We start from the raw sequence: 113,491 nt of genomic DNA, 5'->3' as shown, positions 1-113,491 counted from the left end.
TCCCGCATGCCATGCCAGTATGTCGGCAGCCTGCACACCGGGTGAACACTTCTTCGGAACGAAGCTGTGCCCTGAATAGCGGGCTTCCTGCTTCATGTCGGGGTCTGTCATCATCCGCATGATGCAGGCGCTAGCATTGTTTTCGGTCGCAACCCCAGCCTCGAAATAGTAATGCATCATCCCGTCGAACTTCTCGGCTTCTATCCATGCAGCGACGCCGGTCATGATATCTCGCGCGGATGAATCGTATGCGCTTCCAAAGAACTGGAGCTTAGGCAGTATCTGGTCATATTCTGATTCCAGAACAGTGACGCAGGCACCGGCACTGGCCGTCTCCTTTATGATTTTAATTGCATCCCGCGCAGCCAAGTCGCACTCGTCTTTGGTCAGGTGCTTGAACCCTTCGACATTGTGCGCGCAGTCAACCATGTGGAAGAATTCTAATCCCCACTTGGTGAGCATCTTCCCCCAGCGCTCGGTCTGTTCCTCCGCCTTTTCCTTACGGAAAATGTAACCACCGACGCAAAGCCTGTCCTTGCCCCCATGGGTGTTGCTCTCGTCAAAGTACGATTCCGCGAGCACCGAAGGCATCCCTTTCTCGAGACAGCGACGCGGACTACCCGCGCCGCGGCTGCGGCTTGCTCGAGCGAAGTCACGACTCACCCGCCCGCGTAACCGCACTTTTGGTATGGCAACTATAGCATCGGGGATGCTACTGGCGCTCCACATTGGGCGGAACTGGCCGTCTCAGTTGCCGGCCTCTTTCGTTTCATTGGCGGCCCTGTCTCTTTTGTTGCCGATGAGGTAGCCAGCAATTGCCCCAACTATGGCTAAGGCAAAATCCGGATAGACACGGAAGGCGCCGCCGCGCATCGCCACACCAATTCCGCCGATAAGGTGTCCAACCAACGCGCCGGTTATCAATCCGACAATCGCATACCAAAACGTGCGAGGCCGTCTCCTTATGAACGCGCCGATCATGCGTGGGCCTCTCAATTTGGGCTCTCGTTCAGTAGGGGCTCTTGCCGCTGTCCTCGCTGCGGTCGTACTGTATGTCGTACGTCGCGCGCATTACAATTTATACCGAGTTCATGAGGCGTACGGCAGGTTAACCGAAGTTGCAATCCGCCATTTTGTCTTTGGTTCGGAGGGCGGATTACGCTGCCGCTAGTCCGCTCTACGCGCTGATTCGATCGTTGACAAGGTCGTGCCGACTAGGATCGGCATGCTCAATTTCGTAAACTTAAGTGCGGACCAGGCGAGCCGCGGCAAGATCACCTGTGAGACCAATCCATTGGGAGCAACCACCATGATCTCACGCCGCTTGTTCATCGCCACCAGCGCAGCCGCCGTCACCGGCGCCCACCGGGCCCTGGCGCAATCGACCTATCCCGATCACACCATGCGCATTCTCGTCGGCTATCCGGCCGGCGGCGGCGTCGATCTGGTGGCGCGGCTCGTGGTCGATCCGATGCGGGAGGTGTTGGGGCAGCCCGTGATCGTCGAGAACCGCGCCGGCGCGGCCGCGATGATCGCGGCCCAGGCTGTCGCCAAGGCGGGCAATGACGGCCACACGCTGTTGATGGCGGCTTCGGGCGAGATCGCGGTCAACAAGCATCTCTACAAGGAAAAGATGACCTATCAGCCCGAGACCGAGCTGGTCCCGATCGCGCTCGCCGGGATTGTGCCCTGTGTGGTCGTCGTGGCCGACAGCTCCCCGGTGCGGACGCCGGCGGACCTGGTCGCCTACGCCAAGGCCAACCGGGGCAAACTGAGCTATTCGTCGTCGGGCGTAGGAAATCCGCAGCATCTCGCCGGCGAGCTGATGAACAAGATGGCCGGCACCGATGTCCAGCACGTGCCCTATCGCGGCTCGGCGCCGGCGGTGACCGACGTCGCGGTCGGCGCCGTCACCATGAGCTTCTCCAGTCTTGCCGCCGCGCTGCCGCTGATCCAGTCCGGCAAGATCCGCGCGGTCGCCGTCACCTCGCGCGAGCGCATGCCGCAACTGCCCGATGTCGCGCCGCTCAGCGACGCTCCGGGACTGGCCGGCTACGAGCTCCTCAACTGGTTTGCGATGTTCGCGCCCGCCAGCTCGTCAGCGCCGATCCTCGCCCGTCTCGCCGAGGTGATGCCGCAGATCATGGCGCGGCCTGACATCAAGGAGAAACTGGCGATCCAGGGTATCGTGTCCCGCAGCATGACCGATGCCGAGCTGCGCGCCTTCGTCCGTTCGGAATCGGATAAGTTCGCGGGGATCATTCAGGAAGCCAACATCACGCTCGGCAATTGAGGCGGGACGCGGATATTCCAGTGGTTGAAGCTTCCCGCCCCTAGCTGCGGCCCGAGCGGCATGCTTTGGTCCGCGCGAATTTCTTTGTTTTGGGTCGCGCGGCTGGGGTATCGTCCGGGGCATGTCAATTACGGCGAAAACGCATTTTCCCTGGCTGATTGCCGCGCTGTTCGGCGTGTCGTTGACGGCATCGATCACCTTGGCCGAAGGCACCATGAAGGGGGCGGACTTTGTCCGGGTCGTCCCCGACCAGATGCATCAGCTGCAGGTCGCCAAGGTTGAGACAGTTGCGTTTCGCCCGCAAAGATCGGCGATCGGCCAGATCGGATACAATGAGGATGCCTCCACGATCGTCCTGACACCGTTCTCCGGCCGCGTTACCCGTCTGGTTGCCAAGCTCGGCGATCAGGTCAAGAAGGGCGATCCGCTGCTGGAAATCGACAGCCCCGAGCAACTGGTCCCGCAGAACGACTTCATCGCCGCCCAGGCCGCAAGGCGCAAGGCAAGCTCCCAGCACAACCTGGCTGTTATCGCCGAGAAGCGCGTTCGCGATCTCCATGAAGGCAAGGCTGCGCCGTCCAAGGACCTGCAGCAGGCCGAGGCGCAGCTTGCCGCCGCCGAACATGATTTGCGATCGGCGGAGACGGCGTTCGAAGCCGCCCGCGTCCGCCTGCGGATTTTGGGCCGTGCCGATGCGGAAATTTCCAAACTCGAGCAGGATGGTATGCTCAATCGCGTGACCACGATCACCGCGCCGATCGATGGTACCGTCGTCTCGCGCAAGGTCGGGCCGGGGCAATATGTCAAAGCCGACTCGGGCGAAGCCCTGTACACGATCGCCGACCTCTCGACGGTGTGGCTGAAGGCCCAGATCTTCGAGCAGGATATCGCGCAGGTGCGGATCGGCCAGGAGATCGAGGCCAGGGTTTCCGCGGTGCCGAACCGGGTGTTCAAGGCCCGCATCAACGCCATCAACTCGACGTCGGACCTGACGACGCGCCGCGTCGTGGTCCGGTCCGAGATCGAGAACAGGGATCATGCGCTCAAATCCGAGATGTTCGCGATGTTCAAGATCAGCATCGGCGAAACATCGCGGAATCCCGCGGTGCCGACCGACGCTGTGATCCGCGAGGGCGACACAGCTACCGTTTGGGTCGAGACCGAACCGCTGCTGTTCAAGCGCCGTCCGGTCGAGATCGGGATCCAGCAGGACGGCCTGACGCAAATTCGCAGCGGCCTCGAGGCCGGCGAAAAAGTCCTCGCGCGCGGCGCGATCTTCGTCGACAACGAGTGGCGTCAATGATTCTGATAGCGTTTTCAAGCGAAGTGGATACCGGTTCGCGTCAAGAAAACGCGTCAAATAAAGAGTCCGGGGCCACGGATGCTGCGTAGTCTGATTGCGTTTTGCCTGTCGCGGCGGCTCTTGGTGATGGTCGCGTTCGCGGCCTTTCTCGGTCTCGGCTACGTCACCTTCCTGATGCTGAACATCGAGGCCTATCCCGACCCGGCGCCGCCGATCGTCGAGATCATTGCCCAGCAGGCCGGCCAGTCGCCGGAGGAAGTCGAGCGCTACATCACGATCCCGATCGAGATCGCGGTCGCCTCGACGCCGGGGCTGAAGTTCATTCGCTCCAATACCGTCTACGGGCTCGGTTTCGTCCGCCTGCAATTCGAATACGGCCGCGACTATCATTTCGTGCGCCAGCAGACCCTCAACCGGCTGAAGGATGCGGTGCTGCCGGCCGGCGTGCTGCCGGTGATCTCGCCCGCCGGCGGCATCAGCGAGATCTTCCGCTACGAGCTGGTCGGCCCGCCCGGCATGGACGTGATGAAGCTCAAGGCGCTGCAGGACTGGGTGGTCGAGCGCAAGCTGCGCATCGTGCCAGGGGTCGCCGACGTCGCGGTGCTCGGCGGCAAGACCAAGGAATTCCAGGCCGAAATCAATCTCGACCGCATGATGGCCTACGGGCTGACGCTGCCGCAGATCATGACCGCGATCTCGGGCAGCAATTCCAATGTCGGCGGCCGCACCATCTCGATCGGCGAACAGTCGGTCAATGTCCGCAGTATCGGCGTCATCAGTTCGATGGACGACATCGGCAATATCGTGCTGACCCAGCAGGGCGGCGTTCCGGTGCTGGTATCCGACGTCGCCAAGGTCCAGATCGGGTTCGCGCCCCGGCTCGGTCTCGCCGGCCGCGACGACAAGACCGACGTCGTGACCGGCATCGTGCTGATGCAGAAGCTCGAACGCACCATGGACGTGGTCAAGCGCGTGCGCGCGGCGGTGGAGAAGATCAACACCGACGGATCGCTGCCGTCGGGCGTCAAGATCGTGCCGTTCTATGACCGCGGCGATCTCGTTGCGATCACGGTGCAGACCGTGCTGCATAATCTCTTGTTCGGGATCGCGCTGATCTTCCTCATCCAGTGGGTCTTTCTCGGCGATCTGCGCTGCGCTGTCATCGTCGCGGCGAACATTCCGGTGGCGCTGTTCCTGGCCGTCATGATCACGGTGATGCGGGGCGAGTCCGCCAATTTGTTGTCGGTCGGCGCCATCGACCTCGGCATCATCGTCGACGGCACCGTGATCATGGTGGAGAACATCTTCCGCCATATCGCCCACCACACGCCGGGGGTGGCCCCGGATCGGCGGGCGCGGCTCAGCGACAAGCTGCACCGGATCCTGACCGGCGCCATCGAGGTCGACAAGGCGATCTTCTTCTCGGTGATCATCACGATCGCGGCCTTCCTGCCGCTGTTCACCATGCAGGGCGTCGAAGGCCAGATCTTCGGGCCGATGGCGCGCACCTATGCCTATGCGCTGCTCGGCGCCGTCATCGCCACCTTCACCGTGACGCCGGTGCTGGCCTCGATCCTGCTGCCGTCCCATGTCCGGGAAGTCGAGACCTTCGTGGTCCGTCATATCCGGACCGTCTACCAGGCCATTCTGGTGCCCGCGGTCCGCAATTATCGCCGATCCGCGGTTATCGCCGCGGTGTTTCTCGCGCTGTGCCTCAGCCTGAGCTTCCGGCTCGGCACCGAATTCTTGCCCAAGCTGGAAGAAGGCAATCTCTGGATCCGCGCCGTGATGCCGCCGACCATCACGCTCGAAGCGGGCATGGAAACGGTGACCAAGATCCGCGCCATCATATCGAGCTATCCGCCGGTCCAGACCGTGTTTTCCGAACAGGGCCGCGGCGAGGAAGGCACCGACCCCGATGGATCGTTCCTCGCGGAGTTCTTTGTCCCGCTCAAGCCCGCCGACACCTGGCCGGCGGGGCTGACCAAGGAACAGATGGTCAAGCAGATGAGCGAGAAGCTCAACCGCGAATTCGTCGGCATCGATTTCAACTTCTCGCAATACATCCAGGACAATATCGAGGAAGCCGTTTCCGGCGTGAAGGGCGAGAACTCGATCAAGATCTTCGGCAAGGACCTCAATGAGCTGGAGCGGCTGTCCAAATCGGTGAAGACCGAACTCTCCGGCGTGCGCGGCGTCGCCGATCCCGCCAGTTTCAATCTGCTCGGCCAGCCCAATCTGGTCGTCCAGATCGATCGTGCCAAGGCCGCGCGCTACGGCTTCTCGATCAGCGACATCAATTCCGTGGTCCAGGCCGCGATCGGCGGCCAGGAAGTTTCCAAGGTCTATGAAGGCGAGATGATCTTCGCGCTGACGGTGCGTCTGGCGCCCGAATTCCGCAGGGACGTCGATGCCATCCGCGCGATCCCGGTGGCGCTGCCGAATTCGGATCCGAAGACGCCAACCGCCTATATCCGGCTCGGCGATCTCGGCGAGGTCAAGCTCGTCAGCGGTGCAGCCTATATCTACCGCGAGAACAGCCAGCGCTTCATTCCGCTGAAATACAGCGTTCGCGACCGCGATCTCGGCTCGACCGTGGTCGAGGCGCAGGACCGGGTCGGAAAGAAAGTCCCGCTTCCGCAGGGCTACTCGATGGAATGGTCCGGCGAATACGGCGCGCTGGTCGATGCCAAGAAGCGGCTCGCACTGATCGTGCCGCTGAGCCTGCTGTTGATCCTGATGCTGCTGTACAGCCTGTTCAATTCGATCCGCGACAGTCTGCTGGCGCTGTCGGGCATCCCCTTCGCGGTGGCCGGCGGCATTCTGGGGCTTTACATTGGCGGCCTCAATTTCAGCGTCTCGGCCGCGGTCGGATTCATCTCGCTGTTCGGCGTCTCCGCGATGGATGGCATTCTCCTGATGTCCTATATCCGACGCGAAATCGATGAAGGCATGGGAACGGAGGACGCGATCATCAGCGCCGCCGAAACAAGAATGCGGCAAATCTTCATGACCGGGCTGTCGGCCTCCATCGGCCTGGTCCCGGCGGCGATCTCGACCGGGATCGGTTCGCAGGTTCAGCAGCCGCTGGCTTGCGTCATCGTCGGCGGAATGCTGCTATCCCCGATCTGCAGCCTGCTGGTGATCCCGGTGCTGGCAAGGCTGTGGATGCCGACGATACAGGAAACCGGGTTGGCGCATGAAGCGGCGCCCCATTAAGACGCCGCGCGTAAGGAAATAGACCGCATGACTTTGCCGATGAACTGGAACGAATGGGCGCAGCACGACGGCGTGGCACTGGCGGAGCGCGTCAGGAAGGGCGAACTGACGGCACAGGAATTGGCAAGCCAGGCAAAAGCGGCCATCGCAAAAGTCGATCCGGCGCTGTCTGCCGTGGTCGAATTGTTCGAGGACGCGATCGACGATCCCGCCAAGGCCGGCGCCAATCTTGCGGGGCCGTTTGCCGGCCTGCCGTTCCTGATGAAGGATCTCGGCCCGACCATGAACGGACGCCTGCAGGAAATGGGATCGCTGCTGATGCGCGGCAATCGCGCCACGTCAGATACGTTCCTGACATCGAAGATGCGCCAGGCCGGGCTCAATTTGATCGGACGAACGACGACGCCGGAGTTCGGCGTTTGCAGTTCGGCTGATAATCCCGCCGTCTACGTCACGCGCAACCCCTGGAATACCGACTACACCACCTGCGGATCGTCGGCCGGCAGCGCCGCGATGGTCGCGGCGGGCGCGGTGCCGATCGCGCATGCCACCGACGGCGGAGGTTCGATCCGTATCCCGGCCGGCGTCAACGGCAACATCGGCCTGAAGGTTTCGCGCGGCGTGTTCTCGCTGGCACCACACCTTTCCGATTTGTCGGGGCTGGTGTCGATCCAGGGCTGCCAGTCGCGCACGGTGCGCGATACCGCCGCCTTCGTCGATGCCTGCCGCGGTCCCGCGCCCGGCGAATTGATGCCGTTCTGGACCGCGCCGGAGCCTTATCAGGACATGATCAAGCGCGATCCGGGGCGGCTCAGGATCGCGCTCTCGCATCAATGGGGCGACTACCAGGCGACACCGCAGATCGCGTCGGAGCTGAAAAAAGCCGGACAATTTCTCGAAGGCCTTGGCCATCACGTCGATTACGCGTTGCCCGCGGTCGACTATCGCGCCGCCTTTGAAGCCCAGACCACCTGCTACATCAGCAATTTTGCGGTGGTCATCAGCAACATGCTCGCCGCGCGCGGGCTCGAAAAGCCGCCGGCGGATCTCATCGAACCGGTCAACATCCGGATCTGGGAAGCCGGCCGGCACACGACCTTCGCCGAGCGGGCGCGCATGCAGGCGGTCTTCAACACGACCTCGCGCGGCTTCGGCGCGTTCTTCGAGGATTGGGACATCATCCTGACGCCGATCACCGCGCTGCCGACGCCAAAGGTCGGCACCACGGAATATCTGACCATCTCCGACAATCCGTCGGTGCTGGACTGGTTCGGCAATCTGTGGCGCAATTTCGCGTTCACGCCGCTGGCCAATCTGTGCGGGATTCCCGCAATCTCGCTGCCGATGGCGCAGCATGAGCATGGCCTGCCGCTCGGCATTCAGGCCCAGGCCAGGCAGGCCAATGACGGGCTGCTGCTGCAGCTTGCGGCGCAGATCGAGCGCGCGCTCGGCGGCCAATGGAACTCGGGACGGAAGCCCGGCGTGCACGCGACGAGCGGCTGAGCCGTCTTTGGCTCATCCATCAATATGGGCTAGAACGACCGTATGTCCGAAGCATCAAAAGTCGACACGCCGCTGCCGTTTGAAGAACTGGCCGACGCCATCAAGAGCCACCGCTCCGTCTATGGGCACATCAGCGGACTTCAGCTCGACCGCGCCGCCCCTGGCGAAGCCTGGTCGAGCCTGCCCTACCGCCCCGTTTTCGTCGGCGACACCGGGACCGGCGTGCTTCATGGCGGCGTTGTCACCGCGATGCTCGACGAGAGCTGCGGCATGGCGGTCCAGCTCGCGCTCGACGGGACGCGCGCGATCGCAACCCTCGACCTGCGCATCGACTATTTGAAGCCGGCAACGCCCGGCCTCGACATTCGGGCACATGCGATCTGCTACCGCGTCACCCGCTCGATCGCCTTCGTGCGCGCGACCGCCTATCAGGAGACCGAGGACGATCCGGTCGCCACCGCAACCGCCTGCTTCATGGTCGGCGCCAACCGCACCAACATGCTCAAGGGCCGCTCGCGGGAGGATCTCGCGCTGCCGACGCTTGAAGCGCCGGAAGATCCGGCCGGCCCGTTCGCCCAAAGCCCGTTCGCGCGCGCCCTCGGCATCCGCGTCCGTGAGGACGGCACGCTGGTGATGCCGTTTTCACCAACGATCATCGGCAACCCGATCCTGCCCGCGATCCATGGCGGCATGACCGGCGCCTTTCTCGAAACCACCGCCATCGTCGGCGTGACGCGCGAACTCGGCGTGTCGCTGCCGAAACCGATCGGGCTGACGATCAATTATTTGCGCTCCGGCCGGGCGCTGGACAGCTACGCCAATGTCTCGATCGTCAAGCAGGGCCGGCGCGTCGTCGCCTTCGAGGCGCAGGCCTGGCAGGACGACCGGACCAAACCGATCGCCTCGGCGTTCGGGCATTTCATGCTGAGGCAGGCGCCGGGCGCGGACGAGGAATAGGCGTATCCGGGCGTTAAGCTTACGATCCAGGCAGTCATCGACAAGCGGCTACCGCCGGGCTTAAATCTGTCAGGTGCTGACCGCGGCCACACGTGCATTAACGGGATGTTGATGCTCTCGCTGTTGTCTCGCCATGGTTGATGGTGGAACATTGGCGCATAGAGCGCACTGATTTTTGAGGGAACGATATTGCACGATCCAAAATGGGATGAGCGATTTATGCTCCTGGCGCATCATCTGGCGACCTGGAGTATCGAGAAAGGGCGCCGCGTCGGCGCCGTGATCGTCGGGCCCGACCATGAAATCCGCTCGACCGGCTTCAACGGGCTGCCGCGCGGCGTTCGCGATGACCTCGAGGAGCGCCATTCCCGCATCACCGGCGCCAAATATATCTGGAGCTGCCACGCCGAACAGAATGCGATCTTCAATGCGGCCCGCATTGGCGTCGCGCTCAAGGGCTGCACCATCTACGTTCCCTGGTTTCCCTGCGTCGAGTGCACCAAGGCCATCATCCAATGCGGCATCACGGCGCTCGTCGCCTACGAACCCGACCGGCCCAACTCGAACTGGGCCGAGGATTTCTCCATCTCCGGCCAGATGCTGAACGAAGCCAACATCGAAGTTCGGCTGATTCCCCGGCTCGCCGAACTGCCCGACGCCACCGAAGAGTGAGCGTAAGGCAAAGCACGCTAACCCGTGGCCCTTGAAGCCGCTGCGGCGCAGATCGCGTCGACATTGTCAGGTGCAAAAAACTCAGTCGGCGATATCGTCCCGGCGTTCAGGCGCGCGAATCCGTCCATGGCCACCTGGTTGCCGTGAACTGCCCCGAGCAGCTGTTGCAGCTCGGGCGGCGGAGGCTCCAGCGTTGCGAGTTCGCACGTGAAGTCGTACATCGCCCCGACTTGCGCGTCCCGGGTGCGCTGATATTCACCCATGGCATCCTCGAATGGCCGCGCGCCCGAGAACGACTGATCGAGCGCTGTCGCGCAGAGTTCGGCGTCGCGGAACGCATCGAGAATGCCCTGCGCAGTAATGAAGTCCCTGTTGTAGCCGGCATCTCCCACGAGTGCCCAGCCGGGGCCGTAGGGCTTGCGAAAATAGTTCGGCACCGCCGCGCCGGCAAAGGGCGCCTCGCGCTTCGCGCTGCGCAGGCGCTGGGCAAAGGCCGGCGCCAGTTCGATCGTCCTCAGGTAGCTTCCCTCGATGTCCTGCTTGTTCCTGGCAAACTCCGCGTAAGGCCATCCGGCGATCACGAGCGTCAGATCGTCGTGAGTCGGCACCGCCGCGAAGGCGCGCATGTCGCGGCTATAGATCTCAAGCCGGCCGTCCATCGGCAGCCCGCTCCAATAGCTGTAGTAACCCGCCAGCAAGGGCGGCTTCTCGCGGTACTGCTCCGGCTGAACCGCCTCACTCACCATAGAATGCCGGCCGTCGGCCCCGACGATGATCGCGGCGTGCTCCGTGATGGACCCGCCCTGCCTGGATCGCCCCTTGATGCCGACTGCACGCCCGCCTTCGATAATGATCTCCTCGACCGTGAAGCCCTGACGGATCTCCGCGCCGGCTTCGGCCGCGGCATCGACCAGCAGCTTGTCGAGGATCGTCCGCCGCGGACAATAGGCGAGAGGATGCTGGTCGGTACCTGGAGCGCCGGCAATCGTGAAGGGGCCGAAGTCGAAGGCGTAGGTGTGGATCGGCGGACATCCGCTCGCCACGAGGCGGTCGAGCAGCCCCCATCGCGAGACGGCAGCCACCCCGAGAGGATGCAGAATATGCGTTGAGACGGTGTCGCTCGGGAATGATGCACGGTCGACCGCCAGCACCCGGTAGCCCTTGCGGGCCAGCAGCATCGCGGTTGGGGAACCGGCGCAGCGCGCACCCACGACGATCACATCGAATGCCTCTTCCATCGAAATCTCCCTCAGTGCTTGCGCGCGGGCCGTTTGCCGCATGGCTAACTGGCAGCGACGCTGACCTTTAGGAGTTCAAGATTACAGAGCTTCAAATTCCAAACTTTGCCGGAAATCCGTGCTTCTTTGCTGCGCAATGAAGGTTCCGCCCCGTGCCGGAGCAAGCAATGGATGCCTTGTCGGAAGCCCTTGCGTCGGTGCGCATGACCGGTGCGATCTTCTATCATGCGGAGTGCACCGCGCCGTGGGGGTTCAGCGTGCCGCATTTGCAGGACGTCGCCCACGTGCTTGCCCCCGGGACGGAGCGACTGGTCAGCTATCATCTGGTCACCGACGGGAATGCGGTCGTGCGCTTCTCGGGCGCTGAAGACATCGCCATCACCGCGGGCGACATCCTGATTATCCCCCACGGCGATGCCCACACGGTTTCGAATGGCTCGCCGTCAACCCTGATCGACAGCGGCGTCTCGCTCGCCGAATTCCTGGCGGGCGATCAGACCACGATGCGATTGGGCGGCGGCGGCGAGATGACCCGATTTGTCTGCGGCTATTTCGGCTGCGAGCGGCATGCGGATCGGCTTTTCCTCGCCGGCCTGCCGCTGATGATCAAGATCAATCTTCGCGGCGACCCGGCCGGCGAATGGCTGGAGAGCTCGGTTCGTCACCTGGTGTCCCAGGCCGGATCGGCGCGGCCGGGACAATCGGTGCTCCTCTCCAAGATGGCGGAGGCGCTCTTCATCGAGACCATCCGCCGCTATATGGAGGCGTTGCCGCCAGAGCAGACCGGCTGGCTTGCGGGCGCGCGGGATGCGGTCGTCGGCGGCGCGCTGGCGCTTCTGCACCGCAAGCCCCGGCATCACTGGACGCTGGACGAGCTTGCCGCCGAGGTCGCGACCTCGCGCTCGGTTCTCACCGAGAGGTTCTCCCGCTTTCTCGGCGAGCCGCCACTGACTTACCTGGCACGCTGGCGATTGCAGCTGGCTGCAAGGATGCTGCAGACGACGCGGAACGCGGTGCTCCAGGTGGCGTCGGAGGTCGGGTATGATTCAGAAGCGGCTTTCAATCGCGCATTCAAGCGCGAGTTTGGTATTCCGCCGGGACAGTTCCGACGGTCGGTCTCCAGATCGCATCAAGGGCTCCCCGGTGATGACGAAACTCGGCACCACCCGACGCGATATGAACTTCATCTGACACCAAAGTGAAATCGCCAAAATCATGCCAACCAGCCCGTCACCAATCCTTGTAGGTCGGCTCGGTGCACCCGCCGCAAACCCAGGGAAAGGTCCAATCGGCAATCCGTCGGGCGCTGTCGGGAAGATATCTGCTCCAGACCGACGCCTTGATCGGGCTGATTGACCGCCAGACCACGTCATAACTTCCGGAAGCTTCGAGCTTGCCGATCATGGCCGGCTTGGAGAGAAGATGATTGGTGTTCATCACAACCTCAAAACCGCTCGGCGCCCTGACGCGCTGGCCGTACATCGCCTGCCGGACCGCATTGACGTCGGCGGTGCCGGCCTGGCCGACGGCCTGCGCCCACATCCGAAAGCCGATCAAGGTCGCCTCCATCGCGTCGTTAGTGGTCTTGTCCCGCTGCTCGTTGAAATCCGCCCACATCTTGATGAACGCGTCATTCTCTGCCGACTTGACGGACTGGAAGTAATTCCGCGCCGCCATGTGCCCGGCGAACTTGCCGAGGTCCACGCTGCGCAGCTCGCGTTCGCTGACGGAGAGCGCCATGAACGGCATTTTGCTGACGTCGATCTGTTGCTTGACCAACTCGGCGTACAAATGAACGTTTGAGTCCCCGGTGACGGTCGAGATCACCGCGGTCTTTTTTCCTGATGCGGCGAACGACTTCACGCGTTCGACGATCTCCCGCCAGTCGGACTGGGTCGGCGCTCCATAGATCGTCGTAATGTCCTCCAGAGACACGCCCTCGGCCGCAAGATAGGCGCTCACAATCTGGTTGGTCTTGCGCGGATAAAGATAATCGGTCCCGAGCAGAATCCATCGGCGAACGTCGCCGCCTTCCTTGCTCATCAGGTACCGGACAGCGGGAATGGCCTGCTGGTTCGGTGCTGCGCCCAGATAAAAGATGTTACGGGAGCTCTCTTCACCTTCGTATTGAACGGGGTAGTAAAGCAGCCCGTTCATCTGCTCGAAGATGGGAAGAGCCGCCTTTCGCGCAAGAGAGGTCCAGCCGCCGAATACCACCGCGACCTTGTCCCTGGTCAGCAACTCGCCGGCTTTTTCCGCAAAGGCATCCCAGTCCGATTCGGGGTCGGCGACAACAGGCTCCAGTTTCTTTCCGAGCAGCCCTCCCTTCCTGTTCTGGTCCGCAATGAGCATCAGCACGGTGTCCTTCAGGACGGACTCGCTGATTGCCATGGTGCCGGACAGGGAGTGCAGAATGCCGACCTTGATCGTGTCTTCGGCGGCGTGAACAGCCGACGCAGTGAAGCCCAGCCAGAGCGTGAGCAGCGTCGGCAATATCCCGCAAGAGATCGGCGTCCGCTTCATGTCGATGCTCCCAGCAGTTCAAAAATGCGGGTTTCCCTGGTCATGCCCTTGGCAACCACGGCATCAAGAGCCCTGAACTTGAAGAGATCCCCAACCCGCCGGTACACATCCTCACTGACCAGGACCGTTGTCCCGGTTTGCTTGTTCAGGCCCTCGAGACGGGCCGCCAGATTAACGGTGTTGCCCAGTGCCGTGTAATTCATGCGCTCGGTCGATCCGACATTGCCGACCACGGCCTCGCCGACATGAATGCCGAACCTTGTAATGAACGGCCGCAATCCGCCGGCCTCGAATTCGGCGTTAAGGCGCTCACCGGCAGCCCTGGCTGCCAGCACCGCCCGGCAAGCGCGCGCCACATGGTCGGGTTGCGGATTGGGTGCATTCCAGAACACCATCACGGCGTCGCCGATGAACTTGTCGACCGTACCCCCTTCGGCGAGAAACGCCTCTGTCATCACGGAGAAGTACCGCGACGTCTGCAGCATCAGGACGTCAGGATCGGCCGACTCCGCAATGGTGGTAAACCCCTGGACGTCGGTAAACACCAGCGTGATGTCCTGCTTTACGCCGCCGAGTTCGGTCGAGATGGAATTATCGATCAACCCGCGAACGATCTCCTTGGGGACGAAATGCGCGAACGACCATATCGCCCGCTGCGCGAGATTCATGTTGCTGCCCAGCGCGTGGATCTCCCTGATGTAGGACGTCACCGGCACGAGCTCGGGTTCAGCCAGGGTCTGCAATTGGCGCGCCTGCGCGGTAATGCGCTGGATGGCCCGGGACATCTGGCTGCCGAACATCCAGACGACCGGAATGAAGCCCGCGCCGACCAGGATCGCGAGAACCAACCCATTGAACTGGAGCTCGCGGACGTTCTGGACGAAGTCATCCTGGGCCGCCAGCAGCAATATGTTGCCGCTGTAGCGTTCGCCGAGCGCGAACTTCGTCACCCTGAAGAGAAAGCCTTTCCCTGTTTCGTCCTCGATGTTTCCTTCGTAATTGTCCTTGTTGTACGCACCGCGTATCACCGAGGCCACGATTCCCTTGTTGATCTCGTCGATGCTGGGCAATGACGATCGGGCCGGGTGCGTCATCGCGCTCGTCACCAGATCTGAAAACTGGGGGTGGGCGATGATCGATCCCGCCTGGTCGAAGATCATGACCGTGCCGTGCTGTCCCGCCCGCTGCGCCTGGACGAATTCGCTGAACGTATCGAGCTTGAGATCGGCGGCGATCACGCCCGGCACCTTGCCGCGCAGTGGCGCGCTGACGGTGATGACCGGGGCGCCAATACTGAACGAGAGATAGGGTTCTGAAACATACGGCCGGTCCGCCTGCATCGTCGCCCAGTACCAGGAACGTTTACGGGTGTCGTAGCCGTATTTCCACAGATCGATTTCATCGATCTCGTTGCCTTGCTTGTCCTGGAAGATCCGCCGCAGCGGCAGTTGACCTCCAGCGGTCGGACGAATGAGACTGATTGCGATGTCTGCGTTGGAGGGCGCGCGCAGGCGTTCGCGCTGCTCTTCGGTAAGGTCGCTGATGCGCCGCACCTGCAGCCAGGCGCCGTTCTCGAAGCCGGCATAGATGCTGTCCATCTGCGGCAATTCCTGCAGTGCGGCCTTGAACAGCGGAATGGCGCGGCCGGTCTCGCTTCGTTCATCGGAGTCGGCCACGCTTGAACTGGTAGCCAGCACATTGACCAGCGATGAAATCGCGGACAGCTCCCCTCGAAGACGTCCAAGCACTTTGGTGCTGGTTGCATCCATGTAGGCAGACGCGGCTTCGTGGGTGGCGAAGCGCAGCGACCGGAGCTGAATGGCGATCAGCAGCGCGGTCAACGCGACGATAAACGCCATGACCACAAACGTGATGGAGGTCCGGAATGTGAACATCTGCGTTCCGACTCCCAGGCCACCGCGGATCACGCCTGGCGAGCGTTGCGGCGCAAAAGGCATTCGCCCATGGCCGATGCAACCGGCGCCTGTCGCCACCTTGCGGGTGGCATCATCATCCATGGCAACGCTATTGTCTATTGCATGGGTCTATTGCGCGGCAGTCTACCCCAAATAGGGCATGGTATGCGGCTTCCGTACGACCGCTCCGGCCAGAAGTTCAAACGCGCCGGCGATGATGCCGCCGCCTTCGGAGAGTAAGCATTCAAGGCAAATACCACTGTGCGAAATTATCGTAGTTTCCGCGCGGCTCGGCTACGTCGCCCCTTCGTCGGGAATATTCAGGACCACACCACACGCCTTGCAGTGCACGGCATCGCTGTCGTGGCGCTGCAGGCCGCAGGAGGGGCAGGGAAAACGCACTTTGCTCGGAGACAGCAGCGCGCGGGCGAGATTGAAGAACAGCGTCACGCCGAAGATCATGATCACGACCGTAATCATGCGGCCGACCGTTCCGCGCAGGGTGATGTCGCCAAAGCCGGTCGTCGTCAGCGCCGTGACGGTAAAATACAGCGCGTCGGCATAATTCGTGATCTGCTCGTTGCGAAATTTCTGGGTCTCGTAGACGATCGCGGTCATCACGAAAATGAAGACCGCAAGGTTGGTGACGGCAAAGATCACTTCCTCGTTGCGCCGGAAAAACGTGCTGTCGCCGCGCAGCCGGGTCAGCATCTGAACCTCGCGGAGCAGCCGCAAGGTGCGCAGGATGCGCAGAAAGCCGCCCGCTTCTCCCGCCAGCGGGGCCAGGAACGAGGCGATCGCGATCAGATCGGTCCAGGTCGAAATGCGGGTAAATGCCCGCAACCGGCGCCGATTGATAAACAGGCGCGCCGCGAAATCGGCCAGGATCACCGCGCCGAACAGGACGTCGAGCGTTTCGACGATCTCGCTTGGGGGCAGGAACGACGTTACGACGATGAACAGCACCGTGACGATGTCGAACGCCAGCAGGGCGTAGCGAAAACGGACGCCGAGCGGCGTGTCGCTTTCGTAAAGCTGCCGGATATTGCTTTTCAGCGCGCCGAGGTTCATGGCGGCATGTTCACAGGTTTACCCGCATCATGGCAAGCCATGTGGGGCGCGCGTCGAGGCATCACGCGGCGGCGGCCCGGGCACGCATTTCGTCGCTGGGCCTGACGTCCTGCGAGCGGCTGTAGATCGCAACGGCCGAGATCAGCACCACGGTGAGCACGCCGAACAAGGCGCGGTAGGCGGTCTCGGAGCGGGTGCCATCGGCGAGAGGCTCGAACCCGCCGACGATGATGCCCGACAATGTCTGCATGCAGGCGACGCCCAGCATCACGGCGGTGTTGATGGTCGCAATGCCGCGCCCGATCAGCCGGTCCGGGAAGATGCCGCGGCCGTGCGTCATTACCATGGTGCTGGAGGCGCTGAAGAAGCCGATGGCGACGATGGCGCCGACGGGCACCCAGACGGGCGGGCGGGAAGCGATCGCCAGCGTCGCAAGCATGGATATGGTCACCATGGTACCGCCGATGGCGATCCATTTGCGCGTGTCGAGCACGCGGTCCAGGGGGCCGAAGGCGACGATGCCAAGCTGGTAGGTGATCACGGCTGATAGCAGCACGTTGCCGGCCTCGATCGGGCTCATGCCATACACCTCGCGCAGGAACGAACCGCCCCACAGGCCCTGAACGGTGAAGGTGCAGGCATAGTTGCAGAAATTCATCGCCAGGATCGGCCGGAGGCGCGGATTGCCCAGCACCTCGATCAGGCCCCGCAGCATCTGGCGTGGCGGCTCCGGGGTGCGGTCGAGAAACGGATGGCCGGCCGGCGCGTCGCGCACCACCAGCCACACGGCGATGGTGGCGAGTGCGATGAAGACGACGACGACGCCGAACACGGCGCGCCAGCCGACGGCCTGCGAGGCCCATGCCAGCGGCGTGGTGGCGAAGAGATTGCCGAGCAGTCCGATCGACAGCACCATGGCGGTGAGCGTGGAAAAACGATCCGGTGGAAACCAGCGCGAGATCACCACCATGCTGCCGATCAGCATGACGCCGAAGCCGGCGCCCATCAGGACGCGGCCGGTGAGCAGCACCGGCCAGGTCGGCGCCAGCGTGAAGATCGCAGCGCCTGTCGTGGCGAGGATCAGCATGCAAGCCACGGTGCGCCGGGGTCCGAAATGGTCGAACAGAAGGCCGCAGGGGATCTGCATCGCTGCAAAGCCGAAGAAGAACGCACCTGTCAGCGCGCCCAACGCTTCCGGCCCGATGGCGAGGTCGCGCATCAGGTCGAGGCCGATGGTGACGTTGGCGGCGCGGAAAAAATGACTGGCGACATAGGCCGTGGCCAAGGTCGCGACGATGATCAGGCCCCGGCGGTGGGCAAAGGGGCGCCGCAACGCGGAGCTCATCGACTGGGGGGTATCCCTCTTGTTGTTTGTTGCCTGGCAGGCGTTTCCAATCGCCGAGCCTATGCGGCCTTGGCAGGCAGTTCAAGGTTGGGGCTATGGTTGGCCGTTATCTCTGCTGCAGTGCATGATTCCGTTTGCGGGCCAATCGAGCATTCGATGATGATGGTTGCGGCGCGCCGGGCTTGCGGTGAAACAAGGCCGCCCATAAGAACGTGGATCGACATCGCTGGAGGGAGGCAATCTGGTGGTTAGGCTCTCACATCGTCGCAACGTCATGAATGCCGTGATCACCCTTGCATCTGCCATCGCCTTCGCAGGCCCGCTGGTGGCGAGCGCGGCCGTGCATGCCGCCGAGTTTCCAGCGCGCAGCATCACGCTCGTCGTCCCCTACCCGGCCGGCGGCGGCGTCGACGCCATGGCGCGCGTGGTAGCGCAAAAACTGTCCGATGCGTTCCGCCAGACCGTGACCGTCGACAACCGCGGCGGCGGAGGAGGAACCATCGGCACCCGCGCCGTGGCGCGCGCCGCGCCTGATGGCTACACGCTGCTGCTGGGCCACACCGGCACCCTCTCCATCAACCCCAGCCTCTACACCAAGCTCGGCATGGACCCGCGCAAGGATTTTGCGCCGATCGGTCTCGTCGCATCGATGCCGGTGGCCCTGCTTGCGCACCCGTCGTTCTCAGCCAAAACGGTCGCTGAGGTGATCGCGCTCGCGAAAAAGGAGCCGGGCAAACTCAATATCGGTACTTCGCCGGTCGGCACCGGCGGCTACATGTGCGCGGAACTGTTCAAGGCCGAATCCGGTATCGATGCCGCTATCATTCCCTACAAGGGCACGGCGCCCGTGATGAACGACCTGCTCGGCGGCCATGTGCCTGTCGCGTTCGGCGTGCTGCCGCCGGCGCTCGGCAATATCGCGGCCGGCCAGTTGCGCGCCATCGCCGTCACCAGCAAGCAGCGCTTCTCGCTACTGCCTGACGTGCCGACTTTCGACGAATCTGGCATGCCCGGCTTCGAAGCCGTGCTGCATTACGGGCTGCTGGCGCCGTCAGGCACGCCGCCTGACATCGTCGAAATCCTCAGCGCCGAGCTACGCAAACTTGTTAGCGATCCGGAGGTGCAAAAACGCATCCGGATCGAAGGCGGCGATCCCCTGGCCTCGACGCCGGCCGAATACGCCGACGACATCGACAAGGAAGAGAAGAAGTGGAGCAAGCTCGTGCATCAGCTCGGGCTGAAGGTGGAATAGCGGCGGCTATTGCTCCCTCGCCCCGCGCTTGCGGGGATAGGGTCGGGGTGAGGGGCTCTCTCCGCGAACGCTGATGCAAATTGATAGACCTGTACCCCCTCACCCGGATCGCAAGTGCGATCCGACCTCTCCCCGCAAGCGGGGCGAGGTGAAGCCGATCGCACATCAAATATTCGGATTCCACATCACCGGAATCTCCCGGTAGCCGCTGCCGTGTTTCTCGACATGCGCGAGCGACGGGAACGGGTAATGGAAACCCTGCACCCGCATCCTGTCGGCCGCCAGCATGTCGTAAACCTTGCGGCGGGTCGCTTCCGCCATCGCCGGGTCCTGATCGTAAAAAACGTGCCAGTCGGGATGCCGGACGAACAGGAACGGCACGTGGGTGACGTCTGATTGCACGTAGACGGAATCCGAGCCTGAAGCGATCACGAACGAGCTATGGCCGGGCGAGTGCCCGGGCGTACCCTGCGCGGTGACGCCGGGAATCACTTCCTTGCCCCCCTCATAGGTTCTCACACGCTTCAGAGCCTCCGGCGTGAAGACCCGCCGCACATTCTTGAAGACGCCCTCGATACGGCCTTTGGGGGCGCGGCTCATCTCGCCGTCGTCCATCCAGTACTGGTGCTCCCTGGCGGGCACCAGGATCTCGGCATTCGGATAGGTCAGTGAATTGTCGTCCATCAGGAGGCCGTTCATGTGGTCGCCGTGGTAGTGCGAGATGATCACGACGTCGACGGCGTTGCGGTCGATGCCCGCGGCCGCGAGGTTGGTCACGAACTGGCCGGCGGTGCCGTTGCTCTTCTTGTAATTGCTCTCGCCGGTGCCGGTATCGATGATCGCCAGCTTCGATCCGGTGTTGATGGCGATCGGGTTGTAGGGCGTGGTCATCATGTCCTTTTCCATGAAGACCTCGGCGAGCGCGGCGTTCACCGCATCCTTCTTGATGTTGGTGACGTGATCCTCCGCCATCTTGAAGCGGTTGACGCCATCGGTCGCCACCGTCACCTCGATGCTGCCGATCTTGTAGCGGTACCACCCGGCGGTCTGCTTGCCCGCTGGCGGCGTCGCGGCGCGAACTGGCTGACTGAACGGCAGGCTCGTGGCCGCTGCCGCGCCTGCGGCAGCCGACATCAGATCGCGGCGCGTGAAAGCCGTCATTGGCGTCTCCCCTCAATTATTTATCCCGGGATTTAGCTCCCGAATTGGCGTGAATACTCCTGATTTTTGGGACCTTCCGCAAGCCGAAGCCAGACCGAATCTTCGGAGCCGGCCGGTTCGGGAGCTACCCGGCCCGCATTTCCTCGCCCGCCCCCCGCCTGTCACCTGGGGAACAGCGCGCCGGCGCGGCAGCAGGCATTGTCTTCCTCACCGGACAGCGGACGCGATGGTCGCGCCGCCCGGAGCAAAGGGAGATACTGCGATGAATACCAGGATCAGGAATGCCGATACCCTCGACACGCGCGCGCTTGCCGACCACGAACTCGAAGCCGTCACCGGCGGCAAGGCCACCTATTACCAAATGGGAGGCCATTGGTACATTGTCGGTCACAACAAGTACGGCCAGTCGACCGGCGCGGTTCGCGTGACTTGATGGACCCTGCCGGACCTGCAAAGGAAACCGGCAATGCAAAGGGCGGCCGCAAGGTCGCCCTTTCTTCGTTTCAGATCGCTGCGACGGATCGCACGATCTCAGTCGTTGGCGCCGTGGATGGAGGCAACGACCGCGGCCGTGACCTCGTCGGTCCTGGCCTTGCCGCCGAGGTCCGGCGTGTGAAAGCGGGGATCGGCCGTGACACGCTCGATCGCCTGCATCAACCGCGTCGCGGCTGCCGGCTCGCCGAGGTGCTCCAGCATCATCACCGATGACCAGAACGTTCCGACGGGATTGGCGATGCCTTTGCCGATGATGTCGAAGGCCGAGCCATGTATAGGCTCGAACATCGAGGGATAGGTTCGCTCCGGATTGAGGTTGGCGGTCGGCGCGATGCCGAGTGAGCCGGCGAGCGCGGCAGCGAGATCCGACAGCACGTCGGCGTGCAAATTGGTGGCGACCACGGTATCGATGGTCTCCGGCTTCATGACCATGCGCATGGTCATCGCATCGACCAGCATCTTGTCCCAGGTCACGTCCTTGAACTCGGCCGCGATCTCGGTGGCGATCTCGTCCCACATCACCATGGCATGGCGCTGGGCGTTGGACTTGGTCACGACGGTGAGCAGCTTGCGCGGCCGCGACTGCGCGAGCTTGAAGGCGAAGCGCATGATGCGCTCGACGCCGGGACGGGTCAGGATCGAGACGTCGGTTGCGACTTCGAGCGGCAAGCCCTTGTGGACGCGGCCACCGACGCCGGCATATTCGCCTTCCGAGTTTTCGCGGACGATCACCCAGTCGAGCTCCTTGCCGTGGACGTTGCGCAGCGGGCTGGTGATGCCGGGCAGGATCCGCGTCGGGCGGACGTTGGCGTACTGATCGAACGGCTGGCAGATGGCGAGCCGCAGCCCCCACAGCGTAATATGATCAGGCACGTCAGGCGCGCCCGCCGAGCCGAACAGGATCGCGTCGTGGTTCCTGATCTGGTCTCGGCCATCCTCCGGCATCATGATGCCGTGTTTCTTGTAGTATTCAGATCCCCAGTCAAAATGATCGACCTTGAACTTGAAGTTGCCGTCGCGCTGGGCCAGCGCGTGCAGCACCTCGACACCTGCGGCAATGACTTCGGTGCCGATCCCGTCGCCCGGGATGGCGGCTATGGCGTACGTCTTCATCGAATGGTCTCCGGATTGCGAATGTCGTTTTGAATGAGGGGCTGCGTGCGACGGGAGTTTCGTTTCGCTCAGTTTCCCTTGCTAGTTTCCCTTGCCTAGTTTCCCTTGCCTAGTTTCCCTTGCCTAGTTTCCCTTGCCTAATTTCCCTTGGCGCCTGCTGCCTTGATCACGGCGCCCCAGCGCGGCACTTCGGCTGTCAGATGCGCCTTGAGCGCCGCCGGCGTCGCCAGTTCCGCCTGGACCGGCTCGGTGCCGAGATTGGCAAACCGCTCGATCACCTTGGGGTCCTTCAGCGCGGCCTGAAGGGCTGTGACCAGCTTGTCGGTCGCTTCTTTGGGCAATCCCTTCGGGGCCCACATCGCATGCCAGGCCGAGACCTCAAATCCCTTGACGGCGCCGCCGTCGAGCGTCGGCAGGTCAGGCAATGACGAGACTTTGGCTTTGGTCGTGACCGCAAAGCCCTTGATCTTGCCTTCCTTGATCTGGTTGGTGGTGTTGGTGGTCTGGTCGCACATCACGTCGAACTGGCCGCTGAGCAGGTCGTTCATGGCCGGCCCGGTGCCGCGATACGGAATCCCGTTCATCTGCACGCCGAGCTCCTTCATCAGCATCAGCATGCAAAGATGCGAGGCGGAACCGATGCCGGCATGTCCGTAGACGGCCTTGTCGCCGCTTGCGCGAATCCACGCCACGTACTCGGTCACATTGTTGGCAGCAAGTGTCGGCTTGGACACCAGGGTCATCGGCACGTCGGTGATGCGGCCGAGGTGGTCGAAATCGTCGACGACATCATATTTGAGGGAGTCGTAGAGCGCGGGCGCGGTGGCGTGCGCGATGTGCCAGATCGCGAGCGTGTAGCCGTCGGCGGCCGACTTCGACACGCGCGCCATGCCGAGCGTGCCACCGGCGCCGCCGACATTTTCGACCAGGATGGTCTGGCCGAGGCTTCGGCCCATCGATTCCGCGATCAGGCGGGCCACGGTGTCGGTCGGCCCTCCGGCCGCCGCCGGAACGATGATGGTGACCGGTTTTGTCGGAAAGGCGGTCTGCGCGAAGGCCGTGGGTGACGCCCATAGCGACGCGGCCGCGAGGGCGCCGGAAAGGATCGTACGACGATTGAACCGCATTGGGTCGCTCCCTGCAGAATTCGTTGATTGGCTGATTTCAGCGCTTCCGGACAAGCTACGGCTAAAGGCCACGCGCCTTCAATCGGCATACGATTATACAAATATTTGATGTAATCTGCCCGGGGGAGGACGAAATATGGAACTGCACCAGCTTCGCTGCTTCGTTGCGGCGGCCGAGGAATTGCATTTTGGGCGCGCGGCCCAACGGCTGGAAATGCTCCCTTCCGCGCTCGGGCGTTACATCCGGCTGCTTGAAGACGATCTCGGCACCCGGCTCATGACGCGAACGACGCGCAGCGTGACGCTGACCGACGATGGCGTCGTCCTGCTCAAGGAGGCCCGCGCCTTGCTGGCGCAGGCGGACAATCTGGCGGTCAAATTCCAGGCGCGGGGCCGCAAGCAGGGCGCGATCATCCGCGTCGGCGCGATCGACAGCGCAGCGGCGGGACTGCTGCCGATGCTGCTTTCCGACTTTCGCGAACAGAGACCGGATGTCACGGTGAAATTGACGGAAGACAAGACGATCCGGCTGTTGCCGGCGCTGCTCTCCGGCCGGCTCGACATCGCCCTGGTGCGCCCTCCCGAGAAACCCGACAAGCGGCTCGAATTTCTGTTTCTCCTGCACGAGACGGCCGTCGTCGCGGTGCCGGATCATCATCGCCTCGCGTCGAGAAAACGGGTGACCGTCGCCGACCTTGCCGAACAGCCGCTGATCGTACCCGAGCGCCGGTCGCGCCCGCATAGCCACGATCTGACCATGAAACTGTTTGCTCAGGCTGGACTGCAGGCGCGCGTCATCCAGATTGCCAATGAAAAGCAGACCATCGTGAATCTCGTCGCGGCCGAACTCGGCGTTGCCATCGTGCCGCGATGGACATCGCGAATGGCGGCGCGTGGCGTTCGGTTCGTTCCGCTCGCGGGGTCAGACATGAACCGCTTGCCGCTCGCAGCCGCCTGGACCCGCGGCGCGCGCGATCTCATCAGGGACGAAATGCTGGAGATCCTCAAAGCTTCGCTTAAGCGCTATGCAAAGGACGCGTGAAGTCAGGACGGTCACGGAACGAGCCGTGGGCTGAGTGATCTGGATCACAAACAAGCCGGGTCGGAGAAAGGCAAAGTCCCGTTCGTCGCAGCGCCGTGCTGCGCCTAACGAAGGAAAACAACCATGACCGATTTCACTCCCGTCAAAGCCGAAGCATTGACTTCCGATGAACTCGATCGCGTTGCCGGTGGCATCATCATCGTGAGCGGATTGCAGCGCCAGTTTACCTCCAGGCTGGACTGGGTCGCGCTCAATCCGCAGCCGCTGCCGCCGAAGGTTTTCTTCTCATTCGGCCGCTGATCGCGGCCGTTGCCTCCGGCATTGCGAACTCGCTTGGCTAGTTCGTATTGAGCCGGAACCGCAGCGTCCTGGTGCCGATGAACGATATCGCATCGCCCTGCCGCTTCCAGGTCGCGGCATCGGTCAGTGCGGCGATCAGTTCGTCGTCGGCCTGGGCGCGATTGGGCGGACAATTACGGTTCTCCATCGCGCCGGCGACGAAGATCACGGTGTTGCCCGCCACCGAAAACTGCCCCTTGCCGCCCTTGCACCAGAGTTCGAGCACCACTTCGCCGGCGTCGCCAATCTCGAGATTCGGTATCCGCTTGGAGCCAGGCTGCGGCGGGACATCCATGGTCATTTCCATTCCGAACGGAAAGCCGTTGTCGGCCTGGGCTTGACCGGCATTGGGGACGGAAACCAGCAGCACCGAGGCAACGCCTGCGAGCTTCACCATGCGCGCGAATGAAATCATGTAACCTCTCTTGAAAAATCCTCAACCCCGATATCGCGCCGTTCTATTGAACAAGTATGTCATTGGCTAGGCCCGTTCGGCGGCCTTCTGTCCTGCGTCGGCTGAGGCGCAAAATGCCGCACCGAAGAAAACCCCGCGGGCTGCGCCGCGGGGATTTTTTGTTGATCGATATCGGTCTTGCCTCGCAATCCGCTCAATTGAATTTTGCCTGCACCGTCTTTCCATCAGGCCCGGTCAATTGGACGACACCTTTCGGCTGTGGCGGCAATGCGACGCTGGCTGTGCCGGAAAGCAGCGCGCTCCCGGCAGGCTCCAGCAGAATTCGCTGGGATTTGCCGCCGACAACGAGGATGGCAATCGCCTTGAATCCTGTCGCGGGAATCGATTTCTGGTTCTCGTCACTGACGAAAATTTCGAGCCTGTCGGATTTCGAGACCAGCTCGACATGATACGAACCGGCTTCCGCGACCGACCCGCCATTCATTCCCTTGTGGTCGTGCGCCGAGGCGGAAGCGGACCAGGCCAGCACGGCCACAACCATCAGAAATTTCGCATTCACCGTCATTCTCCGAATGTTGATGTCAAAAAGCTTCGGCGGCTGAATTTGCCGGGGCCGTTCCCGCCTTGCCGTCGGCACCCCGCCGCAGCCGCTCCAGCGGAGCTTCGCCATAGCGAAGGAAGAGAACGGGCGTCAGCAGCGTGTCGAGCAGGGTCGCGCTGAGGAGACCGCCGAAAATCGTCACGGCCACCGGATGGAGAATTTCCTTGCCGGGATTTGCCGCATCGATCAGCAGCGGCACCAGCGCCACGCCGGCCGCCATCGCCGTCATCAAGACCGGCGTCAGCCGCTCGACGCTGCCGCGAACCACGAGGTCGTGGCCGAACGGCATTCCTTCTTTCAGCGCCAGGTTGATGTAGTGGCTGATTTTCAGGATGCCGTTGCGAACCGCAATGCCGGTCAGCGTGACAAATCCGACCATCGACGCAACCGAGAGCGGTTGGCCCGCCAGCCAAAGCGCCGCGACCGACCCGATCAGCGCCAGCGGGACGTTGCCCATGATGATGAAGGCGAGCACGGTCGAGCGGTAGCGGCTGTAGAGAATGGCAAACACCAGCAACAGCGACAGCAGCGAGAGCACGCCGATGGTCCGGCTTGCTTCCTCCTGGGCCTGGAATGTTCCCTCCAGCCGAACGTAGAAGCCTTCGGGAAGCCTGGTCGACGCGGTCACCTTGCGGATCGCCTCGATGATGTCGGTCATGTCGGCCGTCCCGTCGGCGTTCGCCAGCACCACCACACGGCGGCGGCCGTTCTCGCGCAGGATCTGGTTGGGGCCTTCGGTCTCCTTGACGTCGGCGATCTGCCGGGCGGGGATCCATCCGGCCGGCGTTTCGATCAAGAGGTCGCCCAGGGTTTGCGTGGTGCGAAGCCGATCCGGCAGCCGCATCGTGACGTCGAACCGGCGATAGCCGTCCACCACCCGTGAAATAACGCGGCCGTTCGAGAGCCGGCTGAGCTGCTGGATCACGGCGGCCGGCTGCACGCCATAGAGCGCGGCACGGCCATAATCGACGCGGATTTCCAGCTGCGGAATCAGCACCTGCTTTTCGACCTGCAGGTCGGTGAGACCCGGGATCTCCGCCAGCTTGCCGCGCAACATGTCAGCGGTCGCGCGCAGGCTGTTCAGATCGTCGCCGAACACTTTCAGCGCAATTTCGGCCCGAACGCCCGAAAGCAGATGGTCGAGCCGGTGCGAAATCGGCTGGCCTACGTTGATCGCAGCGGGAAGCACGGCGAGCCGGGCCCTTATATCCGCGACGATTTCGGTCTTTGGCCGTTTCGTTGGCTTGAGATTGACCTCGAGGTCCGACGAATGGACGCCTTCGGCGTGTTCATCCAGCTCCGCCCGCCCGGTTCGCCGGCCAACGGTCTTGACCTCGGGCACCTCTAGGATGAGGCGCTCGGCAATCAACCCGACGCGATGGGATTCGGCGAGCGAGATTCCCGGATTGAAGAGCATGTTGATCGTGAAGGTGCCCTCGTTGAAGGGCGGCAGGAATGCGCGGGGAAGATAGAATGCGGAAGCCGCCGCGATGACGACCGCCGCGAGTGCGGCAGCCATCAAGGCGCGCTGATGGTGGAAAACCCGTTCCAGCAAGGCCGCATTGGCGCGCTTGAGCATCGCTACCAGCGCGCTGTCGCCGTGATCGAGGCGCTTGAGATGCGGAAGCATGTGATACGCCATGACCGGGGTCAGGGTGATGGAGACCGCAAGGCTGGCGAGAATCGAGATGATGTAGGCCTGACCAAGCGGCGCAAACAGCCGGCCTTCTATACCCGACAGCGCGAACAGCGGCACGAACACCAGAACGATGATGGCGGTCGCATAGACGATGCCGGAGCGCACTTCCTGGGATGCCGATACGACGACGTCGAATGCCGGGCGGGGATGCTCCAGGGCGCGATTTTCGCGCAAGCGCCGGAAGATGTTTTCGACGTCGACGACGGCGTCATCGACCAGCTCGCCGATGGCGATGGCAATGCCGCCAAGGGTCATGGTGTTGATCGACAGGCCGGCAAAATAGAACACGACCGCGGTCGTCAGGATCGACACCGGGATCGCAGCCAGCGAGATCACCGTGGTCCGCCAGTTCATCAGGAACAGGAACAGCACGATGGCGACGACCGCGCCGGCCTCGAGCAGGACACGCTGGACATTGCCGATCGAGGTTTCGATGAAATTGGCCTGGCGGAAGATGATCTGGTCGGCCTTCATGCCCGTTGGCAGCGAGGCCGTGATTTCCTTCAGGGCCTGTTCGATCTCGCGCGTGAGCCTGATAGTATCGACGTTCGGCTGCTTCTCGACCGAGACGACGACGGCGGGCTTGCCCATATAGCCGGCGTCGCCGCGCTTGACCTTGGGTGCGAACTCGACGGTAGCGACCTGCTTCAGATAGACCGGCCCGCCATTGACCTGCGCCACCACCACGTTGCGAAGGTCGTCCAGATTGGTGGTCCGCCCGATGTTGCGGATCAGATATTCGCGGGCATGCTGATCGGTAAATCCGCCGCCGGTATTGACGCCGAACTGATTCAAAGCCAGCTCGACCTGCTCGTAGGTGACGCCGAGGCTGCGCAACGCCGGCGGATTGGGCGCGATCCGGTATTGCCGGACCTCGCCCCCCATCGGAATCACCTGCGCGACGCCGGGGATCGTCAGCAGCCGCGGCCGCACCACGAAGTCCGCGGTCTCGCGGACTTCCATCGCCGATGCGCGGTCGCTGGTCACCGCGACCAGCAGCACCTGGCCCATGATGGAGTTGATCGGTCCCAGTTGCGGAACGGTGTTGGGCGGCAACTGGGTCCGGATCAGATTGAGGCGCTCGCCGATCTGCTGCCGGTTACGATAGATATCGGTACCCCAGTCGAATTCGACATAGACGATCGAAAGGCCGATGCCGGAAACCGAGCGGACCCGCGTCACGCCGGGAACACCGTTCATCTGGGTTTCGATCGGAAAGCTAACGAGCTGTTCAACCTCGGGGGGCGCAAGCCCGTCCGACTCGGTCATGATCGTGACCGTCGGCTTGTTCAGGTCGGGAAACACGTCGACCGGGAGGCGGCCGGCGCTGAAGATGCCGAGCAACACCAGGGCCAGCGCCGCCGCCATGACCAGGAGGCTGTTGCGCAGCGACTGTGTGACGAGAAAGCGAAACATCTGCCCTGCTCCTCAGCGCACTTGGTCAAGGAGTTCGGCGCCCTGCACGACAAGACGCTTGCCTCCGGCGAGGCCGGTGGCAATGAACACGCGGTCGCCGTCGAGTGGCTCCACCCGTACCGGGCGCTGTTCGAAGCGCTCGGGCGCGACGTGCTCGTAAACCACCTCCTGGCCGTTGGCGTTGCGCACCAGACTGGCCCGCGGCACCGCAAGGCCGACCTTTTCCTCATTGGTGGTGGCCAGGACCGTGACGAACTGCCCGGCGCGAAGGCCGGAATGGTCGCCCTGAATCGCGAACTGAACCGGAATGGATTGATTGCGGTCCGCAAAGCCGGAGCCCTGATAGACCAGCGTGAAGATGCGATCGGTCCCGAGGTTGGCGGTCGCGCTGCGAACGCCCGCCAGCGGGTCGAAGCTGCGGGCTTCGACCCACAGACGGGTCGGATCGATGATGTGGAAGATCACGGCATTGGACTGGGCGATCTGTCCGGCTACCGGCGTGCCCTCGGCAATCACACCGTCGACCGGAGCCACCAGCGCTTCGGGCTCACGTCGCGCCCGGTCGAGCGATCCGCGGCGGTCTTTCAATCCCTGCAGCTCCGACCTTGTGTCTTCGAGCTGGGAACGGGCAATGGCGCCGCTCGGCACCAGCGTTTCATACCGGGCGAGCCGGCGCTCCACGATGGAAATTTGCTGGTCGAGTTCGCCCTGGCGCTGGCGCATATCCGACACATCGATGGCCTGCAGCGGCGGGTCGACATAAGCGAGCACGTCGCCTTTCTTGACCGGCGTCCCCAGCCTTGGAAAACCGCCGGGCGGGGCTGAGAGGCGGCCGCCCACCGAAGCCTGCACGAAGCCGCTGGCGTTTGGATCGGGAATGATCCGGCCCGGCAGCTCGATGGCGCGCGGGTGCGCGCGGGATTCGGTCATCACGGTACGAAGGGCGAGAATGTGTTGCGTGCTCTTGGGTACGAACACGCCTCCGTCAGGCAGGCGCTGCGCGAGGTCGCGAACCGACTGCATCGCTGCCGCCGGAGCTGTGTGATCATGGCCGTCATGGGAGCGGGATGGGTTGTTGGACAGGACGAACGCGCCGGCGACGAGGAGAACCATCGCCGCCGCTCTGCGACGCCGCCGGACCAGCGCCATGACGCCGATGCCGGCAGCAAGCCCGGCCAGGATGGCGATGAACAGCGCCGGGCCGTCATGATTGAAGTGATAGCCGACCTCACCCGCGATGGCGGAGGTCGAGAACCACGAAGTCGGTCCGGCCTTGGCCCCCGGAGCATCCGGAATCACCAGCCGGGCGGGCAACACATCCACATTGCCGTCTTTCGCGACCGTGAAGATCAGGTCGTAGGCACCCGGCTTGCCGGACCAGGGCGCGTCGAGGCGATAGGGCTCGCCCGGCCTGGCTTCGGCTTTCTGCGGCCCGGCGGGCGTTTCGATTTCGATTTCGGCGCCATCCACCGGCTCGTTGGTTGCGAACCGGTCGAGATAGATGACGAGCACGCCTTCGCGCGCAATCGCAACCAGTTCATGCGCGTCCGAGTCGCTCTCGGCACGCGGCGCGAGACTGGCGCTCGGCGCCGGAACGGGCGCGCCATGATCGTGGCCTTCGTGTGCCAGCACCGGGCCTGCCATGAGCAGGAATAACATAGCCGCCACGCACCGCGCGGCACGGAACAAAAAGGACATCTGAATAACTCACCTGAGAAGAAGCGTGTTCTCGCTCGCGCGGCCGGCACGTCGTGCCGCCGCGACATCGTTGCTCAGGTGAGCGATCGGGGCGGTTTACGCAGGCTTGCGGGCTCTATGCCCGAAGCAAGCACGGCACCGGTAACGTCAAGACGGTGCGAATGAACCGCGGGAGGCAAACATTGCGCGGCTGCAACCAAAGCGGCCCCGCCGCAGCACCCCATGCCCGCCCCGCAACAACCGTCCACGCATCCGTCCGCATCGATCGGCGCTGCGCCCGGCGGTCGACCTGCGGTCAGGATAAGCTGGTGCGGGATAGATCCGATAGTCTCGGCAAGGGAGGCCTTGGTAAAGTCAGCCTCTGCAAAGACGTCCTTGGTGAACGCAGCCTTGGTGAGGTGGTGCGCCACCGGCGCATGGACGCCGTGAGGCACCGCATGATGATGAACGTGGACATGTCCCTGCAGGCGGTGGGCCTGGTCGGCATGGGCGCGGGCCAAGGCAGGCGCAAATTGAACGGCGATCAGGACGATCACCGCACAAACAAACTGCCAAAGCTTTGGGTTCGCGTTCATCATGCTCACAATATCACAGGGCTCTCGGCACTGCATAGGTCAGGTTAAAGATGGCTAACGCCTGCTGCGGGCCATTTGTCTTTCGGTCGTCTTGCATCTTTCTGTCGTCTTCAGGCCAGCAACGGTTCACGAGGCTTTGATGAACGGGGCCGCTGGTCCGGACAGGGTGTATATTCGCGCTCGAAACTGAATACTATTACGGTCCGCATCCGTTCAGGACGCGCTCCGCAGCCTCAGTTGAATTTGGCTTGCACGGTTTTGCCATCGGGTGAGGTCAGTTGCACCACCCCCTTCGGCTGCGCCGTCAACGCATCGCTGGCGGTTCCGGAAAGCCGCGCGCTTCCGGCAGGTTCCATCGCAATGCGCTGGGCTTTGCCGTTCACGACAAAGATGCCAATGGCCTTGAACCCGGTTGCCGCGATCGGCTTCTGGTTTGCATCGCTGATGTAGAGATCGACCTTTTCGGATTTCGAAACCAGCTCGACATGATACGAGCCGGCATCCTCGACCCTGCCGCCATTCGTGCCCTGGTGATCGTGCGCCCAGGCACAAGCGGACGAGGACAGGAGCGCAGCAACCATTAGAAACTTCTTCATTGTCATTCTCCAGATGCGATGGCGATCAAGCCCAGGCGGTAAGCCGGCCGACGGCGTCGGCCGGCTTTTTCTCGTTAGTGGTGGTGGTGACCGTGGTGGTGGTGATGGCCGTGGTGGTGATGGTGATGGCCATGATGATGATGGCCGTGGTGCCAGCCCCAACGCCAGTGATGATGATGACCATGATGGTGATGGCCATGATGATGGTGGCCGTGATGGTGATGGCCGTGATGGTGATGCCAATGCCCCGCGCTGCTTGCGGAGACGCCGGCGACCAGGATGACGGTTGCAGCGACTGCAGAGAGGATTGCTTTACGAAACGACATGGTAGCTCCTTGGGTTCTGGTAGCAGGGGATCTGCTCCATAGTTCGAACCCTATGATCGTTGCCGGCGGCTGAACGTGAGCTGAAACACGTTGGTGCACTCGCCTCTTCTTGAAGCGTGGACCTGCAAGCGAATTCGCAAGGCAAATCAGACACGAACTGCGCATTCATCTCGGCGTGCGCCACAATGACGCGCGTCGAAATTGCTTCGTCGTCGATCGTGTCGATGTGTCGAATCGTGTGCATGGCTGTTTGACGCGCGCGTCATTCACATCGTTCATGGAAAATTTCTGAACAGTTGTTCAGGTGTCCGCTCGGCGATGAAGGGAAAGACGATCGCCAGCACTATTGAAGGTCGCAACCAGCGCCGCGACATGGCGCAATTCCTTGCTGCTCACTTGCGACGTCGGCCGCAGTGAAACTCGGGTTCGGCAAATAGTCGGTTCGGCTCGATGGAGAACCAGGCAAATGGACGTTGTGATGGAAGCTGATTTGACCGCCTTGAAAGGCTGGTACAGTTGGGTGGGTTCGAACCACCGACCTCCTGTTCCACAGACAGGCGCTCTAACCAGCTGAGCTACAACTGCATCCTGCGCGAAGCCTAGGGAAGGATTTGCTTCGGCCATTTGTGACTACAGCACGCGTCATCGACTGAATGTGAGCTGGCGCACACAGTGGATCGGCTGACGAAAATGACAATCCAGCTTCGTCATTGCGAGCCACCCGGTCGGCGCGTAGCGCCGCCGGATGACAGGCTCCGCGAAGCAATCCATGGCACCACTTGCGGAGGCATGGATTGCTTCGTCGCTGTCGCTCCCTTGCACAAACGCGTTGCGTTTGTTGCAGGCAATGACGACGTAGCGAGAGTGGCTGCGACAAATTAACCCGACGGGCAAAATTCCGCTTCCCTCGTCGGGCAAATCAGCGGTTTGAATTGTCGCGTCCCGCCCGACAAGAGGGGCGTGCGCACGTCACGAACGCGCGGCGGGATGCGGTGGACGCTTGTTCACGTCTGACGACGGCGTGGATTAGGCGTACGGCAAAACCGTGTGGTCCTGGCGCCCGTTGCCGGCGTCAAGCTGTCGGAGAAGCGTGAGCGGAAACGGCGGCGACGGAGTCAACCAAGAACTCGTCTCCGGGGAGAGCGCGGCATAAGCCGTAAAGCCATTGCGCAGGGAAGGCCGGGTGTTCTCCGCTGCCCTGTATGCTCGTGTGCATTTTGTTTTGTGCTAACCGCACACGGGACCGCGGGTGCAGCGCGCACCCGGTCTTCCCTGCGCCCTCTTATTTTGGGGGCGAAGATTTCCAGCAAAGCTCGGGCGCATCGCGTCGCGAGAATGCGAAACTGTTTCCGCGTCATTGCGAGGAGCGTTTGCGACGAAGCAATCCATTCTTACTTCGATTGCCGCGCGATGGATTGCTTCGCTGCGCTCGCAATGACGTGGACAGGCCGCGGCGTACTGGATCCCCCACTTTCGCCGGGACGACATCTCCGTACGTTCAGTTGCACCCTACTGCAGGACCATCAACGTGAACGGATAGACGTAAGCCTGCAGTGTCACCAGCCCGCCGACCAGACATGCCAGCACGATCGAATGCAGAAATACATAACGAAGGATCGAGCCTTCGTGGCCGTACCAATTGGTCGCCGTCGAGGCGACGACGATCGATTGCGCGTCGATCATCTTGCCCATGACGCCGCCGGAGGAATTGGCGGCGGCCATCAGGATCGGCGACAGGCCCAGCTGCTCGGACGTGATCTTCTGCAGATTGCCGAACAGCACATTGGAGGCGGTGTCCGATCCCGTCAGCGCCACGCCGAGCCAGCCGAGCAAGGTGCCGAAGAAGGGATAGAGCACGCCGGTTGCAGCGAAGGCCAGGCCGAGCGTGGCATCGACGCCGGACAGCCGCGTCAGCGTGCCGATCGCCAGCATCGCCGAGATCGTGATCAGCGAGATCGCACACAATTTGATGGTGCGGCCGTATTCCGCAATCATCTTCGCCGGCGAGAAACTCATCAGGAAACCGGAAATGATCGCGGCGATCAGCATGCCGGTGCCGGTGAACGACAGATAGGTGAAGTCGAACAGCGCGGCTTCCGGTGTCGGCCTGGCGGCGACCGGGGGCACCTTGTTGATCAAATTGTGCAGTTCGGGGACCTGATACTTCCAGACGAAGCTGGCGTTCGCCCAGCTCTTGAACCCGCCATTGCCCCAGATCAGCATCACCACGCAGACGATGATCCACGGCAGCAGCGCGCTCCACAATTCGCTTTGCGTGAGCGGCGTCTTGTCCATCGGCTTCGGCGTCGTCATGGTCGCGGCCGATTCATCCCTACCGCGCAAGGCGGGCGACAACCAAAGCTCCCTGGGCTGCCACACTTTCAGGAACAGGATCAGGCATCCCATCGAAATCAGCGAAGCGCCGATGTCGACGATCCAGGGGTTGATGTAGTTCGAGATCACGAATTGCGGGATCGCGAACGAGACGCCGGTGACCAGAATCGCCGGCCACACGTCCTTCATGCCTTTCCAGCCGGCAAAGGCCCACACCACCCAGAACGGCACGATCAGCGAGAACAGCGGCAATTGCCGGCCGACCATCGCGCCGAGTAGGGATCGAGACCGGTGACCGAGGCCAGCCCCTGGATCGGCGTGCCCAGCGCGCCATAGGCAACCGGTGCGGTGTTGGCGATCAGCGACAGGCCGGAGGCCGCCAGCGGCGAGAAGCCGAGCCCGATCAGAACCGCGCCTGTGATCGCAACCGGCGTGCCGAAACCGGACGCGCCCTCGAAAAATGCACCGAAGGCGAACGCGATCAGGAGCAATTGCAGGCGACGGTCGTTGGTGACCCCGCCGATGGCGCGCTTCAACAATTCGAAGCGGCCGGTCTCGACCGTAATGCGGTAGAGGAAAATGACATTGAGGACGATCCAGCCAATCGGGAAGAAGCCGACCACCACGCCGAGCAGCGATGCCCGGACCGACATGCCCGCGGGCATGTGGTAGATGGCAATGGTGACGATGTTGGCGACGATCAACGCAGTGATGGCCGCGATGTGCGCCTTGACCTTGCCGCTGGCGATCAGCACCAGCAATGTGACCACCGGCACGGCGGCGGCAAGCGTCGACAATGTCGCGTTGCCCAGCGGATTATAGACTTGATCCCACATGTTCGGATTCTCCCCGGTTTATTATTGGGCACCCGGCCGCGTGGACGGTCTGGTGTGCCTGGCGCCTGCGGAAACGTTGCTCTCATCCGCGAGATCGACTGCTGGTTCGGCAGTTCGCCGAAACCCGCTCACAACCTCGCGAAGTCCAGAGGTCCCCCGCCCCTCGCCGTGGCAGCCATGCTAGGGTCAACCCGGTAGCTGCGACAAGCCGCCGCAGGCTACGAAATCTGCTACTTTAGTCCAAAAACCCTGATTCTTCCGTTCTTTCAGGCCTTTAAGGCCACCTCCCGGAGACGACAATCTGTGAACAGCATCCGCTCGACGCTCGCGACCGTATGGCGGATCGCCGCTCCCTATTTCCGTTCCGAGGACAAATGGGCCGGCCGCGCGCTGCTCGCTGCCGTGATCATGATCCAACTGGCGCTGGTCGCGATCGATGTCCTCGTGAACCAGTGGCAGAATCGCTTCTTCAACGCGCTGCAGGAATACAATTGGGACGTCTTCGTCAGGGAGATCGGCGTCTTTTGCGTGCTGGCGAGCTGCGCCGTCGTGCTTGCCGTCTACCAGCTCTACCTCAATCAATGGCTGCAGATTCGCTGGCGGCGCTGGCTGACCCGGCACTATCTCGGCGAATGGATGCACGGCGCCAATCACTACCGCATGCAATTGCAGGGCGACGCGGCCGACAATCCGGACCAGCGCATTGCCGATGACGTCAGGCTGTTCGTCGAGCGGACGCTGGATATCGGGCTGAGCCTGTTGAACTCGGTGGTGACGCTGCTTTCCTTCGTCATCATCCTGTGGGGGCTGTCGGCGGCCGCCCCCTTGCACCTGTTCGGCAAGGAGTACGCCATCCCGGGCTACCTGGTCTGGGGCGCGCTGATCTATGCCGTCCTCGGCACGGCGCTGACGCAATGGATCGGCTCACCTTTGGTGCGGCTTGATTTCAAGCAGCAGCAATTCGAGGCCGACTTCCGCTTCAATCTGGTTCGGGCACGGGAGAACTCCGAGCAGATCGCGCTGTTGCAAGGCGAGCGCGCGGAGCGCCTGGGGCTTTGGGCGCGTTTCCACCATGTGATCGAAAACTGGTACGGCATCATGAGCCGGACCAAGCGGCTGACCACGTTCACCGCGAGCTATTCGCAGGCCGCGGTGATCTTTCCATACATCCTGGTGGCGCCGGCCTTCTTCGAAAAGAAGGTCCAGCTTGGCGGCCTGACCCAGACCGCGTCCGCGTTCGGCAGCGTGCAGTCGGCGCTGTCGATCTTCGTCACGATCTACCGCACGCTGGCCGACTGGCGCGCCATCGTCGCCCGTCTCGACGGGTTTGAAGCGGCCATCGCGAGCGCCAGGGCGCTGGAGAAATCGAGCGAATCGATCGACGTCGTCGCATCCCAGGGCGGCACAGCGATCGACCTGCGCGAGCTCACGCTGCGTCTGCCCAACGGCACGCCGCTGGTCTCGGCCGATGCGTTAAGCCTTCGCGGCGGCGAGCGTACGCTGCTCACCGGCCCGTCGGGCTCCGGCAAATCGACCCTGTTCCGGGCCATCGCCGGCATCTGGCCGTTCGGCAGCGGCTCGATCGCGATCCCCGCCGGCGCGTCTGTCATGATGCTGCCGCAGCGGCCTTACTTTCCGATCGGATCGCTGCATGGGGCGATCGCCTATCCCGGCGCAAACGAAACCTTCAGCGCCGATCGGGTCAGGGAAGCGCTTACCCTGGTCGGCCTGCCCAAGCTTGCCGGGCGGCTGGAGGAGGAATCGCACTGGAACCGGATGCTCTCGCTTGGCGAGCAGCAGCGCCTCGGGCTGGCGCGCGCGCTGTTGCACGCGCCGCAATATCTGTTCCTCGACGAGGCGACGGCCTCGCTCGACGAACCCTCGGAAGCCGCGCTGTACAATTTGCTTGGCTCGAAACTGCCGCAAACCACCATCGTCTCGATCGGCCACCGCTCGACGCTCGAGGCCTTCCACCAGCGCCACGTCGCCATGGTCCGCACCGGCGACCAGTTCACGTTGCGGGAAGCGGTCAGCGCCCAGCCGGCGCAAGCCTGATAGCCGTCCCGGACTACAGCCAGCGCCGCGGCCAGGGCTGGCGGCGGACCCAGCGATGCCAGACCAGTGCGAACGCGGCCAGAAGCGCCGCGCCCGCCAGCACCGGCACGAACAAAAAAGTCCAGGGCAGATTGCCGGAAACCACCAGCAGCGGATTGATCCCCGCCGGCGGATGAAAAGTACCGGTCACATACATCGCCAGAATGGACAGGCCGACCGCGGCGGCCGCGGCCCAGGCATGCGGGCCCAGCAACTTCAGCACGGCGAGGCCGACCAGGGCGCTGACGACATGGCCGCCGATCAGCGCGCGCGGCTGCGCCGGCTCCGCGTCCGGCGATCCGATCACCAGCACGATCGAGGTCGCGAACGGAATGACCGCCAGCGGATATTGCGCGACGACCGAGAACCACTCCATGGCACCGATCGCGAGCGCGCCGCCGAGGCCCGCGACCATCCCCGCCAGAACATTGCGGTGATCGTTGCGGGAGGTCGCGCCCGCGGTGCGCCGCCAATCCCATTTCATCGGAGCCGCCCCAAAAGCAAAGGGGGCGGCAGATTGCTCTGCCGCCCCCAAATCTTCGCGAAGAAGATATTACTTCAGGTTGGTCAGCGCGGTCAGGTCAGCCGAGAGCTTGACGATGCCGGCTGCGCCGCACCAGTTCGAACCCACGCCGGACGGATTGATCGCAGTGACGTTGGTTCCGGTAAAGGCGTTGATTTCGCCGCGAGCGGTGAAGTCGCTGGTGAAAGCGTTGCAATCGCCCTTCGACAGGTTGGTGTCGGAGTAACGGAAGTCCAGCGTGAACACCTTGTAGGTGAAGCCGATGCCGATATTCCAGGTGTTGTAGTCGGCGTAGTTGATGCCATTCGGGAATACTGCGGTCCCGTAGAACGAGTCCGACGTGCCCAGCCACTGGCGGCCGAACTCACCCGACACGTACATGCCGAGGCCGCTGGTGCCGAACCAGGCGCTCGGCGCGATCACCTTGCCGACGATCGAAGCATAGGTGCCTTCGGCGCCGCTGTTGAGGAAGCTCGGCGTATAGTAGGCAGTGCCGCCCAGCGAGAAGTTGTCGTTGAAGGTGTAGTTCACCTTGCCGTAGACCTCGAAGAAGCTGACGTCCTTCTTGAGCACGTTGAGATTGAGCAGGGTGTTAGCCTGGCATTCAGCGCTGAGCGGGACGCCGGCGAAATCGGCGACAGCGCCGCCACCGTATTGGCAGGTTCCACCCGGATAGATGTAGCCCCAGGCGCCGACATCGAAGGCAAAGGCGCCGACCGTCAGGCGGGCACCGCCGTAGGCGTCGACTTCAGCGGCTGCACGGTTGGGGAACGAGATGCTCGCAGCACCCAGGCCGACGTACAACTGGAAGTCCTTGGTGACGTTGTAGCGCGGCTCGAAATAGGCGTTGACCGACGGCTTGTGGTTGGACTGGGTGATGCCGCGGAAGATGTAATCGTTGGTGATGCCGGCGCCGAAGGCGATATCCCAGGGATCGAACGCGACAGGCGGCGGGGCCTTCACAGCCTTGACACGCAAGTCTGCCGCGAGAGCCGAACCCGATACCATTGCCAGCGCCGTTGCTAACAAAGCCAGTTTCTTCATGACGATCCCCATCACCTTCTAGAACAGTCCCGTTCCGGTGGCCCCCCAGGGCGAGCGATAACCGACTGCAACCAAACTCAACGGCAATCTGGGACCTGCCGTCATGGGCGTGAAGCAAAAAAGACAATCATCTGCCGCCTTTTTAGGCGTTCTGTCTGTTTCGGAAAATGTTGTCGGCGGGTGTTGCATTCCCACAACAAGTTTGGCGGTCTTCGTGTCCGTTGGGCGACATCTGGAACCGGCAAAACAAGGGGTCAGCCGCCCGCTTGCCTGAGCTGCGGCCGAATCAACAGCCTCCGTAGAAATCCGTGGTGAAATTGATCAGCCGGCCGGCCTCAAGAAAAAAAGCCGCAGCGGTGGACGCTGCGGCTTTCCGATAGATCAACCTTGACGGTCCGCGTTCAACCTAGTGTTGATCGCCGCCATTGGACGAGCCGGAGCCCCATGACGGGGTCGATGACTCCGAACTCGGCGTTGCCCAGCTCGGAGCGGGCGCAGCTTCGGGCTCTGGCGCCGGAGCCGCCACCGGGGCTGCCGGCTTGGGCGCAGCAGGCTTGGCGGCGGCTTTCTTTTTCTTCGCCGGGCTCTTCGCCACGGCTTTCTTGGCGGCTTTCTTGGCAGCCTTCTTCGGAGCTGCCTTCTTGGCGGATTTCTTTGCGCTCTTCTTCGAAGCCTTCTTGGCCGATTTCTTTGCCGACTTCTTGGCGGCCTTCTTCGACGACTTCTTCGCGGATTTCTTCTTCGCCGCTACCGCCTTCTTGGCCTTTTTAGCCTTCTTGCTTTTCTTGCTCTTCTTCGCTTTAGCCATCGTGGTCCTCCTGTTGCCGCTGGTCGTGTCAGTCGAGCGCTCGAATAGTCGGCCGATCGATTAGTTCAATGCCGGCCTTGTCAGTCCAGGCCCCTTCAATTCAGGTTTTGGACCTCCTGTCGCCCAATCGAGAAGCTCAATCGTGTGCACCACAGGAACTGACGTACCGCCGGCAATCTGCACCATGCACCCAATATTGCCCGCAGCGATCATGTCCGGTTTGACTGTCGCAATATTGGCGATCTTGCGATCGCGCAATCTGCTCGCAATGTCAGGCTGGAGAATGTTGTAGGTCCCCGCCGAACCGCAACACAAATGGCTCTCGGGTACATCTTTCACCACGAATCCATTCTTGGAAAGCAATTCTTTCGGCGCGTGCGTGATTTTCTGTCCGTGCTGCAGCGAACAAGCCGAGTGATAGGCGATGGTGACGTCGCCTTGCTGGCTCGATGGATGCAGATCGATGCCGGCGAGATACTCGGTGATATCCTTTGTCAGCGCGGATATTCGTGCAGCAGGGCCGGCGAATTCGCGGTCCTCGCGCAGCATGAAACCATAGTCCTTGATGACCGTGCCGCAGCCCGACGCCGTCACCAGGATGGCGTCGAGGCCACCTTGTTCCGCTTCGCTTTGCCAGACCGTGACGTTGGCGCGGGCGCGCGCCAGTGCGTCGCCGTCCTGCCCGAGGTGATGGGTGAGCGCGCCGCAGCATTGCTCGTCCCTGACCAGCACCACCTCGATGCCGTGGCGCGTCAGGAGATTGATGGCGGCCTGGTTGATGCGCGGCGCCAGCACCTGCTGGGCACAGCCCTGCAGCAGCGCGACCCGCCCCCGCCTGTCGCCAATGGCCGGGAAAACACTGCCGGCGGCAGGTCCCGGCGCCGGCAGGCTGCCGGGCGCGAGCGCCAGCATCGCCTTGATCCGCCGCAGCAGGGTGGGTGTCGGCGGTGCGGTCTTCGGTGTCGGCAACAGGCCAGCGAACGGCCGGCCCAGCCGCGCCATGATCATGCTGGCGCGGAACAGACGCGGCCGCGGCAGCACAAAGGCCAGCACCGCGCGCAAGGCCCGCTCGCCCAGCGGCCTGGAATAATCCCGCTCGATCCTGACCCGCGCCTGATCGACCAGGTGCATGTAGTTCACGCCCGATGGGCAGGTCGTCATGCAGGCGAGGCAGGACAGGCAGCGGTCGATATGCTTGACCACCTCCTTGGTCGGCGGGCGGCCCTTCTCCAGCATCTCCTTGATGAGATAGATCCGGCCACGCGGGCTATCGAGTTCGTCGCCGAGCAGCACGTAAGTCGGACAGGTCGCGGTGCAGAACCCGCAATGCACGCAGGCGCGCAGGATCTTGTCGGCTTCAGCGATGTCAGGGTCGGCCAGTTGAGCGAGTGAGAATTCGGTTTTCATGTCGCGACCGCCCGCAGCAAGCGGCCCCGGTTGAGGATGTTCTTGGGATCGAAGCTCAGGCGGACGCGCTCGCTCAAGGCGGCCACGCCGCCGGATTGCGGATGGAACACGTCGACATTGCGCCGCACCAGTTCGGACGCCCGGACCAGCATCGCATGGCCGCCGGCGGCATCGACGCGCGCACGCAGCAGGGCCGCCTGCGCGTCCGGCCTGGGCGGCAACGCCGCCCAGATCAGCCCGCCGCCCCAATCGTAGATCACGTCGCCGCCGGTGTCGCGCGAAAGCTGCTGCCCGAGCGCGCCGCCGGAAGCCGGCGGACACACGATCCGCCACACCGGCCACGCCCCCAGCGCGCCTTGGGCCGCAAACGGCAGGACATCGCGGATCGAACTCCAGATCGCCGCCGACACAGCGTCATGCAGCACCTCCACGGCGCCGAACGGCGCGAGGGTCTTGCCGAGCGAGCTGGCGCGGTCGGCGGCGGAAGCCTCGATGCCTTCCAGCCGCAGCAGGGTCGTCGCCTGCCCCGGCGCACCGAGACCGGCCAAGGCGCCGGCCGCGGACCGGAACGCGGAATTCGGCAGATGCGCCGCACCCGACACGTCGTAGGGCGAGCCCAATGCCGCCGTCATCGCCCGGTTGGCGGTGACATCGTCGAGCCCGCGCAGCACCAGCGTGCGTTCGCTTTCGGGTTTCGGCATCACCTTCAACGTCACTTCCGTCAGGACCGCCAGCGTGCCCCACGACCCCGCCAGCAATTTGCAGAGATCGTAACCGGTGACGTTCTTCACCACCCGCCCGCCGGTTTTGAAACTGTCGCCGAAGCCGGACACCGCATGCGCCCCCAGAAGGTGGTCGCGGGCGCCGCCGGCCCTGATGCGGCGCGGGCCGGCAAGGCCTGCGCCGATCATGCCGCCGATGGTGCCGGCGCCGGAGACACCGAGCAGCGCCGAGGTGTCCATCGGTTCGAACGCGAATTGCTGGTTCTTAGAGTCGACCAGCGACAGCACATCGGCAAGCGGCGCGCCCGCCTGCACCGTGATGATCAGCTCATTCGGCTCATACGCGGTGACCGCGTTCAGCGCCGACAGTTCGAGCACGGCGTTGGTCGCCATCGGCTGGCCGACCAGGCGTCTGGAACCATGGCCAACGATTTCCAGCGGCTGCTCGCTGGCGATCGCCGCCCGCACCACCTGCTCGACATCCTTGGCGTCACGTACTTTCAAAGTGTCCACGGTGCCAACATCTGCTTCTTGTTGTCATCGTCCGCGAAGGCGGACGATCCAGTAATCGCAAGCACCGTGGCTATGCACTGACGGCGCGGAATACTGGATACCCCGCCTGCGCGGGGTATGACGACCGAAAAATGGGTGAGCCTCATTCTTCAAAATCGCGGAAGTTCGGGAAATGCCAGCCGGCCGCCATGCACGTGCACGCGGCCGAGCTCGGCGCAGCGATGCAGGGTCGGAAACACCTTGCCCGGATTGAGCAGGCCCTGGGCGTCGAACGCGCATTTCAGCCGCTGCTGCTGGTTGAGGTCGATCTCGCTGAACATTTCCGGCATCAGGTCGCGTTTTTCGATGCCGACGCCGTGCTCGCCGGTGAGCACGCCGCCGAGTTCGACGCAGCAGCGCAGGATATCGGCGCCGAACGCCTCGGCCCGCTCCATCTCGCCGGGCTGGTTGGCATCGTAGAGGATCAAAGGATGCAGATTGCCGTCGCCGGCATGAAACACATTGGCGACGCGCAGATCGTATTTGGCCGAGAGGTCGCGGATGCGCGCCAGCGCCTTGGGCAGCGCGCCGCGCGGAATGGTGCCGTCCATGCAGAGATAATCAGGGGAAATCCGGCCCACGGCCGGAAACGCCGCCTTGCGGCCGGCCCAGAACAGGTTGCGCTCGGCTTCAGACGTGGAAATCTGCAGCGTGGTGGAGCCGCAGCCTTTGGCGATGGCCTCGACGCGGCCGATCAGTTCATCGACTTCGACGCCGGGACCATCGAGTTCGATGATCAAGAGCGCCTCGACATCGAGCGGGTAGCCGGCATGGACGAAGGCTTCGGCGGCGTGGATCGCCGGCTTGTCCATCATCTCCATGCCGCCCGGGATGATGCCGGCGCCGATGATGCGGGCCACGCATTCGCCGGCGGCCTCGACCTCGGCGAAGCCGACCATCAGCGCGCGGGCGGTTTCCGGCTTCTGCAGGATCCGCACCGTGATCTCGGTGATGACGCCAAGCAGGCCCTCGGAGCCGGTGATGATCCCCATCAGGTCGTAGCCTGCGTTCTCGGCCGACTTGCCGCCGATGCGGAGGATTTCCCCTGACATCAGCACGATTTCGCAGCCCAGCACATTGTTGGTGGTCATGCCGTATTTCAGGCAGTGCACGCCGCCGGAATTTTCCGCGACATTGCCGCCGATCGAGCAGGCAATCTGCGACGAGGGATCGGGCGCGTAATAGAAACCGGCATGCGCCACCGCCTGGCTGATGGCGAGATTGGTCACGCCGGGTTCGGTCACCACCACGCGGTTGTCGAAATCGATCTCGCGGATGCGCTTGAATTTGCCAAGGCCCAGCAGCACGCCATCGGCCAGCGGCAGCGCGCCGCCGGACAGCGACGTGCCGGAGCCGCGCGGCACCACCTTGATGCCCTGCTCGAAGCAATATTTCAGGACTTTGGAGACCTGCGCTGTCGTGTCGGGCAACACCACGACCATCGGCGGCTGCCGATAGGCCATCAGGCCGTCGGACTCGTAAGGCAGCATTTCGGCTGCGCTGTCGATCACGCCCTCACCCGGCACGATCACCCGCAAGGCGGCCACAATGGCGTCGCGGCGATCCAGAACGGCCTGATCGGAAGCCGGCATCATAATGGCCATGCGTTTCCTCCAGGGCCTAGCGCGTTATCGATTTGTCGCGGTAAATCAAGCACGTCTGGGCGCATTTGGGTAGGCCACACCAATCTGTCGGATTGCCTTCCCCAAATCGTGAGTTCGCTCTCGGGCAAGCCTGCGATGCCGGAACCTGTCAAAGTTTCGTGGCTTGTCCAATGGGAACGAGCCTGCCAAAAGCAATCGACCTCCAGGGAAAGAGACGAAGAGCACCACATGAAAACACCGATCTTGGGTACGCTGGTTGTTGTCACCTCATTGATGGCCGTGTCGGGCGCGCTGGCGCAGGACGTCACCGCCGGCAAATCCTCGTTCAACAAATGCATGGCCTGCCATGCGATCGGCGAAGGCGCCAAGAACAAGGTCGGGCCGGAACTGAACGGGCTCGACGGCCGCAAGTCCGGCACCACGGCAGGCTACTCCTATTCGGAGGCCAACAAGAATTCCGGCATTACCTGGGGCAAGGATGTGTTCCTCGAATACATCAAGGAGCCGAAAGCGAAGATTCCCGGCACCAAGATGGTGTTCGCCGGCATCAAGAACGAGAAAGAGGCCAACGACCTCTGGGCGTTCCTTGTGCAATACGACAAGGACGGCAAGACCAAGTAACGGCTGCCAATATCGCGATTGCAGAGCTTCGGTTCTGATTCAATCAGAGCCGAAGCGCCCGCTTCCGGTTTGACGCGTTTTCTTGACGCGAACCGCTATCCGCCCCCGGATCAGCTCCCAGGGCATGCTCGCTCACAAACGCTGCATGCTTCGCTCAAAAACGCCTTAGTTCGCTGCGGCCGCGGTGTTCTGCGCCATTCTGCCTGTCATCGCTTCGATCTCGGAGATCACGAGATCAGGCACCGCGTTCTGCACCATGTGGCCGAGCCCGGGCAGCACGATTAATTTGACGTTGGGCGCAGTAGCCGCCAGCGGCAGCGAATGGATGTTGGTCGACACCGTCTTGTCGATATCGCCTGATATGATCGTGATCGGCGCTTTAATACTGGCATAGCGCGGCGACTGCTCGGCGACGGCCGCCTTCAGCGTCACCAGATCGCGCGCATTGGCGAGAAACTCGCGCGGGCGCAGCAGCAACGAGCTTGCGGTGTTTTCGACATATCCATCCGGGACCGGTTGCGGCAGGAACACGCCGCGGACGCCGGAACTGATGAGGAGTTTGCCCAGCGGCAGCGTAATCGTATAGGCCAGCAACGGGCCGATCACGGGCGTCGCGACGATCTTGTTGTAGCGTCCGACGCCGCCCGGCCACGGATAGGCCACCGGTGCCAACATCACCATGCTGGCGACGCGCTCCGGATAATCCAGCGCCATGCGCGCGCCGAGCGCGCCCGCCCAGGAATGCACCACGAAGATCGCACGCCCGATGCCGAGCCTGGCCAGCGCCTCGTCGATCATCCGTCCCTGAATTTCGGGCGTTGAGTCCTCAAGATTGGCGCGCTTGCTCCAGCCGTGGCCGGGACGATCGATCAGGATCACCCGATGGCTCTTCGCAAGTCGCTCACCCACCGGCTGCCGCATCACCTCGAGATTTGAACTGGCGCCATGCAGCATCACGATCGGAGGGCTGGCCGGATCGCGCGGGCCGATATCGACAATATGAAGGGTCGCGCCGGCAACCTCGACCATCCTGCCCTGGGCGGGATGGGCCCGCTGCGTCAGCCACACCCCACCCTGCGTGACCAACGCCAGGATCGCCAGCGCCGCCACGACAATCGCTACCACCATTGAAAATATCCGAATGATCTTTGGCACCAACGAGATACGGCCGGAATGGGTGCGGGTTTCGGGAGTTCTCCACAGTCCGCCCAGCCCTGTGGATAGCGGGGTCATACTGCCGTCACTGGGCTTTTTATACAGTCACGCTAACACTTTCGCCATGTCTCGACGTGTTTGATCAAGGTGTGGCCGACACCTGAAACTTGTACCCAAAATCCACAGGAACGCAGGCGAAGACCACAAATTGTTCCACGGTACAATCGGAGGACTACCCATGATTTCCGACGCAAGCGAAGCGGCCATCGACCAGATCGTTGCGACCTGCAACGGCGACATTCGCGGCGCGCTGAAGGCGCTGCTGCTGGTCAATGAACAGCTGGAAGCGGAGTTGGCGCAGTTCTACGCGGCGGCGGGCCTTGACGGCATGGCGCGCGGCAGCAACGTGCTGCATTAGGATTTTGCGCGAACCGGTATTCACCCCCGGATCAAGTCCGAGGGCATGCTAGGCTTGTAAACGCTTCAGCCTGATTTGGTCAGACTTGTTTAGTCCGACTTGTCCTCATCCCCCGCATCGGAGGAAGGCTGTTCTACCTTCGGGCAAGCGCTGAGGGTCGTGCGTGCGAGTTTGGCATCGTCGAGCGATCGATAAGGCCCGCTGCCGAACCAGATATTTCCGCCAACCTGCGCGTTGATCACTGGATTGCTGGTGACGATCTCGCATTTGTTGGAGGCGCGGTCGCCGACCACCCAATAGTCTGCGCCGAAAGCGCTCGTGCCGGCAGTGACCATCACCGCGCCGGCCAGCAGCAATGATTTCATGGCTTCGCTCCTGACAAGCTGACGGCCGATAATAATGCGTTGGCGGGAAACGTTCCGGCCTGTCCGGAAACAGGGTTAACCACAACGGAGCACAGCGATTCTGATTGAATCAGATATCGCGGCCCTCGACCTTTTCGGTCAGCGTCTTGACCAGTTCCGGCACCTTTTCGAGGTACGGGTTGACCGCGAGCGCCTTGCGGAACGCTTCCAGCGCGCGCTTTTCCTCGCCGAGGTCCTGCATGATCATGCCGAGCCCGGCCAGCGCCCCGAAATGGCGCGGTTCGCGGACCAGCACCTGCCGGATGTCCTCAAGCGAATGGGCGTAATCGTTCTTCAGATAGTAAAGCGTCGCCCGCCGGTTCCAGGCCTCGACATAATCGGGTCGCAGCTTGACCACGGCGTCCAGCAGCTTGAGTGCGACGTCGGCCTTCTGCGCGTCCATGGCCGCCTTGGCGCGCACCATCAACAGCGCCGCGGTATCGCTCGGGGTCTGCATCCACAGCGCCCAGATCCGCGCCTCGACATGCTTGGCGCTGGCCTCATCCGGCGCAGCCTTCAGCGCGCCGAACAGGAAATCCAGACCGCGCGTCCGATCGGCGCCGACCTTCGGCAGTTTGCTCGGCGCTTCCGGCAGCTTCTTCTGTTGCTTGGGTGGCGGGATGATCCGGGGATCGTTCTGAGCAAACGCCATCACCGGCACGGCTGTCATGACAGCGGCGACAAGGATCGCGATCCGGCAGGTGCGGGGTTGCAGGAATCTCAAAGCCATGGGGCAAGTCTAGACGCACAAAAACGCGCTGCAAAGCAGCACGTCGTCAAAGACCTGTGAAGCGGGACGGAATCGCGGGCGAAAAGCCGACCTCAGCCCTGACGGGCCTTGAAGCGGCGCTGCACCTTGTTGATCACATAGACCCGGCCCTTGCGGCGGACCAGACGGTTGTTGCGATGGCGACCGCGCAACGATTTCAGCGAGTTACGGACCTTCATGGGACAATCCTGATGCGTTGAAAGGCCGTGATGGAGGCCGAACCTGCGCTACCCGAAAGTGGCAAAATGAGATTTTTCCCGCCAGCGGCCATACCGCCCGGGACGGGGCGGTTTCTAAGCCATCGCAGGGGAGAATGTCAATCAACCCCGCGAAATCCGGCCCATCTGCCTCGGGGGGCCGCTAGTCAGCTGATTCTCCAGCCATTTTTCTCAAGAATTCAGCGTCAATTAGCCCCAGATTTTGGGCCCCGGTGCCAGGGCGAACCCGTATAAGAGGAATCGCTCCCTTGCGTCACCGACGACGCCTTCCGGCAGAATGGAACTGACCTCCTTATGACGACCGCTCCCCGGCCGACCATCAAGACTGCGGTACTGACCCCTGACGCCCCGATTAACCAGCCCCCAAGCGCCAGGCTGCTGCTGCCGGCCGGCGTGCTGCCGTATCAGCTCAACTGGCCCTACATTCTGGGGATCGGCGCCTACCACGCCCTGGCGCTGCTGGCGTTGCTGCCGGGCTATTTCAGCTGGAGCGGCCTGATCGTCGCGATCGTGGGCACGCATCTGTGCGGGCTGTTCGGCATCAACCTTTGCTACCACCGGCTGCTCACCCATCGCGGCCTGAAATGCCCGAAATGGCTGGAGCACAGTATGGTGGTCATCGCGATGTCCTGCTTGCAGGAAACGCCGGCGCGCTGGGTCGCGATCCACCGCCGGCATCATCAATTCGCCGACCAGCAGCCGGACCCGCACAGCCCGCTGGCAAGTTTCTTCTGGGCCCATATCGGCTGGATCCTGGTGCATCAGCCGGAGCTGTCCCGGCTCGGGATCTACGAACGCTACGCCAAGGACATTTTGCGCGATCGCTTCTATGTCGCGCTGGAACGCCATAACTGGCTGATCTGGATCAATCTCATTCAAATGCCGCTGTTCTTCGCCGCCGGATTCGCCGTGGCCTGGCTGTTTGGCGCAACGCCGGCCGACGCAACGCAGACCGGCCTCAGCATTCTCCTGTTCGGCGTCTTCGTCCGCACCGTGCTGGTCTGGCACATCACCTGGGCCGTCAATTCGGTGACACATGTCTGGGGCTACCGGAACTATGAGACCGATGAGGACAGCCGCAACAACATGATCGTCGGCCTGATCTCGAACGGCGAAGGCTGGCACAACAATCATCACGCCGACCCGCGCTCGGCGCGCCATGGTCATCGCTGGTGGGAGATGGACAATACCTGGCTCACCATCCGTTTTCTGGCGTGGCTGGGCCTTGCCACCGCCGTCGTGCCGCCGAGCGCGCATCTGGCAAAGCAGCCTGCCGGGAGCAAGCTGACGACGCGCGGGTCGACGGGCGTCCCGAACGAATAGGGTTAGGGGCCCGGACACAAAATCGCGAAAACAACCCCATGCAAAGCAGGATGGGGCCCTCGCGCGGACGAATGTGAAGGCTTCAGCGGGCCGGGTTCTTGACCAGGGCGCACTTGCTCTCGGACAGCGGCCACACGGTCTCCTCGGGCGGAATCGAGCGAACGATCTCGAGGTAGTCCCAAGGGTAGCGGGATTCCGCAGGCTTCTTTACCCGCGCCAGATACATCGTGCGTGTGACGCGACCATCGTCGCGGATCTGCGCGTTCTCCGAGAAGACGTCCTCGACCGGAATCTTGCGCATCTCCGCGGCGACCTTATCGGCATCGTCGGTGCCGGCCTTGGCGACCGCCTTGAGATAGTGGCGAACCGCACCGTAGACGCCGGCATGCAGCATCGAGGGCATCATCCCGGTCCGTGCCATGAACGCCTTCGACCAGCTGCGCGTCGCTTCATTCGCGTCCCAATAGGAGGCGGTGGTCAGATACGTGCCCTGTGTCGCCTTCAAGCCGAGGGCATGGACATCCTGAAGGAAGAAGATCAGCGCGGCGAGGTTCTGACCGCCCTGCACAAGTCCGAACTCTCCGGCCTGCTTCATCGTGTTGGTGGTGTCATTGCCCGCGTTGGCGATGCCGATGACCTTCGCGCCAGAGGACTGCGCGCGAAGCAGAAAGGAGGAAAAATCCGCCGTGTTGAGCGGATGGCGCAGGGCGCCCACGACCTTGCCGCCGGCGGCTTCGATCACTTTGGTCGCATCGGCCTGGAGCTGGTGACCGAATGCATAGTCCGAGGCGAGGATAAACCAGGACGTTCCACCCGCCTTCACGACCGCCGAGGCGGTCCCGTGCGACACCGCGTAGGTGTCGTAGGTCCAGTGGAATCCGTAAGGCGAACACTGCTCGTTGGTGAGCGCCGTGGTGCCGGCGCCGGAATAAAGCGCGATCCGCTTCTTCTCGCGCGCCGCATTCTGCACCGCGAGCGCGACACCCGAGTTCGGCACGTCGACGATCGCATCGACGCCCTCCACGTCAAACCAGCGTCGCGCGATCGAGAGGCCGATGTCGGCCTTGTGCTGGTGATCCGCCGAGATCACCTGCACGGGCTTGCCGAGTACGGTGCCGCCGATTTCCTCGACCGCCATCTCGGCGGCGGCAACCGACCCCTTGCCGGTGATATCGGCCGTCACGCCGGCAAGATCGGTGAGAACGCCGAGCTTGACGACATCGCCGCTGATCTGGGCCTGTACCGCGGCCGGCAGCAATGCGGCCAGGAGTGCAACGCCGAGTGCATTCAGCCTCATCTTGGATTTCCTTCCCGTAAGCGTTTTCTGGTGATCTTTTTCTGGTGGTCTTGCGTCAGCAATTGTTGGCGTCGAGCCAGCCGAGAACCATCGCGGCGAGGTCGTCGCTGTTGTCCTCGATCATCATCATGTGACCGTTGCCGCTTATGCCGCGCTCCGGCAGCCATACGAACTCCGCGCCGAGATAACTGGCGGTCGCCTCGTCCACTTCGCGGGGATGGCGCGCGTCGTGATCGCCGGTCACGATCAGAATCCGATGCCCTTTCAGACTGGAAGGATCGCTGATCCTCAAGCCGCGTCCGCCAATGTTGAATCGCTCGTTGAGGATGCGCGCGCTCTCCGGGACGATCGAACGGCGGTAGTTCTCGAAGGCCTGGCGCGGAAAGCGCGGCGCGTTGGCCCAATAGGCGGCGGCGAATTCGGCGCCGAACCACACCGGGCTCTCCTCCCCGGAATAGACCGGGCAGCCCGCGCGCGCGTCGTCGCGCAGCTTCAAAATGGCGGCTGGATCGTCGGGCAGGTCTGCCAGCAGGTTCGCGGGCGGTCCCGGCGCGATGGCGACGACCGCCGACACCAGATCGGGGCGCTGCTCCACGATCCACCACGCCATCGGTCCGCTGGCTGAATGCACCAGCAGCACCGCGGGCCCGACCCGTTCCAGAAGTTCGAGCAGCGCGCTTGCGACGTCTTGCGTGCCAAGCCTTGCAAAGTCCGGCCCCATGGGCGAGCGGCCGTGGCCCGGCCAGTCGGGCACGAAGACGCTGCGGCCCGCGGCGGCGAAGCGCGGCGCCCAGCCCGGCCGAAAGTCCGGCGTCGCCAGATAGCAGGCGCCGGTATGGCCGCCGCCATGCACCATGACGACAGGCGGCTTGCCCGGCGCGCGCTGAGCCGGACGGACGTGATCGACATAGACGGGGTGAGCCGCGGTTCCCGCGTAGAAGGCGGGCGGCGCATTGTCCCATGAGGAAAGCATGAATTCTCGCTGGGCCGGCACGGCGTCCATGCCACCCTCCCTGTCGCTCGCATTGATCTTTCTTGTTATCCGGCAATGCTAAGGTGGCACCGATTCTGATGCAAGGCGAAAGTCACAGATGAGACTAAAAAAGTCACATATAAGACTATCTAGACCGAAGGCCGCACCGGCCCGCACCGCGCGTCGGGGTGCGGGCGGCGAGATCGCCGACGTCCTCGGCGGCACCGAGATCAAGATCGCCTACAAGATGGGTTACGTGCTGAACTTCTACCGCGAGCCTTCATTCCGGAAGATCGAAATGGAGTTCGGCCTGACGCGCCCCGAGATCGTCACGCTGATCTTCCTGAATTTTCGCGAGGGCGTGACCGCGAGCGACATCTGCGAGTATACCGGCCACCTCAAGGCGAACATCAGTCGCGGGATCATCGCGCTCGAGAAGAAAAAGCTGTTGCGCCGCGAAGCCGACAGCACCGACAACCGGCGCCAGATTCTGTTCATCACACCGGCCGGCCGCGCGCTCTATGCGCAGTACATACCGGCGCTGCGCGAGCGCGAGCGCAACATGCTTGCGTGCCTGACGCAGCCGGAGCGCAAGGCGTTCGAACGCCTGCTCGACAAGCTCGCCGGCCATGTGCCGCTCTGGGCGGCGCCCGGTGAATTGTAAGGTGGCGCGCCGGTGCAATGCATCCTAGAGCCTTTTCCGTTCCGATTGAATCGGAACGGGCTCTGGATTCTTGATTTGACGCGTTTTCTCGACGCGAACCGGGATCCACTTCGCTGGAGAACGCTCCAAAACGGCGCTGTTGACCCCTTGCGGAAGTGGTCGGCTTTAGGAGCGAGCGCCATAAACCTTCGTATAGTTCCGCGACCTGTTGAGATACCCGACGTTTACCTACGTCCAATTGAGTCCCCGATCGCGATCATCCTAGATAGGGGGTACCTAGCGCCCCTCGCGCTATCGCTGCCCTCCTTGGGCGTTTCCTCCCTAGACTTGGGCCGCTTGCGCCAATGCAGGCGGCCTTTCTTTTGCGCGCCTCGAAGGATAAGAAGCGCCCGTGGCCCATCCTTCAGGCTCGCTTCCCATTACGCTCTAATTCGGAAACTCGACCATCGCTTCCCCGGTCGCGACCTTCTCGCCCGTCTGGTTGCGCACCATGACGTCGATCAAGACCCAGCGTGAGTTCTTGGTCACCTGCTTCGATTTGATGACCCCCGTCGGCTGGATGGTGTCGCCGGGCTTCACCGGCTTGACCCAGCGGGTTTCCAGCCTCCGGTGGATGGCGCCCGCCGGATAGGCCCAGTCGGTAATCATTCGGGAAATCAGCCCGAAATTGTTCATGCCGTGCATGATGATGCCGCCGAAATTGGTCTTGCCGAAATTGCCCTTCATGTAGTCGTCGTCGAGATGCAGCGGGTTGTAGTCGAGCGAGGCATCGCAGAACAGCCGGATCGATTCGCGTGACACCGCGAATTTCGGCCCGTCGATGCTGTCGCCGGCGTTCAGGTTTTCAAAGCTGGTGGTCATGATCGCTCTCCTCGGCTTCTGGTCTTATTCGGGCCGGATGGTCCAGCCACGGCCGGAACAGATCACGTCGCCATGCTGGTTGAAGAAGACGTTGTCGTGCACCACGAACAGCCGCTCGCGCTTGATGAATTTGTCGAGCGCGCGGGCCTGTAATGTGATGACGTCGTTCGGCCGCGCCGGAATGTTGTAGCTCCAGGATTGCCCGGCGTTGACGGTGCCGGGCGAGCGCATCCAGTCGTCCGCCGGCGTGCACGAGAACATCAGCAGGATGTGGATCGAGGGCGGCGCGATCAGGCCGCCATAGCGGGTGGTTTTCGCGTAGGCCTCGTCGAAATAGATCGGGTGATCCTCGCCGACCGATCTGCAGTACAGCTCGATCGCTTCTTTGGTCAGCGTGTAGGGGATGGTCTTGCGCGGCGCGCCGGGCACGATGTCGTCCCAGGCCTTGCGCAAATTGGCGTCTTTCCAGAAATCGGTCTCGAAGGCTTCCGCCTGCGCCATGCCATCCTCCCTGTTTTTTCCGCGATCTTTGATTCTGCCGCCTTGCGGAATTTGTTATATAGTATAATCAATTTCCCAGACCGAAAAATCAAGCCGCCGGGAACCCCAAATGGCCAAGCTCACGCTGCCCAATATCGACGATGTCGTGGCGATCGACATCCACACCCACGCCGAAGAGCCCTGCGGCATGCATGGCGACGACGGCTATGACGATTTCCAGGCGCAGATGGCCGACTATTTCAAGTCGCCGCACAAGCACCCGCCCACGGTTCCGGAAACCGCAGCCTATTACCGCTCAAAGAAAATCGCGGCCGTGATCTTCCCGGTCGATGCCGAACGCGAGACCGGTTTCCGCCGCTACAACAATTACGAGATGCTGGAAGTCGCCTCCGACCATCTCGACGTCCTGATCCCCTTCGTCAGCATCGATCCCCACAAGGGCAAGCTCGGCGTGCGCGAGGCGCGCAAGCTGATCGAGGAATACGGCGTCCGCGGCTTCAAATTCCACCCGACCATGCAGGGCTTCTATGCCAACGACCGCATGGCCTACCCGCTCTATGAGGCGATCAACGAGGGCGGCGCGATCGCGCTGTTCCACACCGGCCAGACCGGCGTCGGCAGCGGCATGCCCGGCGGCATGGGCATGCGGCTGAAATATTCCAACCCGATGTACATGGACGACGTTGCGGCTGACTTCCCCGACCTGAAGATCATCCTCGCCCACCCGTCGTTCCCCTGGCAGGAAGAAGCGCTGTCGGTGGCGACCCACAAGCCGAACGTCTATATCGACCTCTCCGGCTGGTCGCCGAAATATTTCCCGCCGATCCTGGTGCGCTACATCAACTCCATCCTGCAGGACAAGATGCTGTTCGGCTCGGACTGGCCTGTCATCACGCCGGACCGCTGGCTGGCGGATTTTGCCAAGCTCGACATCCGCGACGAGATCCGGCCCAAGGTCCTGAAGGCCAACGCACGGAAGATTTTGGGTATATAATAGCGGCGTCCGGTCGTTGGCGGACGGTTGAACAAGATGGTGTCCAGTGACCCAACTTGCCAAAATCGCTGTCCTCGTCGCCGCGATCTCGACGGCAAGCATCGTTCAATGCCCCGCGGCTGAATCGCCGCCGATCGCCGTCGAAATCGAGAGCCCGCTCGCCAGTCCGCATCCGCTGCAGGGTTATCTGCGGCAAACAAACAGCGCGGGCCCCTCGCCCGCCGTCGTGTTGCTGCATAGCTGCAACGGGAATTGGGGACGGCTGGACCAGCGTTGGGGCAAGCGGATCGCATCCTGGGGCTATGTGACGCTCACCGTGGATAGCTTTGGCCCGCGCGGCCTGAAGACCTGCGGCGAACATCCCCCGCAGGATCTGATCCTGGATGCCTATCGGGCCCTGAAGTTTCTGGCGCGCCATCCCCTGGTCGATCCTGCGCGTATTGCGGTGCTGGGTTTTGCCAATGGCGGTCGGGTGGCTCTCACGTCTGTCGAACACGGCTTCCTGGAACAGGCATCGCCAAACAAGTTTCATGCTGCCATCGCGTTCTATCCGCCGTGCCGTCATTTCAAAGGGCCCATGACGGTGCCGACGCTGATTTTGATCGGCGAGCGCGATGAAGTGACCCCTGCCGAAGAGTGCCGCAAAATGGTAGACGGCCGGGATGCCTGGGGCATATCAAGACAGAAGGATCAGGGCGCGCCGATCAAGCTCATCGTCTATCCCGACGCCTATCACGGTTTCGACGTACCCAGCGTCGCGATACCGGCCGAGCTTTCGGGGCGCCATCTCGAATTCAACCAGTCGGCAACAGACCAATCGATCGTCGCGCTCCGCGAATTCCTCGACGCAACGATTGGCAGGAGAGAGTAAGTCAAGTGACTATCAAAGCCGTCGTGTTCGACGCCTATGGCACGCTCTACGACATCCAGTCGGTGGCGTCAGTCACCGAACAGGCGTTTCCCGGTTACGGCGAAATCATCACCCAGGTCTGGCGCATCAAGCAGCTGGAATATACCTGGCTGCGTTCGCTGATGCGGCGCTATCAGGATTTCTCCGATGTGACGCGAGAGTCCCTGGCCTACACGCTGCGCTGCCTCGGCCTGGAATGCGACGAGGCTGATTTCGCCGGGATCATGGACAAGTACCTGCATCTCGATCTCTATCCCGATGCGCTTGCCTCGCTGGCGGCGATGAGGGACAAGAAGCTCGCCATTCTCTCCAACGGCAGCCCGGACATGCTGGACGCGCTGGTGAAGAATAGCAGCCTCGACCGCGTGCTCGACGCCACCATCAGCGTCGACGCCAAAAAAGTATTCAAACCGAGCCCGGACGCCTACTCCTTGATCGAAAGCACGCTTCACATTCCGCCGCACGAGGTCCTGTTCATCTCCTCGAACCCGTGGGACGCCTGCGGCGCCAAGGCGTTCGGCCTCAACGTCGCCTGGATCGAACGGGTGACGCCGGAGGCGATGGCGCAGGCCTGCACCAAAGCTGATCTCGTCCCGCCGATCACGATGTTCAAGGCGATCCGTACCCAGATGGACGAGCTCGGGCTGGAGCCCGACCATCGCATCCACGCGCTTGCCGAATTGCCCGAACTGGTAGCTGGAGCCCCGTTCCGATGAAATCGGAACGGGGCTCCAGATTCTTGATTAGACGCGTTTTCTTGACGCGAACCGGTGTCCACTTCGCTGGAAAACGCTCTACCCGAAAGTCCTGACCCATGAGCCTTGAATCCGTCCGCGCCTTCTTTGCCGAGAAGGCGCCTGAAATTTCGGTGATCGAATCCACCATGAGTTCGGCAACGGTCGCGCTCGCGGCCGAGGCGTATGGTGTCGAGCCGGCGCGGATCGCCAAGACGCTCAGTTTGCGGATCGGCGAACGCGTAGTCTTGATCGTGGCCGCCGGCACCTCGCGGATGGACAACAAGAAGGTGAAAGCGCTGTTCGGCGGCAAGCCGAAGATGCTCGGGCTCGACGAGGTCGCCGAGATCACCGGCCATGAAGTCGGCGGCGTCTGTCCGTTCGGACTAAAGACGCCGCTTCCGGTCTATTGCGATGTGTCGCTACAGGCGTTCGATGTCGTGGTTCCCGCGGCGGGCTCAACGCACAGCGCGGTGCGCATCACGCCCGCGCGCATGGCGGAACTGACCTCGGCCGAATGGGTCGATGTCTGCGAGGTCAGAACCGAAAGCGAAGCGACGGCCTAATCGTCGTCGTCGTAGGGTCTCGGCGGCAGCGGCTGGGGCTGTACCAGTGGTGCTGCACGGCCGCGCGGCGCGATTTGCTGTTGTGGCGCCCGGCCGGCCGGTGGCTGTTGCGCATTCGCCTGCGATTCGAATACGGCGCGGCAATTGTTCGAGAGCTGCGGCGTATTCTGCCGCAAACACGTCACGATCCGGCTGACATCCGGAACCTGATCGCTGCACAGTCGCCATACGTCGGGGGTGCAGGCCATCTGTTGTTCCCAGGTTCCCCTATACTCCTGGGCGAATGCGGTTGATTGCAGGGCGCCAACGCTTCCGATCGCGAGGGCAAGGCTGAGCCCGATGCGAGGCGCGGCCGGGTCCGCTCGTTTCATGTCCGGTCCTTTCATTCGAGTGGTGTGGCGATGCGGGTTCCAACTCGCACCGCTCCCAAAACTCTCCAATGAATGCGGCTACCCAACGTTCGCTCAGACAAAAAAATGTGAATGGAGTTCCCTACTCTGCCTCCGATGTCCCTCGCCGCGGCGACAAGTCGAGGGAAGCCCGCCATGAGCGCCCGACTGCGCGACGTCGCATCGCCATGTGATGCAGGACGGGGACCGCTAGCTTGCTACTCTTTTTCCGAGCGCCGCATTTTCGCGTCCAGCGGCGTCATGCCAAAACGCCGGCGAAACGACCGGTGAAAATACGAGACATCGTTGAAGCCGGAGAGATAGGCAATATCGCTGATCTTGCTCGCCCGGCGAAGCGGATCGCGCAGCAGCCGTGCCGCCCGCATCAGCCGCTGCTCCAGAACGAATTCCGAAAACGTGGTACCAGCGCGCTCGAACAGCATCTGTATGGCGCGCGGGCTGGCGCGGTGGCGCTGCGCGAGGTCGGCGAGCGTGAGCCTGCCGTCGCCGAGGCGCGACAGAATGTCGGCCTTGATCGCTTCCAGGCGAGCCGCCGCAAGGCCGCGGTCTTTCGCGAGTTCGGTCTCGTCGCGTCCTGTCCCCAGCATCAGGACAACCAGGTCCAGAAGATGCTGCGAGACGGCACTCTGCGCCAGCGCGTCGAGACCCGGGGCATGCTGAACCGCGAGGTCGTAATATTGGTGCAGCATCGCCGCGAGCGCGGGGTTTGGCGCGAGCGGCCGCGCAATGCGATCTTCCGCATCGGGACAGTAGGCGAGCAGCATCCGGCGCTCGATGAACAGTGACTTGAAGCGGCCTTCGGCCAGCTGCGAGACGTCGGCACCTTCATGCGCCGCATCGGCAAGGCCGGTGCCCATCGGTTCAAGATCGACCGACCGGCCACCGACCGTGATGCGCATCGGCGCGGCCGTGGCCAGCACAAAGGCGAGCGCGCTGTCGCGGTCGGCGCCGGTCGCGACGAACTGCATCGGCGAGCCTGCTGCCCCCGACATCTTGAGGCCCGGCAGCGGCACCGCGGTCACGTCGCATCGCACGGGCCCGGCCGCGAGCGGCGCGACATCGCCGCACATCACGCGGCGGCAAAACTCCTCCCGCCAGGCGTCATAGGCAGGCCCATGCGGGTCGCCGGTATAGCCGAGGCGCGGTGCGCCGCGGATCGATTCGCTGTCGGCCGCCATAAGCGCGCGCGTCTCCAGGCTCGTGTAACGGAACACCAATATCGCGTTGGCTGCCCGGCGCAACGTCTTCCAGCATAGTTGCGCGCCAGGCCATGGAAATTTGCGCTGCAGTCCATTCGGTGCGGCAACGCGTCGCGCCGCCGGCCCGGCCGTCCGTGGCATCGCCGCAACAGGCCGGCACAAACCAGCGTCCTGCGCCTTCAGCCATAATGCGTTTCGCCCGGCTCCAAGAAGCGCCGCGACGTTCCCGCTAGCAGTTCAGATACTGCAACGAAGGAATTGTCGATGCCGACTGGAATACAGGACCGCGCCCAGAACGCCGTGATGCCGAATGACTTGCGCAACAGGCTGCTCGTCACCACCGCGCTGGCGCCGCTCCTGCTCGGGGGACTGCTTTCGCTGGCACCCGGCCCGGCGCGCGCCGCCTGCACGGTGGCCGGCACCGGCACCATCGGCGCACTTGACTCCGGCGACGTGGCGACCTGCACCGGCCTGGGCAACACCGACAACATCAACGCTATGGGCAGGACCAATGTCACGGTCGATATCGGCACGGGAGGCGCCCCGGCTTCGCTTACGCCAGCCGCCGCCTTTTCTGCGGTTATTCTGTCAAACACTTCCTCATCGCAGGTGAATGTCAATGATCAGGGAACGATTCAGCACGCCGGCAGCAGTGGAATCCTGATCCTCAACGGCTCCGCCAGCAACACGATATCGATTGCAGCCGGAGGGCTTGTCGCGACCACGAGCATCGGCGGGCCTGCCATTGGCGTTCTCGATTCCAGCAACAACACCATCAACGTCGGCGGCACTGTGTTCGGTAACGCCATCAGCGCGCAAGGTGCATATGTTGGCGGGACATCGACTTCAAACTCAATCAATGTGCTCGCTGGCGGATCCGTCATCGGCTTTGACGGCATTTTTCTCAGCGCCGGCGGCAACACGATCAACAATGCCGGTACGATTTCCGGGACCGTCGCTGTGGGAATCACGGGATCGACCGGCATCGACGCCGTCTTCAATTCGGGCACGATCACGGGCGGCGGCAGCACCGCGATCAATCTGTCGGGTGGCGCGGACTCGCTCACGCTGGCGCCAGGATCCGCTATCACCGGGCTTGTATTTGGCGGTACCGGCACCGACACGCTGGGATTTGGCGGTAACGGAAGCGCGACGTTCAACCTCGGCAATCTCGGCACCGGCCTGCAGTATGATGAGTTCGAACTGCTGCGGAAAACCGGCACGTCGGTCTGGACGCTGACCGGCACCACCGCCTTCAACGGCGCCACGACCGTGGAAGCCGGCGGCCTGATCGTGAACGGCACATTGCCATCCGTCGTCACCGTTCATGGCGGGTATCTCGGCGGCAGCGGCACGATCGGCGGTCTCGTCGTCAACAACTTCGGTACGGTCGCGCCCGGCAATTCAATCGGCACCATCAACGTCAACGGCAATGTCACCTTCAACGCCGGCTCGTATCAGGTCGAAATCAACGCCGCCGGACAATCCGACAAGATCGCCGCGACCGGCACTGCGACCCTCAATGGCGGCACCGTGCAGATCGTGCCGCTCGGCACGGGCTTTGTTGCCAACACGCAATATACGATCGTCACCGCGGCCGGCGGCGTCACCGGCACCTTCGCATCGCTGGCGCCGCTAACCGCGCCGCTGGTGTCGGGGCAGCTCAGCTACGACGCCAACAATGTGTATTTCACGCTGCAGCAGATCGCAGGCTTCGGCACGCTGTCGTTGTCGATGTCTGGTTTGACTCCCAACCAGGCCACCGTGGCTGGCGCGCTGGACCAAGCCCAGCTCGGCGGCGTGTCCGGGCCACTCTCGACCGCCATCAACACCCTCGCCGCGCTCAACACGCCGGGTATCAAGGCCGGTTTCGACGATCTCGCCGGACAAATTCACGCCGACGGGCGCCGTTTCACCATCGATCAAGCCGGCGCCTTCCAGAATTTCATGTGGAACGCCGGTACCCAGTCGCGCGGCGAGACCGTGCGGATGTCGGCCTCTTCCTACGCGCCGGAGCCGGCGGACCCGATCGGCAAGGCGCTTGCCGCGCGCCGCGCCGCACCGGTGCAGAGCGTGTGGTTCGGCGGCTATGGCAATTGGGACAAGGTGGCGGCTACCGACATCGCCTTCGGCACCAACACCAGCATCGGCGGCGCCGCACTCGGTGTCGATCTGTGGAACAGCCCCGGTTTCACGGCCGGCCTCGCAGTCGGCGCATCGACCGGCAAGATCCGGTCGGCTAGTCGCGCCGACCGGATCGATGCCAACGCCGGCCACGCCGGGTTCTATGCGCGCGGCGAGAGCTACGGCTTCAACGTCGCATCGGCCATCAGCTATTCCTTCGCGGCGCTGGAATCCTCGCGCGCGATCCCGTTCCTGGGAGAAACCGCCACCGGCCAGTCCCGTGCCAACACGTTTGCCGCCACATTCGGCATCGCGCGGCCGTTCCAGTTCGGCGGCATCAAGGCCGAGCCCTTTGCCAACCTCGACTGGTACGCGACGCGGCAGAACGGCTTCAGCGAAACCGGCGCACCCGGCGTGAATCAGATTGTACAGGCCGGCGGCTTCGACGCGCTGTTCGGCACCGCGGGCCTGCACTTTTTGCATCAAACCGTGATGACCAATGGCCTTCCGGCGCAGTTCGGCGTCACGCTCGGCGCGCGCCATGAGTTTTCCGGCAACGCGCCAGGCATGCTTGCGGCCTTCGAAGGCGCGCCGGGAATTCAATTCGCGATCACCGGCGTCGAACGCGCCCGCACCACTGCGCTCACCGGCGTCGAGGCGCGGTGGGACCTCACGGCCACGACGTCGTTCAAGGCCTCCTACGAGGGCGCGTTCGCACCGGGCCTTGACCGGCACACATTGCGGGGCGCAATCCGCAGCGAATTCTAAAGGCAGGCCCCTACTCCACCTTGCCGATCTTCTTCACCGCGGCGACCAGCCGCGCGCTGTCGTCGGCGACAAATTTTGCAAATTCCGGCGCGTCCATGTAAGCGACCGGACTGCCCGCGGTCTCGAAGGTCCTGATCACTTCGGGCGCCTTCACCGCCTGTGCCATCGCGCCGCGCAACTGCGTCATGATCGGCGCCGGCAGTGCGCTCTGCGCGAACAATCCCGCCCAGATGTAGAACTCGACGTCCTTGTAGCCGAGCTCCTGGAAGGTCGGCAGATCGGGAAAGCTTGCGATACGCGCCGCGCCCCAGTTCGCGAGCACGCGCATCTTGCCGTCATCGACCTGCTGCTTCAGCGTGCCCGGCGCCGAGGCCACCGCCTGCACCGTGCCGCTGAGCAGCGCGGTCAACGCAGGTGCGGCGCCGCGGAACGGCACGTGCAGCAATTTGATGCCGGCGCTCGCCGCTAACATTTCCATCGCCACATGCAGCGTGCCATAGGGGCCGGACGAACCGTATGGAATCTGGCCGGGGCGCTTTTTCGCGTCATCGACGAAATCCTGCAGCGTCTTCCATGGCGCCGAGGCCGGCACCGCCAGCAGCGTGGGGTCGGCCAGCACGCGCGCGACCGGCGCGAATTGCGAGACTTCGTAGGCCACCGGGCGGTCGAACAGCCGGTCGGCTTCCGGCAGCACCGCCAGCGACGACAGCGTCATCAACAATGTGTAGCCGTCGGGTTCGGCGCGCGCCGCCGCCGCATTGCCGACCGATCCGCCGCCGCCACCGGCGCGGTTGTCGACCAGCACCGGCTTGCCGAGGATTTTTTCCAGCGCCTGCGCCACCGGCCGCGCCGCGAGATCAGCCTGGCCGCCAGGCGGAAACGGCACGATCATGGTGATGTTGCGCGAGGGGTACGCGCCTTGCGCGAAGGTCACATGCGAGAGCGCGGTTTGCGCCAGCGGCAGCACGGCGGCGGCTTTCAACAGTTCCCGACGATTCATTGGCATTTCCCCCGGCGTTTTGTTTTGGTTATTGGGGGTAGCCTAGCCTGAAATTGTAGGGTGGGCAAAGCGTAGCGTGCCCACCATTCATTCGCCGAACGTTCCGTGAATTTCCTTCATATCGCCACCCCAATCCGCGACGAGGTGACATCGTTCGACGTATCGATGAAAGCTGCTGTGGGGCCAATCGGCGACACGCGTGACGTGTCCGTGTTTGACGGGGTTAAAACGGATGTAATCGATATGCCGCTCGAGATCGACCATCGTTGTGGATCGTATGCTCCCAAAAACGGCGCCGCCAGATTCCCTTCTCGCGTTTGACAATCTTGCTCGGTGAGCGCGGCTCTTCCTGAAGACCGCGAGAGAAGCCGCTCTTGATCAAGCTCCACCGAATGGAGAAATCCGCGTCTCCTTCAGGCAGGGTCCAGATCGCGTGAATATGGTCCGGCAGCACACAGATCGCAACGGTCTCAAACGAACGGCGCTCGCGGACGAGTCGATATACTTTCCGCAGGCGATCGACTTGGTCGACGAGCAATGCGCTTGAACGATCGGCGAGAACGACCGTGAAGAAGAAAGTGTGGCCGCGGATCTTTGAGCGTCGGTAATCCGGCATGGACAACTTATATCACGCTAGAATGGTGGGCACGCTTCGCTTTGCCTACCCTACGAAGTCTCACTACTTCTTCTTCCCCTTGGCAAAATGCTTCATCAGAAACTCCGCCAGCACCTCGACGCGGGCGGGGCGCGGGCCGCCGGGGGGTGTCACCAGATGCACCGCGCCTTCCGGCTGCTTCCAGCCCTTGAGGATCACCTCGACCTCGCCGGAGGCGATTGCATCGCCGACGATGAAGTCGGGCAGATCGGCGATGCCGAGCCCGGCAATCACCGACGGCAACACCGCCTCGCCATTGTTGACGCGAAGCTGGCCCGCCGGGCGCACGCTGGCCTGCTCGCCAGCGGCGTTGGTGTAGTGCCAGACGCCGGGCGTCGAGAGATAGGCGTAGCCGAAACATCGGTGCTGGGAGAGATGCATCGGATGCGTCGGCCGGCCGTGGCGCTTGAGATAGGACGGCGCGGCCACCGTGTAGCGCGGCATCGCGCAGAGCCGCCGTGCGATCAGGGAGGAATCAGGCAGCCGCGCGATGCGCAGGCCGGCATCAAACCCCTCGCCGATCAGATCCACCGTCGCGTCGCTGAGATGCAGGTCGATCGAGACTTCCGGATACTGGCTCAGGAATTCCGGCAGCAGCGGCGCCACCGCCTTGACCCCGAACGTCATCGGCACCGCGAGCCGCACCAGCCCGCGCGGCGCCATCGATTGCGACAACGTCTCGCTCTCCGCCGCCTCGCCGTCGATCAGAAGCTGCGTCGCGCGTTCGGCCAGTTTTTGGCCGGCATCGGTCAGCGCTAGCCGCCGCGAGGTGCGGTTGAACAGCCGCGCGCCGAGCCGTTGCTCGAGCCGGCTCACCGCCTTCGATACCGTGGCCTTGGACAGCGCGAGCTCGGTTGCGGCCGCTGCAAACGACCGCAATTCCACGACCTTTGCAAAAATCGCCAGCGCTTCGAAATCCGGAAGTTTCGCCATTCGGCCCGCCAGTCAAGTCGGATTGATCGGGCCTTGCCCGCAATCAGGATGCAAGCTTGACGATACCATAGGGATTGAATTTGAAATCGCCTTCCGCGTAATCGGACTCGAAGGACAGTTTGGCGCGGCGCGACTTGAGCGTTGCTTCCAGTCCTTGCCGCGCGATCTCGTCAGCGACCGCATCCATGGTCGCGACGGCTTCGCGTTCACTGCCATGGGACTTCGGCACAAACACTTCGGGCAATCCGGTGAGGTGAAAACCGACGCTTTCCAGATAATCGTCCGAGGCCAGCGGCCGTTTGGCAAATGCCAGGCGGCAAACGCGCCGCAACGCGAAGTCATCATCGGATTTCAGCGCGGCACTGGCCTGAAGGATGAGTTCGTTCCACCTGACGAGGCCCTGCGCGACACCGGCGCTCTCGCCCTTGACGGCGATAGCCCCCGCCTTGATGACCTGGTGGACGAGCATCAGGGCACCGGTGGAAACGACCATGGCGGTTTCCGTCGTCATGGGCGGGCCCAGCACGTACAGCACCGATTGGTGATTTTCCACCGCGTCCTCATCGGCGCTGGAGCGGGCGTTGGGATGCACGCGATCCCAGGAAACCCCAAACGAGCGGCTCATGCGTGGATCCGGTTTGTCCTGGGAATAGGTGTGGTCGATGCTGAAGCCGGTGGCGAAATCGCGGATCGCCATTGAAGCCGCGTCCGACAGCTTCGCCAGGCCGTTCGCACCGCCGAGGAAGCAAACAACGTGGCGTGGTTTCACCGCCAATCGCCGCGCTTTCGCAGCGGCATCCTGACCGGGCGAGGCCGGCTTCCGCCCACCAGCGTCTGACGGTCCCGCCACTAGCAGCGCTCCCATCAATCCCAATACTCCGCGGCGAACGGCGTTCATGCGCAACTCCTCCATACGGCGCCGAATGACGGTGCCATGCCCCTCCCCAGGTGGCTCGCGCCCGAGTGACTTGGCATCAGTCTGGGCAAGTCGCCCGGCGGTTCGGTCCAGGAGGCCGATTCCGCGGCTTGGGCAGTCGAAAATATGGATCTCCGGCACAGGCGGTCTTTCCATTAGATCATAAATAGAAACAATGTGTTTCAATAGTTTCTATTTCTATACCACATCGGGAGGCATATCCAATGGCCATCGGAATTCAAGCAACGGAGAAATCCAATGGCCAAGAAGCTTTCGGGCAAGGTTGCCCTCGTCACCGGCGGCTCGCGCGGTATCGGCGCGGCCAGCGCCCGCGCCCTCGCGGATCAAGGCGCCAACGTCGCCATCAGCTATGTCGCCTCCCCTGACAAGGCCGAAGCCGTCGTCAAGGAATTGAAAGCCAGGGGTGTCGAAGCTCGCGCCTTCAAGGCCGACCAGGCTTCGTCTCTCGAGGTCGAGCAATTGGTGAATGACGTCGCCAAGCACTTCGGCCGGCTCGACATTCTGGTCAACAATGCCGGCGTCGCCGTCAGAGGCGCAGTCGATGATGCCAACGCCGACACCGCGGCACTGGCGCGCCAGGACGCGATCAATGTGCATGGCGTGGTCACCGCGATCCGCGCTGCCTCGAAGCTGATGGGCGAAGGCGGACGCATCGTCACCATCGGTTCGGGCATTGCGACCCGCGCCTCGTTCCCGGGCCTTGCCGACTACGCCGCGACCAAGGCTGCGATCGTCGGGTACAGCAAGGGCGCATCGCGCGACCTCGGCCCCCGCGGCATCACCGTGAACGTGCTGCAGCCGGGCTCGATCGATACCGACATGAACCCGAAGGACGGCGGTGACTTCGCCGAAGCCCAGCGCACGCAGCACGCGCTGCAACGCTACGGCACCGCCGAAGAGATCGCGGCCGGCGTCGTGTTCCTCACCAGCCCGGACGCGTCGTTCGTGACCGGCACCGTGCTCAACGTCGATGGCGGCTTCGGCGCCTGATCCAATCCAACCAACAGAGGCCGGGCGCGTTGCGCCTGGCCCCCCGCAAACACTTCAAAGGAATATTCCCATGATCGAACTCAGACCCTTTGCAAAACTCGGCGGCGCCGACCACGGCTGGCTGAAGGCAAAGCATCACTTCTCCTTCGGCAGCCATTATGACCCCGACAATATGGGTCACGGCTCGCTGCGGGTGTGGAATGATGACGAGATCGCCCCCAACACCGGCTTTCCCGCCCATCCCCATGCCAACATGGAGATCATCACCTATGTGCGCGAAGGCGCGATCACCCATCAGGACTCGCTTGGCAACAAGGGCCGTACTGAAGCCGGCGACGTGCAGGTGATGAGTGCGGGATCCGGCATTCGTCATGCCGAGTACAATCTGGAGCCGACCAACACCCGGATCTTCCAGATCTGGATCGAGCCGACCACCAAGGGTGGCCAGCCGACCTGGGGCGCCAAACCGTTTCCGAAGTCGGACCGTTCCGGCAAGCTCGTCACCATCGCCAGCGGTATTGCCGGCGACAAGGATGCGCTGCCGATCCGCGCCGACGCCCGCGTGCTCGCCACCACGCTGAAGGCCGGCGAGAGCGCGGAATACGAAGCCGGCAAGACGCGCCATCTCTATCTGGTGCCGGCGGCCGGTAGCATCGAAGTCAACGGCGTGCGCGTCAACGCCCGCGACGGTGCTGCGATCCGCGATGAGGCCAGGCTGACCATTACGGCACTGGAAGATTCCGAACTGGTGCTGGTCGACGCGGCCTGAACCCCACTCGTCATGCGCGGGCTTGACCCGCGCATCCATCCCGCTTCGCAAGAAGCTTTCGAAGGCGATGGATTGCCAGGCATAGGCGAGCGGAAGCGACGCCGTCCTTCAGACGGCTATGCCCGGCAATGACAGGTCCCAATCAACAACCCACCTACAAACTCAGGAGAGCCATCATGGCCAAAGTACTCGTGCTCTATTACTCCGCCTACGGTCACATCGAGGCGATGGCGAACGCCATCGCGGAAGGTGCGCGCGAAGCCGGCGCCACCGTCGACATCAAGCGCGTGCCCGAACTGGTGCCCGCCGAGGTCGCCAAGGCTTCGCATTACAAGATCGATCAGGCGGCCCCCGTCGCCAAGGTCGAGGAACTTGCCCATTACGACGCCATCATCGTCGGCACCGGCACCCGCTTCGGCCGGATGGCCTCGCAGATGGCGAATTTTCTCGATCAGGCCGGCGGTCTCTGGGCCAAGGGCGCACTGCACGGCAAGGTCGGCGGCGCCTTCACCGCGACCGCCACGCAACATGGCGGCCAGGAGACCACGCTGTTTTCCATCATCACCAACCTCTTGCACTTTGGCATGACGATCGTCGGCCTCAACTATGGCTTTGCCGGCCAGATGAAGCTCGATGAAGTCACCGGCGGCGCGCCCTACGGCGCCACCACGATCACGGGCGGCGACGGCAGCCGCCAGCCGAGCGACAACGAGCTCGCCGGCGCGCGCTATCAAGGACGCGTGATCGCGGAGACCGCCAAGAAACTCCATGGCTAACTGCATGGCTGATGCGAGATGGGCGGCATTCTCATTCTGGATTGCCGCCCTAGCTATCCATCAGGGACGATGGATTTAGCGATGGTCGAATTTCTCTTTATGGCTCAACTGGTGCGCCGTCCGCTGCAGGCGATTGCACGGCGCTGGTGGTGCCGCAGTCTCTACCGCGCCTCGCGCGGCCAGCGGCGCTGCCCGGAATGCACTAAATCGTGAAATCGGCCGGGACGCTGCGGCAGGTCCAGGCGCGGATCAATTCTCGTGGACAGCGCTGACTTCTGCCGTTGAAAGCCACCAGCCATCGCCCGCAAACCAGCAGGTATCATCGACGGCGTTATCGAGCCGGAGAGACCGCACCAGTTCCCAGCCGTGCAGAAACGTCTCCGCCAAACGGCGGCCGGCATCCTCGTCCTGAAGGCCGACACAGCCGATGAACTGGGCCCGGCCAAAGAACTTCGCTGGCCAAACCGCGCTCTGACTGGGACGTTTGACCAACAGCATCCCTCCCAGCACGCCTTCGGGCGCCAGCGGAAACAACAGCCGGCCACCGGGACGCAATGCGTCGAGCCACACTCTGGCTGGTTGGGCTGCACCGGCACAAACGTAGATCAAATCCGCTTTCGGCAAATCCGCCGCAATGCCCGATTTAGACTGAACATCTACTTGTGGCAGGTCTTTCAGATTGCCGCGCGCGCGATCCGCCAGGCCTTCGTCAATCTCATAGGCGTGCACCTGACCACTCGGTCCGACGAGTTGTGCGAGGATAGCTGTGTAGTACCCCGTACCCACGCCGACCTGCAGGACAATCTCGCCTTCCTTTAATTCGCAGGCACCGAGCCAGTAGGCATGAGCGCTGGGCATTCCGATATTGAGGCGTTGCGCGCTATCCAGCGCGACCAGTGTATTTTGATAGATAAATGCCGGATCATCATTCGGGGTCGTCACGTAATCATGCGCGCCGAGCGTGATCAGCCAGGGTCCCGGCCCCACGAACGGTTCACGCTTGACCGCGCGAAAGGCCTGTTCAATCCGCGAATCCCGGACCTTGGCTGCGGCGCAGACAAGGCTGGCATAGAATGAATGCAGATTTTCCGACCGCTCCTGCATGATCGCCTTCCGGCATTGCGATGCTCGATCCTATTCGAGGCTGTCGCCTGCAGGAAGCTCCGCACGATGGGCAAAAAGCCAGGAAGCGCCGCCATCACGGCGAAACGGGATCGCGATATGCGTTCCAAGTCCAATCGGAATGAAACGGCGCTAATGCTGCAATTGTGGCTTGACCATGGTCTGGCGAACTTCGGCGCCGCAGTCGGCGCATTCAAAGGTGAAGTCGATCTTCGCCATGCTCCAATGCGGCTCGACATCCCTTACAAACATCGGAATCCCGATGCAGCTCGGACAAATGACGAAAGCCGGCTCGATGTCGTCGTGATGGTGGATATAGGCTGGCATGTCGGCACTCCCCACGGAAGCATTCAGCTGTAGCCCTTGACCCGACCATCAGCATACGCCGCTGCCGTAAACGCGATCATGAACTCTTGCGAACACAGGTAGAACAGCCGCACAATCCTGCCGAGTGTGACAGATTTGCACGAGCGTGGTGTTCTTGCCACAGCGCATCAGTTCTCTTCGCGCGGCGGGGGTTTACCGGGCGCCCGCTTCAAATAGGCCGCGAGCTTCGGATAGTTGCGCAGCTCGCGGGCGACGCGGTCGCGCAATGCGTAGGGCAATCCGCGCAGGCTCAAGGCGGCGCTGATGTCGACCAGCGGCAGCGGTGTCACGCCAAAACGCCGTTTATAGTCATAATCGCCCACGCTGAAGTCGAACTCGCGCACGCCGTCTCTGTGCAAGGCGGCCATGGTACGTTCGATGACCAGCCGGCCCGGCGAACAAGCCGACCATTTGTCGCCGGCATTGCTGACCCGCAGCATGACATAGCGCGGGCCACTACGAACGCCGAACAAGGTCGCGACGACTTCCTCGCCGACAGTCAGCGCCGACAACACGGCATAGCCTTCGCCGACGCCATCACGCACGAGGTTTCGATAGAAATCGGCACAGGCCCCGTCGCCGAGAATGAAGTTCACCCCGAGATGCTGCATGCGGGCGCTCTGTTGCGCATCCAGGGTGGCAAGAACGCGCAAGGCTTCGTCGTTCTCTCCTGCAATCTTGAATGCAGCGGCAGGATACGTCGTAAACGCGCGCCAGCTCCGTTCGAGAACCCTGCGGACGTCGCGCTTCAGCGAACGCTTGTACTGATCGAAATCCTCGCCTGTGGTGACGAGATTACCGTTCAGCGAGCACGGCCCGGCTCCATCCAGCATCGCCAGCGGGTTGGACCCGCCCTGCAGATCGAGCGGCATTTTCTTGAATCGAATGAGATCAGCGCCGCCAGGCAGCCGGCGCAACGCCAGCCGCAGTTCGCGCCACAGGATGGCTGCCGCCTTAGGTTCGCGCGGCGCGGCCGGACCGAGCAGCGGCGCATTGTAATCGGTCAGTTCGAGGTCGGCGAACTCCACGACGCAAATGCGCTTCAGCTTGCGCCTGATCAGCGGCAGAAGCAGTGCGACTTCCCCTGTCGCACGATCCCTGACGGTTGCAATGAGTGGCTCGATACCGGGCTGTCCGGCGAACGCGCCATACCATGCTGCGAGCCACTTTCCGTGCTGGAAGATGGTCGCCTGTCCACGACGATACGCACCGTCCCAGTTACCTGCGACGGTATCCCAATTGTCGAACTCCACGGAGAACGCCGCAACCTGCGACGTGCGGTTCCGCCCCACGTGCCGTGCTGCGTCGTTCGTCAGTGTCGTCACGATCAAGCCGCCTTCATGCCGCCTTGGAAAGATCGACCACCTGCTCCGGATGGTCGTGGTCGAGCCGGAATTCGATCTCGTTGCGCGCCTTGCGCTCGCGCTTGACCCAGGAAGTGTTGCGCAGCGCCTTCTGCATCACTGCCTTGCCCCAAAACGCCGGCCCCTTGAGCGAACGGCTCTTGGGCGTGTATCCGAAGCGATTGCGCAACAGGCCGTTGGCCAGATTGACGATCCGGGTCCGCCTGATCTCTTCGTTCTCGTAGCCCACCGTCATGGAGATGTTGACGGTGCCGAGATTGTCGACGCGATGCGGCGCGTTCAGCGGCCAGTTCAGCATCTGCCCGGGCTCGAGATCGAGCACCGTTGCATAGCGATCGTACCATTCGTGATAGGGCATATCGAGTTCGAGCTCGAACAGCTGGATGTCCTCGAGGTTCTTCGGCGTCACGAAGGGAGGGTTCGACGGATAGATATGGACGCGCTTGCGGCCAGCGATTTGAATCAGGCTCTGGCCGGGAAGATCAGCGTGGTAGTGAACCTGCGCCTTTGGCGCCGAGAGCAGAATGCCGGCGTTGTACTGGTGCGGCAGCGCGAAGTGCGGGACCTTCTCGCCGATTTCGGCGAACATCTGGGCCAGCAGGTCGCTGTAGCGCTGGTCGATATCCGACACCATGCGCAAATTGAGCCAGAGGTCGCCCCTGGAAATCGCGTCGATGACCTGACGGCCGCTGAAATTGCCGATATCGCCGTGCCGCCAGATACGCTTGTCGCCCTTCACGCCGGTCTGCATCAGGCTGTAGTGCTCGCGCGGATAATTCTCAATCAGTGCGGCAAGATGATCCATCGAGAATAACGGTGACTTGTGCATGTTGTGCGCAAGCCGGATGGGTGCGTGTCCCCACAGCACCGAATGGGTATCGTCCCAATTGCTGAAAACGCGATCTGCCGCCATCGTCCAACTCCTTTTTGACCAAATATTTTTTTCGCCCGGATGACGACCGATTCCGGCTTGCGTCCTGCACGCTGTCCCGAAATCTCAGATGGCTGCCACGCCGTCGATCATCCGATGTCCCGTTATGAGACGGCCGGACAACCTTCACGCTCTAACTGGCAAGAAGGATGCCGCAGGGGTGTCGCACCCGCTTACCGGACGATAATGTCTGGGATGTATGGCTAACGCTGGCATAACCGAGAGAGCGCCGGCGAACCCCACGATGGCTTCAGAACCGCAATATCGGGCGCTGTTTCTCGGCGCGGGACCGCAAATGAAGTGCGGCGTCGGGCAATTCACGCGATTGCTGGGCGAGTGGATCGAAAAGGCCGAACCCGGCAGTTGCACGACGTTAACCCTGACGCGATCGGAAGGGTCATTCACCGATATCTGGCGCGCCGTCGGCTCCGCACGGAGCGTGGTCTGCAACTTTCCGATCGTGGCCTGGAAGCGCGTGATGTTCGCGCCGCTGCTGGCGATGGCCATGGCGCGGCTGCGCCGGCGCAAAACTGTCCTGATTCAGCACGAATGGGCCGGGCTGCATTGGTTGCGCCGGATCACCTATATCCCGGCTCTCGTGCTCGCCAATACCATCGTCATGTTCTCGCCGCTGGTGCGGCGGGAACTCGCCGAGGATTCCCTGGTGGGCTGGACCGCGAAAAAACTCGTGCTGGCCCCGCTGCCGCCGAACCTCGAGGCGCCTGCAGGGATGGCGGATTCAGAATTGCGCCGGCGTCTCACGGCTGCAAGGCAGGATGGACGGCTGGTGATCGGTCATTTCGGTTCGATCTATCCGGCCAAGCAACCCAATGCGCTGCTGGAGATCGGCGCGATCCTGAAGCAGCGTGGGCTGAGGCCGCTAATCGTCTATGTCGGCTCCTTCATCCGCGGCACCGACAACGTCGAGGAGGAATTCCACGCCCGCGCCACGGAGCTCGGAATCGCCGATGATGTGATCGTATCCGGTTTCGTCGCCTCCGATCACGAGGTGTTCGGGCTGTTCGGCGCGGTCGACGGGTTTTGCTATCCGCTCGACGAAGGGCTCACCGCGCGCCGCTCCAGCGTTCTCGCCTGCGTGCAGGCCGGCCGGCCGCTGATCGTAACCGGCCCCGAGATGCCTGACGAATTCGACCATCATGTGCGATTCAAGGAATTGATCGATCGCGGCGCCATCGTGCTCGTGCCGCGGGGATCGAGCGCGGACGCCTACGCCGATGGCATCGTTGCCGCGCTGAAACGGCCGCCGGTGCAAGCCGCGTTCGACTTCGATGGGTGGTGGCAGGACGTCGCGAACGCGGTTCGCGCGCAGCTCTAGATTCTTGATTTGACGCGTTTTCTTGACGTGAACCGGTGCCCACTTCGCTGGAAAACGCTTTGTGCCTCACTCCCGGACACGAAATCGCGCCAGAAAGTGCAAGCCGAACACCGCCACCAGGAAGGTAAACCACAGGGGATCGGCGCGGTCGAGGAAGAAGCTCTCCATCGCCGACAGATAAAGTCCGAACAGCCAGATGCGCAACAGCGCCATCGCCAGCGGACCGTTATTGCCGCCCTGATCGGCTTGCTGGAAATTCCGGAGCGGCACGATCACCAGCACCACGATGAGCAGGATCAGTCCGGGCAGGCCCATGCCGAGCGCGGTATCGAGATAACCATTGTGGCTGTGCGCCGCGAACGCGGCCCATTCCTTGCCCGCTGGCAACTCCTCGAACGCCTTGCTGCCCCAGAAAGCCACGAAGCCATAGCCGGTTGCCAGCCGCTGCCGCAGCGCGTCCAGCGCGAAATTCCAGATGTCGGTACGGCCGGTGAAGGTCGAATCCAGCGGCAGCAGCTTGGCGATCGCAGCCAGGCCATCGCTCATGACGGTGCCGACGCTGAGCATGTTCAGCAACAGCAGCGGCGTCAGGAGCAGGATCGCCCGCACCCAGAACGAGCGAAACACAGATGTAAGCGAAGTCAAAAGCAGCACGGCGAAGCACAGCGTCAACGAACTCTTGCCGGCGGCATGAAACAGAAACAACGAACTAAGGCCGATAATGACCGCGCCGGACAGAAGTGCGCCGGAACGCGCGATATAGATCCCCAGGAACAGCAGCATCGCCATCACGCCGGCGGCCACGTTCTTGTGACCGAAGGCGCCGCGCCAGTCGCCGGCCAGCAGCGGCTCCTGCGGATCGGTGGCCTGATGGATCGAATATTGTGGCGCCAGCAGGATTCCGAGGTAACAGACCGCGAGCAGGATCAGCGCCGCGATGCTGAGGAACCGCATCAGCTCGTTTTGCGATTTCGGCAGCAGCAGCATGGTCGACGTCACAGCGATAACGCACGCCGTCAAGACAAACCGCCGCATCGATGTGGCAGGATCGACCGACAAAACCACCGTCACACAGACCCATCCGGCAAACAGCAGGAACGACGGCGTCAGCAACGTGGCCAGCCCGCGCATGTTGTCACGCGCCGCGAGGGTAATCATCAGCACCGCAAGGCCGCCGAACACCAGATAGGTCGGCGCCTCATTGCCGGTACTGACTTCGCCGATTTGTATGTCGCCGAGATCGGCGAACGGCCGCAACGAAATCCATGCCAGTACCAGCGCTCCGACGAACGCGGCGCAGCGGACGACATCCAGCACTTGCTGCCGCCAAACCCCTCCTGCGACGATACGAAGCTGAGACGTGATGGCGAGTTGGCTCACGTGATCTTCGAGGCCTTGTAGGGTTGAGGTTCGATGCCGATTGCGGCCAGCACGCTGCCGATCGCCACCGTCATCGGATGCATCGCAATGATGCGGTCGCGCTCCGTCAGGGCCGCCCGCCCGGCCTGGAGAAACGAGAGCGGAAACGCCGCCAGCAATTTCAGCGTCAGCCTGGCGCGCAGCCAGAGTGTCGGCGTCGCCTTACGCTGGACGTGATAATTGATCGCGCCGATCCGCAGGCCGCGGCTGATCAGCCAGCTCAGCCTGGTCCGGCTCGGTGGCACCGTCTCGCTGATCGTGGCCTCTGCCACCCAGTGAAAGCGCATGCCAAGACGCAGGCAGCGGTAGAAGAAATCGGTGTCGCCGCCGCCGAGAAAATTGAAACGCAGATCGAACGCCGGGGCATCAACGCGCTCGAACACCGAGCGCCGGATCAGGCAATTGCCGCAGCCATAGATCACCGGAACCGGTCCTGACGTGTCGTAGGCCGGAGCGAAGGCCGGATGACGACGCAGCCCGCGCTTTCGCGCGTCATCGAAGTCAGGCATGACCGGCCCGCCGACGATGTCGGCCCCGGTGGCTTCGGCGGTCAAGATCATGCGCTCCAGCCAGTCCGGCGAGGCAATTTCGTCATCGTCGATCATCAGGAAACTTGACGCTGCCAGGAAGGTTGCCAGCGCCGTCTCGAACGCCGCGTTGATCGCATGGCAATTGCCCTGGCGCGGCTCGACCACGCAGAGACCGGGAAACTTGTTCGATGCCAGGAACTCGGTCGCAACCGGAACGCTCTCGCTCCGCAGCGCATCGTTCTCGACCATGACCACTGCAAAGCGGTGACCGGTACGCTGGCGGGCCAGCGATTCCAGCGTCTGCCGCAGATGCTGCGGCCGGCGAAAGCAGGGAATGCAGACGACGATCCCGATCGATGCAGGATCGAGGGAAGGCGAGATCGCCGCCAGGGCGCGGGCAGCGTTCGGCATGGTGTCAGCGGTTTCCATCGGCGGGCAATCCGTTCAAACTCTGGCGCATGACGTTTGCTATGGGTCCAGACGATACAAGAGCATTGCTGCAATATCCGGTCCGACAGGATGCCTGGTGGTGCCGAATTGTTCCCGACGGTTAATGGACGGGGTTAAGTTTGAATTAAATCAGGTTCAGGCTCCGGGCTCAGCGGCTGAACAGCTTGCCGAACAGCTTCTGGGATTTGGGAAACTGCCCGTTGGAGATCCGCGTGGGCCACAATCCGTCGACGTCGAAATAGGCCGCGTAGGCGATGTTGTTCCGATGCTTCACGAACCAGTCGTGCATCTGCTGAATGAAGTATGGATTGTCGCCGAAATTGCCGACGCCCCATTCGGGATAGCTCATCGGCTTGCCATGCCTGGCGGCAAAGTCGCGGTGCCATTCCAGGCCAAACGGAGCCTTGAGATAGAAGGCGTCCCAACGCTCTTCCGGCGAGCCCTCATGTTTGAAATCGTAGATATCCAGACCGATGTAGTCGACGACATCGTCGCCCGGATAGGCCAGGTCCGCCGGCGTATCCTGCGTTCCCCATCCCGGACACCAATCATATTTGAACTCGCTGGAGTGGCGCCGGAAGATTCCGACCACGCGCCGGAACGCCGCGATGTAGTCGGCTTCATGATCCTTGGCGAACCACGCCATCTGGGACAGATTCATCTCCCAGCCGAGACGGATGATCGCCTTTGGCTGTGCATCGGCGATCGCACGCGCCGCCGCCTCGAACTCGCCGTCGTGCAAGCCATTGGCGACGTCGGCGAGCGGCGTTCCCGGAACCGTCAGCGGCACCGACCAGACGACGTTCCGCGACGGGTTGAGCTTCTTCCAGATGCCGGGAACCCAGGTCAGCTTGTGGAAATCTTCCCAGTTCGCCTGGCCGTAGAAATCGACGCCCACCACCGACGATGGCGGCTGTTTCAGCCATTTTTCCCAGGCCTGCAGGGTATGCTCGCGCCCAACGGGGCCCCAATCGACGAAGGCTCCGGCAAATTTCGCGGGACTTGAATTGGCAGGACTCGAATTGACTTGGCTCGAATTGACGCGCGGAGCGGCGTTGGTGTCGACGCGGGCCAGCAACAGCAGGCTCAAGACAAAGGCCACCAGAAAAAATACCAGGCGCTTGAGGCCCACCCGGCGGCGAGGCGCGGGGCGGTCAGTTCGAAACATTAGACGTCCTTGTCAATTTGTTGCCGAAGACAGCAGACAGCCTTCGGCCGACCTCTGCTGCGCCTTTGTCGGTGAGATGGCCCGCGTCGAACTGCATCGGAATATCGGCTTCGACGAACTCGTCGCAACGACCATCCCGGCAGACCGCATCGTAGACGGATGAGTAGGTCGCGCCGCGAGCCTTTACCAAAGCGCCCATGGCGAGATCGCGCTCGCGAATTCCGGGTGTGCGCCTTGTGCTGGCAAGGGACGGATGGTCGCGCAAAATCCCGTCGATCAGGAGCCGCGGCAGAGGGGCATCGTATTCGACGATCGGTCCAAGCACGATGACATCGGTCCCTCTGGATTTCAGGGTATCCAGCGTGGCCGACAGGTTCGGCAGATCCTCATCCTTCCATGACGCGGAGAGAATGACCTTGTCGACATGGTTGTTGACGAGGAAATCGTTGAACGCGAGTTCCATCAGATCGCGACAGGCTTTCATTTCGACCCGAGCCCCCGCCGGAACAGCCGGGCGGCATTCGCTTGCCGTTGCCTGCAGGATATTCACCTGCGGCATGGCGACGGACAGCCCGGACCAGAGGTGCGCGGCATGGCTGTCGCCAATGAGCAGATAGTTCGGCCGCGCCGGATCCAGTTTCAGGCAGGTTTCGGCGTCGAACCGCTGGCGGTTGGCCGATATGAAGCAGCGTCCGGTCCGGAACGCGGCGGACGAATCGTAGGCAAGATAAGCACCGATATCCACGACGCGTTGCGGAAAGCGGTATGGCGCGCCACTCGCGAAGAATACCAGCGCGCACAGCGCGAACGTCGAGCCGATCGCGGCTGATGCGGCGCCGAAGACGGCCCCCTTCGATGTCTCCCGCGCCATCGAACGGAACGGCAGTTCGACCAATTTCCACGACAGATAGGCGAGCCCCACGGACAGCGTGATCAACGTCAGTTTGGTCGATGCTGCCGATTCCGCGCCGAACACCATGTCGGTGCGCTGGAACACGATCAGCGGCCAGTGCCACAAATAGAGCGAATAGGATATCAGCCCGATAGCGACGAAGGGCGGCAGCGCCAGCAATCGTCCGGCCATCGATACCCCGCTCTCGCTGGAAGCGATCACCAGTGCTGCGCCAAGGCAGGCGAGCGACGTCATCAGCAGAAGCGGCGCCGACGCCGATCCAAGCAGGATCACGCCAAGCAGCAGCAGCAGCCCGGCTCCGCCGCAAATGTTCTTCCAGAATCTTGTTTCCGGCACCGGGATAAATTTGACAGCCAGCATCGCACCCAGCGCCAATTCCCAGGCGCGGAAAGGCATGAGATAGAATGTAAAGGTGAGATTTCTCGTACTCATGGCGATGGCAGCCGCAAACGAGAGCGCAGCGACAGCCGCGAACAGGAACTTGGCGTGCTTCGGGACCCAGCGATAGACAAAGAGCATCAACAACGGCGCGATGACGTAGAACTGCTCCTCCACGCTAAGCGACCAAGTATGTAGCAGAGGCTTTGTTTCGGCCGGCGCATCGAAATATCCGGCGGTCTGGGCAAAGTAGGCGTTGGAGACCGAGCCGATGGCGCTGGCAAGGCTCTTTGAATAGCCGATCAGTTCGGCCGGCAGCAAATAGATATAGGCGAAGACGCTCGTCACCAGGAACATCACGAGCAGCGCCGGGAGGATTCGCAGGATCCGGCGCTTGTAGAAATTTCCAAGCGAGAACGATCCGTTGCGGATATCCGCATCGATCATGCCGCAGATCAGATAACCCGAGATGACAAAGAAAATGTCGACGCCGACGAAGCCGCCTGCGAATCCGGGTACACCGACATGGTAAAGAACCACCGGAACCACAGCGAGGGCCCGCAGCCCGTCAATATCAGCGCGGTACTTCATTGCCGAGCCCTCGCGACGCTGCCGTAACCGCGACCGCCCCTCACCGTTTCAAAAACGGACACTCTGGACAGCAAAGGTGTGCCGAAACGGGTTGATGCCCCGGCGACCTCACCAGGCACGGCGAAATTGGATTGGAATGGCGGGCAATCTGTCATGGATAACACTCATGGCGATGAACATCGGCGATGCGGAATCGTGCTCTGCAATATCCGGGCAACTCCGCAAAACCGCCGCTTCGCGCACAAATTGCGCTTGCATCGTGGTTACCGCGAGCGGTTAACCCGCTTGCGACCGTGAACGAAACGCAGAATTAACCACATCAAATCGCCGCGACCGTTAGCGGAACCGTCCGGCACCGATCTTGCTCAATGGTCTGGCAAAGGGATTCCGAGTCCAGAAAGCGCCCGCCTTGAACGTCATCGCCAACGAGATTTCCGACATCAACCGAGTAGCGTCGTGCGACGCCATGCTCGGGCGCGGAGTCACGGGCAAGCCCGCGGGGCTCGCAGCGCCATGCTGATCGGACAAGCCAGCATCAACCTGACTGCCAATATCCTCTCGGCATTGCTGGGCCTATTGAGCGTGTTCATTTTCACGCGGCTGTTCTCGCCGCATGATTATGGCGTCTATCTGCTGGGCATCGGTTTTGGGTCCGTCATCAGCGTTTTCCTCGTCGGCTGGTTTCGTAATCTCATTCTGAGCGGACACGCCCGCGACGACGGCCCCGATGTGCGCGGCCGCGTGATCTCGGGTTACCTGATCTGCTGCCTCACCGCGCCGATCGCCTATGTCCTGGGACGGCTGGTTGGACTGGATACGAATGCCGCGCTGGCGGCGGTCGTGCTTTCCGTCACGATCGGGCTGTTCGAGCTGACCCAGGATCTGGTTCGCGCCCGGCTGATGGCACTTTCGGTCATGAAGGCGACCCTGGTCCGCGCCGTTGCTGTGCTCGGCCTAGGTGCTGTCGTGGCACTTGTCAGCCCGAGCGGCTTCCTGCTGCTGCTGTCGTCCGCGCTCGCCTACCTGCTTGCGGTGCTGGTCCAGTCGCGCACCGCCTGGCGCGGCACCAAGGTCAAATTCGACGGTACCGGCCTTGCGGCGCTGGCGAAGACCGGCCTGCCCCTCACCCTTTCACTTACCCTGCTCGCGATTTCCAGCGTCACCGATCGCTTCATGATCGCCAATCTGGTGGGCGCAGCGGACGCCGGCAAATATGTCGCCGCGCTCGATCTGGTCCGGCAGACCCTGATGATGCCGGCCATGAGCGCCGCCGCGGCATTCTTTCCGATGGCGGTTCAGATTCACGCCAGCAAGGGCGATGCCGCGGTCCGGTCGCATCTTTCCGATTGCGTCGAGTTGCTGCTCAGCATCACGCTGCCGGCCTGCCTCGGCTTTGCGGTCATTTCCGCCCATGTCGCCAACATCATTCTCGGGCCGGACTTCCGCGAACTGGCGGCGCAGACCATGCCGATCATCGCGCTAGCCGTGGTCTTCCAGATCCTGACCCAGCAATATCTGCACGCCAGCTTCCTGCTCTCCGGGCGCAACTCGTTTTATCTGATCAATACGGCCTCGATCATCGCGGCCAATGTGATCCTGTCCTACGTCCTGGTCAGCCATTACGGCACGGTCGGCGCAGCCTGGGCGCGGCTCGGCGCCGACATAATTGGATTCACCTGTGCGCTGATCCTCAGCCGCTTTGCATTCAAGGTCCCACTGCCGCTCGGCCGGCTGGCGCTGATCATGATCGCCGGACTGATCATGGCGTTGACCGTCGCTGCGCTCGACAGAAACCTGCACGTCGCCGATCTGACCGCCTGCGCCGTGCTGGCCAGCGCAGGACTCATCACCTACGCCGCCTTGTGCTGGCTGTTCGACATCTCCCGGATTCGCGGCCGCCTGAAAACCGGCTTCGCGATGTTCCGGGCCAAATTCGTAAACATCAACGGATAAGAACAAATGACCAAGACATTTGCCCTCGATCCCCTTCATTCGGCTTTCACTGACGCCGCCGACCGGCCGGCCGCGCTGCATCCGCAGTCGCTGCTTGACCTGCCGCCCGGCGAAGCCCGGCAGAGCCTGCTCACGGTTCACAGCATTCTCGAGGCCAAACTGCCCGCGACCGATCTAAAGATCTATGAGGCCGGCGGCGGCTCGACCAGCTTCCTGCCGCTCAGCGTGCTCCGGCGTGCCCACGTCACCGTGGTCGATATCGACGAAGACCAGATCCGCAACAATGATTACGCACAGGAGACGATCCTCGGCGACATCCAGACCCATCGCTTCGCGCCCGACAGTTTCGATCTCGTGATCTGCTACAACGTGATCGAGCATGTGCCCAATGTGGAAGCGGCGCTGCTTGGCTTCTGCCAGTCGCTAAAGAAAAACGGATTGGTCCTGATCGGCGCGCCGAACCCAAGGTCGCTGTCCGGCGTCGTCACCAAATATTCGCCGCACTGGTTCCACGTCTGGTTCTACCGCCATATCCGCGGCGACAAGAACGCCGGCCTGCCCGGCTGCGCGCCGTTCCCGACTCATTTTCATCCGCTTGTCACGCTGGCGAACCTGGATGCGTTCGCCGACAAGCACGGCCTGCAGATGATCTATTGCAAGCAGTATGAGAGCCCGCGCTATCCGGAGATGCGCCGGCGCAAGCCGCTGTTCGCGAGCCTGATCGACGCGGCCGCCAAGGTGATGAACGTCTTCCTGCCCGGCAAGACCGACGTGCGGCACGGCGACTACCACGTGATCTTGAGGAAGCGCTGAGAATGAACGCGATGTTCTCACAGGCAAAAGCGAAGGTCAGCCACCGGCTGGCGATGTATCTGCACGCCAATTCCTTCCAGATGCGCAACACCACGCCGATGGTCAGCTTTACCTTTGACGATCTCCCGAAAAGCGCGGCGACGACAGGCGCGGATCTGCTCGAAACACACGGCGCGCGGGGCACCTTCTATGTATCGGGAGGCCTGATTGGCGGCGAAACGCGGGAATGGCCGACGGGCGACGCCGACGACCTGCTTTCCCTACATCGCCGTGGCCACGAAATCGGCTGTCATACATTCTCGCACCGGCGCGCCAGCGATCTCGGCGTCGCCGCCCTTGCCAACGAAATCATGCGAAACCGCGGCTACCTCCGCGCGCTGGACGCCTCGATCGAAACCGAGACTTTTGCCTATCCTTACGGATTGGGATCGGTTGGACGGAAGAACCAGCTCAAGGATCAGTTCCAGACCTGCCGCAGCATCGAACCTGGCATCAACAGCGGCACAGTCGATTTGCAGCTTCTTCGCGCCGTGCCGCTGATCGATGGCCAGATGGACCGCGCCGGGATCGAACGCATGTTCGACGATGCCGAAACCAATAACGGATGGTTAATTTTCTACGGCCACGACGTTGCTGAACAGCCGAGCGCCTGGGGCTGCTCGCCAGCACTGCTCAACCACGCCCTCGAGGCGGCGGCGCGCCGGAAAATCCCGGCTATGACAATGGCGGAGGCATTGCGATGCGCCCGCGCATAAACGCTTTGTTTGCCATTTCGGTGAATAGTCCCTCAATGAGTATGGTTAATTTTCCCTGTTGCGTTTTTGGCGCGTTGAAGTCTGGCGCGCGTGGCGTAAGGCGAAGAGTAACCCCTCAGCCGATGTGTGCGGCAGTTGGAATGGAAGCTGGGGTCGATGCTTATCTATGACGAGCCGATAAACCAGGCCAAGCTTGACCCCCGGCCCGCCGCATTGCCGGCATTGGGTGGCTTCAGCGTGCTCGATCTGGTTCAACTGCTGTGGCGGCGGAAGATCGCGATCGCCTCGGCGGCGCTGCTCTGCGCCTGCATCGCGGTGGCGATCGGCAAGAGCCTGACACCGAAATATACCGCAACGGCCCAGCTCTACGTCGATCCCCGCGAATTGCAGCTGGTCGATCGCGAACTCACGCCGCGCGCCCCGGACCTGTCTGGCCTTGCGATGGTGGTCGAGAGCCAGGGGCGCGTGATCACCTCGAACAATGTGCTGTTGCAGGTGATCCGCGAGACCCATCTTGAGAAGGACCCCGAGTTCGGCGGCGGCAGCGGCAAGGGCCTGTTCGGATCGCTGCTGGGCCTGTTCGGGATCGAACTGCGCCCGACCGCCGAGCAGCGCAAGCTCGTCGAGATGGCGGCGCTGGAAACCCTGATCCGCCACATCAATGTGAAGAAGACCGACAAGACCTTCATCGTCGACATCGAGGTCTGGTCGATCGACCCGGCCAAGGCGGCGATGCTCTCAAATGCGATCGCCAAGGCCTATTTGACCGAATCCACGCAATCGCAGGCCGCGAGGGTCCGTCGCGCCACCAGCGACCTTTCCAGCCGGCTGACGGAATTGCAGGAACGGCTTCGCAACGCCGAGAACACGCTCGCGGTCTACAAGGCGCAGAACAACTTCGTCGGCACGCAGGACACGCTGATCAGCGATCAGCAGCTCTCCGCCAGCAACCAGCGGCTTGCCGCGGCGCGGGCGCTGACGCTCGATGCGCAGGCCAAACACGATCAGATCGCCGCCAGCCGCAAGACATCGGCGGACGCCGGCGCCATTCCCGAGGCGCTGCAATCGCCAACCATCGCCAATCTGCGTTCGCAATATGCCGAAGCCAGGAAGCGCCAGGCCGAATTGCAGAGCGAGTTGGGGCCGCGTCATCCTGCCTTGCGCCAGATGGAGAAGCAGGTCGAGGATCTGCGCCGGACCATCGGCGAGGAAACCGATCGCTTTCTGCAGGCGGCGAAGAATGACCTGACCCGCGCCCGGGATTACGAAGCTTCCCTGAACAAGGCGCTCGAAACCCAGAAGCGCCAGAGCGTCCAGATGAGCCAGGCCGCGGTCCGGTTGCGCGAGCTCGAACGCGACGTGGAAGCCAGCCGCGACGTCTACCAGTCGTTCCTCAAGCGCTCGCGCGAGACCGAGGAGCAGGAGACCCTGAACACCTCGAGCGCCCGCATCATCGGCGATGCCACCGTGCCGCAGCGGCGCACCTTCCCGCCGGGGATGGCCTTGTTCGCCATGATCGGCTTCATGCTGGGCGGGCTCGCCTCGGCCGCCTGGATCATCGCCGTCGAGCGGTTGACGCCTGGCGCCAACCCGGTTCGACCCGACACGCCGGTCAGGACATCGGCCTCATCAGCCGCGCAAAATCGGACGCCTGCCGCGGCCACGAGGCAACCGTCGGCCACCTCGCAGCCGGCCGTCAGCCTGATCGCGAAGCCGTCGATCACGCGGCTGCAGGAAACGGACGTGGTGCGCACCCTCGGCGGAATCCTGGCGACGGGCGGCACCCTCGATGTCGTCAAGCTCGGCTGGCCGACGCTGCGCGCCGGTTTCCCGCTGATGACGTTCCTCAACAGCATGCGCGAAATTCGGACCGCACTGGCGACGCGCGCGGCCAAGGACACCGCGCCCGTCATGGCCGTGATCGGCGCCGGCAATGGCGAGGACCGCAACATTGCCGCGCTCAACGTCGCGCTCTCGGCCGCTCGCGATGGCGCCAGGGTGCTGCTGATCGACGCCGATCAAAAGACCTATACACTGTCGAACAAGGTGGCCCACCTCGGCAGGGAAGAGACCGGCCGTCTCGGCTGGCTCAATATTGGCGCCAAGGCTGCGCGCGCCATCAAGAGCGCGAACGGAATTTCGATCCTGCCGGCCCTCAAGGCCTCGGATACCAAGGCAAGCGACACCATCCGCAAGGCGATTGCGCAGGCACGCATCGGCGGCGACTACGATCTGGTGGTCCTCGACGGGCCCGCCATGCCGTGGAGCCCGGCCGACCACGCGCTGTTCGACGCCACCGATGGGCTGGTCGCGATCCTGCCGGTCAAGCTCGACATCAACGAGAGCATGGAAGACATCATCACCGCGCTCGGCGAGACCGAGTGCAAGCTGGTCGGTGTCGTCATCAACGAACTCAACCCCACGGCCGTCAACCGTCAGCGAGACAAACAGTATGCGTGAGCGTCGCTTAAATCCCCTCGGGAGAGCCGCTACTGCCGGCGTTCCCCGAATCACGCTGGGCGGGCTGCGGCTTGCCGTGCTCGACCTCGAGCAGACCGCGGACTTCATGATCGAGATGGTGTTCCCGCAACGCCGGCTCGCTCGCCCGCTCTATCTGACCTCGGCCAATGGCGAGGTGCTGGCGCGCTGCTCCACCGAACCGATGACCGACCGGCTGTTTCGCTCCGCCGACCTGATCAATGCCGACGGCCAGCCGCTCGTGACGGTGTCCCGGTTGAAATCGTCGACGCCGCTCCCCGAGCGCGTCGCGACCACCGATCTGTTCCACGTCGTCGCCCGCAAGGCGCAGGCGGCCGGATTGACCTTCTACATGTTCGGCGCCGATGAGGCGGAGAACGCCGCTGCCGTCGCCAACGTTCGCAAGCTCTATCCGGACCTGAAGATCATCGGACATTCGCACGGCTTCCTCCGCGGCGACGCGCTGCGGGCCAAGCTCGACGAAATCAACGCGCTGGCGCCCGATTACCTCTGGCTTGCGCTTGGCGTTCCCTATGAGCAGGCCTTTGTCGACGAATACACCTCGCGCCTGTTCAAGGTCGGCGTGATCAAGACCTCCGGCGGACTGTTCAACTTCCTGTCGGGCAGCCGGGCCCGCGCACCGTATTGGATGCAGGCGGCAGGGCTCGAATGGGCCTGGCGCATCTGGCTGGAACCGCGCCGGCTGTTCTGGCGCTATTTCACCACCAATCCGCGCGCGCTCTATCTGCTGTTCAACAAGAGCCGGCCTTCGGCCACCGAACGGACCTGGGATTGATGGGCGCCGGTCTGACGAGCGATCGTCCGGCCATCCTGGTCACGGGCGGCGCGGGCTATATCGGCTCGCATTGCTGCCGGGCGCTTGATGCGGCCGGTTACCTTCCCGTTTGCTACGACAATTTTTCGACCGGCCATCACAGCTTCGTCGCAGGCGCGCTGGTTACCGGCGACATCGCCGACAAGGCCATGCTGGCGCGCGCCTTCGCCGAGCACGACATCGTCGCAGTCATGCATTTCGCCGCGTCCAGCCTGGTCGGCGAATCCGTGGTCGACCCACAGAAATACTACGTCAACAACCTCGCCGGCACGCTGGCGCTGCTGGATGCGATGCGCGAGGCCGGCTGCAGCCGCCTGGTGTTCTCGTCGACCGGCGCGGTCTATGGCAATGCCGACAGCAAGGCGCTGCCCGAAAACTATCCCTGCGCGCCGATCAATCCCTATGGCGCCTCGAAATGGATGATCGAGCGCGTGCTTTCAGATTATCGCGGGGCTTACGGGCTCGGCTCGTTCGCGCTGCGCTATTTCAACGCCAGCGGCGCCGACCCCGCCGGCGGCATCGGCGAGCAGCGCGAGGTGGAAACCCATCTCATTCCCCGCGCGATGATGGCGCTGCAGGGACACGTGCCGGACTTCGCGGTATTCGGCGACGATTACGCGACGCCGGACGGCACCGCGATCCGCGACTACATCCATGTCACCGACCTTGCCGCCGCCCATGTGCTGGCGCTGAAGCTCTTGCTCGAAGGGCATTCCGGCGGCGTCTTCAATCTCGGCACCGGCAAGGGTTTTTCGGTGCGGGAGATCCTCGCGGCGATCGCGAGCGAGACCGGGCGCGAAGTGCCACACGTCGTCAAGCCACGCCGCGCCGGCGACCCGACCTATCTGGTCGCGGACGCTTCCGCCGCGCACGAAACGCTGCACTTCCGCCCTGCTTATTCGGATCTTCCGACCATCATCCGCACCGCCTGGGCCTGGCACAAGAAAGCTCACCCGCTCAAAAACGGGTGAGTAAGCACCGACGTGCGATCGGTCGAAGCCGCATTGTTCCTGCTGCCCGGTATATCCGCGATCATCGTCTCTCGCCTGTCACGCATGCAGGCACGCGGCTTGCCCCGTGGGAACGAGACCGGCTAGCATCCACGACAACACAGATGAGCGCATTTCAGCTCACGCATGACAAAAGGGAGCAAACCATGACGGCGACCAACCGGTTCTGGCGATACCTCGTGACGCTCCTTGCTCTCGCCGGGATGCTCAGCATCTCCTCCGCGGCTGAACTCAATCCCGCCGCCGTCACTTACAAATTGCCGGACCAGATTCCGTGGGGCCCGGTCAACGCCGCGGGCGCGCAAAGTGCCGTCGTCGTTGGCGATCCGAGCAAGCCGGGCTTCTATGTGGTCTACAACAAATGGACCAAGGGCAATCATTTCAGCCGCCCGCATTTCCATCCCAACGACCGCTACATCGTCGTGCTGCAGGGTACCTGGTGGGTCGGTTCGGGCCCGAAATTCGATCCCGCCAACACGACGCCGATGCCGGCCGGAAGTTTCGTCACGCATTTCGCCAAACAAGTGCATTGGGACGGCGCCAAGGATGAAGATGCCGTTCTCCTGATCATGGGCGAAGGTCCGGCAACCTCGACTGGAGCGGAAGAGAAATAGCCGCAGTGCTGCCAAACTATTCCGGCGACTAATTTCATTCGGGATGGGAAGCGCCATGCCCATGCTGTTCCAATGCAAAGTCTGCGGCCCCGCCACCGATCACGGCAGCGCGCCGATCCGATCCGGAAAAACAAAACCGTGGCGCACCATCGATATCCATTGCCACTGCATGGTGCCGGAAGCCAATGCAATGGTGCTGAAAGCCACCGGCATTCAAGGCGGCGGCGTAACACCCAACGCCAATGCACATGTCAACGACCTGACCAAAAGCATTCAGCCGCAGCGCGGCAAGATCGACTTTCCGAAACTGACCGATCTCAACACCCGCCTCGCCGATATGGACCGCGACGGCATCGACATGCAGGTGATCTCGCCCTATCCCGGCCATTTCGTCTATGCGGCGCCGCCGGAGGTGGCGCGCGACAGCTGCCACATGGTCAACGATCACATCGCCGGCCTGGTCGCCAAGCATCCCGACCGGCTGATGGGCATGGGCACGGTGCCGCTGCAGGATCCCGGCATGGCCGTTGCCGAGCTCGACCGTATGGTCAAGCAGCTCGGATTCCGCGGCGTCGAACTCTGCACCAATGTCAGGGGTGTCGATCTTACCCGCGCCGGCCTTGAAAAATTCTTCGCACGCGTCGAGGAGCTTGACGTGATGATCTTCCTGCATCCATTCGGCACCAGTCTGGTCGGGCGCATGGAGGACCATTACTTTCCCAACACGATCGGGCATCCGCTCGATTCCGCGCTGTGCGTCGGGCAGCTGGTGTTCGACGGCTATCTCGAGCGTTTTCCCAAGCTGAAGATCTGTATCGCCCATGGCGGCGGCTACATCCCCGGCTACTGGGGCCGCTTCGACCATGCCTGGGCCCATCGCGAGGATTGCCGCGTCACCATCAAGAAGAAGCCGTCGGAATACCTGAAGAAGCTCTATTTCGACACGGTCGTGTTCGACGAGCGCGAACTCAAGCATCTGATCGAAATTTGGGGTGCCGATCACATCATGCTCGGCACGGATTATCCGTTCGACATGGCCGAACCCGATCCCGTCGGGTTTCTCGGCCGCGTCAAAGGCATCAGCGAACGCGACATGGCGCTGGTAGCCGGCGGCAATGCCGCGCGGCTATTGGGATTGCCGGCAAAGGTCTAGGATGGAAGGTCAGGGATCGCCGACGCCCGCGTTGCAACGACAACAACCTCAGACGGCTTCCCTGGTCATGACCGCGTTCGCGCCTTGCGCCGAAGCGGGACCTTGCGGCTGCAACGGCGCGTCGTTATTCGACAAACCCGCGACCTTGCGGATGAGCGATACCGGGGTTGCCGAGAACGATTCGATGCAAAGTGCGACGACGTCAGGCGGTGAGCTGTCGACCATGGCGAGCAGCGCTTTTTCGTCCAACTGATCCGGCTCCCAGTAGGAAGTCGCCAGGCTTTGCGTGGTCAGCCGGTGCGTCGCCCTGTGGGTCGGCGACTGGTTCACAAAATACCCATAGAGGATGTATTCGGAAAACGAGCGCGCCTTGCCGAGCGCCACCGCCCACGGCATTCCGGTGACGGCTTCGATCGTAGCGGTCATGTCGCGCAAAGTCGATTTGTCCCAGACGAGCACGTTGCCGATGTAATCGTCGGCCGGAAACGCGGTGGTGCTGCCGCCCAACAGGCGATCGCTGTTTCGGACCCAGACAGGATGCAACGGCTTATCGGCCGGAATCGCCAGACGGTCGACGTAGAGCGGGGTTAGATCCGCGCCGGCATAGGCCGCCACATCGAACGGGCGAAAGAACACGTTATCGGAATCGACGATGCAATAGCGCTGATGGGGCAACTGCAAGGCGCCCGCGATCTTGAGTAGTTGCTGAATATGCCAGCCGTGGAGCGGACCCGACCGGAACGACCACCACGTCCTGCGTCCCTTGCGCGAGACAAAAGGCGGCATTGCCCTGAGCCAGGACGGCAAGAAGTGCGAGCTCGGCAGCACGGTGCGACGGCTATTCTCGAATCGGGCAAAGTACGGCAGGTCGTCGTCATTGACGATGACGTAATGCCGTTCGTATCCGCTGACGAACCGATCGAGACTCTCGCAGAGCAATTCGAAGCGGTCGAGATCGCCGCGATAGGTCGGGGTCATCAATGCTACGCTTTTAGTCACGCCACTTCCCGTCATGATGTCCTGTGCGACCGGCGATCGAGATCGATCCCGATCAGTTGACATAATAGATCATCGCTTGAGCGCTTCAAACAACGCTTCGCCGTTAAGATAAACAGTGACTGATCAGGCCGGCGATTGACCCCTCGGACGAAGGCGTGAAGCGGCAGCGGCATTGCAACGGTCAATTTCGTGGAAGTGATGCCCGTTTTCCGACGGAACCATCGATATGCAAAGCGATAGTTACCAAACGGTTAAAGTCCCTTGGGAACATTTTGGTCAACAGTTACAGGCATCAGCAACCTTTCCGGAAATGGCGCGTTTCAAATGCCTGTTCATTCAACGGAGACGCAACATGGCCGTCGCTTCGCAGATCAAGGAACATATGGATGTCATCTCGTCCGACAAGAAAACGGTCGGAAAGGTCGATCACCTCGAGGGACCCGACAAGATCAAGCTGACCAAGCAGAGTTCGCCGGACGGCCAGCACCATCACTTCATTCCGGTGGATTGGGTCGATCATGTCGACCAGCACGTTCACCTCAATAAATCAGGTGCGGATGTGACGTCACACTGGCAGCACGGCAGGCAGTGACCCTGACACGTATTGCGCCGGCTGCGGATGAAGTTATCATCGGCAAGGTAACAGGACCTTCCGATGCATCCGGCGGCAAAACTGCAGTTTGAGCGCGTTGTCGTCGAATTTGGGCGGTGGCGGGCGCTCGCCGAGGATGAGCGGCCGCCCGCTCCGGCCTGGTGGTGGGGACCGGCGGTCGAGGTACGGGATATCGCCCTGACGCTACCGGCGCATTGGAGCGCCAGATTGGGTTTGCCCGATGGCGCGACTTACGCCGACGGCGCTGATATCCTGTTCCATTCCCTGGCTGGCCAGGTGATCCAGCCCTGGCCCTATGACTTTTCGCGCAAGGTGAGGTCGACGGCTTCGGACGTGCGTGATTTGCATGCGCAGCCGTCAGACGACAGTGCTTTCCAGCCCTGAAGGCGAAGCCGATTCACGCGCCTCGCCGGTGTCGGGTTGCAGCGGCGGCGAGGCCAGCAGCGGCTCGGTCCGAAGCATATCCGCCATCTGCCGCGGCGGCAGCGGTTTGCTGAACAGGAAGCCTTGCATCTCATCGCAGGCATGATTGCGCAGGAACGTCTGCTGCTCGATGGTCTCGACGCCCTCGGCGATGACGGTCATCCCCAACGCCTTGCCCATGCTGATGATCGCCTGCGTGATGGCCTGGTCCTCCGAATCAACGGGCAGATCGCGGACGAAGGAACGGTCGATCTTGATGGTGTCGATCGGGAATTGCTTCATCAGCGACATCGACGAATAGCCGGTGCCAAAATCGTCGATTGCAAGCCGGATGCCGCGGTTCTGGATCGCGTCGAGCACCTTGATCGCCCGCGACACGTTGCGCATCACCATGCTTTCCGTGACTTCGAGTTGCAGCAGCACCGGCGACATACCGCTTGCCAGCAACGCCTCGTCGACATCATGCAACAAATTGGCGTCGGCGAACTGTCGCGGCGACAGGTTGACGGCCATCGTCACCGGCCGCAGGCCGCGGCGTTGCCAGGCCATGTTCTGCGCACAGGCTTCCGTCAGCACCCAGCGGCCGATCGGCACGATCAGCCCGGTCTCTTCCGCCAGCGGAATGAATTGCCCCGGCGATACCAGGCCGAGTTCGGGATGGTTCCAGCGCAACAGCGCCTCGACGCCGGTGATCTGACCGCTCGCCATATCGACCTTCGGCTGGTAGTGCAGCGAAAACTGGTCGCGCTCCAGCGCGCGGCGCAGGGCGCTCTCCAGCGTCAGACGCTCGATCGACTGCGCCTTGATCTCCCTGGTGAAGAAGCGGAAGCTGTTCTTGCCGTCCTCCTTGGCAAGATACATCGCCATGTCGGCGTTCTTGGTCAGCGTCTGCATGTCGGCGCCGTCAGACGGATACATCGCGATGCCGATCGAGGCCGTGGTGTGGCACTCATGCCCGCTGAGCTGCAAGGGCTGGCTCAACACGGACAAAAGACCGCCGGCGATGCGTTCGACCTCGTGCGGTTCAGCGGCCTCTTCCAGGATCACGACGAATTCGTCGCCGCCGAGCCGCGCCACCACGTCGCTCGAACGCAGCGCGCCACGCAGCCTGCCTCCGATTTCCACCAGCAGCATGTCACCGGCGTCATGCCCCAGCGAGTCGTTGATGACCTTGAACCGGTCAAGATCGATGAACAGCACCGCAAACGACCGCTGATAGCGCTCCGCGGCATCGATCGTCCGGCGCAGCATGCCGTTGAACATCTCGCGGTTCGGAAGGTTGGTCAGGCTGTCATGCGAGGCCAGATATTCGATCCGCTCGTCCGCCCGCATCTTTTCGTCGGCGCGGTCAAAATTCTCCAGCGCCAGCGATACGTTGTCGATGAGCCGCTGCAGCAGTTCGGAGAATTCCGGCGTGAACGTATCCTTCTCGATCGCAACGAAGATCATGACGCCAACGACCCGCCCCCGCACCAGCAGCGGGTAGGCTGCGCTCGCACGGGTCCCATCCCTGCGGGCGCGCGCATGGAACACCTGGCTGCGCGGGTCGGCGAGGTAGTCGTTGATGATGCAGGGCTTGCCCGAGCGAATCGCCATGCCGGTGGACCCGCGTCCTTCCGGATGGGCCTTATTGGCGGACACCCGCACCTCGCGCGAACTGGCGGCGGTCGGTCCGGCGGCCGCGACAATGTCCAGATAATCGCTGTCGGTTCTCGTCAGCGCGATGGAAGTGGCGGTAAACTTGCCGCCGTTTGCGGTGGCCTGGCACACCAGATCGAACAACTCGTTGCGCGAACTTGCCCGCACGATGGCTTCATTGGTCGCGCTGAGTGCCGCCAGCATGCGCGTCAGACGTTCTTTCTGCTCCTCAGTCTTCGCCTTCTCGTCGGCGCGCTCGAACGTCTCCAGCGAGAACGACACGTTGTCGGCGAGCCGTTGCAGGAGTTCGGTGAATTCAGGCGTGAACGCGTCCCTTTGCAAGGAGACGTAGAGCATGACGCCTACCACCTGCCCGCGCACGAAGAGGGGAAAGCCGGCGGCTGATCTGGAACCGAGTTCGCGTGCCTTGGCGTGAAATGCCGCGGCGCGCGGATCGGTAAGATAGTCGTTGAAGATACAGGCCTGGCCCGAGCGGAACGTTATCCCGCAAACACCGCGGCCTTCCGGATGCGCTGCATTGATCGACAGGGTGACCTGCCGCGCGCTCTGGCCGGTCGGACCCGCGCCGGCCACGATTTCCATGAAATCGCTGCCGGGCTTTGCCAGCGCGATGGTGGTGGAGGTGAACCTGCCGCCGGTCGCCGCCGCCTCGCAAACCAGTTGATACAGTTCGTCGCGTGATCCCGCCCGAACGATCGCCTCATTGGTCGCGCTGAGCGCGGCGAGCATGCGTGTCAGGCTCTCCTTCTGGCGCTCTGTCTTTGCCTTCTCGTCGGCGCGATCGAAACTTTCGAGCGCAAAAGACACATTGTCGGCCAGCCGTTGCAGCAGCTCGGCAAACTCCGCGGTAAACGTGTCCGCCTGGGAGGAAATGAACAGCATCACGCCGACGATCCGCGCCTCGACCAGCAGCGGAAATGCGGCGCCTGACCTTGCGCCGTCGTTGTCAATCACCTGATCGAACGCATTGTTTCGCGGGCCTGCCAGGAAATCGTTGTTGATGCAGGCCTGCCCGGAACGGAACGCCGTCCCGCAAACCCCGCGGCCTTCCGGAACAGCCGCGCTGATCGAGACCTTCAGACGGCGGGCGTTTTCCGCCGTCGGCCCGGCCGAGGCAACCATGTTGAAGGAATCGCTGTCCGACCTGACGAGGAGGATGCTGGTCGAATTGAAGCGGCCCCCCTGTGCTGCGGCAGCGCATACCAGTTCGAACATCTCGGTGCGCGACCGGGCCCGCATGATCGCTTCATTGGTCGCGCTGAGCGCCGCGAACATCCGCGTCAACCGCTCCTTCTGTTCGTCGGCTTTCGCCTTGGCGTTGGCGCGTTCAAAATTTTCGAGGGCGAACGAGACGTTTTCCCCGATCCGCGCCAGCAGCGCGATGATCTCCTCATCCGCCGCCCATGCCATGCCGACAAAGAACATCACGACGCCGACGCTTTGTCCCGCCTTGATCAGGGGCACTGCGACGCAGGCAACGACGCCGGCCTCACGTCCGGCCTGCTGCCACGGGCCACCCTGCGAGATGTCGTGGTTGACGCAAAGCCGCTGCGTCCGGAACGCCTGACCGGCAACGCCCTTGCCGTAGTCATTGTCGGCATCGATCGAGAAGCGTGTCCGGGTCAGCAGATCGAGGCTCTCGCCGCTGCCGGCCGCAGGCTTCAGCCAGATCGAATCCGGCTCTGACAGCAGGACCACCGTCGCGACCGACTTTCCGCTGTAAACGGCGGCATCGCAAACGCGCTGGTAGAGTTCCTGTTCGGTCTTGGCGCGAAGAATCGCTTCGTTGGTCGCGCTGATGGCGCCGAACATGCGATTCAACCGCCGCATCGTCCGCTCGCCATCCTTGCGCGCAGCTTCATGATCGAAATTGTCGAGGGCGAATGAAATGTTCGCCGACATGCGTTCGAGCAATGCGACGACCGGGGCGTCGATCGACCCGACTTCGCGCCGCGTGACGAGGAAGACGCCGATGCTGCGGCCGTTGCAGGTCAGCGGCAACCCCGCGGCCGCGCCGACCTGTCCGGCAGCGGCACCCTGGCGCCAGGCCAGCGAATGCGCGTCGTTGAGGTAATCGTTGCTGATGCACAGCTTCTGATCGCGGAAAGCCTGCCCGCAAACCCCCGAGCCCTCCGGGGTATCAGCCAGGATCGAAATGTCGATGGCGCGCAGCCTTGCGGTGTCTTCGCCGAAACCGGCCGCAAACCGAAGCAGATTGGTATCGTGGTCCAGCAAAAAGACGGCGGTCGCCAGGAAGTCTCCGCTGGAGAAAGCGGCTTCACAGACCTTTTCGTACAGTTCTTCCGGCGATTTCGCGTACAGGATCGCTTCGTTGGTCGCATTCAACGCCGCAAATGTACGCGCGATACTGGTCTTCACGGCTCTCGAGCTCCCAGCAGACAATAAGGGCCTGCTGCCCCACGGAATTTTATGCGCGGGAGAGGCCTAAATGGTCGTTATTGGCGGCCGGAAGTTGCGATTCAGAGTAAATACCTGCCCAACATCGCAAGGCCTTCCTCCGAAGAACTACGGTCCGTTCACGATTTATCAGCCATGGCAGCGGCGGTGCCTCCGGCGGCCAAGGGCCTGGGCGGCGCGGTAGCCAATTTTCGTCAGATGAAATCCGGACCGCGCGAGCCCGCCTCACGGGCATGCCCGGTACGGATATTCTGCCCTTGCTCTCCCGCCACCGCTTTGAGACCATGCTTCGACAACAACAAGCAAGACCCGCTGCTCGCGGGCATTCGACGAGGAAACCCATGCCGATCGTACAGGCCGACCGTCTCACACGCATCGGCGCGGCACTGCTCAGGGCTGCCGGCGCATCGGATGAGGAAGCCAAAGCGGTCGCCGTCGGCTGCGTCAACGCCAACCTCGCCGGCCACGATTCCCATGGCATCATCGCGATCCCGACCTATATCGACCGCGTCAAGGCCGGCCATATCGTGCCCGGGGCGAAGTGGACCATCGTGCAAGAGTCGCCGACCACGACCGTGATCGACGGCCATTGGGGTTTTGGGTTTCACGTCAACGCCAAGGCGATGGCGCTGACCATCGAGAAGGCGAAGACCGCCAACGTCGCGGCCTGCACGGTGTTTCGCCAGAGCCATGTCGGTCGGCTCGCCGCCTATCCATTGATGGCGATGCAGGAAGGCATGATCGGCATTGCGACCGCCGACTCCGGCCGCTCGCCGAAGATCGTGGCGCCGTTCGGCGGCCGCGAGGCACGGCTCGGCACCAACCCGATCTCGATTGCCGTTCCCTCCGACCTCGACGCACCGTTTTATCTTGACATGGCGACCTCGGCCGTCGCCGCGGGCAAGATTGCGCTGGCCGTGTCGCGCAACGAGGAAATCCCGAAGGGATGGATCGTCGATGCCGAGGGACGGCACACCACAGACCCCGGGGAGTACAAGAAGGGCGGCGCCCTGCTGCCGCTCGGCGGCAGCGAGGGTTACAAGGGCAGCGGCCTTGCCGCGATGGTCGAGGTGCTGTGCGGGCTGCTCACCGGGCTGGGCTTCGGCGTCGAGCCGACCGGCCGCCACAATGACGGATGCTTCATGGCGGTGTTCAACGTCGCGGCGTTCCGGCCGCTGAAGGATTTCAAGAAGGAAGTCGCCGAATTCGCGCGCTATCTGAAAGAGACACCAACGTCCGAAGGTTCCACCGGCGTGTTCTATCCGGGCGAGGTTGAATATATCCGCGAGCAGCAGCGCAAGGTTTCCGGCATCGAAATCGAGGACGCGACCTGGGACAAATTGCGGGCGCTGGCCGGCGAGTACAAGCTCGCGGCCGATCTCGATCTGACATGAAGCCGCGCTTGGCCGATTTGGGGAGAACGATATGACACGGCAAATGGCGATGGTCGGCTTCCTGCAGGCGCAGAACTGCACCAACCTGCCGAGTTCATGGCGGCACCCGGAATCGCGCGACGATTCGATGTCGGCCGACTACTACCAGGAGATCGCCCGGATTCTGGAAGCCGGCAAATTCCACATGGCGTTCTTCGACGACCGGCTGGCAATGCCCGACCGCTACGGCAATGACCACGCCCACACGGTCGAATACGGTATCCGCTGCGTGAAGATGGATCCGATCGTGGTGTTGACCACGATGGGCATGGTCACCGAGAAACTTGGGTTGGCCTCGACCTGCTCAACCACCTATTTCGAGCCGTTCGACGTTGCGCGCCGCTTCGCCACCCTCGATTTGATGACAGGCGGACGCGCCGGCTGGAACGTCGTCACCTCGCTCAATGACGGCGAGGCCCACAACATGGGCAAGGATGCCCATCTCGAACATGACTACCGCTACGACCGCGCCGACGAGTTCATGGAGGTCGTGCTCGGTCATTGGGACACCTGGGAAGACGGCTCGCTGATCATGGACAAGAAGAGCGGCCGCTTTGCCGATCCGGCCAAGGTCAGGCGGCTCGACCACAAGGGCCAATTCTTCAAGTCGCGCGGTCCATTCACCGTGCCGCGTTCGGCGCAAGGCCATCCCGTCATCATCCAGGCCGGCGCCTCCGGCCGCGGCCAGCGCTTTGCGGGGCGATGGGGCGAGGTGATTTTCACCGCCGCGCGCAACGTGGCCGCCGCCAAGGAGGGCTATGCGGCGGTCCGCAACGAAGCCGCGAAAGCCGGCCGCGATCCCGACCAGATGTTCCTCTGCAACCTCACCACACCCGTCTGCGGCGCGACCAGGAGCGAGGCCGAGGACAAGATGGCTGTCATCAACAAGCTGCCGCTGCAGATCGATGCGCTGTCGCTGCTCGCGGAGGCGCTGAACTACGACTTCGCCTCCAAGCCGCTCGACGAACCCCTGACAACAGAAGAGCTCAAGAGCATGCAGGGCATCCTGGGCATTCGCGACGGCGTGCTCAAGAATTCAGGCAAGACCAATCCCAGCGCGCGCGACTTCGTCACCTTCTCCGGCCGCGGCCAGGTGCAGGACGCAATCGTCGGCGGCCCGAAGGAAATTTCGGACAAGCTAGAGGAGATGTTCGTCGAGCGCGGCTGCGACGGCTTTGTCATCGCCGCCACCATCGTGCCCGGCTCCTACGCCGACTTCGTCAAGCATGTCGTGCCGGAACTGCAGCGCCGCAGCCTATTTCACAAGGATTATGCCGGCAAGACCTTGCGCGAGAATCTAGGCCTGCCGCGCACCGCCGCCGGCGCCTGGAAGGCCAAGCCGCAGGCCGCAGCCGAATAAAGCAAAGGACACTTCATGCGTTGGCTCAAATTCACCGCCGCCGGAAACACATCCTGGGGCCTCGTCGAGGGCGACAAGGTCATGTCAGTCAGCGGCGATCCCTTTGGCGAATGGCAGCGCGGCGCGCAAACCCATGCGCTCAAGGACGTGAAGATCGAACTGCCGCTGATCCCGCGCACGTTCTATTGCGTCGGGCTGAACTATCTGAAGCATCTGAAGGAAGCCGCCGACAAGGCCGGCACGGTCCCGAACGTGCCTGATCGTCCCGAGATCGGCTACCGCGCGCAGAACGCGCTGATCGCCCATGATGAGGACGTGGTGATCCCGGCGACCGCGACCGAGAAAATCCATTACGAAGGCGAACTCGTCGTCGTCATCGGCAAGAAGGCAAAACACCTCAACGAAGCCAACGCGATGTCCTGCGTGTTCGGCTACACCATCGGCAACGACGTCAGCGAACGCACCTGGCAGAAGGCCGATCGCTCGCTGTGGCGCTCCAAGAATGCCGACACCTTCAAGCCGATGGGCCCATGGATCGAGACCGAGGTCGATCTCGACCGGATGGAAACCGCGATCCGTGTCAACGGCAAGGAGACCGGCCGCTTCCGCACCAACGAGATGATCTTCGGTATCGTTCCGTTCATCGTCGAACTGACGAAATATTTCACGCTGTGGCCCGGCGACGTGATCTGGATGGGCACCGACGGCGCTTCGCCGGATCTGAAGGCCGGCGACGTGGTCGAGATCGACATCACCGGCATCGGCACGCTGCGGAACAGATTCGTGGCGGACAAACGGTAGAGCGCGGTGGGTTAGGTTGAGGCGGCCGACACGCATTTCTCCCCGTCATCCTGAGGTGCGCGCCCTTGCGCGCCTCGAAGGATGAATACGGCCCGTGGCCCATCCTTCGAGGCTCGCTCCGCTCGCACCTCAGGATGTTACGCCTCGCGCTCTATTCGATCTTGATCCCGGCGTCCTGGATCACCTTGCGCCACCGCGCTTCCTCGACGCTGAAATAGCGGTCGAGCGCTGCGGGCGGCTCTGCCACCATCACGAGGCCTTCATTGACGCCGAGCTTCTTGAACGCCTCTGACTGGACGGCCTTGGCGGCCGACTTGTTCAGGAGGTCGATGACCTCTGGCGGCGTTCTGGCGGGCGCGTACAGGCCGTACCAGGCTTCTGCCGCGTAACCGGGAACACCGGCTTCCGACACCGTCGGCAATTCCGGGAAGGCCGGCGAGCGCTCGGCCGACGTCACCGCGATCGCGCGCAACTGGCCGGCCGCGACCAGCGAGGCGGCGCTGGCGATCGTGGTAAAGATCACCTGGATCTGTCCGCCGAGCAGGTCGGTGATCGCGGGTGCCGCGCCCTTGTACGGCACGGTGGTCAGGTTGACCTTGGCCATGTGCTTGAACAATTCGCCGGCCAGATGCGCCGAGGTTCCGGTGCCATAGGTGCCGTACGACAATTTATTCGGCTCGGCCCTGGCCACCGCAATCAAATCGCCGATCGATTTGATCGGCGACGCCGGATTGACCACGACGAGGTTGAAGGAGCGCGCGATCAACGCCACCGCCGCAAAATCCTTGTGCGCATCGTAAGGCAGCTTCGTGTTCAGGCTTGGATTGACGGCATTGGCAAAGGTCCCCATCAACAGCGTGTAGCCGTCAGGCGCGCTGGCCGCGACCGACTGCGTGCCGATGATGGTGCCCGCGCCCGGCTTGTTCTCGATGATGATGGAGGCGCCGAGATCCCTGGCCATCTCCTGCGCCAGCGTCCGCGCAATCACGTCGGTGCCGCCGCCCGGTGCGAACGGCACCACGATCCTGATGGTCCGGTCGGGATAGCCTGCTGCGAATGCGCGCGGATTCGAAAACGCAAGACACGCGGCAAGCGCCAATAGCGCGGACAGGATCTTCGTATCGCGCTCAAATTGCATGTTTGAACATACCACAAACCACCATCAAGCAGATGTTGGTTTCGATCCCAATGATTCGAGCAACCAGGCGCGCAGTACCGCCAGACCGGGATCGTCGCGGCGGAAGGGGCGATAGACCAGATACCAGGCCCGCTTCTTCGGGACGGTGATCGAAAACGGCGCCACCAGGCGTCCCCTCGCCATATCGTCCTCGACATAGGGACGCAGCCCGATCGCGACGCCGATCCCGTCCACCGCTGCCTGCAGCGCCATCGCGTAATTGCCGAAGCTCGGCCCGTGCACCTTGCCGCGCGGCTTCACCCCGGCCGCCGCGAGCCACAGACTCCAGTCTTCCGGCGAGTGCGACACCTGCAGCATGTCTTGACGGGTCAGCTTCGAGGGGCTGCTGAGACGCGCCGCGACCGCCTTGGTGCAAACCGGAAAGAGGTCGGTCGTAAACAGCAATTCGGATTCGTAGCCTGCCCAGTTGCCGTCGCCGAGCAGGATTCCGCAGGTCCAGTCGTCGCGAAACGGATTGATCGCGCCGCCGGTCGAGAGCCGGACGTCGATTTCGGGCTGCTGTTCGTAAAAGCCGCGCAGCCGCGGGATCAGCCAGCGGACCGCAAACGAGGGGCCGACACCAAGCGTCAGCACCGGCGTGGTGCGCATCGCCGTGACCTGCTCGGCAATGCCGGCGATGGCGTCAAAGGCCGAAGTCAGGCCGGGCTGCAGCGCCTTGCCTTGCGGCGTCAGGTCGAGGCCGTTGGCCCGGCGCTCGAACAGTTGAAAGCCGAACCGCTCCTCGAGCAGCCGCACCATGCGGCTGACGGCCGCCTGCGTCACGTTCAGCTCGGCCGCGGCGCCGACGAAGCTGCCATGGCGGGCAGCCGCCTCGAAGGCGCGCAATCCATTCAGCGAAGGCAGGCGTCGCATCGGACAGACCAAGTTTTCCTGAGCCTATGGGTCAGATAAACCCGTTTGCGCGGCGGCTGTCAAATCCGCGATGAAGGCCCATCGAATTTCATGGAGGTCACCATGATCAGTGTGCCTTTCGCCGCAGCGCTCGCCACGTCCGTGCTGTCCACCTCGTTCATTTCGGGGGTGTTCGGCATGGCCGGCGGCATGATCCTGATGGGTTTGCTGCTTGCATTCATGCCTTTGGCGCCGGCGATGGCCCTGCACGCCATCACCCAGATCGCCTCCAACGCCGCCCGCGCCTGGCTCTGGCGGCAGCATATCTGCTGGCCGATCGTGGCGCGCTACGCCGCCGGCGCACTGATAGCAGCGCTTGCCATCGCGTTCGGACCGGTCACGCCGACCAAGCCGATGGCCCTAATTTTCATTGGCCTGGTGAGCCTGGTCGGGCTTGCACTGCCGGCCCGGTGGACGCCCAACGTCATGGACCCCCGGCAGGCCGTCGGCTGCGGCACCCTCTGCACGGCGCTGCACCTGACCTGCGGCGTCTCAGGTCCGATGCTCGACCTGTTCTTCGTGCGCTCCGATCTCGGCACCAGACAGATTGTCGCGACCAAGGCCGCGATCAACACCGGCGGACATTTGGTCAAGCTGGTCTATTTCGGTCACGCGCTTTTCGCCGGAGGCGGCGCGATTTCACCGGTCGCGATCGTGCTCGCCATCGTGGCGGCGCTGCTCGGAACGCAGCTGTCGCGAATCCTGCTCGAAGCCATCGACGACGCCTGCTTCCGGCAATGGTCGCAGCGGCTGATCGCGGCGATCGCCGTCGTCAGCCTCGCGCAGGGCGTCGTCCTTCAATTCGAAGAGCTGAGGCGGTGACGCTGATCGCCATCGGCCTCTGGCGCCATTTACCTGGTGAAAGCGAAGCGGGCCTAGCGTCGCTTAGACGGCCGTCGCCTTGGCGAACTCGACATAGATTTCGCGCAGGCGATCGGTCATCGGGCCGGGCTTGCCGGTCGCGACTTTCTTGCCGTCGATCGATACCACCGCCTGCACGAACACGGTGGCGCTGGTGATGAAGGCCTCCTTCGCGGCCAGCGCCTCGTCCACCGTAAACGCGCGCTCCTCGATCCGGAGCTGGCGTTCTTCGGCCAGCTTGACCACCGCCTTGCGGGTGCAGCCCGGCAAGATCTCGCTGCCGTTCTGCCGCGTCACCAGCACGTCGTCCTGCGTCAGGATGAAGGCCGAGGACGAGCCGCCCTCGGTGACCTTGCCGTCCTCGATCATCCAGGCCTCACCGGCGCCGGCCACGGCTGCCGCCTGCTTTGCCAGCACTTGCGCCAGCAGCGCCACGCTCTTGATGTCGCGGCGGGTCCAGCGCAGATCAGGCACGGTGATGACGGCAATCCCCGTCTTGGCCGACGGTGCGTTGATGATGTCCTTGACGGAGGTAAACATGACCAGCGTCGGCTTGACGCCCTTTGGAAACGCAAAATCGCGGCCGGTGTCGGCGCCGCGCGTCACTTCCAGATAGACCATGCCGTTGACGAGATTGTTGCGCGCCACCAGTTCCTTCTGGATTTCCTGAATCCGTTCGATGGTCTCTGGCAACGCCAGCTCGATCTCGCCGACCGAACGCTCCAGCCGCGCCAGATGCGAGGCATTGTCGATCAGCTTGCCGTCCAGCACGGCCGCGACCTCATAGATGCCGTCGGCAAACAGGAAGCCGCGGTCGAGAATCGACACCTTGGCGTCCGCCATGGGCACGAATGAACCGTTGACGTAAGCGATCTGTTCCAAGCGAAGTCTCCTGAGGGCGCGAAGGGGTGTTGGGGACTCATATACGCAAATTGATAATACGGATAAACCCTCAACGTCATTCCGGGGCGATGCGAAGCATCGAACCCGGAATCTCGAGATTCCGGATTCAGCCCTAACGGGCTGCTCCGGAATGACGGTGGCGGCTAATGCGACAGAATCTTCGACAGAAACTTCTGCGCGCGGTCGCTGCGCGGCTTGCCGAAGAAGTCGTCTTTCTGCGCATCCTCGACGATCTCGCCCTGGTCCATGAAGATCACGCGATGCGCCACCTTGCGGGCAAAGCCCATTTCGTGGGTCACGACCATCATGGTCATGCCCTCGCGGGCCAGATCGACCATCACGTCCAGCACTTCGCTGATCATTTCGGGATCGAGCGCCGAGGTCGGTTCGTCGAACAGCATGGCGATCGGATCCATCGCCAGCGCGCGTGCAATCGCCACACGCTGCTGCTGTCCGCCTGACAATTCGGCCGGGTATTTGTTGGCATGAACCTTCAATCCGACGCGGTCGAGCAGCTTGGCGCCCTTGGCCATCGCCTCGTCATGGGACCGGCCCAGTACCTTTTCCTGCCCCAGACACAGGTTCTCGATGATCCTCAGATGCGGGAACAGTTCAAAATGCTGGAACACCATGCCGACGCGGGCGCGCAGCTTCGGCAGGTCGGTCTTGGGATCATTGACCTTGATGCCGTCGAGGATGATCTCGCCTTCCTGGATCGGCTCCAGCGCGTTGACGCATTTGATCAACGTCGACTTGCCCGAACCTGACGGACCGCACACGACAACCACTTCGCCCTTGGCGACCTTGGTCGTGCAATCCTTCAACGCCTGGAAGGTCGGCCCGTACCATTTATTGACGTGATTGATTTCGATCATACGCGTTCCCTAACGGACAATACTGATGCGCGCCTGCAGGCGCCGGACGGCGAACGAGGCGGCGCAGGAAATCGTGAAATAGACCACCGCCGCGAACAGGTACATCTCGACCAGCCGGCCGTCGCGCTGCGCAACCTTGCTCGCCGCGCCGAGGAAATCCGGCATCGACAGCACGTAGACCAGCGAAGTGTCCTGGAACAGCACGATGGTCTGGGTCAGCAGCACCGGCAACATGTTGCGGAACGCCTGCGGCAGCACGACGTAGCGCATGGTCTGCGCGTAGGTCATGCCGAGCGCATTGGCCGCGGCAGGCTGGCCCTTGGAGATCGACTGGATGCCGGCGCGCATGATCTCGGAAAAATACGCCGCCTCGAACATGATGAAGGTGACGAGCGCGGAGGTGAAGGCGCCGACACTGATCGGGCGCGACGCGCCGGTCAGCCATTGCCCGACATAGGGCACCAGGAAATAGAACCAGAAGATCACCAGCACCAGCGGCAGTGACCGCATGAAGTCGACGTAAAGCCCGGCGATCCGGCCAAGCACTTTGAAACCGGATAGCCGCATCAGCGCGATCAGCGTGCCGAAGATGATCCCGCCGAGCGCCGAGAGCCCGGTCAGCGTCAGCGTAAACGCCATGCCGTCGAGAAACAGGTAGCCGAGCGAACGGCGGATGACGTCGAAATCGAAATTGGCGAACATGTGGTTATTTCCCCGTGATGTAGCCGGGGATCGCCAGGCTGCGTTCGAGGAAGCGCATGCCGGTGACGACGATGATGTTGATCAAAAGATACATCACGGTCGCGGCGGTGAAAGCCTCGAACACCTGGAACGAGAACTCCTGCATCGACCGCGCCTGGCCGGTCAGTTCGATCAGGCCGATGGTGATCGCGACCGCCGTGTTCTTGATGGTGTTGAGGAACTCCGAGGTCAGCGGCGGCATGATGATTCGGAATGCAATCGGCAGCAGCACGTAGCGATAGCCCTGCAACGTCGTCAGCCCGAGCGCGGTCGCGGCCTGCTTTTGCCCGCGCGGCAGCGAGGCGATGCCGGCGCCCAATTGCACGGCGACGCGCGCCGACATGAACAGGCCGATCCCGATCGCCGCGGTATAGAACGGCGCATTGGGCATCTGTTTCAGCCACAGCCCCCAGCTGCGTGGCAGCAATTCGGGCAGCACGAAGAACCACAGGAACAGCTGCACCAGAAGCGGCATGTTGCGGAAGAATTCGACCCAGGCGAAGCCGATCCAGTAAGCGGTCTTCGACGGCAGCGTCCGCAACACGCCGATGACAGAGCCGAATATCAGCGCGATGATCCAGGCGAAGATCCCGGTCTGGATGGTAAGCCACAGTCCCGACAGCAGCATATGGAAATAGGTGCCGGTCCCGCCCGGGGCCGGCTCGAAGAAGATGCTCCAGTTCCAATTATAATTCACGAAGGCCTACCGTCCGCTGCGCCACCGAAACGTACCCATGCAATGGTTGGGCCATTGCATGGGCAGAAGCATCTATTTGCTTATTTGTAGGCGTCCGGATCCGGCGAGTCAGACGGCTTGGCGTACTGGTTCTTCAGCTCCGCGCTGATCGGCGAGTTCAGGTTCAGGCCCTTGGGCGGGATCTTCTGGGTGAACCATTTGTCGTAGATCTTCTGGCCCTCGCCGCCCGTATAGAGCGCTGACGTGGCGGCATCGACCACCTTCTTGAAGGCCGGGTCGTCCTTGCGCAGCATGATGCCATAGGGCTCCGGCTTGGAGAACGCGTCCTTGGAGATCACGTAGTCATCCGGCGCCTTCGAGCCGGCAACCAGGCTCGCCAGCAGGATGTCGTCCATCACGAACGCCACCGCGCGGTCGGTCTCGACCATCAGGAAGGCTTCGGCGTGGTCCTTGGCCGGAATGATGTTGGCGCCGAGCTTTTTCTCCGCATTGGCTTCGGTCAGCTGCTTGATGTTGGTGGTGCCCGATGTCGAAACCACCGCTTTGCCCTTCAGATCGTCGATCGAGTTGATCTTGCTCGACTTCTTCGAGACGTAGCGGCTCGCGGTCAGGAAGTGGGTGTTGGTGTAGGCGATCTGCTTCTGGCGTTCGGCGTTGTTGGTGGTCGAGCCGCATTCCAGATCGATGGTGCCGTTGGCCAGCAGCGGAATCCGGGTCGACGACGTCACCGGATTGAGCTTGACCTCGAGCTTGTCAAGCTTGAGCTCCTTCTTCACGGCATCGACGATCTTGTAGCAGATGTCCATGGCGTAGCCGACCGGCTTCTGGCTGTCATCGAGATAGGAGAAGGGAATTGACGAATCCCGGAAGCCGAGCGTGATGGCCCCGGTATCCTTGATGTTCTTCAACGTTCCGGTGAGTTCCTGCGCCATCGCCGGCGTGGCGCACAACGCGCCGGCCAGCGCGTAGCCAATCATGTAATTGCGGTTCATACTTGTACTCCTTGTGTGGTTTACGTCGATCGTTCGAGGATTTCGCCGAGCACCGGCGAAATGTAGCGGCGAAACTGTTCGGGGTTCTCGCTCATCGGAAAATGACCAAGCTGCTCCATTATCGTAACACTGGCGCCCCCGATAGCGGCAGCAGTCCTCGTCGTGTCTTCCGGCGTACAGGAGAAATCATACTCGCCCGTGAGCAGAAACAGCGGGCATACTTTAGTATCGATCCTCTCCACCCGGCCGCGCAAGTCGCCATCGACCCGATAAAAATATAGATCGCCCTTGAAAATCCCCGGACCGCCCTGCTTGTAACCCCATAACGTTTCGGCTCGCGAGGCTTGCGGGCTCTGCGGGGCAATGAGACCCGACACCAAGGCTGCGCAGACCTCGCCGCCATGGACGTCGGGGCGGTTGAGCCATGTGGTGTCATACCACGGCGCCTGGAAATCCGCCGCCTCCAGCCCGATCAGCGCACGGAATTCAGCGGCGTGGTCGATCGCAAGGTTGAGCACGATGCGGCCGCCGATCGAGCAGCCCATCACCACGGGCTTTTCCAGCCGCAGCGCCTTGCAGAAGGCGCGGATAGTCTCTGTGTAGCGCGCGGTGGTGAGCTGGTACTCGTCCCCGTTCCAGCTCGCCGGCGGATTCGATTTGCCGTGCCAGGGCATATCGAAGGCGATGATCCGAAAATTCTTCGCGAACTCCTCATCGGCGAGCAGATGCCGCCATTGCCGCGCATCGGAGCCCGCGGTGTGCAGGCACACCAGCGGAATGCCGGCGCCGTTTTCCTCGAAATAGACCCGATGCATTTCGCCGCCGATGTCGACATGGACATAGCGGCCGATCATCGGCTCGACGTAACCGCTCATCAGGCAGCCACCGCGAAATGGTGCCGCGGCAAGGCCAGCACATCCTTGAAATACTGCAGATGCGCCATGAAGGGATGCAGATCGCCCTCAAGGGCCGCTTCGCCACGCTTGGTCAGGGCGAGCAGATCATGCCAGCCCGGCCGCGGCTCGGATTGCCAGTACGCCGCCCAGGCTGCAGGCGAGGCGCGATAGGAAAACCGCCACGACCGCATCAGCACCGGCGCCGGCGTCAGATCGACGATCCGGCCGGCACGGATCGAGGCGTGAAAGGGATGGCCGATCGGCCCGAGCAGGCATTCGCAATCGAGAAACCGGCCGCGAACGATCAGCGCCGGCGTCTGTTCGAGAAGCGCAGGGATTGCGGCGAATGCCTTGATAACCGCGGCGTCGGTTGCGTTCGAAGCTGAACTCATGCGCTCCAGGCAGGATTCCCTGCAATGCCCACATTGGCAAACTGAACGGAACCACCCCGTCCGACCGGACCTATGATGGCCTGAAAGCCCAGGCCTTCGCAAGACACCGCGACTCCCACCTTGATCGTAGGCCTGGATCCGCCAAATGCTCAAACTGCGCCATGGCTCGAACGGCCGGTCGCGGAGAGATGTTTCCCGGTTTCGTCCGCCGACCCGCTGCGATCAAATTCCGTATCTCGGGACGCTGCGACAGGCCAATTGTCGCAGATGTCGTTTCCAGCCAATTGTTGAGCTAATTGCGTACGTTAGCCCGCCAATACGCTTTTCTTCTCATGCGTTTTCAGGGAAGATTGCGCGCATGAAGAAAACAAGGAGGTCTCGTTGTCAAAGGGGCCGCAAGGGAGAGTTGAGATGTCGAGACCAAGCCGTTTGATGTTCGCTGTCGCCGCCGTCGGCATGATGATTTCCGCCGCCGCCGGCGCGCAGGAATATCCCACCAAGCCGATCACCCTGATCGTGCCGTGGCCGGCGGGCGGATCGACCGACCTCACGATGCGCGCCATCGCCGAAAGCGCCTCCAAAATTCTCGGCCAGCCAATCGCGATCGACAACAAGGCGGGCGGCGGTGGCACCGTCGGTCCGGCCACCATGGCGGCCGCCGCCAAGCCCGATGGCTACACCATCGCGCAGCTACCGATCACCGTGTTCCGTCTGCCGCTGATGCAGGAAGTGTCCTGGGATCCGTCCAAGGATTTCTCCTACATCATCCACCTCACCGGCTACACCTTCGGTGTCACCACCAATGCCGAGTCGCAGTTCAAGACCTGGAAGGACGTCGTCGACTTCGCCAAACAGAATCCCGGCAAGGTGACCTATGCGACCCCGGGCGCCGGAACGTCGCTGCATATCGGCATGGAGCAGATCGCGACGCTCGCCGGCATCAAACTGACGCAGGTGCCGTTCAAGGGCGGCGCGGAGACCAATGCCGCCGTGCTTGGCCAGCACACCATGCTGCAGGCGGATTCGACCGGATGGCGTCCGCTGGTCGACGCCGGCAAGTTGCGGCTGCTCATGGTGTGGACCTCGGCGCGCTCGCCGAACTTCCCCGACGTGCCGACGCTGAAGGAACTCGGCTATCCCATGGTCTATGACTCGCCGTTCGGAATCGCCGGACCGAAGGGCATGGACCCGAAGATCGTCGCCAAGCTGCACGACGCCTTCAAGAAGGCCATCGAGGACCCGGCCGTGATCGCAACGCTCGCGAAATACGACATGGTGCCGAATTACAAGAACACCGAGGACTACAAGAAGTTCGTCGTCGAGGTCACCAATTCCGAACGCAAGGTGATCGACTCGCTCGGGCTGGCGAAGAAGTAGAATCGTTCCCGCTGCAGGGATAATCGTCATCCTGAGGTGCTCGCCGCGCTTGCGGCGAGCCTCGAAGGATGGTTTCGGGCACCGTCGCCCTTCGAGGGCTTCGCTGCGCTACGCCACCTCTCGGGTGAACGCAATTGCGTTCATCCCGGGGGTGACGATACCAACAGCGCGTATCTGAAAGCACCAGCATGAGCAATAACGGCAACGTCAAATTCCGCTTCAACAATTCCGAATTGTGGGGTGGGGTGATCGGGCTCGGGCTCGGTCTTTTCGTCATCCGGTCCGGGCTCAAGCTGAAACTGGGCACCATCAACGATCCCGGCTCCGGCTACGTGCTATTCTACACCGGCATCCTGATGTGCCTGTTCGCGGCATCGATCATCATTGCGTCGCTCACCGAGGGCGGACCGACTTTCGGTTCGCGCTGGGAGAATGCGCGCTGGACCAAGCCGCTGATCGTTATCGCCTCCCTCACCGCATTTGCCTTCTCGCTCGATACGTTCGGCTTTCTGCTGTCGTCGATCCCGTTGATGGTGCTGCTGTTGCGGCTGATCGATCCGGTGCGCTGGTCGCTGGCGATCCCGATCGCCGTCATCGCCCCGCTCGGCATGTGGTGGATTCTGAAACGTCTGCTTTTGATCCAGCTGCCTTCGGGCATCTTTGAAATCGGTTGACCGCGAAATGGACACGCTCATCAATGTCGCGCACGGTTTCGGCATCGCTCTGTTGCCGGTCAACCTGGTCTATTGCTTCATCGGCGTCTTCATCGGCACGCTGGTCGGCGTGCTGCCCGGCATCGGACCGATCTCGGCGATGTCGCTGTTGCTGCCGGTCACGCTGTCGGGAACGCCGGAATCCGGCATCATCATGATGGCCGGTATCTACTACGGCTCGATGTATGGCGGGTCGACCACGTCGATCCTGGTCAACATCCCCGGGGAAGCGGCGTCCGTCGTCACCTGCATCGACGGCCACCAGATGGCGAAACAAGGCCGCGCCGGGCCGGCGCTCGGCATCTCAGCCTTCGGCTCCTTCATCGCCGGCACGTTTGCGCTGATCGCCTTGATGCTGGTGGCGCCGTCACTGGCCAGCGTCGCGATTGCGTTCGGGCCGGCTGACTATTTCAGCCTGATGGCGCTGGGCCTCGTGGTGCTGACCTTCCTCACGCAGGGATCGATGGCGAAGGCGCTGCTGATGGCCTGCATCGGCATCGTGCTTGGCCTGATCGGGCTGGACAGCATCACCGCCCAGCCGCGCCTGACTTTCGGCCGGATTGAATTGATCGACGGCATCGGCCTCGTTCCCGTGGTGATGGGCCTGTTCGGCGTCGCCGAGGTGCTGCTCAATACCGAGCAGATCATCAAGCGCGACATCATCAACGCCAAGATCACGCAGCTGTTTCCGAGCAAGGAAGACTGGAAGGCCAGTACCGGGCCGGTCGCACGCGGAACCATTCTCGGATTCTTCCTCGGCATCCTGCCGGGCGGCGGCGCTGTGATCTCGTCATTTGCGTCCTACGCGCTGGAGAAGCGGCTGTCGAAAACGCCGGAGCGTTTTGGCAATGGCGCGATCGAAGGCGTGGCGGGACCCGAAGCCGCCAACAATGCCGCTGCCGGCGGTGCCTTTATTCCGCTGATGACGCTGGGCATCCCGCCGAACGTGGTCATGGCGCTATTGCTAGGGGCGTTCGTGATCCACGGGCTGCAGCCCGGCCCGCTGCTGATCACCCAGAACCCGGGCCTGTTCTGGGGCATCGTCGCCAGCATGTATATCGGCAATGTGATGCTGCTGGTGCTCAACCTGCCGCTGATCGGGATGTGGGTTCAACTGCTGAAGCTGCCGTACAACATTCTGTTTCCGCTGATCGTCCTTTTCACGATCATCGGTGTCTATTGCTCCAGCAACAACGTGTTCGACGTCTACGTCATGATCGCGTTCGGCGTGATCGGCTATTTCATGCGCAAGCTCGGCTACGAGCCGGCGCCGCTGGTGCTGGCTTTCGTGCTCGGGCCGATGCTGGAGAACAACCTGCGCAAATCGCTGATCCTCTCCCAGGGCGACCTGATGACCTTCGTGACGCGGCCGATTTCGGCCACCTGCCTGGCGCTTGCGGTGGTGCTGCTGGTCGGACCGTTGCTGCCCTCGCTGCGCAAGAAGCGCGAGCTGGTCGCGCTGGATGAAGGGGTTTGATCGTGGCTTCATCCTTCGAGACGCCACGCTTGCGCGTGGCTCCTCAGGATGAGGTCTGACAGTTCAAGTGTTAGGCCCTCATAATGAGAATCACGGCAACGCCGCGCGTCTCGAGCCACGAGGCCACCGAATACGCCGCATTGGTCCCGACGCCCTGCAGAATTGCTCTAGCTCGGCTTGATCACCTTCAGCGCACCCGGCTTCGCCGGCTGCGCCATTGCCCGCGTCAGGATCAACGCTTCCTTCTTCAGCATCTCCGCAAGCTCGGTTTCGCGCCGCCTGATCCGGTCGCTGGAGGCGCCGACGCTCAGCGCCGCAATCACCTGCCCGGCATCGTCGCGGATCGGCACGCCGACCCCGCCCATGCCGGGAAGCGCGACGTCGATCTGCACGGTGTGGCCATGCTTGCGCGCCGCGACGATCCGCTCGCGCAGATACTTCGATGTGATACGCGGCGATTTCGCCAGCCGCGGCATGATGATTTCGATGATGGCGTCGATCTCGGCGTCCGGCAGCCACACCATCAGCGCAAGGCTGCCGGCTCCGACCCCGAGCGGCCGCCGGCTGCCGATCTGCAGGTAATTGGGCTGCAACGGATGACTGCCGACGGAACGCGCCAGATACAGCGCCTCGACGCCGCTGCGCACCGACAACAGCGCGGTATCGGCCGATCGCTCCGAAAGCCGCAGCAGGCTCGGCTGCGCCAGTTCGGCGATGTCGACAGTGCGGCGCGCGCTGACCGCCATCACCCGCGCCTCCTGGCCGAGTTCGTAGGTTTTTGCGCCGGTCACGCGGGTGACAAAGCCCTCCTCGATCAGCGAGCCGAGGATGCGCAGCGCCGTCGCCTTGTTCAGCGAGGTGACGTCGGCGATCTCGGTCAGCCGCAGCGGCGCGTTCTGCGCCAGCACGCGCAGGATCGCGCAGACTTTTTGGATGGCGTTGAAATTGGCCGGCTGCCCGACGACGGACAGCGATGGCTTCTTCTTAGGTGACGTCGCGTTCATGCCGCCCTTCCCCGCATCGCGCTCCCCTGATCCTAGAGAGCGCGGCGCGCGGGCGACAGAGCAATATTTCGCCTGACGATACGCTGAGCTAAATTTTATAGCGCGAAACGGCATTTTCGCGCCGCAGCATCGTTCTTATTCCGTCACGCGAACCATTGCCGGCATCACGGTTTAGGCGGCATCTCGCCGAGGTCCCAGAACAGGCCCGCCATGATGGCCAGAGCTTCCTCGGTGACCGGCAGGAGGATGTGTTCATCCGGTGCGTGCTGCGAGCAGCCGGGATAGGAATGCGGAATCCAGATCGTCGGCAGACCGAGCCCTTCGGCAAAGACGCCGTTGGGCAGCGAACCGCCGATATTCGGCAGAATCGCCGGCGCCTTTCCGGTGGTCTGCCGGATCGAGTTCGCCGCCCAGTTGACCCAGGGGCTATCCAAATCGGTACGCGACGCGCCAAACCTCTGCTGGCCGCTGACATCCACCATCGGAAAGCCGTTGGCGTGCAGATAGGTCCTGACAGCGTCGACCACCTTTTCGTATTCGGTGCCGACCACGAAGCGAAGCTGCAGCACGGCGCGAGCTACGCCCGGGATGGCGTTCGCCGGTTGCTCGATATTGCCCGATGACATCGCCAGCACTTCCAGCGTGTTCCAGGCATAGACCCGTTCGGCGGCCGACAGGCCATCCTCGCCCCAATTCTCGGAGACCTGCGGCTCATCCGCCGTGGGCTCGACCTCCACATCGGCAAGTGCTGCGCGGATCAGGTTCGAGATGCGCGGCGGCTTCATGATGTCGAGCTTCATCCGCCCCCTGTGATCGACCAGCGCGGCGATGGCGTTTGCCAGGATGGTCGCGGGGTTGGCGAGCAGGCCGCCCCAATTGCCGGAATGATTGCCGCCTTCGCGCAGGTTGACGTCGAGATGAATTCGCACGCCGCCGCGACAGCCAAGGAAGATGGTGGGACGATCCGCCGAAAGCCGCGGACCATCGGAAGCGAGCAACAGGTCGGCCTTAAGTTCCTGCTGCAGCGATTCGCAGACCTCAGCCAGGTCCGGCGAGCCGATCTCCTCGCTGGTCTCGATGATGAACTTGGCATTGAAGCCGAGCTTGCCGCCGCGGGCTTCGCGGACGGCGCGCAACGCCGCCATGTTGATGCTGTGCTGCCCCTTGTTGTCGGCGGTGCCGCGGCCGTAGACGCGATCGCCCTTGGTCGTGGTCTGCCACGGGTTGAGATTGTCGCGCCATTCACCGACCATGCCACCCACGACGTCGCCATGGCCGTAGGAGAGGACCGTCAACAACGACGGATCCTCGCGATAGTCCGCCAGCAGATACGGACCCTTGCCGATCGGCGAGTCGATCAGCCGGGTCGAAAACCCGAGTTCTTCGAAGGCCGGCTGCAGTCCTTCCACGAGATAGGCGCGCAAGGGATCGCCCGGCAACGGTTCCTGGCTCTGCGTAGGAAAACCGACCCTGCGGTTGAGCTCGGCGAGAAATTCGCCGGAGTGAAACTGCTGACGCACATTTTCAATCGCGTCGGCTCTCGTTGCCATGTCTTTTTCCTTTCGCGCTCGCGAACATATCACTCGTTAGTGTAGCCAGACAACTCATCTACTGGAAGTAGCACGAGTTGCGCCGAATAGGGCCTTGCTAACCCTCATGGAATGCAACAGTTTCCGCCAACAGCCCGGTACCCGACCCGGCGGCGTATCCGGGAATACCCAAGGTTCCACCATCATGAAGAAACAGATCCGGCTCAACGCCTTTGCCATGAACTGCGTGGCGCATCAATCGCCCGGGCTGTGGACCCATCCGCGCGACCGCACCCTTGACTATAACCGCCTGCCCTATTGGCTGGATCTCGCCAGGACGCTGGAGCGCGGGCGTTTCGACGGCTTGTTTCTCGCCGACGTGCTCGGCGTCTATGACGTGTTCGGCAATAGCCCCGACGCGGCGCTGCGCAACGCGACGCAGACCCCGGCGAACGAACCCCTGATGCTGATCCCGGCGATGGCGGCGGTGACGAAACATCTCGGCTTCGGCGTCACCAGCAACCTGTCGTTCGAGCCGCCCTATCCGTTCGCGCGGCGGATGTCGACGCTCGACCACCTCACCGAGGGACGGGTCGGCTGGAACGTGGTGACCGGCTATCTCGACAGCGCCGCGCGCGGCGCGGGCAAGGACAAGCAGACCGCGCATGACGACCGCTACGAGATCGCGGACGAATATATGGAGCTGGTCTACAAGCTCTGGGAAGGCAGTTGGGAAGACGCCGCCGTGCTGCGCGACCGCGCGCGCGGCATCTTCGCTGACCCTGCGAAGGTGCATCCCGTCTCGCATGAGGGCAATCACTACCGGCTCAACGCGATTCATCTGAGCGAGCCGTCGCCGCAGCGCACGCCGGTGCTGTACCAGGCCGGCACCTCGCCGCGCGGCCGGCAGTTCGCGGCCCGGCACGCCGAATGCGTGTTCATGTCGGGCCCGTCGGCCAAGATCATCGGACCGCGCGTCGCGGCGATCCGTGACCTGGCACGCGAGATCGGGCGCAACCCGGCCGAGATCCTGATGTTCAGCATGATGACGATCATCCTCGGGCGCACCGAGGCGGAGGCGAAGGCGAAATACGCCGATTATCGCAAGCACATCAATCCCGAGGGTGCGCTCGCGCTGATGTCGGGCTGGACCGGCGTCGATTTCTCCGGCTACGACCTCGACCAGCAGGTCCGCCACGTCCAGAACGACGCCGGCCGCACCGCGCTCGACAACGTCACCCGCGCCGATCCGGATCGGGTCTGGACCGTGCGCGAAGTCATCGAACATGTCGGCATCGGCGGCGCCGGACCCGTCGTGGTCGGCACGCCCGAGAAGGTCGCCGACGATATCGAGGCCTGGTTCGAGCAGACCGACGTCGACGGCCTCAACGTCGCCTTCGCGACCTCGCCCGGCGATTTCGAGGATATCGCCGACATGCTGGTGCCGGAATTGACGCGGCGCGGACGATACAAGAGCGCGTATGCCGAGGGCACGCTGCGCGAGAAGCTGTTCGGCGAGGGCCGCGCGAGGCTGACGGCGCAGCATCCGGCGAGCCAGTATCGGCCGGGTGTGCGGGTGACGGCGGCGGAGTAAATAACTGTCATTCCGGGGCGATGCGCAGCATCGAACCCGGAATCTCGAGATTCCGGGTTCGCGCTTCGCGCGCCCCGGAATGACAAGCGTCAATTCACCGAATTGCTCACCACCACCTCGATCAGCTTGGTGCCGGGGCGACCAATCGCCGACGACAGCACCGACTTCAACTGGCCTGGATCGGTGACGCGCATAGCTTCCAGCCCGAGTGATTTTGCGACGCCGGTGAAATCCACCGGTGGATCGACGAAGTCCATGCCGACATAATGATCGTCGCCATGGAAGGCGAGCAGGCGCTGCTTGATGATGCGGTAGCCGCCATTGTTGACGATCACGAAGGTCAGCGGCAGCTTGTGGTTCGCCGCGGTCCATAGCGACTGGATCGAATACATCGAGCTGCCGTCGCCGGAATAGCACACCACGGGGCGCTCCGGATTGGCGAGGCTGACGCCGACGGAGGCCGGCAGTCCCCAGCCGATGCCGCCCGAGGCCAGCGCGTGATAACCGTAGCGGTCGCGGTGCGGCCGCAGCGCCAGGATCTGCCGCGATGATGTCAGGCCTTCGTCAACCAGAATCGCATTGTCGGGCATCGCTTCGACCACTTGCAGCGCCAGCCAGTCCGGATCGATCGGCGATTTGGTACTGGCCTTCGATATCTGTTCGATCAGCGGTTTGCGC

General features: G+C 62.8%; 103 protein-coding genes, 1 tRNA gene and 2 pseudogenes (2 of these 106 only partly in view). 46 read left to right on the top strand and 60 right to left on the bottom strand.

What is annotated here, in order from left to right; genetic code table 11:
* Both JQ629_RS02480 and JQ629_RS02475 read right to left on the bottom strand, forming a co-directional pair.
* A protein-coding gene (locus JQ629_RS02480) for a DUF3800 domain-containing protein (protein WP_212410923.1) crosses the window boundary here: on the bottom strand, nt 1-591 show its 5' portion. 204 nt of this gene lie to the left of the window's left edge; the window shows 591 of its 795 coding nt (coding positions 1-591); the start codon lies at nt 589-591; its stop codon lies off the left edge, out of view.
* 156 nt (nt 592-747) lie between these two features.
* Nucleotides 748-981 (bottom strand): hypothetical protein, encoded by a 234-nt coding sequence (locus JQ629_RS02475; RefSeq protein WP_212410921.1) that lies wholly within the window; start codon nt 979-981, stop codon nt 748-750.
* Nucleotides 982-1,309: 328 nt separating this feature from the next.
* Between JQ629_RS02475 and JQ629_RS02470 the strand changes: the two genes are divergently transcribed.
* The 6 genes from JQ629_RS02470 to JQ629_RS02445 all read left to right on the top strand — a co-directional run bounded on the left by JQ629_RS02470 (nt 1,310) and on the right by JQ629_RS02445 (nt 9,947).
* Complete coding sequence (locus JQ629_RS02470) at nt 1,310-2,293, top strand: Bug family tripartite tricarboxylate transporter substrate binding protein (RefSeq protein ID WP_212410920.1); 984 nt, start codon at nt 1,310-1,312, stop codon at nt 2,291-2,293.
* Nucleotides 2,294-2,414: 121 nt separating this feature from the next.
* Complete coding sequence (locus JQ629_RS02465) at nt 2,415-3,596, top strand: efflux RND transporter periplasmic adaptor subunit (protein ID WP_212410918.1); 1,182 nt, start codon at nt 2,415-2,417, stop codon at nt 3,594-3,596.
* Between the two features lie 78 nt (nt 3,597-3,674).
* Nucleotides 3,675-6,815, top strand: a complete 3,141-nt coding sequence (locus JQ629_RS02460; RefSeq protein WP_212410916.1) for an efflux RND transporter permease subunit — start codon at nt 3,675-3,677, stop codon at nt 6,813-6,815.
* 27 nt (nt 6,816-6,842) lie between these two features.
* Complete coding sequence (locus JQ629_RS02455) at nt 6,843-8,318, top strand: amidase (RefSeq protein WP_212410914.1); 1,476 nt, start codon at nt 6,843-6,845, stop codon at nt 8,316-8,318.
* Nucleotides 8,319-8,360: 42 nt separating this feature from the next.
* A complete protein-coding gene (locus JQ629_RS02450; protein WP_212410912.1) occupies nt 8,361-9,275 on the top strand; it encodes a PaaI family thioesterase in 915 nt (304 codons plus the stop codon).
* Nucleotides 9,276-9,464: 189 nt separating this feature from the next.
* Nucleotides 9,465-9,947, top strand: a complete 483-nt coding sequence (locus tag JQ629_RS02445; RefSeq protein WP_283815885.1) for a deoxycytidylate deaminase — start codon at nt 9,465-9,467, stop codon at nt 9,945-9,947.
* A 17-nt stretch (nt 9,948-9,964) separates the two neighbouring features.
* Here JQ629_RS02445 and JQ629_RS02440 read toward each other — a convergent pair whose 3' ends face one another.
* Complete coding sequence (locus JQ629_RS02440; protein WP_212410908.1) at nt 9,965-11,185, bottom strand: NAD(P)/FAD-dependent oxidoreductase; 1,221 nt, start codon at nt 11,183-11,185, stop codon at nt 9,965-9,967.
* A gap of 167 nt (nt 11,186-11,352) precedes the next feature.
* Between JQ629_RS02440 and JQ629_RS02435 the strand changes: the two genes are divergently transcribed.
* Nucleotides 11,353-12,387, top strand: a complete 1,035-nt coding sequence (locus JQ629_RS02435; protein WP_283815884.1) for an AraC family transcriptional regulator — start codon at nt 11,353-11,355, stop codon at nt 12,385-12,387.
* Nucleotides 12,388-12,415: 28 nt separating this feature from the next.
* Here the strand turns inward: JQ629_RS02435 and JQ629_RS02430 are convergent, their stop codons facing one another.
* Nucleotides 12,416-13,708 (bottom strand): ABC transporter substrate-binding protein, encoded by a 1,293-nt coding sequence (locus tag JQ629_RS02430; RefSeq protein WP_212410904.1) that lies wholly within the window; start codon nt 13,706-13,708, stop codon nt 12,416-12,418.
* A complete protein-coding gene (locus tag JQ629_RS02425) occupies nt 13,705-15,603 on the bottom strand; it encodes an adenylate/guanylate cyclase domain-containing protein (RefSeq protein WP_212410902.1) in 1,899 nt (632 codons plus the stop codon). Before JQ629_RS02425 ends, JQ629_RS02430 begins: the two co-directional genes overlap by 4 nt.
* Nucleotides 15,604-15,672: 69 nt before the next feature.
* Between JQ629_RS02425 and JQ629_RS02420 the strand changes: the two genes are divergently transcribed.
* Entirely contained in the window at nt 15,673-15,864 is a 192-nt protein-coding gene (locus JQ629_RS02420) for a hypothetical protein (RefSeq protein ID WP_212410901.1), read from the top strand.
* 54 nt (nt 15,865-15,918) lie between these two features.
* Here JQ629_RS02420 and JQ629_RS02415 read toward each other — a convergent pair whose 3' ends face one another.
* Nucleotides 15,919-16,695 (bottom strand): potassium channel family protein, encoded by a 777-nt coding sequence (locus JQ629_RS02415; protein ID WP_212262886.1) that lies wholly within the window; start codon nt 16,693-16,695, stop codon nt 15,919-15,921.
* Between the two features lie 61 nt (nt 16,696-16,756).
* A complete protein-coding gene (locus tag JQ629_RS02410) occupies nt 16,757-18,040 on the bottom strand; it encodes an MFS transporter (protein ID WP_212410900.1) in 1,284 nt (427 codons plus the stop codon).
* Nucleotides 18,041-18,284: 244 nt separating this feature from the next.
* Between JQ629_RS02410 and JQ629_RS02405 the strand changes: the two genes are divergently transcribed.
* The gene (locus tag JQ629_RS02405; protein ID WP_212410899.1) at nt 18,285-19,292 is read left to right on the top strand and encodes a Bug family tripartite tricarboxylate transporter substrate binding protein; all 1,008 of its coding nucleotides are present in this window, start codon (nt 18,285-18,287) and stop codon (nt 19,290-19,292) included.
* Nucleotides 19,293-19,457: 165 nt separating this feature from the next.
* Here the strand turns inward: JQ629_RS02405 and JQ629_RS02400 are convergent, their stop codons facing one another.
* Nucleotides 19,458-20,453 carry an MBL fold metallo-hydrolase gene (locus tag JQ629_RS02400; protein WP_212410898.1) on the bottom strand — a complete coding sequence of 332 codons (996 nt, stop codon included), beginning with the start codon at nt 20,451-20,453 and terminating at the stop codon, nt 19,458-19,460.
* 262 nt (nt 20,454-20,715) lie between these two features.
* Between JQ629_RS02400 and JQ629_RS02395 the strand changes: the two genes are divergently transcribed.
* Entirely contained in the window at nt 20,716-20,886 is a 171-nt protein-coding gene (locus tag JQ629_RS02395) for a hypothetical protein (RefSeq protein WP_212262890.1), read from the top strand.
* A gap of 98 nt (nt 20,887-20,984) precedes the next feature.
* On the opposite strand, the gene JQ629_RS02390 is transcribed toward JQ629_RS02395, so the two are convergent.
* The gene (locus tag JQ629_RS02390; protein WP_212410897.1) at nt 20,985-22,061 is read right to left on the bottom strand and encodes a tartrate dehydrogenase; all 1,077 of its coding nucleotides are present in this window, start codon (nt 22,059-22,061) and stop codon (nt 20,985-20,987) included.
* A gap of 137 nt (nt 22,062-22,198) precedes the next feature.
* Complete coding sequence (locus tag JQ629_RS02385) at nt 22,199-23,188, bottom strand: tripartite tricarboxylate transporter substrate-binding protein (protein ID WP_212410896.1); 990 nt, start codon at nt 23,186-23,188, stop codon at nt 22,199-22,201.
* A gap of 136 nt (nt 23,189-23,324) precedes the next feature.
* Here JQ629_RS02385 and JQ629_RS02380 point away from each other — a divergent pair, with 136 nt between their 5' ends.
* The gene (locus tag JQ629_RS02380) at nt 23,325-24,230 is read left to right on the top strand and encodes a LysR family transcriptional regulator (RefSeq protein ID WP_212410895.1); all 906 of its coding nucleotides are present in this window, start codon (nt 23,325-23,327) and stop codon (nt 24,228-24,230) included.
* Nucleotides 24,231-24,353: 123 nt separating this feature from the next.
* Nucleotides 24,354-24,530, top strand: a complete 177-nt coding sequence (locus JQ629_RS02375) for a hypothetical protein (RefSeq protein ID WP_212262894.1) — start codon at nt 24,354-24,356, stop codon at nt 24,528-24,530.
* Nucleotides 24,531-24,567: 37 nt separating this feature from the next.
* Here JQ629_RS02375 and JQ629_RS02370 read toward each other — a convergent pair whose 3' ends face one another.
* The 9 genes and pseudogenes from JQ629_RS02370 to JQ629_RS02330 form a co-directional block, all read right to left on the bottom strand.
* Nucleotides 24,568-24,984, bottom strand: a complete 417-nt coding sequence (locus tag JQ629_RS02370; RefSeq protein ID WP_212410893.1) for an META domain-containing protein — start codon at nt 24,982-24,984, stop codon at nt 24,568-24,570.
* Between the two features lie 193 nt (nt 24,985-25,177).
* Nucleotides 25,178-25,543 carry a hypothetical protein gene (locus JQ629_RS02365; RefSeq protein ID WP_349631202.1) on the bottom strand — a complete coding sequence of 122 codons (366 nt, stop codon included), beginning with the start codon at nt 25,541-25,543 and terminating at the stop codon, nt 25,178-25,180.
* 22 nt (nt 25,544-25,565) lie between these two features.
* On the bottom strand, nt 25,566-28,700 hold the full coding sequence (locus JQ629_RS02360; RefSeq protein ID WP_212410892.1) for an efflux RND transporter permease subunit: 3,135 nt from the start codon (nt 28,698-28,700) through the stop codon (nt 25,566-25,568).
* A 12-nt stretch (nt 28,701-28,712) separates the two neighbouring features.
* Nucleotides 28,713-30,398 (bottom strand): efflux RND transporter periplasmic adaptor subunit, encoded by a 1,686-nt coding sequence (locus JQ629_RS02355; RefSeq protein ID WP_212410891.1) that lies wholly within the window; start codon nt 30,396-30,398, stop codon nt 28,713-28,715.
* A gap of 74 nt (nt 30,399-30,472) precedes the next feature.
* Nucleotides 30,473-30,976 (bottom strand): hypothetical protein, encoded by a 504-nt coding sequence (locus JQ629_RS02350; RefSeq protein ID WP_212410890.1) that lies wholly within the window; start codon nt 30,974-30,976, stop codon nt 30,473-30,475.
* Nucleotides 30,977-31,206: 230 nt separating this feature from the next.
* A complete protein-coding gene (locus JQ629_RS02345) occupies nt 31,207-31,569 on the bottom strand; it encodes a hypothetical protein (RefSeq protein WP_349631201.1) in 363 nt (120 codons plus the stop codon).
* A gap of 25 nt (nt 31,570-31,594) precedes the next feature.
* Complete coding sequence (locus JQ629_RS02340) at nt 31,595-31,768, bottom strand: hypothetical protein (protein WP_212410888.1); 174 nt, start codon at nt 31,766-31,768, stop codon at nt 31,595-31,597.
* A 635-nt stretch (nt 31,769-32,403) separates the two neighbouring features.
* Nucleotides 32,404-32,480: transfer RNA gene (locus tag JQ629_RS02335), tRNA-His, on the bottom strand.
* A 924-nt stretch (nt 32,481-33,404) separates the two neighbouring features.
* Nucleotides 33,405-35,065, bottom strand: a pseudogene (locus JQ629_RS02330) (L-lactate permease).
* A 303-nt stretch (nt 35,066-35,368) separates the two neighbouring features.
* On the opposite strand from JQ629_RS02330, the gene JQ629_RS02325 reads away from it, so the two are divergent.
* Nucleotides 35,369-37,120 (top strand): ABC transporter ATP-binding protein/permease, encoded by a 1,752-nt coding sequence (locus JQ629_RS02325; RefSeq protein ID WP_212410887.1) that lies wholly within the window; start codon nt 35,369-35,371, stop codon nt 37,118-37,120.
* Between the two features lie 13 nt (nt 37,121-37,133).
* On the opposite strand, the gene JQ629_RS02320 is transcribed toward JQ629_RS02325, so the two are convergent.
* Together JQ629_RS02320 and JQ629_RS02315 are read right to left on the bottom strand one after the other, a co-directional pair.
* Nucleotides 37,134-37,643 carry an HPP family protein gene (locus JQ629_RS02320; protein WP_212410886.1) on the bottom strand — a complete coding sequence of 170 codons (510 nt, stop codon included), beginning with the start codon at nt 37,641-37,643 and terminating at the stop codon, nt 37,134-37,136.
* Between the two features lie 69 nt (nt 37,644-37,712).
* The gene (locus JQ629_RS02315) at nt 37,713-38,726 is read right to left on the bottom strand and encodes a TorF family putative porin (RefSeq protein WP_212410885.1); all 1,014 of its coding nucleotides are present in this window, start codon (nt 38,724-38,726) and stop codon (nt 37,713-37,715) included.
* A 425-nt stretch (nt 38,727-39,151) separates the two neighbouring features.
* Between JQ629_RS02315 and JQ629_RS02310 the strand changes: the two genes are divergently transcribed.
* The gene (locus JQ629_RS02310) at nt 39,152-39,598 is read left to right on the top strand and encodes a hypothetical protein (RefSeq protein ID WP_212410883.1); all 447 of its coding nucleotides are present in this window, start codon (nt 39,152-39,154) and stop codon (nt 39,596-39,598) included.
* Here JQ629_RS02310 and glcF read toward each other — a convergent pair.
* The 3 genes from glcF to JQ629_RS02295 form a co-directional block, all read right to left on the bottom strand.
* Entirely contained in the window at nt 39,595-40,941 is a 1,347-nt protein-coding gene (gene glcF / locus JQ629_RS02305) for a glycolate oxidase subunit GlcF (RefSeq protein ID WP_212410881.1), read from the bottom strand. The genes JQ629_RS02310 and glcF overlap by 4 nt on opposite strands.
* Nucleotides 40,938-42,176 (bottom strand): FAD-binding protein, encoded by a 1,239-nt coding sequence (locus JQ629_RS02300; RefSeq protein WP_212410879.1) that lies wholly within the window; start codon nt 42,174-42,176, stop codon nt 40,938-40,940. The genes glcF and JQ629_RS02300 overlap by 4 nt, the downstream gene beginning before the upstream one ends.
* Nucleotides 42,177-42,325: 149 nt before the next feature.
* Entirely contained in the window at nt 42,326-43,819 is a 1,494-nt protein-coding gene (locus JQ629_RS02295; protein ID WP_212410877.1) for an FAD-linked oxidase C-terminal domain-containing protein, read from the bottom strand.
* A 228-nt stretch (nt 43,820-44,047) separates the two neighbouring features.
* Between JQ629_RS02295 and JQ629_RS02290 the strand changes: the two genes are divergently transcribed.
* Entirely contained in the window at nt 44,048-44,440 is a 393-nt protein-coding gene (locus tag JQ629_RS02290) for a c-type cytochrome (RefSeq protein WP_192738960.1), read from the top strand.
* A 165-nt stretch (nt 44,441-44,605) separates the two neighbouring features.
* Here JQ629_RS02290 and JQ629_RS02285 read toward each other — a convergent pair whose 3' ends face one another.
* A complete protein-coding gene (locus JQ629_RS02285) occupies nt 44,606-45,568 on the bottom strand; it encodes an alpha/beta fold hydrolase (RefSeq protein ID WP_212410875.1) in 963 nt (320 codons plus the stop codon).
* 265 nt (nt 45,569-45,833) lie between these two features.
* Between JQ629_RS02285 and JQ629_RS02280 the strand changes: the two genes are divergently transcribed.
* Entirely contained in the window at nt 45,834-46,013 is a 180-nt protein-coding gene (locus JQ629_RS02280; protein WP_212389135.1) for a hypothetical protein, read from the top strand.
* Between the two features lie 89 nt (nt 46,014-46,102).
* Here the strand turns inward: JQ629_RS02280 and JQ629_RS02275 are convergent, their stop codons facing one another.
* The 3 genes from JQ629_RS02275 to ykgO all read right to left on the bottom strand — a co-directional run bounded on the left by JQ629_RS02275 (nt 46,103) and on the right by ykgO (nt 47,365).
* Entirely contained in the window at nt 46,103-46,378 is a 276-nt protein-coding gene (locus JQ629_RS02275; RefSeq protein ID WP_212389136.1) for a hypothetical protein, read from the bottom strand.
* A 109-nt stretch (nt 46,379-46,487) separates the two neighbouring features.
* A complete protein-coding gene (locus JQ629_RS02270) occupies nt 46,488-47,147 on the bottom strand; it encodes a tetratricopeptide repeat protein (protein WP_212262910.1) in 660 nt (219 codons plus the stop codon).
* A 92-nt stretch (nt 47,148-47,239) separates the two neighbouring features.
* Nucleotides 47,240-47,365, bottom strand: coding sequence for a type B 50S ribosomal protein L36 (gene ykgO, locus JQ629_RS02265; protein WP_002718645.1), 126 nt, complete (start codon nt 47,363-47,365; stop codon nt 47,240-47,242).
* A 333-nt stretch (nt 47,366-47,698) separates the two neighbouring features.
* Between ykgO and JQ629_RS02260 the strand changes: the two genes are divergently transcribed.
* Nucleotides 47,699-48,727: an acyl-CoA desaturase gene (locus JQ629_RS02260; protein ID WP_212410873.1), complete on the top strand. Its 1,029-nt coding sequence runs from the start codon at nt 47,699-47,701 to the stop codon at nt 48,725-48,727.
* A gap of 82 nt (nt 48,728-48,809) precedes the next feature.
* Here the strand turns inward: JQ629_RS02260 and JQ629_RS02255 are convergent, their stop codons facing one another.
* The gene (locus JQ629_RS02255) at nt 48,810-50,024 is read right to left on the bottom strand and encodes an ABC transporter substrate-binding protein (RefSeq protein ID WP_212410871.1); all 1,215 of its coding nucleotides are present in this window, start codon (nt 50,022-50,024) and stop codon (nt 48,810-48,812) included.
* A gap of 55 nt (nt 50,025-50,079) precedes the next feature.
* On the bottom strand, nt 50,080-51,027 hold the full coding sequence (locus JQ629_RS02250) for an alpha/beta fold hydrolase (RefSeq protein ID WP_212410868.1): 948 nt from the start codon (nt 51,025-51,027) through the stop codon (nt 50,080-50,082).
* Nucleotides 51,028-51,115: 88 nt separating this feature from the next.
* Here JQ629_RS02250 and JQ629_RS02245 point away from each other — a divergent pair, with 88 nt between their 5' ends.
* Nucleotides 51,116-51,661, top strand: coding sequence for a MarR family winged helix-turn-helix transcriptional regulator (locus JQ629_RS02245; RefSeq protein ID WP_249134766.1), 546 nt, complete (start codon nt 51,116-51,118; stop codon nt 51,659-51,661).
* 426 nt (nt 51,662-52,087) lie between these two features.
* Here JQ629_RS02245 and JQ629_RS02240 read toward each other — a convergent pair whose 3' ends face one another.
* Entirely contained in the window at nt 52,088-52,522 is a 435-nt protein-coding gene (locus JQ629_RS02240; protein ID WP_212410866.1) for a MaoC family dehydratase, read from the bottom strand.
* Between the two features lie 24 nt (nt 52,523-52,546).
* Nucleotides 52,547-53,023 (bottom strand): MaoC family dehydratase, encoded by a 477-nt coding sequence (locus JQ629_RS02235; RefSeq protein WP_211993746.1) that lies wholly within the window; start codon nt 53,021-53,023, stop codon nt 52,547-52,549.
* A gap of 109 nt (nt 53,024-53,132) precedes the next feature.
* Between JQ629_RS02235 and JQ629_RS02230 the strand changes: the two genes are divergently transcribed.
* From JQ629_RS02230 to JQ629_RS02215, 4 genes are all read left to right on the top strand, one after another.
* Nucleotides 53,133-54,017 carry an amidohydrolase family protein gene (locus tag JQ629_RS02230; protein WP_212036908.1) on the top strand — a complete coding sequence of 295 codons (885 nt, stop codon included), beginning with the start codon at nt 53,133-53,135 and terminating at the stop codon, nt 54,015-54,017.
* Between the two features lie 46 nt (nt 54,018-54,063).
* Nucleotides 54,064-54,888 carry a dienelactone hydrolase family protein gene (locus JQ629_RS02225; protein WP_212410864.1) on the top strand — a complete coding sequence of 275 codons (825 nt, stop codon included), beginning with the start codon at nt 54,064-54,066 and terminating at the stop codon, nt 54,886-54,888.
* Between the two features lie 5 nt (nt 54,889-54,893).
* Nucleotides 54,894-55,643 (top strand): haloacid dehalogenase type II, encoded by a 750-nt coding sequence (locus JQ629_RS02220; RefSeq protein WP_212410862.1) that lies wholly within the window; start codon nt 54,894-54,896, stop codon nt 55,641-55,643.
* Between the two features lie 98 nt (nt 55,644-55,741).
* Nucleotides 55,742-56,227 (top strand): YbaK/EbsC family protein, encoded by a 486-nt coding sequence (locus JQ629_RS02215; protein WP_212410860.1) that lies wholly within the window; start codon nt 55,742-55,744, stop codon nt 56,225-56,227.
* On the opposite strand, the gene JQ629_RS02210 is transcribed toward JQ629_RS02215, so the two are convergent.
* Together JQ629_RS02210 and JQ629_RS02205 are read right to left on the bottom strand one after the other, a co-directional pair.
* Nucleotides 56,224-56,598 (bottom strand): hypothetical protein, encoded by a 375-nt coding sequence (locus tag JQ629_RS02210; RefSeq protein WP_212410858.1) that lies wholly within the window; start codon nt 56,596-56,598, stop codon nt 56,224-56,226. The two genes, JQ629_RS02215 and JQ629_RS02210, sit on opposite strands and share 4 nt — an antisense overlap.
* Before the next feature lie 236 nt (nt 56,599-56,834).
* Nucleotides 56,835-57,815, bottom strand: coding sequence for a helix-turn-helix transcriptional regulator (locus JQ629_RS02205; RefSeq protein WP_212410856.1), 981 nt, complete (start codon nt 57,813-57,815; stop codon nt 56,835-56,837).
* A gap of 285 nt (nt 57,816-58,100) precedes the next feature.
* Between JQ629_RS02205 and JQ629_RS02200 the strand changes: the two genes are divergently transcribed.
* Nucleotides 58,101-60,728 carry an autotransporter outer membrane beta-barrel domain-containing protein gene (locus tag JQ629_RS02200; RefSeq protein WP_212410855.1) on the top strand — a complete coding sequence of 876 codons (2,628 nt, stop codon included), beginning with the start codon at nt 58,101-58,103 and terminating at the stop codon, nt 60,726-60,728.
* 10 nt (nt 60,729-60,738) lie between these two features.
* Here the strand turns inward: JQ629_RS02200 and JQ629_RS02195 are convergent, their stop codons facing one another.
* The 4 genes and pseudogenes from JQ629_RS02195 to JQ629_RS02180 form a co-directional block, all read right to left on the bottom strand.
* On the bottom strand, nt 60,739-61,728 hold the full coding sequence (locus JQ629_RS02195) for a Bug family tripartite tricarboxylate transporter substrate binding protein (protein ID WP_212410854.1): 990 nt from the start codon (nt 61,726-61,728) through the stop codon (nt 60,739-60,741).
* An 87-nt stretch (nt 61,729-61,815) separates the two neighbouring features.
* Nucleotides 61,816-62,344, bottom strand: a pseudogene (locus tag JQ629_RS02190) (REP-associated tyrosine transposase).
* Nucleotides 62,345-62,407: 63 nt separating this feature from the next.
* On the bottom strand, nt 62,408-63,316 hold the full coding sequence (locus JQ629_RS02185) for a LysR family transcriptional regulator (protein WP_212410853.1): 909 nt from the start codon (nt 63,314-63,316) through the stop codon (nt 62,408-62,410).
* Between the two features lie 43 nt (nt 63,317-63,359).
* Complete coding sequence (locus tag JQ629_RS02180) at nt 63,360-64,418, bottom strand: hypothetical protein (RefSeq protein WP_349631200.1); 1,059 nt, start codon at nt 64,416-64,418, stop codon at nt 63,360-63,362.
* A gap of 72 nt (nt 64,419-64,490) precedes the next feature.
* On the opposite strand from JQ629_RS02180, the gene JQ629_RS02175 reads away from it, so the two are divergent.
* The 4 genes from JQ629_RS02175 (at nt 64,491) to JQ629_RS37445 (ending at nt 67,001) form a co-directional block, all read left to right on the top strand.
* Nucleotides 64,491-65,243 carry an SDR family NAD(P)-dependent oxidoreductase gene (locus JQ629_RS02175; RefSeq protein ID WP_212410852.1) on the top strand — a complete coding sequence of 251 codons (753 nt, stop codon included), beginning with the start codon at nt 64,491-64,493 and terminating at the stop codon, nt 65,241-65,243.
* 70 nt (nt 65,244-65,313) lie between these two features.
* A complete protein-coding gene (locus JQ629_RS02170; RefSeq protein ID WP_212262925.1) occupies nt 65,314-66,012 on the top strand; it encodes a pirin family protein in 699 nt (232 codons plus the stop codon).
* Between the two features lie 176 nt (nt 66,013-66,188).
* Nucleotides 66,189-66,788: an NAD(P)H:quinone oxidoreductase gene (gene wrbA / locus JQ629_RS02165; RefSeq protein ID WP_212410851.1), complete on the top strand. Its 600-nt coding sequence runs from the start codon at nt 66,189-66,191 to the stop codon at nt 66,786-66,788.
* A gap of 81 nt (nt 66,789-66,869) precedes the next feature.
* A complete protein-coding gene (locus JQ629_RS37445) occupies nt 66,870-67,001 on the top strand; it encodes a hypothetical protein (protein ID WP_283813387.1) in 132 nt (43 codons plus the stop codon).
* Nucleotides 67,002-67,037: 36 nt separating this feature from the next.
* On the opposite strand, the gene JQ629_RS02160 is transcribed toward JQ629_RS37445, so the two are convergent.
* The 4 genes from JQ629_RS02160 to JQ629_RS02145 form a co-directional block, all read right to left on the bottom strand.
* On the bottom strand, nt 67,038-67,892 hold the full coding sequence (locus JQ629_RS02160; protein ID WP_212410850.1) for a protein-L-isoaspartate O-methyltransferase family protein: 855 nt from the start codon (nt 67,890-67,892) through the stop codon (nt 67,038-67,040).
* A 150-nt stretch (nt 67,893-68,042) separates the two neighbouring features.
* Nucleotides 68,043-68,237, bottom strand: coding sequence for a hypothetical protein (locus tag JQ629_RS02155; protein ID WP_212410848.1), 195 nt, complete (start codon nt 68,235-68,237; stop codon nt 68,043-68,045).
* A gap of 167 nt (nt 68,238-68,404) precedes the next feature.
* Nucleotides 68,405-69,601, bottom strand: a complete 1,197-nt coding sequence (locus JQ629_RS02150) for a GNAT family N-acetyltransferase (protein WP_212410846.1) — start codon at nt 69,599-69,601, stop codon at nt 68,405-68,407.
* A gap of 13 nt (nt 69,602-69,614) precedes the next feature.
* Nucleotides 69,615-70,553, bottom strand: coding sequence for a hypothetical protein (locus JQ629_RS02145; protein WP_212410845.1), 939 nt, complete (start codon nt 70,551-70,553; stop codon nt 69,615-69,617).
* Between the two features lie 262 nt (nt 70,554-70,815).
* On the opposite strand from JQ629_RS02145, the gene JQ629_RS02140 reads away from it, so the two are divergent.
* On the top strand, nt 70,816-71,907 hold the full coding sequence (locus JQ629_RS02140; RefSeq protein WP_212410844.1) for a glycosyltransferase family protein: 1,092 nt from the start codon (nt 70,816-70,818) through the stop codon (nt 71,905-71,907).
* A gap of 66 nt (nt 71,908-71,973) precedes the next feature.
* On the opposite strand, the gene JQ629_RS37675 is transcribed toward JQ629_RS02140, so the two are convergent.
* The 4 genes from JQ629_RS37675 to JQ629_RS02120 all read right to left on the bottom strand — a co-directional run bounded on the left by JQ629_RS37675 (nt 71,974) and on the right by JQ629_RS02120 (nt 77,356).
* Entirely contained in the window at nt 71,974-73,287 is a 1,314-nt protein-coding gene (locus JQ629_RS37675; protein WP_212410843.1) for an O-antigen ligase family protein, read from the bottom strand.
* Complete coding sequence (locus tag JQ629_RS02130) at nt 73,284-74,285, bottom strand: glycosyltransferase family 2 protein (RefSeq protein ID WP_212410842.1); 1,002 nt, start codon at nt 74,283-74,285, stop codon at nt 73,284-73,286. The genes JQ629_RS37675 and JQ629_RS02130 overlap by 4 nt, the downstream gene beginning before the upstream one ends.
* Nucleotides 74,286-74,454: 169 nt before the next feature.
* On the bottom strand, nt 74,455-75,474 hold the full coding sequence (locus JQ629_RS02125; protein WP_212410841.1) for a glycoside hydrolase family 26 protein: 1,020 nt from the start codon (nt 75,472-75,474) through the stop codon (nt 74,455-74,457).
* Nucleotides 75,461-77,356 (bottom strand): acyltransferase family protein, encoded by a 1,896-nt coding sequence (locus tag JQ629_RS02120; RefSeq protein ID WP_212410840.1) that lies wholly within the window; start codon nt 77,354-77,356, stop codon nt 75,461-75,463. Before JQ629_RS02120 ends, JQ629_RS02125 begins: the two co-directional genes overlap by 14 nt.
* 513 nt (nt 77,357-77,869) lie before the next feature.
* Between JQ629_RS02120 and JQ629_RS02115 the strand changes: the two genes are divergently transcribed.
* The 8 genes from JQ629_RS02115 to JQ629_RS02080 all read left to right on the top strand — a co-directional run bounded on the left by JQ629_RS02115 (nt 77,870) and on the right by JQ629_RS02080 (nt 86,967).
* Complete coding sequence (locus tag JQ629_RS02115) at nt 77,870-79,309, top strand: lipopolysaccharide biosynthesis protein (protein ID WP_212410839.1); 1,440 nt, start codon at nt 77,870-77,872, stop codon at nt 79,307-79,309.
* A gap of 6 nt (nt 79,310-79,315) precedes the next feature.
* Nucleotides 79,316-80,122, top strand: coding sequence for a class I SAM-dependent methyltransferase (locus JQ629_RS02110; protein ID WP_212410838.1), 807 nt, complete (start codon nt 79,316-79,318; stop codon nt 80,120-80,122).
* A 2-nt stretch (nt 80,123-80,124) separates the two neighbouring features.
* Complete coding sequence (locus JQ629_RS02105) at nt 80,125-80,877, top strand: polysaccharide deacetylase family protein (protein WP_249134765.1); 753 nt, start codon at nt 80,125-80,127, stop codon at nt 80,875-80,877.
* 156 nt (nt 80,878-81,033) lie between these two features.
* Nucleotides 81,034-83,337: an exopolysaccharide transport family protein gene (locus JQ629_RS02100; RefSeq protein WP_212410835.1), complete on the top strand. Its 2,304-nt coding sequence runs from the start codon at nt 81,034-81,036 to the stop codon at nt 83,335-83,337.
* A complete protein-coding gene (locus JQ629_RS02095; RefSeq protein WP_212410833.1) occupies nt 83,330-84,151 on the top strand; it encodes a WecB/TagA/CpsF family glycosyltransferase in 822 nt (273 codons plus the stop codon). The genes JQ629_RS02100 and JQ629_RS02095 overlap by 8 nt, the downstream gene beginning before the upstream one ends.
* Complete coding sequence (galE, locus tag JQ629_RS02090; RefSeq protein WP_212410832.1) at nt 84,151-85,161, top strand: UDP-glucose 4-epimerase GalE; 1,011 nt, start codon at nt 84,151-84,153, stop codon at nt 85,159-85,161. Before JQ629_RS02095 ends, galE begins: the two co-directional genes overlap by 1 nt.
* Nucleotides 85,162-85,346: 185 nt before the next feature.
* Nucleotides 85,347-85,814, top strand: a complete 468-nt coding sequence (locus JQ629_RS02085; RefSeq protein ID WP_249134764.1) for a cupin domain-containing protein — start codon at nt 85,347-85,349, stop codon at nt 85,812-85,814.
* Between the two features lie 55 nt (nt 85,815-85,869).
* The gene (locus JQ629_RS02080) at nt 85,870-86,967 is read left to right on the top strand and encodes an amidohydrolase family protein (RefSeq protein ID WP_212410831.1); all 1,098 of its coding nucleotides are present in this window, start codon (nt 85,870-85,872) and stop codon (nt 86,965-86,967) included.
* A gap of 48 nt (nt 86,968-87,015) precedes the next feature.
* On the opposite strand, the gene JQ629_RS02075 is transcribed toward JQ629_RS02080, so the two are convergent.
* Nucleotides 87,016-87,966 (bottom strand): DUF6492 family protein, encoded by a 951-nt coding sequence (locus tag JQ629_RS02075; RefSeq protein ID WP_349631199.1) that lies wholly within the window; start codon nt 87,964-87,966, stop codon nt 87,016-87,018.
* Nucleotides 87,967-88,318: 352 nt separating this feature from the next.
* On the opposite strand from JQ629_RS02075, the gene JQ629_RS02070 reads away from it, so the two are divergent.
* Entirely contained in the window at nt 88,319-88,558 is a 240-nt protein-coding gene (locus tag JQ629_RS02070; protein ID WP_212209560.1) for a DUF2171 domain-containing protein, read from the top strand.
* A gap of 63 nt (nt 88,559-88,621) precedes the next feature.
* Entirely contained in the window at nt 88,622-88,963 is a 342-nt protein-coding gene (locus tag JQ629_RS02065; protein ID WP_212410829.1) for a hypothetical protein, read from the top strand.
* Here the strand turns inward: JQ629_RS02065 and JQ629_RS02060 are convergent.
* Entirely contained in the window at nt 88,937-93,040 is a 4,104-nt protein-coding gene (locus JQ629_RS02060) for a bifunctional diguanylate cyclase/phosphodiesterase (protein ID WP_212410828.1), read from the bottom strand. The two genes, JQ629_RS02065 and JQ629_RS02060, sit on opposite strands and share 27 nt — an antisense overlap.
* 380 nt (nt 93,041-93,420) lie before the next feature.
* Between JQ629_RS02060 and JQ629_RS02055 the strand changes: the two genes are divergently transcribed.
* Genes JQ629_RS02055 through JQ629_RS02045 form a run of 3 tightly spaced genes read left to right on the top strand, consistent with a single transcriptional unit; the run spans nt 93,421 to nt 96,673 of the window.
* Nucleotides 93,421-94,473 (top strand): Ldh family oxidoreductase, encoded by a 1,053-nt coding sequence (locus JQ629_RS02055; RefSeq protein ID WP_212410827.1) that lies wholly within the window; start codon nt 93,421-93,423, stop codon nt 94,471-94,473.
* Between the two features lie 31 nt (nt 94,474-94,504).
* Nucleotides 94,505-95,872: an LLM class flavin-dependent oxidoreductase gene (locus tag JQ629_RS02050; protein WP_212410825.1), complete on the top strand. Its 1,368-nt coding sequence runs from the start codon at nt 94,505-94,507 to the stop codon at nt 95,870-95,872.
* A gap of 15 nt (nt 95,873-95,887) precedes the next feature.
* Nucleotides 95,888-96,673 carry a fumarylacetoacetate hydrolase family protein gene (locus JQ629_RS02045; protein WP_212410823.1) on the top strand — a complete coding sequence of 262 codons (786 nt, stop codon included), beginning with the start codon at nt 95,888-95,890 and terminating at the stop codon, nt 96,671-96,673.
* Nucleotides 96,674-96,824: 151 nt separating this feature from the next.
* Here JQ629_RS02045 and JQ629_RS02040 read toward each other — a convergent pair whose 3' ends face one another.
* Nucleotides 96,825-97,811, bottom strand: a complete 987-nt coding sequence (locus JQ629_RS02040) for a tripartite tricarboxylate transporter substrate binding protein (protein WP_212410821.1) — start codon at nt 97,809-97,811, stop codon at nt 96,825-96,827.
* Nucleotides 97,812-97,835: 24 nt separating this feature from the next.
* Complete coding sequence (locus JQ629_RS02035; protein WP_212410819.1) at nt 97,836-98,723, bottom strand: LysR substrate-binding domain-containing protein; 888 nt, start codon at nt 98,721-98,723, stop codon at nt 97,836-97,838.
* Between the two features lie 102 nt (nt 98,724-98,825).
* Between JQ629_RS02035 and JQ629_RS02030 the strand changes: the two genes are divergently transcribed.
* On the top strand, nt 98,826-99,584 hold the full coding sequence (locus JQ629_RS02030; protein ID WP_212410817.1) for a sulfite exporter TauE/SafE family protein: 759 nt from the start codon (nt 98,826-98,828) through the stop codon (nt 99,582-99,584).
* A 63-nt stretch (nt 99,585-99,647) separates the two neighbouring features.
* Here the strand turns inward: JQ629_RS02030 and JQ629_RS02025 are convergent, their stop codons facing one another.
* From JQ629_RS02025 to JQ629_RS01995, 7 genes are all read right to left on the bottom strand, one after another.
* The gene (locus tag JQ629_RS02025) at nt 99,648-100,505 is read right to left on the bottom strand and encodes a D-amino-acid transaminase (RefSeq protein WP_212410815.1); all 858 of its coding nucleotides are present in this window, start codon (nt 100,503-100,505) and stop codon (nt 99,648-99,650) included.
* A gap of 164 nt (nt 100,506-100,669) precedes the next feature.
* A complete protein-coding gene (locus tag JQ629_RS02020; protein WP_212410812.1) occupies nt 100,670-101,401 on the bottom strand; it encodes an amino acid ABC transporter ATP-binding protein in 732 nt (243 codons plus the stop codon).
* A gap of 9 nt (nt 101,402-101,410) precedes the next feature.
* Nucleotides 101,411-102,103 carry an amino acid ABC transporter permease gene (locus tag JQ629_RS02015; RefSeq protein ID WP_212262950.1) on the bottom strand — a complete coding sequence of 231 codons (693 nt, stop codon included), beginning with the start codon at nt 102,101-102,103 and terminating at the stop codon, nt 101,411-101,413.
* A 4-nt stretch (nt 102,104-102,107) separates the two neighbouring features.
* Complete coding sequence (locus JQ629_RS02010) at nt 102,108-102,839, bottom strand: amino acid ABC transporter permease (protein WP_212410810.1); 732 nt, start codon at nt 102,837-102,839, stop codon at nt 102,108-102,110.
* 80 nt (nt 102,840-102,919) lie between these two features.
* Nucleotides 102,920-103,831, bottom strand: coding sequence for an amino acid ABC transporter substrate-binding protein (locus JQ629_RS02005; protein ID WP_212262952.1), 912 nt, complete (start codon nt 103,829-103,831; stop codon nt 102,920-102,922).
* A gap of 20 nt (nt 103,832-103,851) precedes the next feature.
* The gene (locus tag JQ629_RS02000; protein ID WP_212410808.1) at nt 103,852-104,706 is read right to left on the bottom strand and encodes an alpha/beta fold hydrolase; all 855 of its coding nucleotides are present in this window, start codon (nt 104,704-104,706) and stop codon (nt 103,852-103,854) included.
* Complete coding sequence (locus tag JQ629_RS01995) at nt 104,706-105,119, bottom strand: hypothetical protein (protein ID WP_212410806.1); 414 nt, start codon at nt 105,117-105,119, stop codon at nt 104,706-104,708. The genes JQ629_RS02000 and JQ629_RS01995 overlap by 1 nt, the downstream gene beginning before the upstream one ends.
* Before the next feature lie 411 nt (nt 105,120-105,530).
* Between JQ629_RS01995 and JQ629_RS01990 the strand changes: the two genes are divergently transcribed.
* The 3 genes from JQ629_RS01990 (at nt 105,531) to JQ629_RS01980 (ending at nt 108,686) form a co-directional block, all read left to right on the top strand.
* Nucleotides 105,531-106,496, top strand: a complete 966-nt coding sequence (locus tag JQ629_RS01990; RefSeq protein ID WP_212410804.1) for a tripartite tricarboxylate transporter substrate binding protein — start codon at nt 105,531-105,533, stop codon at nt 106,494-106,496.
* A gap of 188 nt (nt 106,497-106,684) precedes the next feature.
* On the top strand, nt 106,685-107,170 hold the full coding sequence (locus tag JQ629_RS01985) for a tripartite tricarboxylate transporter TctB family protein (protein WP_212410802.1): 486 nt from the start codon (nt 106,685-106,687) through the stop codon (nt 107,168-107,170).
* A 7-nt stretch (nt 107,171-107,177) separates the two neighbouring features.
* Nucleotides 107,178-108,686, top strand: a complete 1,509-nt coding sequence (locus JQ629_RS01980) for a tripartite tricarboxylate transporter permease (protein WP_212410800.1) — start codon at nt 107,178-107,180, stop codon at nt 108,684-108,686.
* A gap of 167 nt (nt 108,687-108,853) precedes the next feature.
* Here the strand turns inward: JQ629_RS01980 and JQ629_RS01975 are convergent, their stop codons facing one another.
* Both JQ629_RS01975 and JQ629_RS01970 read right to left on the bottom strand, forming a co-directional pair.
* Nucleotides 108,854-109,690, bottom strand: a complete 837-nt coding sequence (locus JQ629_RS01975) for an IclR family transcriptional regulator (protein ID WP_212410798.1) — start codon at nt 109,688-109,690, stop codon at nt 108,854-108,856.
* Between the two features lie 164 nt (nt 109,691-109,854).
* A complete protein-coding gene (locus tag JQ629_RS01970; protein ID WP_212410796.1) occupies nt 109,855-111,240 on the bottom strand; it encodes a M20 family metallopeptidase in 1,386 nt (461 codons plus the stop codon).
* Between the two features lie 184 nt (nt 111,241-111,424).
* On the opposite strand from JQ629_RS01970, the gene JQ629_RS01965 reads away from it, so the two are divergent.
* Nucleotides 111,425-112,813, top strand: coding sequence for an LLM class flavin-dependent oxidoreductase (locus tag JQ629_RS01965; RefSeq protein WP_212410794.1), 1,389 nt, complete (start codon nt 111,425-111,427; stop codon nt 112,811-112,813).
* Between the two features lie 89 nt (nt 112,814-112,902).
* Here the strand turns inward: JQ629_RS01965 and JQ629_RS01960 are convergent, their stop codons facing one another.
* A protein-coding gene (locus JQ629_RS01960) for a thiamine pyrophosphate-binding protein (protein WP_212410792.1) crosses the window boundary here: on the bottom strand, nt 112,903-113,491 show its 3' end. The gene runs 1,076 nt beyond the window's last position; 589 of the gene's 1,665 nt are visible here — the last part of the coding sequence; the start codon falls outside the window, past its right edge; the stop codon is at nt 112,903-112,905.

This window comes from Bradyrhizobium sp. AUGA SZCCT0222, assembly GCF_018130205.1.
Classification (GTDB): Bacteria; Pseudomonadota; Alphaproteobacteria; order Rhizobiales; family Xanthobacteraceae; genus Bradyrhizobium.
The sequence above is the reverse complement of the archived record's forward strand: the minus strand, read 5'-3'. Positions and strand labels throughout refer to the sequence as shown.

What these genes read in the sequence shown, in the direction of transcription:
- JQ629_RS02385 (WP_212410896.1), bottom strand. Translation starts at nt 23,188, where the DNA reads ATGCGGTTCAATCGTCGTACGATCCTTTCCGGCGCCCTCGCGGCCGCG.
- JQ629_RS01995 (WP_212410806.1), bottom strand. Translation starts at nt 105,119, where the DNA reads ATGAGTTCAGCTTCGAACGCAACCGACGCCGCGGTTATCAAGGCATTC.
- JQ629_RS02200 (WP_212410855.1), top strand. Translation starts at nt 58,101, where the DNA reads ATGCCGACTGGAATACAGGACCGCGCCCAGAACGCCGTGATGCCGAAT.
- JQ629_RS01975 (WP_212410798.1), bottom strand. Translation starts at nt 109,690, where the DNA reads ATGAACGCGACGTCACCTAAGAAGAAGCCATCGCTGTCCGTCGTCGGG.
- JQ629_RS02245 (WP_249134766.1), top strand. Translation starts at nt 51,116, where the DNA reads ATGAGACTAAAAAAGTCACATATAAGACTATCTAGACCGAAGGCCGCA.
- JQ629_RS02000 (WP_212410808.1), bottom strand. Translation starts at nt 104,706, where the DNA reads ATGAGCGGTTACGTCGAGCCGATGATCGGCCGCTATGTCCATGTCGAC.
- JQ629_RS02240 (WP_212410866.1), bottom strand. Translation starts at nt 52,522, where the DNA reads ATGACCACCAGCTTTGAAAACCTGAACGCCGGCGACAGCATCGACGGG.
- JQ629_RS02395 (WP_212262890.1), top strand. Translation starts at nt 20,716, where the DNA reads ATGAATACCAGGATCAGGAATGCCGATACCCTCGACACGCGCGCGCTT.
- JQ629_RS02420 (WP_212410901.1), top strand. Translation starts at nt 15,673, where the DNA reads ATGGCCGATGCAACCGGCGCCTGTCGCCACCTTGCGGGTGGCATCATC.
- JQ629_RS02465 (WP_212410918.1), top strand. Translation starts at nt 2,415, where the DNA reads ATGTCAATTACGGCGAAAACGCATTTTCCCTGGCTGATTGCCGCGCTG.
- JQ629_RS02095 (WP_212410833.1), top strand. Translation starts at nt 83,330, where the DNA reads ATGCGTGAGCGTCGCTTAAATCCCCTCGGGAGAGCCGCTACTGCCGGC.
- JQ629_RS02340 (WP_212410888.1), bottom strand. Translation starts at nt 31,768, where the DNA reads ATGGCCATCACCATCATGGTCATCATCATCACTGGCGTTGGGGCTGGC.
- JQ629_RS02205 (WP_212410856.1), bottom strand. Translation starts at nt 57,815, where the DNA reads ATGGCGGCCGACAGCGAATCGATCCGCGGCGCACCGCGCCTCGGCTAT.
- JQ629_RS02285 (WP_212410875.1), bottom strand. Translation starts at nt 45,568, where the DNA reads ATGGTGGTAGCGATTGTCGTGGCGGCGCTGGCGATCCTGGCGTTGGTC.
- JQ629_RS02005 (WP_212262952.1), bottom strand. Translation starts at nt 103,831, where the DNA reads ATGAACCGCAATTACATGATTGGCTACGCGCTGGCCGGCGCGTTGTGC.
- JQ629_RS02120 (WP_212410840.1), bottom strand. Translation starts at nt 77,356, where the DNA reads ATGAAGTACCGCGCTGATATTGACGGGCTGCGGGCCCTCGCTGTGGTT.
- JQ629_RS02295 (WP_212410877.1), bottom strand. Translation starts at nt 43,819, where the DNA reads ATGGCCATTATGATGCCGGCTTCCGATCAGGCCGTTCTGGATCGCCGC.
- JQ629_RS02155 (WP_212410848.1), bottom strand. Translation starts at nt 68,237, where the DNA reads ATGCCAGCCTATATCCACCATCACGACGACATCGAGCCGGCTTTCGTC.
- JQ629_RS02125 (WP_212410841.1), bottom strand. Translation starts at nt 75,474, where the DNA reads ATGTTTCGAACTGACCGCCCCGCGCCTCGCCGCCGGGTGGGCCTCAAG.
- JQ629_RS02170 (WP_212262925.1), top strand. Translation starts at nt 65,314, where the DNA reads ATGATCGAACTCAGACCCTTTGCAAAACTCGGCGGCGCCGACCACGGC.
- JQ629_RS02015 (WP_212262950.1), bottom strand. Translation starts at nt 102,103, where the DNA reads ATGTTCGCCAATTTCGATTTCGACGTCATCCGCCGTTCGCTCGGCTAC.
- JQ629_RS02140 (WP_212410844.1), top strand. Translation starts at nt 70,816, where the DNA reads ATGGCTTCAGAACCGCAATATCGGGCGCTGTTTCTCGGCGCGGGACCG.
- JQ629_RS01970 (WP_212410796.1), bottom strand. Translation starts at nt 111,240, where the DNA reads ATGGCAACGAGAGCCGACGCGATTGAAAATGTGCGTCAGCAGTTTCAC.
- JQ629_RS02460 (WP_212410916.1), top strand. Translation starts at nt 3,675, where the DNA reads ATGCTGCGTAGTCTGATTGCGTTTTGCCTGTCGCGGCGGCTCTTGGTG.
- JQ629_RS02045 (WP_212410823.1), top strand. Translation starts at nt 95,888, where the DNA reads ATGCGTTGGCTCAAATTCACCGCCGCCGGAAACACATCCTGGGGCCTC.
- JQ629_RS02350 (WP_212410890.1), bottom strand. Translation starts at nt 30,976, where the DNA reads ATGATGAACGCGAACCCAAAGCTTTGGCAGTTTGTTTGTGCGGTGATC.
- JQ629_RS02250 (WP_212410868.1), bottom strand. Translation starts at nt 51,027, where the DNA reads ATGGACGCCGTGCCGGCCCAGCGAGAATTCATGCTTTCCTCATGGGAC.
- JQ629_RS02020 (WP_212410812.1), bottom strand. Translation starts at nt 101,401, where the DNA reads ATGATCGAAATCAATCACGTCAATAAATGGTACGGGCCGACCTTCCAG.
- JQ629_RS02280 (WP_212389135.1), top strand. Translation starts at nt 45,834, where the DNA reads ATGATTTCCGACGCAAGCGAAGCGGCCATCGACCAGATCGTTGCGACC.
- JQ629_RS02040 (WP_212410821.1), bottom strand. Translation starts at nt 97,811, where the DNA reads ATGCAATTTGAGCGCGATACGAAGATCCTGTCCGCGCTATTGGCGCTT.
- JQ629_RS02065 (WP_212410829.1), top strand. Translation starts at nt 88,622, where the DNA reads ATGCATCCGGCGGCAAAACTGCAGTTTGAGCGCGTTGTCGTCGAATTT.
- JQ629_RS02105 (WP_249134765.1), top strand. Translation starts at nt 80,125, where the DNA reads ATGAACGCGATGTTCTCACAGGCAAAAGCGAAGGTCAGCCACCGGCTG.
- JQ629_RS01965 (WP_212410794.1), top strand. Translation starts at nt 111,425, where the DNA reads ATGAAGAAACAGATCCGGCTCAACGCCTTTGCCATGAACTGCGTGGCG.
- JQ629_RS02080 (WP_212410831.1), top strand. Translation starts at nt 85,870, where the DNA reads ATGCCCATGCTGTTCCAATGCAAAGTCTGCGGCCCCGCCACCGATCAC.
- JQ629_RS02260 (WP_212410873.1), top strand. Translation starts at nt 47,699, where the DNA reads ATGACGACCGCTCCCCGGCCGACCATCAAGACTGCGGTACTGACCCCT.
- JQ629_RS02410 (WP_212410900.1), bottom strand. Translation starts at nt 18,040, where the DNA reads ATGAGCTCCGCGTTGCGGCGCCCCTTTGCCCACCGCCGGGGCCTGATC.
- JQ629_RS02050 (WP_212410825.1), top strand. Translation starts at nt 94,505, where the DNA reads ATGACACGGCAAATGGCGATGGTCGGCTTCCTGCAGGCGCAGAACTGC.
- JQ629_RS02130 (WP_212410842.1), bottom strand. Translation starts at nt 74,285, where the DNA reads ATGGAAACCGCTGACACCATGCCGAACGCTGCCCGCGCCCTGGCGGCG.
- JQ629_RS02430 (WP_212410904.1), bottom strand. Translation starts at nt 13,708, where the DNA reads ATGAAGCGGACGCCGATCTCTTGCGGGATATTGCCGACGCTGCTCACG.
- JQ629_RS02275 (WP_212389136.1), bottom strand. Translation starts at nt 46,378, where the DNA reads ATGAAATCATTGCTGCTGGCCGGCGCGGTGATGGTCACTGCCGGCACG.
- wrbA (WP_212410851.1), top strand. Translation starts at nt 66,189, where the DNA reads ATGGCCAAAGTACTCGTGCTCTATTACTCCGCCTACGGTCACATCGAG.
- JQ629_RS02455 (WP_212410914.1), top strand. Translation starts at nt 6,843, where the DNA reads ATGACTTTGCCGATGAACTGGAACGAATGGGCGCAGCACGACGGCGTG.
- JQ629_RS02450 (WP_212410912.1), top strand. Translation starts at nt 8,361, where the DNA reads ATGTCCGAAGCATCAAAAGTCGACACGCCGCTGCCGTTTGAAGAACTG.
- JQ629_RS01985 (WP_212410802.1), top strand. Translation starts at nt 106,685, where the DNA reads ATGAGCAATAACGGCAACGTCAAATTCCGCTTCAACAATTCCGAATTG.
- JQ629_RS02235 (WP_211993746.1), bottom strand. Translation starts at nt 53,023, where the DNA reads ATGGCGCAGGCGGAAGCCTTCGAGACCGATTTCTGGAAAGACGCCAAT.
- JQ629_RS01980 (WP_212410800.1), top strand. Translation starts at nt 107,178, where the DNA reads ATGGACACGCTCATCAATGTCGCGCACGGTTTCGGCATCGCTCTGTTG.
- JQ629_RS02035 (WP_212410819.1), bottom strand. Translation starts at nt 98,723, where the DNA reads ATGCGACGCCTGCCTTCGCTGAATGGATTGCGCGCCTTCGAGGCGGCT.
- JQ629_RS02055 (WP_212410827.1), top strand. Translation starts at nt 93,421, where the DNA reads ATGCCGATCGTACAGGCCGACCGTCTCACACGCATCGGCGCGGCACTG.
- JQ629_RS02185 (WP_212410853.1), bottom strand. Translation starts at nt 63,316, where the DNA reads ATGGCGAAACTTCCGGATTTCGAAGCGCTGGCGATTTTTGCAAAGGTC.
- JQ629_RS02070 (WP_212209560.1), top strand. Translation starts at nt 88,319, where the DNA reads ATGGCCGTCGCTTCGCAGATCAAGGAACATATGGATGTCATCTCGTCC.
- JQ629_RS02415 (WP_212262886.1), bottom strand. Translation starts at nt 16,695, where the DNA reads ATGAACCTCGGCGCGCTGAAAAGCAATATCCGGCAGCTTTACGAAAGC.
- JQ629_RS02425 (WP_212410902.1), bottom strand. Translation starts at nt 15,603, where the DNA reads ATGTTCACATTCCGGACCTCCATCACGTTTGTGGTCATGGCGTTTATC.
- JQ629_RS02390 (WP_212410897.1), bottom strand. Translation starts at nt 22,061, where the DNA reads ATGAAGACGTACGCCATAGCCGCCATCCCGGGCGACGGGATCGGCACC.
- JQ629_RS02215 (WP_212410860.1), top strand. Translation starts at nt 55,742, where the DNA reads ATGAGCCTTGAATCCGTCCGCGCCTTCTTTGCCGAGAAGGCGCCTGAA.
- JQ629_RS02435 (WP_283815884.1), top strand. Translation starts at nt 11,353, where the DNA reads ATGGATGCCTTGTCGGAAGCCCTTGCGTCGGTGCGCATGACCGGTGCG.
- JQ629_RS01990 (WP_212410804.1), top strand. Translation starts at nt 105,531, where the DNA reads ATGTCGAGACCAAGCCGTTTGATGTTCGCTGTCGCCGCCGTCGGCATG.
- JQ629_RS02270 (WP_212262910.1), bottom strand. Translation starts at nt 47,147, where the DNA reads ATGGCTTTGAGATTCCTGCAACCCCGCACCTGCCGGATCGCGATCCTT.
- JQ629_RS02370 (WP_212410893.1), bottom strand. Translation starts at nt 24,984, where the DNA reads ATGATTTCATTCGCGCGCATGGTGAAGCTCGCAGGCGTTGCCTCGGTG.
- JQ629_RS02380 (WP_212410895.1), top strand. Translation starts at nt 23,325, where the DNA reads ATGGAACTGCACCAGCTTCGCTGCTTCGTTGCGGCGGCCGAGGAATTG.
- JQ629_RS02085 (WP_249134764.1), top strand. Translation starts at nt 85,347, where the DNA reads ATGACGGCGACCAACCGGTTCTGGCGATACCTCGTGACGCTCCTTGCT.
- JQ629_RS02100 (WP_212410835.1), top strand. Translation starts at nt 81,034, where the DNA reads ATGCTTATCTATGACGAGCCGATAAACCAGGCCAAGCTTGACCCCCGG.
- JQ629_RS02440 (WP_212410908.1), bottom strand. Translation starts at nt 11,185, where the DNA reads ATGGAAGAGGCATTCGATGTGATCGTCGTGGGTGCGCGCTGCGCCGGT.
- JQ629_RS02145 (WP_212410845.1), bottom strand. Translation starts at nt 70,553, where the DNA reads ATGGCGGCAGATCGCGTTTTCAGCAATTGGGACGATACCCATTCGGTG.
- JQ629_RS02360 (WP_212410892.1), bottom strand. Translation starts at nt 28,700, where the DNA reads ATGTTTCGCTTTCTCGTCACACAGTCGCTGCGCAACAGCCTCCTGGTC.
- JQ629_RS02475 (WP_212410921.1), bottom strand. Translation starts at nt 981, where the DNA reads ATGATCGGCGCGTTCATAAGGAGACGGCCTCGCACGTTTTGGTATGCG.
- JQ629_RS02210 (WP_212410858.1), bottom strand. Translation starts at nt 56,598, where the DNA reads ATGAAACGAGCGGACCCGGCCGCGCCTCGCATCGGGCTCAGCCTTGCC.
- ykgO (WP_002718645.1), bottom strand. Translation starts at nt 47,365, where the DNA reads ATGAAGGTCCGTAACTCGCTGAAATCGTTGCGCGGTCGCCATCGCAAC.
- JQ629_RS02355 (WP_212410891.1), bottom strand. Translation starts at nt 30,398, where the DNA reads ATGTCCTTTTTGTTCCGTGCCGCGCGGTGCGTGGCGGCTATGTTATTC.
- JQ629_RS02400 (WP_212410898.1), bottom strand. Translation starts at nt 20,453, where the DNA reads ATGACGGCTTTCACGCGCCGCGATCTGATGTCGGCTGCCGCAGGCGCG.
- JQ629_RS02320 (WP_212410886.1), bottom strand. Translation starts at nt 37,643, where the DNA reads ATGAAATGGGATTGGCGGCGCACCGCGGGCGCGACCTCCCGCAACGAT.
- JQ629_RS02030 (WP_212410817.1), top strand. Translation starts at nt 98,826, where the DNA reads ATGATCAGTGTGCCTTTCGCCGCAGCGCTCGCCACGTCCGTGCTGTCC.
- JQ629_RS02175 (WP_212410852.1), top strand. Translation starts at nt 64,491, where the DNA reads ATGGCCAAGAAGCTTTCGGGCAAGGTTGCCCTCGTCACCGGCGGCTCG.
- JQ629_RS02375 (WP_212262894.1), top strand. Translation starts at nt 24,354, where the DNA reads ATGACCGATTTCACTCCCGTCAAAGCCGAAGCATTGACTTCCGATGAA.
- JQ629_RS02160 (WP_212410850.1), bottom strand. Translation starts at nt 67,892, where the DNA reads ATGCAGGAGCGGTCGGAAAATCTGCATTCATTCTATGCCAGCCTTGTC.
- JQ629_RS02255 (WP_212410871.1), bottom strand. Translation starts at nt 50,024, where the DNA reads ATGAGGCTGAATGCACTCGGCGTTGCACTCCTGGCCGCATTGCTGCCG.
- JQ629_RS02110 (WP_212410838.1), top strand. Translation starts at nt 79,316, where the DNA reads ATGACCAAGACATTTGCCCTCGATCCCCTTCATTCGGCTTTCACTGAC.
- JQ629_RS37445 (WP_283813387.1), top strand. Translation starts at nt 66,870, where the DNA reads ATGGTCGAATTTCTCTTTATGGCTCAACTGGTGCGCCGTCCGCTGCAG.
- JQ629_RS02230 (WP_212036908.1), top strand. Translation starts at nt 53,133, where the DNA reads ATGGCCAAGCTCACGCTGCCCAATATCGACGATGTCGTGGCGATCGAC.
- JQ629_RS02315 (WP_212410885.1), bottom strand. Translation starts at nt 38,726, where the DNA reads ATGAAGAAACTGGCTTTGTTAGCAACGGCGCTGGCAATGGTATCGGGT.
- galE (WP_212410832.1), top strand. Translation starts at nt 84,151, where the DNA reads ATGGGCGCCGGTCTGACGAGCGATCGTCCGGCCATCCTGGTCACGGGC.
- JQ629_RS02195 (WP_212410854.1), bottom strand. Translation starts at nt 61,728, where the DNA reads ATGAATCGTCGGGAACTGTTGAAAGCCGCCGCCGTGCTGCCGCTGGCG.
- JQ629_RS02115 (WP_212410839.1), top strand. Translation starts at nt 77,870, where the DNA reads ATGCTGATCGGACAAGCCAGCATCAACCTGACTGCCAATATCCTCTCG.
- glcF (WP_212410881.1), bottom strand. Translation starts at nt 40,941, where the DNA reads ATGAAAACCGAATTCTCACTCGCTCAACTGGCCGACCCTGACATCGCT.
- JQ629_RS02470 (WP_212410920.1), top strand. Translation starts at nt 1,310, where the DNA reads ATGATCTCACGCCGCTTGTTCATCGCCACCAGCGCAGCCGCCGTCACC.
- JQ629_RS02290 (WP_192738960.1), top strand. Translation starts at nt 44,048, where the DNA reads ATGAAAACACCGATCTTGGGTACGCTGGTTGTTGTCACCTCATTGATG.
- JQ629_RS02345 (WP_349631201.1), bottom strand. Translation starts at nt 31,569, where the DNA reads ATGAAGAAGTTTCTAATGGTTGCTGCGCTCCTGTCCTCGTCCGCTTGT.